Annotated in this window: 109 protein-coding genes and 1 pseudogene (1 of these 110 only partly in view); 47 read left to right on the plus strand and 63 right to left on the minus strand. The window is 63.9% G+C overall.

Translation table 11 applies throughout. From position 1 onward, the window contains the following. On the plus strand, positions 1-200 hold the end of the coding sequence (locus F3W81_RS10220) for a SulP family inorganic anion transporter (protein ID WP_193083471.1). 1432 nt of this gene lie to the left of the window's left edge; 200 of the gene's 1632 nt are visible here — the last part of the coding sequence; its start codon lies off the left edge, out of view; its stop codon occupies positions 198-200. A 66-nt stretch (positions 201-266) separates the two neighbouring features. Here the strand turns inward: F3W81_RS10220 and F3W81_RS10225 are convergent, their stop codons facing one another. Next, positions 267-875, minus strand: coding sequence for a flavin reductase family protein (locus tag F3W81_RS10225; RefSeq protein WP_193083472.1), 609 nt, complete (start codon positions 873-875; stop codon positions 267-269). A gap of 76 nt (positions 876-951) precedes the next feature. Between F3W81_RS10225 and F3W81_RS10230 the strand changes: the two genes are divergently transcribed. Continuing rightward, the gene (locus F3W81_RS10230; RefSeq protein ID WP_193083473.1) at positions 952-1437 is read left to right on the plus strand and encodes a GNAT family N-acetyltransferase; all 486 of its coding nucleotides are present in this window, start codon (positions 952-954) and stop codon (positions 1435-1437) included. Positions 1438-1581: 144 nt separating this feature from the next. Then, positions 1582-2346 (plus strand): EcsC family protein, encoded by a 765-nt coding sequence (locus F3W81_RS10235; RefSeq protein WP_193083474.1) that lies wholly within the window; start codon positions 1582-1584, stop codon positions 2344-2346. A 93-nt stretch (positions 2347-2439) separates the two neighbouring features. On the opposite strand, the gene F3W81_RS10240 is transcribed toward F3W81_RS10235, so the two are convergent. The 10 genes from F3W81_RS10240 to coxB form a co-directional block, all read right to left on the minus strand. Next, positions 2440-3264, minus strand: a complete 825-nt coding sequence (locus F3W81_RS10240) for an MBL fold metallo-hydrolase (RefSeq protein ID WP_193083475.1) — start codon at positions 3262-3264, stop codon at positions 2440-2442. A gap of 116 nt (positions 3265-3380) precedes the next feature. Next, the gene (locus F3W81_RS10245; RefSeq protein WP_193083476.1) at positions 3381-3965 is read right to left on the minus strand and encodes a GNAT family N-acetyltransferase; all 585 of its coding nucleotides are present in this window, start codon (positions 3963-3965) and stop codon (positions 3381-3383) included. A 10-nt stretch (positions 3966-3975) separates the two neighbouring features. Then, on the minus strand, positions 3976-5238 hold the full coding sequence (locus tag F3W81_RS10250; protein WP_193083477.1) for a M16 family metallopeptidase: 1263 nt from the start codon (positions 5236-5238) through the stop codon (positions 3976-3978). Next, complete coding sequence (gene thrC, locus F3W81_RS10255; RefSeq protein ID WP_193083478.1) at positions 5235-6623, minus strand: threonine synthase; 1389 nt, start codon at positions 6621-6623, stop codon at positions 5235-5237. Before thrC ends, F3W81_RS10250 begins: the two co-directional genes overlap by 4 nt. After that, positions 6620-7306, minus strand: a complete 687-nt coding sequence (locus tag F3W81_RS10260; RefSeq protein ID WP_193083479.1) for an SURF1 family protein — start codon at positions 7304-7306, stop codon at positions 6620-6622. Before F3W81_RS10260 ends, thrC begins: the two co-directional genes overlap by 4 nt. A 109-nt stretch (positions 7307-7415) precedes the next feature. Continuing rightward, a complete protein-coding gene (locus F3W81_RS10265) occupies positions 7416-8216 on the minus strand; it encodes a cytochrome c oxidase subunit 3 (protein WP_193083480.1) in 801 nt (266 codons plus the stop codon). A gap of 24 nt (positions 8217-8240) precedes the next feature. Next, on the minus strand, positions 8241-8828 hold the full coding sequence (locus tag F3W81_RS10270; RefSeq protein WP_193083481.1) for a cytochrome c oxidase assembly protein: 588 nt from the start codon (positions 8826-8828) through the stop codon (positions 8241-8243). A 3-nt stretch (positions 8829-8831) separates the two neighbouring features. Continuing rightward, complete coding sequence (locus tag F3W81_RS10275) at positions 8832-9029, minus strand: cytochrome C oxidase assembly protein (protein WP_193083486.1); 198 nt, start codon at positions 9027-9029, stop codon at positions 8832-8834. A gap of 1 nt (position 9030) precedes the next feature. Beyond that, a complete protein-coding gene (gene cyoE / locus F3W81_RS10280) occupies positions 9031-9981 on the minus strand; it encodes a heme o synthase (protein WP_193083488.1) in 951 nt (316 codons plus the stop codon). A 97-nt stretch (positions 9982-10078) separates the two neighbouring features. Beyond that, entirely contained in the window at positions 10079-10924 is an 846-nt protein-coding gene (gene coxB, locus F3W81_RS10285; protein ID WP_193083490.1) for a cytochrome c oxidase subunit II, read from the minus strand. Positions 10925-11163: 239 nt separating this feature from the next. Between coxB and tldD the strand changes: the two genes are divergently transcribed. The 5 genes from tldD (at position 11164) to F3W81_RS10310 (ending at position 18385) form a co-directional block, all read left to right on the plus strand. Next, a complete protein-coding gene (tldD, locus tag F3W81_RS10290) occupies positions 11164-12585 on the plus strand; it encodes a metalloprotease TldD (protein WP_193083492.1) in 1422 nt (473 codons plus the stop codon). A gap of 279 nt (positions 12586-12864) precedes the next feature. Next, on the plus strand, positions 12865-14028 hold the full coding sequence (dprA, locus tag F3W81_RS10295) for a DNA-processing protein DprA (RefSeq protein WP_193083499.1): 1164 nt from the start codon (positions 12865-12867) through the stop codon (positions 14026-14028). 150 nt (positions 14029-14178) lie between these two features. Further along, positions 14179-16860, plus strand: a complete 2682-nt coding sequence (gene topA, locus F3W81_RS10300) for a type I DNA topoisomerase (protein ID WP_193083501.1) — start codon at positions 14179-14181, stop codon at positions 16858-16860. A gap of 158 nt (positions 16861-17018) precedes the next feature. Next, positions 17019-17717, plus strand: coding sequence for a CoA transferase subunit A (locus F3W81_RS10305; RefSeq protein ID WP_193083503.1), 699 nt, complete (start codon positions 17019-17021; stop codon positions 17715-17717). A 41-nt stretch (positions 17718-17758) separates the two neighbouring features. After that, positions 17759-18385: a 3-oxoacid CoA-transferase subunit B gene (locus F3W81_RS10310; RefSeq protein ID WP_193083505.1), complete on the plus strand. Its 627-nt coding sequence runs from the start codon at positions 17759-17761 to the stop codon at positions 18383-18385. Positions 18386-18449: 64 nt separating this feature from the next. Here F3W81_RS10310 and F3W81_RS10315 read toward each other — a convergent pair whose 3' ends face one another. Continuing rightward, entirely contained in the window at positions 18450-19994 is a 1545-nt protein-coding gene (locus F3W81_RS10315) for an MDR family MFS transporter (RefSeq protein WP_226941946.1), read from the minus strand. Between the two features lie 175 nt (positions 19995-20169). Between F3W81_RS10315 and F3W81_RS10320 the strand changes: the two genes are divergently transcribed. The 3 genes from F3W81_RS10320 to pdeM are packed head-to-tail and all read left to right on the plus strand — an operon-like array spanning position 20170 to position 23856. Then, positions 20170-20745: a MarR family winged helix-turn-helix transcriptional regulator gene (locus F3W81_RS10320; protein ID WP_193083507.1), complete on the plus strand. Its 576-nt coding sequence runs from the start codon at positions 20170-20172 to the stop codon at positions 20743-20745. A 38-nt stretch (positions 20746-20783) separates the two neighbouring features. Next, positions 20784-23186, plus strand: a complete 2403-nt coding sequence (locus F3W81_RS10325) for a ligase-associated DNA damage response DEXH box helicase (RefSeq protein ID WP_193079089.1) — start codon at positions 20784-20786, stop codon at positions 23184-23186. Beyond that, complete coding sequence (gene pdeM, locus F3W81_RS10330; RefSeq protein ID WP_193079090.1) at positions 23179-23856, plus strand: ligase-associated DNA damage response endonuclease PdeM; 678 nt, start codon at positions 23179-23181, stop codon at positions 23854-23856. The genes F3W81_RS10325 and pdeM overlap by 8 nt, the downstream gene beginning before the upstream one ends. Here the strand turns inward: pdeM and F3W81_RS10335 are convergent. The 15 genes from F3W81_RS10335 to ruvC form a co-directional block, all read right to left on the minus strand. Further along, positions 23853-25529, minus strand: a complete 1677-nt coding sequence (locus tag F3W81_RS10335; RefSeq protein WP_193079091.1) for a formate--tetrahydrofolate ligase — start codon at positions 25527-25529, stop codon at positions 23853-23855. The genes pdeM and F3W81_RS10335 overlap by 4 nt on opposite strands. 308 nt (positions 25530-25837) lie before the next feature. Then, positions 25838-26461 (minus strand): MOSC domain-containing protein, encoded by a 624-nt coding sequence (locus tag F3W81_RS10340; protein WP_193079092.1) that lies wholly within the window; start codon positions 26459-26461, stop codon positions 25838-25840. Positions 26462-26587: 126 nt separating this feature from the next. After that, entirely contained in the window at positions 26588-28507 is a 1920-nt protein-coding gene (gene ftsH / locus F3W81_RS10345; protein WP_193079093.1) for an ATP-dependent zinc metalloprotease FtsH, read from the minus strand. A gap of 80 nt (positions 28508-28587) precedes the next feature. Beyond that, on the minus strand, positions 28588-29823 hold the full coding sequence (gene tilS / locus F3W81_RS10350; protein ID WP_226941634.1) for a tRNA lysidine(34) synthetase TilS: 1236 nt from the start codon (positions 29821-29823) through the stop codon (positions 28588-28590). A 14-nt stretch (positions 29824-29837) separates the two neighbouring features. After that, a complete protein-coding gene (gene ybgF / locus F3W81_RS10355; RefSeq protein WP_193079095.1) occupies positions 29838-30704 on the minus strand; it encodes a tol-pal system protein YbgF in 867 nt (288 codons plus the stop codon). A gap of 24 nt (positions 30705-30728) precedes the next feature. Next, positions 30729-31262, minus strand: coding sequence for a peptidoglycan-associated lipoprotein Pal (pal, locus tag F3W81_RS10360; RefSeq protein ID WP_193079096.1), 534 nt, complete (start codon positions 31260-31262; stop codon positions 30729-30731). A 157-nt stretch (positions 31263-31419) separates the two neighbouring features. Next, positions 31420-32760: a Tol-Pal system beta propeller repeat protein TolB gene (tolB, locus tag F3W81_RS10365; protein WP_193079097.1), complete on the minus strand. Its 1341-nt coding sequence runs from the start codon at positions 32758-32760 to the stop codon at positions 31420-31422. Continuing rightward, a complete protein-coding gene (locus F3W81_RS10370) occupies positions 32760-33983 on the minus strand; it encodes a cell envelope biogenesis protein TolA (protein WP_193079098.1) in 1224 nt (407 codons plus the stop codon). The genes tolB and F3W81_RS10370 overlap by 1 nt, the downstream gene beginning before the upstream one ends. A 9-nt stretch (positions 33984-33992) precedes the next feature. Then, a complete protein-coding gene (gene tolR / locus F3W81_RS10375) occupies positions 33993-34472 on the minus strand; it encodes a protein TolR (protein WP_193079099.1) in 480 nt (159 codons plus the stop codon). A gap of 1 nt (position 34473) precedes the next feature. Next, positions 34474-35169 carry a protein TolQ gene (gene tolQ / locus F3W81_RS10380; RefSeq protein WP_193079100.1) on the minus strand — a complete coding sequence of 232 codons (696 nt, stop codon included), beginning with the start codon at positions 35167-35169 and terminating at the stop codon, positions 34474-34476. Positions 35170-35283: 114 nt separating this feature from the next. Continuing rightward, entirely contained in the window at positions 35284-35673 is a 390-nt protein-coding gene (gene ybgC, locus F3W81_RS10385; protein WP_193079101.1) for a tol-pal system-associated acyl-CoA thioesterase, read from the minus strand. Positions 35674-35750: 77 nt separating this feature from the next. After that, entirely contained in the window at positions 35751-36410 is a 660-nt protein-coding gene (locus tag F3W81_RS10390) for a hypothetical protein (protein ID WP_193079102.1), read from the minus strand. A 72-nt stretch (positions 36411-36482) separates the two neighbouring features. Continuing rightward, positions 36483-37520: a Holliday junction branch migration DNA helicase RuvB gene (gene ruvB, locus F3W81_RS10395; protein WP_193079103.1), complete on the minus strand. Its 1038-nt coding sequence runs from the start codon at positions 37518-37520 to the stop codon at positions 36483-36485. Positions 37521-37575: 55 nt separating this feature from the next. Next, positions 37576-38262 carry a Holliday junction branch migration protein RuvA gene (ruvA, locus tag F3W81_RS10400; protein ID WP_193079104.1) on the minus strand — a complete coding sequence of 229 codons (687 nt, stop codon included), beginning with the start codon at positions 38260-38262 and terminating at the stop codon, positions 37576-37578. Continuing rightward, positions 38259-38756: a crossover junction endodeoxyribonuclease RuvC gene (ruvC, locus tag F3W81_RS10405; protein ID WP_193079105.1), complete on the minus strand. Its 498-nt coding sequence runs from the start codon at positions 38754-38756 to the stop codon at positions 38259-38261. The genes ruvA and ruvC overlap by 4 nt, the downstream gene beginning before the upstream one ends. 357 nt (positions 38757-39113) lie before the next feature. Here ruvC and F3W81_RS10410 point away from each other — a divergent pair, with 357 nt between their 5' ends. Next, the gene (locus F3W81_RS10410) at positions 39114-39308 is read left to right on the plus strand and encodes a DUF1127 domain-containing protein (RefSeq protein WP_193079106.1); all 195 of its coding nucleotides are present in this window, start codon (positions 39114-39116) and stop codon (positions 39306-39308) included. 146 nt (positions 39309-39454) lie between these two features. Here F3W81_RS10410 and F3W81_RS10415 read toward each other — a convergent pair whose 3' ends face one another. Both F3W81_RS10415 and F3W81_RS10420 read right to left on the minus strand, forming a co-directional pair. Then, a complete protein-coding gene (locus tag F3W81_RS10415; protein ID WP_193079107.1) occupies positions 39455-40327 on the minus strand; it encodes a 50S ribosomal protein L11 methyltransferase in 873 nt (290 codons plus the stop codon). Between the two features lie 114 nt (positions 40328-40441). After that, a complete protein-coding gene (locus F3W81_RS10420) occupies positions 40442-42640 on the minus strand; it encodes a primosomal protein N' (protein WP_193079108.1) in 2199 nt (732 codons plus the stop codon). A gap of 94 nt (positions 42641-42734) precedes the next feature. Between F3W81_RS10420 and fsa the strand changes: the two genes are divergently transcribed. The 4 genes from fsa to F3W81_RS10440 all read left to right on the plus strand — a co-directional run bounded on the left by fsa (position 42735) and on the right by F3W81_RS10440 (position 45929). Beyond that, complete coding sequence (fsa, locus tag F3W81_RS10425; RefSeq protein ID WP_193079109.1) at positions 42735-43388, plus strand: fructose-6-phosphate aldolase; 654 nt, start codon at positions 42735-42737, stop codon at positions 43386-43388. Positions 43389-43525: 137 nt separating this feature from the next. Further along, positions 43526-44245 (plus strand): DUF484 family protein, encoded by a 720-nt coding sequence (locus F3W81_RS10430; protein WP_193079110.1) that lies wholly within the window; start codon positions 43526-43528, stop codon positions 44243-44245. Positions 44246-44270: 25 nt separating this feature from the next. Further along, positions 44271-45194 (plus strand): tyrosine recombinase XerC, encoded by a 924-nt coding sequence (locus F3W81_RS10435; protein WP_193079111.1) that lies wholly within the window; start codon positions 44271-44273, stop codon positions 45192-45194. Positions 45195-45233: 39 nt separating this feature from the next. After that, on the plus strand, positions 45234-45929 hold the full coding sequence (locus tag F3W81_RS10440; protein ID WP_193079112.1) for a CDP-alcohol phosphatidyltransferase family protein: 696 nt from the start codon (positions 45234-45236) through the stop codon (positions 45927-45929). Positions 45930-45937: 8 nt separating this feature from the next. Here the strand turns inward: F3W81_RS10440 and F3W81_RS10445 are convergent, their stop codons facing one another. Next, entirely contained in the window at positions 45938-46699 is a 762-nt protein-coding gene (locus tag F3W81_RS10445) for an alpha/beta hydrolase (RefSeq protein WP_193079113.1), read from the minus strand. Positions 46700-46796: 97 nt separating this feature from the next. Beyond that, positions 46797-48068, minus strand: a complete 1272-nt coding sequence (locus F3W81_RS10450) for an MFS transporter (RefSeq protein ID WP_193079114.1) — start codon at positions 48066-48068, stop codon at positions 46797-46799. Between the two features lie 103 nt (positions 48069-48171). Here F3W81_RS10450 and thrS point away from each other — a divergent pair, with 103 nt between their 5' ends. Continuing rightward, positions 48172-50118 carry a threonine--tRNA ligase gene (gene thrS, locus F3W81_RS10455; protein WP_193079115.1) on the plus strand — a complete coding sequence of 649 codons (1947 nt, stop codon included), beginning with the start codon at positions 48172-48174 and terminating at the stop codon, positions 50116-50118. A 53-nt stretch (positions 50119-50171) separates the two neighbouring features. Here the strand turns inward: thrS and F3W81_RS10460 are convergent, their stop codons facing one another. The 3 genes from F3W81_RS10460 to F3W81_RS10470 form a co-directional block, all read right to left on the minus strand. Next, positions 50172-50606, minus strand: coding sequence for an EamA family transporter (locus F3W81_RS10460; protein ID WP_193079116.1), 435 nt, complete (start codon positions 50604-50606; stop codon positions 50172-50174). Between the two features lie 101 nt (positions 50607-50707). Then, positions 50708-51349, minus strand: a complete 642-nt coding sequence (locus tag F3W81_RS10465; protein WP_193079117.1) for an NrsF family protein — start codon at positions 51347-51349, stop codon at positions 50708-50710. Positions 51350-51369: 20 nt separating this feature from the next. Beyond that, positions 51370-51753 (minus strand): sigma factor, encoded by a 384-nt coding sequence (locus tag F3W81_RS10470; protein WP_264298865.1) that lies wholly within the window; start codon positions 51751-51753, stop codon positions 51370-51372. A 5-nt stretch (positions 51754-51758) separates the two neighbouring features. Here F3W81_RS10470 and bufB point away from each other — a divergent pair. From bufB to F3W81_RS10485, 3 genes and pseudogenes are all read left to right on the plus strand, one after another. Next, positions 51759-52466 (plus strand): annotated as a pseudogene (gene bufB, locus F3W81_RS10475) (MNIO family bufferin maturase); the annotation flags it as partial. Further along, complete coding sequence (locus F3W81_RS10480) at positions 52463-53221, plus strand: HvfC/BufC N-terminal domain-containing protein (protein WP_193079118.1); 759 nt, start codon at positions 52463-52465, stop codon at positions 53219-53221. The pseudogene bufB and the gene F3W81_RS10480, both read left to right, overlap by 4 nt. Further along, positions 53218-53799 (plus strand): DoxX family protein, encoded by a 582-nt coding sequence (locus tag F3W81_RS10485; protein ID WP_193079119.1) that lies wholly within the window; start codon positions 53218-53220, stop codon positions 53797-53799. The genes F3W81_RS10480 and F3W81_RS10485 overlap by 4 nt, the downstream gene beginning before the upstream one ends. Here the strand turns inward: F3W81_RS10485 and F3W81_RS10490 are convergent. Next, positions 53732-54100, minus strand: coding sequence for a hypothetical protein (locus F3W81_RS10490; protein WP_193079120.1), 369 nt, complete (start codon positions 54098-54100; stop codon positions 53732-53734). The two genes, F3W81_RS10485 and F3W81_RS10490, sit on opposite strands and share 68 nt — an antisense overlap. Before the next feature lie 27 nt (positions 54101-54127). Further along, positions 54128-54442 carry an ArsC/Spx/MgsR family protein gene (locus tag F3W81_RS10495; RefSeq protein ID WP_193079121.1) on the minus strand — a complete coding sequence of 105 codons (315 nt, stop codon included), beginning with the start codon at positions 54440-54442 and terminating at the stop codon, positions 54128-54130. Between the two features lie 193 nt (positions 54443-54635). On the opposite strand from F3W81_RS10495, the gene F3W81_RS10500 reads away from it, so the two are divergent. Further along, on the plus strand, positions 54636-54842 hold the full coding sequence (locus F3W81_RS10500) for a cold-shock protein (RefSeq protein WP_193079122.1): 207 nt from the start codon (positions 54636-54638) through the stop codon (positions 54840-54842). 124 nt (positions 54843-54966) lie between these two features. On the opposite strand, the gene F3W81_RS10505 is transcribed toward F3W81_RS10500, so the two are convergent. From F3W81_RS10505 to thyX, 4 genes are all read right to left on the minus strand, one after another. Beyond that, a complete protein-coding gene (locus tag F3W81_RS10505) occupies positions 54967-55242 on the minus strand; it encodes a hypothetical protein (RefSeq protein ID WP_226941635.1) in 276 nt (91 codons plus the stop codon). Positions 55243-55405: 163 nt separating this feature from the next. Then, positions 55406-55816: a DUF2177 family protein gene (locus F3W81_RS10510; RefSeq protein WP_193079124.1), complete on the minus strand. Its 411-nt coding sequence runs from the start codon at positions 55814-55816 to the stop codon at positions 55406-55408. A 271-nt stretch (positions 55817-56087) separates the two neighbouring features. Continuing rightward, positions 56088-57140: a type I restriction endonuclease gene (locus tag F3W81_RS10515; protein WP_193079125.1), complete on the minus strand. Its 1053-nt coding sequence runs from the start codon at positions 57138-57140 to the stop codon at positions 56088-56090. A 53-nt stretch (positions 57141-57193) separates the two neighbouring features. Next, positions 57194-58102 carry an FAD-dependent thymidylate synthase gene (gene thyX / locus F3W81_RS10520; RefSeq protein WP_193079126.1) on the minus strand — a complete coding sequence of 303 codons (909 nt, stop codon included), beginning with the start codon at positions 58100-58102 and terminating at the stop codon, positions 57194-57196. Positions 58103-58338: 236 nt separating this feature from the next. Here thyX and F3W81_RS10525 point away from each other — a divergent pair, with 236 nt between their 5' ends. The 3 genes from F3W81_RS10525 to F3W81_RS10535 are packed head-to-tail and all read left to right on the plus strand — an operon-like array spanning position 58339 to position 60307. Continuing rightward, complete coding sequence (locus F3W81_RS10525) at positions 58339-58767, plus strand: VOC family protein (RefSeq protein WP_193079127.1); 429 nt, start codon at positions 58339-58341, stop codon at positions 58765-58767. Positions 58768-58778: 11 nt separating this feature from the next. Further along, positions 58779-59579: a DUF1194 domain-containing protein gene (locus F3W81_RS10530; protein ID WP_226941636.1), complete on the plus strand. Its 801-nt coding sequence runs from the start codon at positions 58779-58781 to the stop codon at positions 59577-59579. Continuing rightward, a complete protein-coding gene (locus F3W81_RS10535) occupies positions 59576-60307 on the plus strand; it encodes a DUF1194 domain-containing protein (protein ID WP_226941637.1) in 732 nt (243 codons plus the stop codon). The genes F3W81_RS10530 and F3W81_RS10535 overlap by 4 nt, the downstream gene beginning before the upstream one ends. Positions 60308-60400: 93 nt before the next feature. Here the strand turns inward: F3W81_RS10535 and F3W81_RS10540 are convergent, their stop codons facing one another. The 3 genes from F3W81_RS10540 to F3W81_RS10550 form a co-directional block, all read right to left on the minus strand. Continuing rightward, the gene (locus F3W81_RS10540) at positions 60401-60901 is read right to left on the minus strand and encodes a MarR family winged helix-turn-helix transcriptional regulator (RefSeq protein ID WP_193079129.1); all 501 of its coding nucleotides are present in this window, start codon (positions 60899-60901) and stop codon (positions 60401-60403) included. A gap of 171 nt (positions 60902-61072) precedes the next feature. Further along, positions 61073-61339 (minus strand): FAD assembly factor SdhE, encoded by a 267-nt coding sequence (locus F3W81_RS10545; RefSeq protein ID WP_193079130.1) that lies wholly within the window; start codon positions 61337-61339, stop codon positions 61073-61075. Beyond that, positions 61336-61731 (minus strand): helix-turn-helix domain-containing protein, encoded by a 396-nt coding sequence (locus tag F3W81_RS10550; protein ID WP_193079131.1) that lies wholly within the window; start codon positions 61729-61731, stop codon positions 61336-61338. The genes F3W81_RS10545 and F3W81_RS10550 overlap by 4 nt, the downstream gene beginning before the upstream one ends. A gap of 93 nt (positions 61732-61824) precedes the next feature. Here F3W81_RS10550 and F3W81_RS10555 point away from each other — a divergent pair, with 93 nt between their 5' ends. Together F3W81_RS10555 and F3W81_RS10560 are read left to right on the plus strand one after the other, a co-directional pair. Next, the gene (locus F3W81_RS10555; protein ID WP_193079132.1) at positions 61825-63027 is read left to right on the plus strand and encodes a pyridoxal phosphate-dependent aminotransferase; all 1203 of its coding nucleotides are present in this window, start codon (positions 61825-61827) and stop codon (positions 63025-63027) included. A 32-nt stretch (positions 63028-63059) separates the two neighbouring features. Beyond that, positions 63060-63461 (plus strand): hypothetical protein, encoded by a 402-nt coding sequence (locus F3W81_RS10560; protein WP_193079133.1) that lies wholly within the window; start codon positions 63060-63062, stop codon positions 63459-63461. Here the strand turns inward: F3W81_RS10560 and F3W81_RS10565 are convergent. Then, positions 63458-64870: an MATE family efflux transporter gene (locus F3W81_RS10565; protein ID WP_193079134.1), complete on the minus strand. Its 1413-nt coding sequence runs from the start codon at positions 64868-64870 to the stop codon at positions 63458-63460. The genes F3W81_RS10560 and F3W81_RS10565 overlap by 4 nt on opposite strands. Positions 64871-65113: 243 nt before the next feature. Between F3W81_RS10565 and F3W81_RS10570 the strand changes: the two genes are divergently transcribed. Together F3W81_RS10570 and parE are read left to right on the plus strand one after the other, a co-directional pair. After that, complete coding sequence (locus F3W81_RS10570) at positions 65114-65776, plus strand: DUF2461 family protein (protein ID WP_193079135.1); 663 nt, start codon at positions 65114-65116, stop codon at positions 65774-65776. A 165-nt stretch (positions 65777-65941) separates the two neighbouring features. Then, positions 65942-67900: a DNA topoisomerase IV subunit B gene (parE, locus tag F3W81_RS10575; RefSeq protein WP_193079136.1), complete on the plus strand. Its 1959-nt coding sequence runs from the start codon at positions 65942-65944 to the stop codon at positions 67898-67900. Positions 67901-67939: 39 nt separating this feature from the next. Here the strand turns inward: parE and F3W81_RS10580 are convergent, their stop codons facing one another. From F3W81_RS10580 to F3W81_RS10595, 4 genes are all read right to left on the minus strand, one after another. Beyond that, positions 67940-68638 carry an ABC transporter ATP-binding protein gene (locus tag F3W81_RS10580; RefSeq protein WP_193079137.1) on the minus strand — a complete coding sequence of 233 codons (699 nt, stop codon included), beginning with the start codon at positions 68636-68638 and terminating at the stop codon, positions 67940-67942. After that, positions 68631-69878 carry a lipoprotein-releasing ABC transporter permease subunit gene (locus F3W81_RS10585; protein WP_193083796.1) on the minus strand — a complete coding sequence of 416 codons (1248 nt, stop codon included), beginning with the start codon at positions 69876-69878 and terminating at the stop codon, positions 68631-68633. The genes F3W81_RS10580 and F3W81_RS10585 overlap by 8 nt, the downstream gene beginning before the upstream one ends. A gap of 141 nt (positions 69879-70019) precedes the next feature. Continuing rightward, positions 70020-70829, minus strand: a complete 810-nt coding sequence (locus F3W81_RS10590) for an SseB family protein (RefSeq protein ID WP_193079138.1) — start codon at positions 70827-70829, stop codon at positions 70020-70022. Continuing rightward, entirely contained in the window at positions 70817-71410 is a 594-nt protein-coding gene (locus tag F3W81_RS10595; protein ID WP_193079139.1) for a uracil-DNA glycosylase family protein, read from the minus strand. The genes F3W81_RS10590 and F3W81_RS10595 overlap by 13 nt, the downstream gene beginning before the upstream one ends. Positions 71411-71566: 156 nt before the next feature. Here F3W81_RS10595 and F3W81_RS10600 point away from each other — a divergent pair, with 156 nt between their 5' ends. From F3W81_RS10600 to F3W81_RS10610, 3 genes are all read left to right on the plus strand, one after another. Further along, positions 71567-72814, plus strand: a complete 1248-nt coding sequence (locus tag F3W81_RS10600) for a Na+/H+ antiporter NhaA (RefSeq protein ID WP_193083798.1) — start codon at positions 71567-71569, stop codon at positions 72812-72814. Positions 72815-73010: 196 nt separating this feature from the next. Next, positions 73011-73670, plus strand: coding sequence for an ABC transporter ATP-binding protein (locus F3W81_RS10605; protein WP_193079140.1), 660 nt, complete (start codon positions 73011-73013; stop codon positions 73668-73670). After that, positions 73648-75252, plus strand: coding sequence for a capsule biosynthesis protein (locus tag F3W81_RS10610; protein WP_193079141.1), 1605 nt, complete (start codon positions 73648-73650; stop codon positions 75250-75252). The genes F3W81_RS10605 and F3W81_RS10610 overlap by 23 nt, the downstream gene beginning before the upstream one ends. A gap of 60 nt (positions 75253-75312) precedes the next feature. Here the strand turns inward: F3W81_RS10610 and F3W81_RS10615 are convergent, their stop codons facing one another. The 5 genes from F3W81_RS10615 to F3W81_RS10635 form a co-directional block, all read right to left on the minus strand. After that, the gene (locus F3W81_RS10615; protein ID WP_193079142.1) at positions 75313-77334 is read right to left on the minus strand and encodes a M3 family metallopeptidase; all 2022 of its coding nucleotides are present in this window, start codon (positions 77332-77334) and stop codon (positions 75313-75315) included. Continuing rightward, entirely contained in the window at positions 77331-78380 is a 1050-nt protein-coding gene (locus F3W81_RS10620) for a HesA/MoeB/ThiF family protein (RefSeq protein WP_193079143.1), read from the minus strand. Before F3W81_RS10620 ends, F3W81_RS10615 begins: the two co-directional genes overlap by 4 nt. After that, positions 78380-78841, minus strand: a complete 462-nt coding sequence (gene dut / locus F3W81_RS10625) for a dUTP diphosphatase (protein WP_193079144.1) — start codon at positions 78839-78841, stop codon at positions 78380-78382. The genes F3W81_RS10620 and dut overlap by 1 nt, the downstream gene beginning before the upstream one ends. Before the next feature lie 30 nt (positions 78842-78871). Beyond that, a complete protein-coding gene (gene coaBC, locus F3W81_RS10630) occupies positions 78872-80068 on the minus strand; it encodes a bifunctional phosphopantothenoylcysteine decarboxylase/phosphopantothenate--cysteine ligase CoaBC (protein WP_193079145.1) in 1197 nt (398 codons plus the stop codon). 78 nt (positions 80069-80146) lie between these two features. Continuing rightward, the gene (locus F3W81_RS10635) at positions 80147-81025 is read right to left on the minus strand and encodes an RNA polymerase factor sigma-32 (RefSeq protein ID WP_193079146.1); all 879 of its coding nucleotides are present in this window, start codon (positions 81023-81025) and stop codon (positions 80147-80149) included. A 122-nt stretch (positions 81026-81147) separates the two neighbouring features. Here F3W81_RS10635 and cobU point away from each other — a divergent pair, with 122 nt between their 5' ends. The 4 genes from cobU (at position 81148) to F3W81_RS10655 (ending at position 84796) form a co-directional block, all read left to right on the plus strand. Continuing rightward, positions 81148-81666 carry a bifunctional adenosylcobinamide kinase/adenosylcobinamide-phosphate guanylyltransferase gene (gene cobU / locus F3W81_RS10640; RefSeq protein ID WP_193079147.1) on the plus strand — a complete coding sequence of 173 codons (519 nt, stop codon included), beginning with the start codon at positions 81148-81150 and terminating at the stop codon, positions 81664-81666. Further along, positions 81663-82253 carry a histidine phosphatase family protein gene (locus tag F3W81_RS10645; RefSeq protein WP_193079148.1) on the plus strand — a complete coding sequence of 197 codons (591 nt, stop codon included), beginning with the start codon at positions 81663-81665 and terminating at the stop codon, positions 82251-82253. The genes cobU and F3W81_RS10645 overlap by 4 nt, the downstream gene beginning before the upstream one ends. Before the next feature lie 82 nt (positions 82254-82335). Continuing rightward, positions 82336-83208 (plus strand): glutathione S-transferase, encoded by an 873-nt coding sequence (locus tag F3W81_RS10650; protein ID WP_193079149.1) that lies wholly within the window; start codon positions 82336-82338, stop codon positions 83206-83208. 79 nt (positions 83209-83287) lie between these two features. Continuing rightward, positions 83288-84796, plus strand: coding sequence for a YifB family Mg chelatase-like AAA ATPase (locus F3W81_RS10655; protein ID WP_193079150.1), 1509 nt, complete (start codon positions 83288-83290; stop codon positions 84794-84796). On the opposite strand, the gene gshB is transcribed toward F3W81_RS10655, so the two are convergent. The 3 genes from gshB to rsmI all read right to left on the minus strand — a co-directional run bounded on the left by gshB (position 84793) and on the right by rsmI (position 87062). Continuing rightward, entirely contained in the window at positions 84793-85728 is a 936-nt protein-coding gene (gene gshB / locus F3W81_RS10660; protein ID WP_193079151.1) for a glutathione synthase, read from the minus strand. The genes F3W81_RS10655 and gshB overlap by 4 nt on opposite strands. Positions 85729-85797: 69 nt before the next feature. After that, complete coding sequence (locus F3W81_RS10665) at positions 85798-86202, minus strand: YraN family protein (protein WP_193079152.1); 405 nt, start codon at positions 86200-86202, stop codon at positions 85798-85800. Beyond that, entirely contained in the window at positions 86199-87062 is an 864-nt protein-coding gene (rsmI, locus tag F3W81_RS10670) for a 16S rRNA (cytidine(1402)-2'-O)-methyltransferase (RefSeq protein WP_193079153.1), read from the minus strand. Before rsmI ends, F3W81_RS10665 begins: the two co-directional genes overlap by 4 nt. 104 nt (positions 87063-87166) lie before the next feature. Here rsmI and F3W81_RS10675 point away from each other — a divergent pair, with 104 nt between their 5' ends. From F3W81_RS10675 to F3W81_RS10690, 4 genes are all read left to right on the plus strand, one after another. After that, positions 87167-88414: a penicillin-binding protein activator gene (locus tag F3W81_RS10675; protein ID WP_193079154.1), complete on the plus strand. Its 1248-nt coding sequence runs from the start codon at positions 87167-87169 to the stop codon at positions 88412-88414. A 31-nt stretch (positions 88415-88445) separates the two neighbouring features. Then, positions 88446-91205, plus strand: coding sequence for a [protein-PII] uridylyltransferase (locus tag F3W81_RS10680; RefSeq protein WP_193079155.1), 2760 nt, complete (start codon positions 88446-88448; stop codon positions 91203-91205). Then, complete coding sequence (gene murJ, locus F3W81_RS10685) at positions 91202-92761, plus strand: murein biosynthesis integral membrane protein MurJ (RefSeq protein WP_193079156.1); 1560 nt, start codon at positions 91202-91204, stop codon at positions 92759-92761. The genes F3W81_RS10680 and murJ overlap by 4 nt, the downstream gene beginning before the upstream one ends. Before the next feature lie 81 nt (positions 92762-92842). Next, entirely contained in the window at positions 92843-94366 is a 1524-nt protein-coding gene (locus F3W81_RS10690) for a phospholipase D family protein (RefSeq protein ID WP_193079157.1), read from the plus strand. Between the two features lie 7 nt (positions 94367-94373). On the opposite strand, the gene F3W81_RS10695 is transcribed toward F3W81_RS10690, so the two are convergent. Further along, positions 94374-95069: a rhomboid family intramembrane serine protease gene (locus tag F3W81_RS10695; RefSeq protein WP_193079158.1), complete on the minus strand. Its 696-nt coding sequence runs from the start codon at positions 95067-95069 to the stop codon at positions 94374-94376. A 164-nt stretch (positions 95070-95233) separates the two neighbouring features. On the opposite strand from F3W81_RS10695, the gene trpS reads away from it, so the two are divergent. The 3 genes from trpS to F3W81_RS10710 all read left to right on the plus strand — a co-directional run bounded on the left by trpS (position 95234) and on the right by F3W81_RS10710 (position 98047). Further along, positions 95234-96289 carry a tryptophan--tRNA ligase gene (gene trpS / locus F3W81_RS10700; RefSeq protein ID WP_193079159.1) on the plus strand — a complete coding sequence of 352 codons (1056 nt, stop codon included), beginning with the start codon at positions 95234-95236 and terminating at the stop codon, positions 96287-96289. Between the two features lie 144 nt (positions 96290-96433). Then, positions 96434-96925, plus strand: a complete 492-nt coding sequence (locus tag F3W81_RS10705; protein ID WP_193079160.1) for a VOC family protein — start codon at positions 96434-96436, stop codon at positions 96923-96925. 255 nt (positions 96926-97180) lie between these two features. Next, entirely contained in the window at positions 97181-98047 is an 867-nt protein-coding gene (locus F3W81_RS10710; RefSeq protein WP_193079161.1) for a branched-chain amino acid aminotransferase, read from the plus strand. Here the strand turns inward: F3W81_RS10710 and F3W81_RS10715 are convergent. Continuing rightward, positions 98044-98760 (minus strand): GNAT family N-acetyltransferase, encoded by a 717-nt coding sequence (locus F3W81_RS10715; RefSeq protein WP_193079162.1) that lies wholly within the window; start codon positions 98758-98760, stop codon positions 98044-98046. The genes F3W81_RS10710 and F3W81_RS10715 overlap by 4 nt on opposite strands. Positions 98761-99025: 265 nt before the next feature. Here F3W81_RS10715 and F3W81_RS10720 point away from each other — a divergent pair, with 265 nt between their 5' ends. Beyond that, complete coding sequence (locus F3W81_RS10720) at positions 99026-99502, plus strand: hemerythrin domain-containing protein (RefSeq protein ID WP_193079163.1); 477 nt, start codon at positions 99026-99028, stop codon at positions 99500-99502. Between the two features lie 320 nt (positions 99503-99822). Further along, positions 99823-101190: a methyl-accepting chemotaxis protein gene (locus F3W81_RS10725; protein ID WP_226941640.1), complete on the plus strand. Its 1368-nt coding sequence runs from the start codon at positions 99823-99825 to the stop codon at positions 101188-101190. Between the two features lie 321 nt (positions 101191-101511). On the opposite strand, the gene aspS is transcribed toward F3W81_RS10725, so the two are convergent. Then, positions 101512-103293 carry an aspartate--tRNA ligase gene (gene aspS, locus F3W81_RS10730; RefSeq protein WP_193079164.1) on the minus strand — a complete coding sequence of 594 codons (1782 nt, stop codon included), beginning with the start codon at positions 103291-103293 and terminating at the stop codon, positions 101512-101514. A gap of 433 nt (positions 103294-103726) precedes the next feature. Between aspS and F3W81_RS10735 the strand changes: the two genes are divergently transcribed. The 3 genes from F3W81_RS10735 (at position 103727) to F3W81_RS10745 (ending at position 109411) form a co-directional block, all read left to right on the plus strand. Continuing rightward, on the plus strand, positions 103727-104962 hold the full coding sequence (locus F3W81_RS10735; RefSeq protein WP_193079165.1) for an SAM-dependent methyltransferase: 1236 nt from the start codon (positions 103727-103729) through the stop codon (positions 104960-104962). 313 nt (positions 104963-105275) lie between these two features. Further along, complete coding sequence (gene carB, locus F3W81_RS10740) at positions 105276-108563, plus strand: carbamoyl-phosphate synthase large subunit (protein WP_193079166.1); 3288 nt, start codon at positions 105276-105278, stop codon at positions 108561-108563. Positions 108564-108820: 257 nt separating this feature from the next. Further along, on the plus strand, positions 108821-109411 hold the full coding sequence (locus F3W81_RS10745) for a thymidine kinase (protein WP_193079167.1): 591 nt from the start codon (positions 108821-108823) through the stop codon (positions 109409-109411). Positions 109412-109540: 129 nt separating this feature from the next. On the opposite strand, the gene F3W81_RS10750 is transcribed toward F3W81_RS10745, so the two are convergent. From F3W81_RS10750 to F3W81_RS10765, 4 genes are read right to left on the minus strand one after another with little or no spacing between them, the layout of a single operon-like run. Next, positions 109541-110497, minus strand: coding sequence for a 2-hydroxyacid dehydrogenase (locus F3W81_RS10750; protein WP_193079168.1), 957 nt, complete (start codon positions 110495-110497; stop codon positions 109541-109543). Next, positions 110494-110835, minus strand: coding sequence for a tRNA-binding protein (locus F3W81_RS10755; protein ID WP_193079169.1), 342 nt, complete (start codon positions 110833-110835; stop codon positions 110494-110496). The genes F3W81_RS10750 and F3W81_RS10755 overlap by 4 nt, the downstream gene beginning before the upstream one ends. Continuing rightward, on the minus strand, positions 110828-111643 hold the full coding sequence (gene proC, locus F3W81_RS10760; RefSeq protein ID WP_193079170.1) for a pyrroline-5-carboxylate reductase: 816 nt from the start codon (positions 111641-111643) through the stop codon (positions 110828-110830). Before proC ends, F3W81_RS10755 begins: the two co-directional genes overlap by 8 nt. 37 nt (positions 111644-111680) lie before the next feature. After that, positions 111681-112181, minus strand: coding sequence for a type III secretion system chaperone family protein (locus F3W81_RS10765; RefSeq protein ID WP_193079171.1), 501 nt, complete (start codon positions 112179-112181; stop codon positions 111681-111683). Between the last annotated feature and the right edge of the window lie 51 nt (positions 112182-112232).

Genomic DNA, 112232 nt, shown 5'->3' on the forward strand with positions numbered 1-112232 from the left:
AGTCCGCCCTGCAGGCGATCGAGGCGATTGCCGGCAAATACGAGGAGATGGGCAAACTGATCCAGCTGCGCCACCTCAGCCGCGATTGTCACCGCCTGCTGAAAAAGGCCGGGCACCTCGTCGTCGACAGCAACGATGACCCCGATTACGAGCTGGCGGTGGATTACAACGTCCGCACCGGGATCCTCGGCAGTCACTGATCCAAGACATGAAAAAAGGGCCGGTCCGCGCACAGCAGACCGGCCCTTTTTGTGCGCTACGCCGCCTCAGCTCTGGCCGGGACGGTTCAGCGAGAAGACCTCAGAGATCGCGGCATAGTCGCGATACCCGAGGCGGCTCAGCGGTTTATAGGTGGTGATGTCGAAGATGCCGTCGATCAGGCAATTGTCGCGCATGTAGACGCCGGTGACCTCGCCCAGCACCAGAATATTGCTGTCGCCCTTCAGCTCGATCATCTGCGTCATACGGCATTCCAGCGCGGCGGGGGCGGCGGCGACGCGCGGGCAGTTGATCGTCTCGCACTCGGCCTTTTCCAGACCGGCATGGGCGAACTCATCCTCGCCCGCGGGCAGGTGGGCGGAGCTGGCGTTCATCGCGTCGCGCAGGGCGAATTCCACGATATTGACGCAGAACACCCCGGTGTCGCGAATGTTGGAGACGCTGTCCTTGCCGAAATCCCGGTCCGCCTTGCTGGAAAGGGACGAAAACATCACCTGTGGCGGTGTATCGGCAATGGCGTTGAAAAACGAATAGGGCGCGAGGTTATCGAGCCCATTGCCGTCGCGGGTCGAGATCCAGCCGATGGGCCGGGGCGTGACAATCGCCTTGAACGGATTATGTGGCAGGCCGTGACCATCTTCAGGCTTGTAGAACATCTTTGCCTCCTACGGTTTGATGCTGGTCTAAACGCGTGCTAGGTGCGTTTCCACCTGAAAAACAGAATGGCGGCCTATGTTTACCCTGACCCCCGAAAGTAATGACGATTGGTGGGAGGTCGAGGGCCTCTATGACCTGTGCTTCGCGCCCGGGCGCACGGCGTTGAGTTCGTACCGGCTGCGCGATGATGTCCCGCCGGTGGAGGGGCTGAGCCATGTCGCGCGCGACCGTCAGGGCATTCTGGCAGGCGCGATCCGCTACTGGCCGGTGCGCGTCGGCGGGCAGGATGCCCTTCTGCTCGGCCCCGTGGCAGTGCACCCGACCCATCAGGGCGAAGGTCTGGGCGGGCTGTTGATGAACGCCTCGCTGCGCCGCGCGGGCGAGACCGGCTGGCAGCGCGTCATGCTGGTGGGCGATGCGCCCTATTACAGCCGCTTCGGCTTTTCCCGCCTCACCGGGGTCGAGATGCCACCGCCCACCAACCCCGACCGGATCCTGGGACTTGCGCTGGTGGAGGGCGCCTGGACCGGCGTCAAAGGGCCGGTGACCCGCGCGATCTGAGCTTGGCCCTTGCTGCCGGGGCGGCTTTTGCCGACACTGACCCGGCGCGGCTTTGTGCCTGTGCGCGTCAACTGCGTGACCAGCCCCTTTATCTGGCCGCCGCCCGCCCCATCTATGAAGGGTGTTCGCACCCCGGAGAGACCCATGCCCAAGGATGTCCCCCTGCCCCCCGACATCACCGCCGAGATCGAAGATCTGGCGCGACGTTACCGGCGCGCGGGTGGGCCCGGCTTGCAGGTGCTGACCCTGCTGGGCGGCAAGGCGGAAGGTCTGCTGGACAGGCTGCCCCTCGCGATCCGCAGCCGACTCGACAGTGCCAGCGAGGCGGCGCTGAGGACGGCAATGCGCGCCGCACAGAGCTCTCGTGGGGTGGTACGCGACCAGCCGGGCTGGCTGAACCTGGCGGTGACCACGGGCCTCGGGGCGGCGGGCGGCATGGGTGGGCTGCCAACGGCTCTCGCCGAGCTGCCAGTGACGACCACGATGCTGTTGCGCACCATTCAGGGGGTCGCGGCGCAGCACGGCTTTGATCCCGCGGAAGAGAACGTTCAGTTTGATTCCATTCAGGTCTTTGCCTCGGCCGGGCCACTGGGACATGACGACGGTGCCGACATGGGCTTTCTCGCCAGCCGGGTGACGCTGACGGGCGCGACGGTGCACGGTCTGATCGCGCGCGTTGCCCCACGGCTGGCGACGGTGATGGGCCAGAAGCTGGCCGCACAGACCGTGCCGCTGCTGGGTGCGGCAGCGGGGGCGGCGACGAACTATGCCTATACGAGCTATTATCAGCAGATGGCGCAGGTGCATTTCGGGATGCGGCGGCTGGCGATCGAGGCCGATGTGGCGCAGGACGATCTGGTCGAGGCCCTGCGCGCCGAGGTGACGAAGAAGCCGCTCAGCAAGATGTGAGGGCGGCTGGGGGCGCTGCCCCCTTGAGGCCAGAGGGCCTCAATTCCCCCGAAGTATTTTTGGCAAGATGACTGGGCGCCGTGGCGCATCGGGTCAGTCCGGGGCATCTGTCAGGGTCTGGGGTTGCAACACGATGATCGTCGGGCGCGCTGGCAGGTCGCGCAGGGAGAGCGTGAGGTCGCTGGTGGTGCGACGCTCGATCGCGAAGCTGTCGGACGTTTCCGTGAGAAACCACTCAAGGCTGGCGCCGCTGAACCAGTGCATTGGCAGCACGACGCTGCTTTTCAGCCGTTCGACCACGCGCACCATCGAAGGGGTGTCGAGGGTCATGCCGCCGTCGACCGGCACCATGAGCACATCGAGGCGGCCGATGGCGGCGTATTGGGCATCGCTCGGTTCGTGGTGCAGGTGGCCGAGGTGGCCGATGCACAGCCCCTCCACCTCGAAGATGAAGATGGAGTTGCCGTTGTCCTCGACCCCGCCTTGCGCGCTGCGGATATCGGTCGAGACGTTGCGCACCAGAAGGTCGCCGACTTCGAGGTCGTGATCGGCGGGCTGGCCGAAGGTGTCGGACCAGCCGCGCAGCACATGTGGGATGGCGGGGTCAGGAAAGCGCGCCCAGTGGCTGGAATGGGCGTGGTTCATCGTCACCACGTCCGGCAGGAAGTCCGCCGAGCCAATGAAGCCGGGGAAGTCCGTCACCGCCGAGACGCCGCCCGGGGTTTGCAGCAGGAAGGCCGAGTGGGTGAGGTAGCTGATGCGCACCGTGTAGTCGGGCAGCGGGTCGCGGAAGCTGGCCTGCTGGATGTAGGAGAGGCCGGGCGCGGCGTCTGCGATGGCAATGCAGTGGCTCGGGCGGCTTTGCGCCGTGGCAAGGCCCGGGCTGAGCAGGGCAAGGGCGAGCAGGATGCGGATCATGGGTCAGGTCCTCCTGCACCTCATGCTAGCAGGGGGAGGGCCGGAGCGGCGGTCACGCTCGCGTGAGGCGGCGGTTTCGCAGGGCGACTGCCACCAAATTGGTCAGACGGCGTCAGTCAACCCGCATCCGTGCGTCCACGGCGGTCCATGCGCAGCGCCGCATAGAGGACATGGGTGCGCCAGCGGCCGTTGATCTGCAGATAGCTTTGCGCGACGCCCTCGTACTTGAAGCCGCAGCTCTCCAGCAGGCGGCGCGAGGGGGTGTTTTCGGGCAGGCAGGCGGCTTCGATCCGGCTCAAGTCCATGCGGTGGAAGGCGTGATGCACCACGGCCGAGATCGCCTCGCGCATGAAGCCCTGGCGCGCGTGGCGTTCGGCGACCCAGTAGCCCAGCGTGCCCGAAAGGCTGGGGCCACGGCGGATATTGTCGAGGGTGATCGCGCCCAGCAGCGCCTCGTCCGCGCGCCGTTCGAGAAACAGCGGCAGCGCGGTGCCGCCGGTGATCGCGCGCTGCGCCCAATAGACCCGGTTGGTGAAGCTGCGCCGCGACAGGTGATCGACGGCCCAGGTCGGTTCCCACGGGGTCAGGAAGTCGATGCTGGACTGGCGCAACTCGACCCAAGGCCGGTAGTCCGGATGCGCCGGCGGCCGGAGCGTCATGCGCTCCGTCTCGACCCGGATCTTGCGCCGGACCCGCAACATCACGCTGCCTTCATGCGGCGCGGCGGGCCGACAGACCCGCGAAATCGGGGGCTTGCGACACCGGGCCATAGAGCGCCAGAGCCATCGGCGCCCGCGCGGCCATCTGTTCGGCGTGGCGGCGCAGATCCTCGGCGGTGACGGAATCGATCCGCTCGACCACCTCGTTCAGCGGCGGCACACGGCCCCAGATCTCGATCATGCGGGCCAGACGCTCGGCCCGGCTGGACGCCCCCTCAAGCCCCATCAGCATGCCCGCCTTCATCTGGGCGCGGGCACGGGCGATTTCCGCCCCGACAAGGCCTTCGGCGGCGCGGTGCATCTCGTCCAGGATCAGCGTCGTCAGCTCATGCACCTTGTCGCCGCTGGTGCCGGCATAGATCGTCGTCATGCCGCTGTCGGCAAAGGCACCGGCCTGGGCAAACACCGTGTAGCAGAGGCCGCGCTTCTCGCGGATCTCTTGGAACAGGCGCGAGGACATGCCGCCGCCAAGCGCTGCCGCGTAGATCTGGCCGGTATAGGCGTCGGGATGGCGGTAATCGGGGCTCTCGAAACCGAAGACGACATGCGCCTGCTCCAGCTTCTTGACGTTGCGGATCTCGCCGCCGACAAAACGCGCCGGGATGATCTCGGGCTGGCCGTGGGCCTCCATGTCGCCGAACAGCTTTTCGGCCATGGCGACGATCTGCGCGTGATCAACAGCCCCCGCCGCCGACAGGATCATCTGACCGGGACCGTAGTGTTCGCGCACAAAGCCCGCCAGATCATCGCGGCTGAAATTCTTCACCCGCTCCTCAGGGCCCAGAATGGTGCGCCCCAGAGGTTGCTCGGGATAGGCGCGTTCCTGCAGCCAGTCGAAGACCACGTCATCAGGGGTATCCAGCGCCTGCCCGATCTCGGACAGGATCACGCCGCGCTCGACTTCGATTTCCTTGGGGTCAAAGATCGACTGGCGCAGGATATCCGCGATCACCTCAAGCGCCAGCGGCACGTCGTTTTTCAGCACGCGGGCGTAGTAGGCGGTCACCTCGCGGCTGGTGTAGGCGTTGATATAGCCGCCCACATCCTCGATCACCTCAGCGATATCGAGGGCCGAGCGGGTGCGCGTGCCCTTGAAGGCCATATGCTCAAGGAAATGCGCAATGCCGTTCTGTTCGGGACGCTCATGACGGCCCCCGGCACTGACCCAGATCCCGATGGAGGCGGATTGCAGGCCCGGCATATGCTCGGAAACGATACGAAAACCGTTGCTCAGCGTGGTCAGTTCGACACTCATGCAGATCTCCTTTCGCGGATCAGCGCTTCGATCTGGTCGAGGTCATTGGCCACGCGCGTCACACGCTCCTCGCGGTCAAAGAGATCGGCCATACGCGGCGGCAGGCCGGGGCGCACGCCACTGGCCGCCTCCACCGCGTCGGGGAATTTCGCCGGATGCGCTGTCGCCAGCGACACCATCGGCACATCGGCCACGCGCAGCTCGCGCGCGACCTTCACCGCGACGGCGGTGTGCGGGCAGAGCAGCTCGCCCGTTTGTGCCAGCATGTCGCGGATCGTCTCGCGGGTCTCGTCTTCAGAGCAACGGCCCGACAGGAACAGCTCCTGCAAGTGCTGCAAGCCGCCTTGCGGCACGGTGAACCCGCCCGCCTTCATCTCGTCCATCAGCTGCGACACGGCGGCGCCGTCCCGGCCAAGCGCGTCAAACAGCGCCCGCTCGAAGTTCGAGCTGACCTGAATATCCATCGACGGGCTGATCGAGGGCGTTACGCCATCGGGGCGATATTCGCCGGTGCTGAGGCAACGGTGCAGGATGTCGTTCTGGTTGGTCGCCACGATCAGCTTGTCGATCGGCAGGCCCATCCGGCGCGCGATATAGCCCGCGAAGATGTCACCGAAGTTGCCGGTTGGCACCGTGAAGCTGACCTTGCGGTCGGGCGCACCAAGGCTGACGGCGGCGGTGAAGTAATAGACCACCTGCGCCAGAACCCGCGCCCAGTTGATCGAGTTCACCCCGGCAAGGCCCACGTCATCGCGGAAATCGAAGTGGTTGAACATGTCCTTCACGCGGGCCTGACAATCGTCGAAATCGCCGTCCATCGCCAGCGCATGCACGTTCTTGTCGGCGGGCGTCGTCATCTGACGGCGCTGCACCTCAGAGACACGGCCATGCGGGAACAGGATGAACACGTCGACATTGTCCAACCCCCGGAACGCCTCGATCGCGGCCGAGCCGGTATCACCCGAGGTCGCACCCACGATGGTCACCTTGCGGCCGTTCTTTTGCAGCGCAGTCTGGAACAGCTGACCGATCAGCTGCATCGCGAAATCCTTGAAGGCCAGCGTCGGGCCGTGAAACAGCTCCAGCAGAAAGTGGTTCGGCTCCAGCTGCACCATGGGCGCACGGGCGGCATGGCCGAACCCGGTATAGGCGCGCGCGATACAGGCGCGGAACTCATCCTCGGTGAAGGTCTCGCCCAGATAGGGCCACATGACGCGGAAAGCGGTTTCCTCATAGGACAACCCGCCGAGCGCGCGAATATCCTCGGCGCTCATCACTGGAATTTCTGCCGGAACATACAGACCGCCGTCGCGGGCCAGCCCGGTCAGCATTGCATCCTCGAACGTCAGTTCGGGGGCCTTGCCCCTTGTCGAGATATACTTCACGCCAATTCGCCCTTTCCCTGTTTGGAGATGCGATAAATCAAACCACCCGACATGACCAGCCATATGGCGGCCAGCGAGAACCATGTGATTGCATAGCCCTCATGATCATTCGGGATCGATGAGGTGCCCACCGGGGCCACCATCAGCGCCCCCTCCTGCCCCGCCGCGTCGCGGCGCACCACCAGCAGCGGTGCCGTATCCAGCACCTCGGACATGGCCGGCACGTCACGGGCATAGAACAGCCCGGTCGTCAGGTCGGGGTCGGGGGTAAAGCCGTCCTTCTCGTCGGGCCAGAGCAGGTTGCCGGTGATCTCCACCTCTCCCTCAGGTGCCTCGGGAAGCGCCGCGCCCTGCGGCACGAACCCCCGGTCGATCATCACGCGGCGCGCGGACGTATCAAAGCCCTGCACCAGATGATACCCGGCGCCATAGCCCTCTTGTGCGGACTGGATGCGCAGGACGGGGCCGGTGAACTGACCTGCAAGCCGCACGGCCAGATACTTGTCGGCCTCCGGCTCCGGGTCCTCGGGCAGCGGCACGGGGTCCGCGGCAATCCGTGCCTCGATCCGCGCCAGAAGGGCCTCTTTCCAGTGCAGACGCTGGACCTGCCAGCTGCCGAGCGCCACCAGAACCGCGAACCCGGCGACCGCGAACACGATCACCCCGATCAATCTCGCCCGCATAAATCCCCCACTTCATCGCAAAGAGGCGCGGTCGATGCCCGCGCCTCTGTCTTGCAGCTATATAGACATCGCGCCTGCCCGCCAAAAGGGGCAGGCCCGGCCCGACGGATCAGGCGCCCCAGATATAGATCGAGGCGAAGAGGAACAACCAGACCACGTCAACGAAGTGCCAGTACCAGGCCGCCGCCTCAAACCCGACGTGGTTTTCGGCGGTGAAGTGGCCGGCATGGACGCGCAGCAGGCAGACCAGCAGGAAGATCGTGCCGATGAAGACGTGCACACCGTGAAAGCCGGTCGCCATGAAGAAGGTCGCGCCGTAGATGTTGCCGCCAAAGCCGAAGGCCGCGTGGCTATATTCGTACAGCTGGAACACCGTGAACAGCGCGCCCAGCAGGATCGCCAGCAGCAGACCGTTCTTGATGTCCTTGCGGTTGTCTTCATGCACCAGGGCATGGTGCGCCCAGGTGGCCGCCGCGCCCGAGCACAGCAGGATCAGCGTGTTGATCAGCGGCAGGTGCCAGGGATCGAAAACCTCAATACCTACGGGCGGCCAGACGCCATCCACCGCAGGGCTTTGTGGCCCCATCGGATAGATCGCATGCTTGAAGAAGGTCCAGAACCATGCCGAAAAGAACATGACCTCGGACATGATGAACAGGATGAAGCCGTAGCGCAGCCCGATCTTGACGACCGGCGTGTGATCGCCCGCCTTGTTTTCCAGGATGGTTTCGCGCCACCAGCCGAACATGGTGTAGAGCACCACCAGCAGGCCCAGCAGGAACATCCACGGGCCGGACTCGTGCATCCACAGCACGGCCCCGTAGAGCATGATAAACGCCCCGACTGCCCCGATGAACGGGTAAATCGACGGTGCCAGGATATGGTAGTCGTGGTTCTTTTCGTGTGCCATCTCGTTTTCCCTCGCCTGAGGCCGTTAGTTCAGATCGGTTGCGCCTTGTTCCACCGAGAGTGCAGCCTGCTCTTCGGCTTTGTACCCTTCGGGCAGATCGGTTTCATAGAATGTATAGCCCAGCGTGATCGTGTGGACATATTTCGCATCGCGGTCGTCGACGATGGCGGGGTCCACGTAGAAGGTGACGGGCATCTGCACCGTCTCGCCGGGTTGCAGGATCTGCTCGTCAAAGCAGAAGCACTGGATCTTGGTGAAAAAACCACCCGCCTCGTAGGGCGTGACGTTGTAGGACGCCGTGCCCGCGACCACTCGGTCGGTCGGGTTGTGCGCCTCAAAGAAGGCCAGCCCGGTTTCGCCGATCTTCAGCGTCATCTCGCGCTGCACGGGCTTGAAGCTCCAGGGCATGTTGCGGTCGATCGAGGCGTCGAAACGGATCTTGATCGTCTCGTCCAGCACGGTGTCCGAGCCGCGGTCAGCCTCTTGCGTGACGCCGCCAAAGCCGGTGACCTTGCAGAAATAGTTATAGGCCGGCACCGCCGCCCAGGCCAGCGACGCCATCACGACCACAACGCCAACGGTTTGCACAACTGTCTTTGTCTTGGCGTCCATGGCTCAGTTTCCGCTGGCAGGTGCGACAGGCACCGTTTTCTGCACGCCCGGCACGGTGTCGGGGAATTGCACGTTCTGCGCCGTAACCTTTACGAAGGTCATGCCGAAGATCAGAAAGACAAAGGCCAGCAGCACGCCACCAAGCCCCAGATTGCGCGACAGACGGCGGCGGTGCAGTTCATGTTCATGTGCCAATGGCATCTTACCAGCCTCCCAGCCCGTAGGGTTTCAGCAGTGCCTCGACCAGGATCGCGGCAAAGTGCAGCGCGGTATAATAGAGCGAGAGTTTGAAGAAACTCCGCTCAACCTTGTAGTTGTCGGCCTCGGCTGTGGTCTCGTCCCGGCGCCAGATCTGGAACGCGCCTTTCAGGAACAGCCCGTTCAGCACCACGGCAACGGCCATGTAGATCGGCCCGCCGATCGAGGTGACGCCAGTCACCAGCGCGATCGGGGCCAGCAGAACCGTGTAGGCCAGGATATGCTTGCGGGTGGATTTGCGCCCGTGGGTCACGGTCAGCATCGGCACGCCCGCGTCGCGGTAGTCTTCCTTCATGAACAGCGCCAGCGCCCAGAAGTGCGGCGGCGTCCACATGAAGACCAGAAGGAACATCAGCACCGATTCGACGCTTACTCCGCCCGTCGCCACGGCCCAGCCGATCATCGGAGGGAAAGCACCTGCCGCGCCACCGATGACGATGTTCTGCGGCGTCCAGCGCTTCAGCCACATCGTGTAGACAACAGCGTAGAAGAAGATCGTGAAGGCGAGGAACAGCCCGGCAAAAACATTCGCCGCCAGCGCCAGCATGACGCAGGAAAAGCCTGAGAGCGTCAGCCCGAGGGCCAGTGCCTCTTCGCGCCCGACCCGCCCCGAAGGGATCGGCCGACCGACGGTGCGCTTCATCACCGCGTCGATATCCGAATCATACCACATGTTCAGGGCGCCCGAGGCCCCGCCGCCCACGGCAATGAACAGCACTGCGCAGAAAGCGATGAAGGGGTGCACATGCACCGGCGCTGCCACCAGCCCGACGAAGGCCGTGAACACCACCAGAGACATCACGCGCGGCTTCAGCAACGCGATGTAGTCGCCAAACTGCGATTCGTAGGCGGCATCGCCTGCAGCGGCTTGCGGGTTAAGGCTTACGTCGGTCATGTCTCAGGTCTCTTTTCAACATCACGGCCCCGGAAAATGCCGGGACCGATCTTCGCGCGCCTGTCCGGCCCTGTGCAGGGCCGGGGCGCGACATGCATCATGTTGCCGGTGCGACCTGCGCCAGCGGCACGAACTGCCCTGCCGAGGTGCTGGCGGCAAGCCAGGCATCATAGGTCTGCTGGCTGACCACCTTGACCGTGATCGGCATATAGGCGTGGTCCTTGCCGCAAAGCTCAGAACACTGACCGAAGTACAGCCCTTCGCGATCCGCGTTGAACCACAGCTGCGCCAGACGGCCCGGCACGGCATCCTGCTTCACCCCGAAGGCCGGGATGGTCCAGGAGTGGATCACATCCGCGCCCGTCACGGTCATCACGACGGTCTTGCCGACCGGCACGATGACGGCGGTGTCGGTGGCCAGCAGATACTCGTCCGGCTCATAGCCGTAGTCCGCCAGCTGCTCTTTCTCCAGCTTGAAGCCCTCGAAGGCCAGGCCCGCTGCGTCGGCGTCGGTGTATTCATAGCCCCAGTACCACTGGTAGCCGGTCACCTTGATATGGATGTCGCCGTCGGGAATCGTCTGCTGCTTGAACAGTGTCGGCAGCGAAAACGCCCCGATGAACATCAGGATCACGATGGGCACGATGGTCCAGGCGATCTCCAGCGGGGAATTGTGCGTGAAGGTCGACGGCACGGGGTTCCGCTTGCGGTTGAATCGCCATGCGGCGAACAAAAGCAGCCCCGTCACCAGAATGACGATGACGGTGATGATCACCAGGATCATGCCGTCCAGCCATTGCAGATCTGCCGCTTCGGAGGTCGATGCCGGCTGGAAGCCGATGCCGCCGAGGTGCGGTTTGCCCACGCGTTCAAGCTCCTGCGCCATGGCGGGAAGGGCTGGGAATGCGGCCAGAAGGGCCAGAGAAGGTTTCAAAAATCGCATTGGTCACCCTGATCGGTTGGTGCAGTTCTTGGTGCGTGTCGTTCGTGTCTATCGGGAATTCGCCGGATCTCAGGCTCGCTCCCGTTGTTTGTCGATGCTTAAAACCATATTCTAACGCATACGACAACAATCGCCTGCGCGGCAAAGGGACGCTTTTTTGATTTAGATCAAGAATTCCGGCGTCGTCCCTGCCATTTAGGCCGTTGTTGCCACTCTACGTCAGAAAAGGCCGTCCCCCAATGAAAGATACGCTGTTCCGCCCGTTTGAGACAATGCTGGATGAGGGTTCGGCCCTCTCGCTGCTGCGCGAAGCCGTTGCTGGCGCCGATGATGGTGAGCTTTTCATGGAACGCCGTCGTTCCGAGATGTTGCATTTTGATGACGGTCGCATCCGCACCGCCTCCTATGACGCGGCTGAGGGATTCGGCCTGCGCGCCGTTCGCGGCGAGGTTGCAGGCTACGCCCATGCGACCGAGATCTCGGAGAGCGCGCTGCGCCGCGCCGTCGCCACCGCCCGCCTTGCCGTCGCCGATGGGGGCGGCACCATGGCCCCCCCGCCCCGCGCCACCAATACCAAGCTCTACGCCGAGCTGGACCCGATCGCCGCCCACGCCTTTCCGGTCAAGGTCGACACCCTGCGCGAGATCGACGCCTTCTGCCGTGACCTCGACCCCCGCGTCGTGCAGGTCAGCGCCACCGTCGCCGCCTCCTGTCAGGAGATCGAGATCCTGCGCCCCGAAGGCCACATCGTGCGTGACATGCGCCCGATGACCCGCGTCAACGTCTCGGTCATTGTCGAGGACAAGGGTCAGCGTCAGACCGGCACCGCCGGGGGTGGCGGGCGCATTGGCCTCGACGGGCTGCTCGACCCCGCCGACTGGCAGGCCAAGGCCCGCGAAGCTCTGCGCGTCGCGCTGGTGAACATTGAGGCGATCCCTGCCCCCGCCGGCATCATGGACGTTCTGCTCGGGCCGGGCTGGCCCGGTGTCATGCTGCACGAAGCGGTCGGCCACGGGCTTGAGGGCGACTTCAACCGTAAAGGCTCCTCGGCCTTCTCCGGTCTGATCGGTCAGCAGGTCGCGGCACGCGGCGTCACCGTACTGGACGACGGCACGATCCCGGACCGTCGCGGCTCCATCACCATTGATGACGAGGGCACGCCCTCCGGCAAGAACGTGTTGATCGAGGACGGCATCCTCGTCGGCTATATGCAGGACCGCCAGAACGCCCGTCTGATGGGGGTCGAGCCCACTGGCAACGGACGCCGCGAAAGCTATGCCCATGCGCCGATGCCGCGGATGACCAACACCTACATGCTCGGAGGCGACTCCAACCCCGAGGATATCGTCGCGGACATGAAAGACGGCATCCACGCTGTCGGCTTTGGTGGCGGTCAGGTCGACATCACCAACGGCAAGTTCGTCTTCTCCTGCACCGAGGCCTACCTCGTGAAGGACGGCAAGCGCGTCGCCCCGGTCAAGGGCGCCACGCTGATCGGTGACGGCCCCGCCGCGATGAAGCGCATCCGCGCGCTCGGCAACGACATGGCGCTCGACCCCGGTATGGGCAATTGCGGCAAGGCGGGCCAGTGGGTGCCGGTCGGCGTCGGCCAGCCCACCGTGCTGATCGGCGGTCTGACCGTCGGTGGCTCTGGCACCTGAGGCGCCCTGGCCCTGCAAGCGACACTCGCCGCGCCCCCCAACCCCGGGGGCGCGGCTTTTTGCTGTCCGGCTCACTTCTGGGCGAGGTTGCCGCGCTACGATTCGGTTAACAAAGCGGCGACGAATGCAATACCGCCCGGATACCGACGCGATACCGACATCAAATTCCGGGCGATTTCGCCGCGAAAACCCCAAGTATTAACGCCAACCCCGCGGAAAACTTTACCCTTAATTAACCACCCCAGCGGTACAACGAATCTGCAAGCAGGCGGAGTCACGATGGTCGTGGATACACATCCTTCCACTCACCCCCCACTCCCACCCACCACGGAAGATGATCGGCTCTCGTGGCTTCGTCTCTTGCGATCCAGCCGGGTCGGTATCGCCACCTTCTATCGGATGATGGCACAGCACGGCAGCGCCCAGGCGGCCCTTGCCGCGCTGCCCGACATGGCCCGCGCCGCGGGGATCAACACCTACAGCCCCTGCCCGATATCCCTTGCAGAACAAGAACTTGCGAAAGGTCGCGCGCTTGGGGCCCAGTTGCTCTGCCTCGGTGATGCGGGCTATCCGGCGCAACTTCTCGACCTCGCTGACCCGCCGCCCTGCCTCTGGATCCTTGGCAACCGGGCGGCTTTGGCGCGCCCTCTGATCGCCATCGTCGGCTCTCGCATGGCCTCGTCTCTGGGTCTGCGCATGGCCCGCGCCCTCGCCGCCGATCTGGCGGCTGAGGGCTATGTCATCGTCTCCGGTCTGGCGCGCGGCGTCGATGCCGCCGCCCATCACGCCAGCCAGTCCAGCGGCACCATCGCCGTGATGGCCGGTGGCGCCGATGTCATTTATCCCATTGAGAACAGTGAGTTGTCCGAGACCCTGTTGCAAAACGGTCTGCGCCTCTCCGAACAACCCCTCGGCTTATCGCCCACGGCGCGGCACTTTCCCCTGCGCAATCGGCTGATTTCCGGCCTCGCCCGCGCCGTCATCGTGGTTGAGGCCGCAGCCAAGTCCGGCTCTCTCATCACCGCGCGCAACGCGCTGGATCAGGGCCGCGAGGTGCTGGCGGTGCCCGGTCACCCCTTCGATGCCCGCGCCTCTGGCTGCAACATGCTGCTGCGTGACGGGGCCACACTGGTCCGCAGCGCCCATGATGTGATCGAAGCTATTGGAACCGCAGGCGAAAATCCTCGCGCCGCTCTCCCACAACCGCGCCCGACGCGGCCCATCCCCTCGGCCACGCCGCCCTCGCCCCCACGCTCCAAGCAGGAGATACAGGACCTGCACCGCGCCATCCTGGACCGGCTCGGCCCCTCTCCACTGGCCGAAGATCAGCTATTGCGCGACATCGCCAGCCCCGCTCAGCGGGTCATGCCAGTCCTCACCGACCTCGAACTTCAGGGCCGGATCGAACGCCAACCGGGCGGTTTCATCGCGTTGCTCTCCTGACCCGCATTCACGTTATGCGCTGCTTTCCGCCATGGCAGGGGGATTGCACCCAGTCAGGTTTGCCTCCATTGACAAGCCACCCACCGACCCCACATGTTCCGCCGCCAAGGCGCGATCTTCGAGTCGAGCCGCCATTCGAAAGGAACTCTGATGCCCGTTGTTGTTGTGGAATCCCCGGCTAAGGCCAAGACAATCAACAAATATCTGGGCTCCGATTATGTCGTCCTCGCCTCGTATGGCCACGTCCGCGACCTGCCTCCCAAGGACGGATCGGTGGATACCGAGAACGATTTCGAGATGCTCTGGGAGGTCGGCGCCGACAGTCGCAAACATGTGAAGGCCATTGCCGACGCCCTGAAAGAAGACAACAACCTGATCCTCGCGACCGACCCTGATCGTGAGGGAGAGGCGATTTCCTGGCACCTGGAAGAGACGCTGAGGAAGCGCAAGGCGATCAAGGCTGACACCCCCGTCAGCCGCGTGGTCTTCAACGCCATCACCAAATCCGCCGTCACCGAGGCGATGAAGAACCCGCGTCAGGTCGACGCCCCGCTGGTCGAGGCGTATCTCGCCCGCCGCGCGCTCGACTACCTTGTCGGTTTCAACCTCTCGCCCGTGCTCTGGCGCAAGCTGCCCGGCGCCAAGTCCGCTGGCCGCGTGCAATCGGTCTGCCTGCGTCTGATCGTCGAGCGCGAGATGGAGATCGAGGTCTTCCGTGCCCGTGAATACTGGACCGTGAAGGCCATCCTGACGACGCCGCGCGGTCAGGAATACGAAGCCCGGCTGACCATGCTCGGCGGTGACAAGCTCGACCGCTATTCGCTCGAAAACCAAACCGCTGCCGAGATGGCGGTGCAGGCCATCACTTCGCGCGATCTGACTGTCGCCTCGGTCGAGGCCAAGCCCGCCTCGCGCAATCCCTCGCCGCCCTTCATGACCTCGACCCTGCAGCAGGAAGCCAGCCGCAAGTTCGGCATGGGTGCCCGCCAGACGATGAGCGCGGCGCAGCGCCTCTACGAGGCTGGCCACATCACCTATATGCGGACCGACGGCATCGACATGGCCCCCGAGGCCGTGACCGCCGCCCGTGACGCGATCAAGGAACGGTACGGCGCGGAATATGTGCCCTCCAGCCCCCGCGTCTACAAGAACAAGGCCAAGAACGCGCAGGAAGCGCACGAATGTATCCGCCCGACCGAGATGACCAAGGACGCCGCCGCGCTCAAGATCACCGATGCGGATCAGCGCAAGCTCTATGACCTGATCTGGAAGCGCACGCTGGCCTGTCAGATGGAGGGTGCGCGGATGGAGCGGACCACCGTCGACATCACCAGCGCCGATCACCAAGTCGAGCTGCGCGCCACCGGCCAGGTGGTCATTTTCGACGGCTTTCTAAGGGTTTACGAAGAGGGCAAGGATGACGCCGTCGTCGATGACGACGACAATCGCCTGCCCCAGATCAGTCAGGGCGAACCGGCAAAGAAGAAAACGATCACGCCCGACCAGCACTTCACCCAGCCGCCGCCGCGCTATACCGAAGCGACGCTGGTCAAGCGCATGGAAGAGCTCGGCATCGGCCGCCCCTCGACCTATGCCAGCATCGTCACGACCATTCAGGACCGTGGCTATGTCCGCATGGACAAGTCGCGGATGATCCCAGAGGACAAGGGGCGGCTCGTCATCGCCTTTCTGTCGAACTATTTTCACAAGTACGTCGAGTATGATTTCACCGCCGATCTTGAGGGCGAGCTCGATGACGTTTCGGCGGGCGAGCGGGACTACAAGGATGTTCTGAAACGCTTCTGGCGCGATTTCCACGCGGCGATTGAGGAAACCTCCGAGCTGCGCATCACCGACGTGCTGGAGAAGATCAACGAGGTTCTGGAGCCACATCTGTTCCCCGATGCAGGCGACGGCAGCGATCCGCGCCTGTGCCCGAACTGTGGTCAGGGGCGTCTGTCGATGCGCACTGCGCGCTCTGGCGGGGCCTTCATCGGCTGCTCGAACTACCCCGAATGCCGCTTTACCCGGCCCTTCGGCCCTCCCGGTGCCGAGGGCAGCTCGATCGGGCCGGATGGCAAGCTGCTCGGCCACGACAACGACGATCCGATCAGCCTACGCGATGGTCGCTTCGGCCCCTACGTGCAACGCGGCAATGCCACCGAAGAAGTGCCGAAACCGCCGCGCGCTTCGCTGCCCAAGGGCTGGGAAGTCGATTCCATCGACCTGGAAAAGGCGCTGACGCTGCTGAACCTGCCGCGCCAGATCGGCGCGCACCCGGAAGATGGCGAGATGATCGAGGCCGGGATCGGCCGCTTTGGCCCCTTCGTGAAACACAACAAGACCTATGCGAACCTTGCCAATGTTGATGAGGTCTTCGAGGTCGGCATGAACCGCGCGGTTGAGCTGCTGGCGCAGAAGCTGGCGCGTGGCGGTCGTGGCCAAGCGGCCAAGCCCTTGAAAGAGCTGGGCGAACACCCCGAGCTCGGCGGACCGGTCAACGTCATGACGGGGCGTTACGGGCCTTACGTGAAGTGGGAAAAGATCAACGCCACGCTGCCCAACGACGTCGAGCCTGAAGGCCTGACGATGGAAGCCGCCGTCGAGCTGATCAACGAAAAGGCCGCAAAATCCGGCAAGAAGCCTGCGCGCAAAGCCCCAGCCAAGAAACCTGCGGCGAAAAAAGCCACAACCAAAGCGGCGACGACTAAGGCTGCGACGACCAAGACAGCGGCCAAGAAGACGACAGCGAAAAAGCCTGCAGCCAAGAAAGCTCCGGCCAAGAAACCTGCCGCGAAAAAGCCTGAGGCCCCGCCCGAGGACGGCGAATAACGCCAGAGCTTGCTTATTCCAGCAGAGATGCAACGCGCACCAACGGCCCCTGTTTCAGGGGCCGTTTCTGCATCGCGGCACCCAATGCCACAGTGCGGCAATAAATTGACATGTCCGGCGTCCAGGGTCAGAAAGTAGAAAATAATTCGGAGGAATTCATGAAAAAGGTGTTCGATTCTGCGGCAGACGCGCTCGAGGGCGTGCTGTTCGACGGCATGTTCATAGCGGCTGGTGGCTTTGGCCTCTGCGGTATCCCCGAGCTGCTGCTTGCAGCGATCAAGGACGCAGGCACGAAGGATCTGACCTTTGCCTCCAACAACGCAGGCGTTGATGATTTTGGCATCGGCATTTTGTTGCAGACACGTCAGGTGAAGAAGATGATCTCCTCCTACGTGGGGGAAAACGCTGAATTCATGCGGCAATATCTGTCCGGCGAGCTTGAGCTGGAGTTCAATCCCCAAGGCACGCTGGCCGAGCGTATGCGCGCCGGCGGCGCTGGCATCCCCGGCTTCTACACAAAGACCGGCGTCGGCACTGTCATCGCGGAGGGCAAGGAAACCAAGGAGTTCGACGGTCAGGAGTATATCCTTGAGCGTGGGATCGTCGCTGATCTGGCCATCGTCAAAGCCTGGAAGGCCGATCCGACCGGCAACCTTGTGTTCCGCAAGACGGCCCGCAACTTCAACCCGCCCGCAGCCATGTGCGGCAAGATCTGCATCGTCGAGGTCGAAGAGATCGTGCCGACCGGCAGCCTTGATCCCGACACCATCCACCTGCCCGGCGTCTATGTGCACCGCATCATTCAGGGCGAGCATGAAAAGCGGATCGAGAAAGTCACCACGCGCCCTGCGGCCTGACACCTTGTCTGAACGACACATCGAGATTTGAGGAGAGAGCCATGCCTTGGGACAGAAACCAGATGGCCGCCCGCGCGGCGAAAGAGCTTGAAGACGGCATGTATGTGAACCTCGGCATCGGGATCCCGACGCTGGTGTCCAACTACATCCCCGAGGGCGTCGAAGTGACGCTGCAATCGGAAAACGGGATGCTGGGCATGGGCCCCTTCCCTGTTGAGGGCAGCGAGGATGCCGATCTGATCAATGCTGGCAAGCAGACGATCACCGAACTGCCCCAGACCGCCTATTTTGACAGTGCCACCAGCTTTGGCATGATCCGCGGCGGCAAGATCGCCATGGCGATCCTCGGCGCGATGGAAGTGGCCGAAAACGGTGACCTCGCGAACTGGATGATCCCGGGCAAGCTGGTCAAGGGTATGGGCGGCGCGATGGATCTGGTCGCCGGGGTGCGCAAGGTTGTCGTGGTGATGGACCACACCAACAAGCACGGCGAATCGAAGGTGCTGAAGGAATGCACCCTGCCGCTGACCGGGCGGGCTGTGGTGGATCGCATCATCACCAACCTCGGCGTCCTCGACGTGGTTGAAGGCGGCCTGAAGATCGTCGAGCTGGCCGAGGGTGTCTCTGACGAAGAGATGCGCGCCTCGACCCAGGCGACGCTGGTCTAAGATCACGGGAATGAACAGGAAAAGGCCCTGCCGTTGATCCGGCGGGGCCTTTTGTGTCTGCGGGCTATTCTGCGGGTGCAGGCTGGGCCGGGCTGGCAGAGGCCAGTGGCAATTCGATCAGGCGCAGCGAGATCAGGCAGGCCAGCCCCGCCACCACGGCGCCAATCAGGAACATCGGCGCTATGGCGTCCGAGAACCCTTCAATGACCAGTTGTCGGGACACCGGCTCCAGCTCGGCGATGATCGTCGTGGTCAGATCCTGTATCCGCTCAAGCTGGGGCATCAGGGGTTGTACGTGCAGCGTCATGCCGTGGTTGAAGACCGCCCCGAAGATCGAGGTGCCGACCGCACCGCCCGTCAGGCGGAACATGTTCGCGCTCGCCGTGCCCACGCCGAGGTGTTCGCGCGGAATAGCCGTCTGGATCGCCACCACGCCGACGCTGAGGTTCGGGCCGATGCCAAGGCCGACAAAGGCGAGGTTGGCCGCGATCTGCCACAGCGGCGTCTCCGACCCGATCCGCGACAGGGCGATCAGCGACACGCAGAGCAGCGCGGTCGCCATCGGCGGCAGGAAGCGATAGCGCCCCGTCCGGGTCATGAAACGACCAGCGGAGAACGAGCCGCCGATCAGACCAGCCATCATTGCGATCAGGTAGATCCCGCTGCGCGCAGGGTCGACGCCTTTCACCACCTGCAGGAACATCGGCACGAAGGAAATCGTGCCGAACATCGCCATCCCCACCAGAAAGTTGACGCTGTTGGCGACCTGATAATTGCGCACCCGGAACAGCAAGGGGGGCATCACAGGCTCGCTGGCGCGCCCCTCATTGAAGAGGAACCCGACCAGCGACGCAACGGTCACGGCCATCAGGGCAAGGGTGGACGGCGCGCTCCAGGCCAGCACAGTCCCGGCCAAGTTGGCCAGCAGAACCAGCGCGCTGAGAAAGCACATCAGCAGCACGGCGCCGAGGTAGTCCATCTTGTGGCGAACGGTATGCACCTGAGCCTCAAGCGTGCGGGTCAGCACGACGAAGGCGGCGATGCCGAAGGGCAGGTTGACGAAGAAAATCCAGTGCCAGCCGACGCTCTGGACCAGAAAGCCGCCGACCAGCGGGCCGAGCACGGTCGAGACGCCAAAGACTCCCGACAGCGTCCCCTGCGCGCGTGCACGTTCGCGCGGCGGCAAGACATCTGCAACGACCGCCATCGAGACCACGATCAGGCTGCCCCCGCCGAAGCCTTGTATGATGCGCCCGAGGATCAGCACCGGCATGTTCCACGCAAGCCCGGCAATCGCCCCCCCGATCAGAAAGATCACGATGGCGCACTGCAGCACGATCTTGCGGCCGTACATATCCCCCAGCTTGCCTGCGATCGGCGCGCCAATGGTCGAGGACAGCAGGTAGGCCGTCACGACCCAGGTGATATAGGACAGCCCGCCCAGATCGCTGACGATCTCGGGCAAGGCGGTCGAAACGATGGACTGCCCGGTCGAGGCCAGAAACAGTGTCAGCGCCACCGTCATCAGCACGACCCGCAGCGTCCTGCTGTCGGGCGAGGCCATATCCGCGCCAGTTGTGCTGTCTGTGCGGGCGTCAGGTGAGGTCATCTTGCGTCAGTACTTTCGAAATGCAGGGTCAAACCATCACCGCAGCGTGGAAATGCAGGTTGCAACTTGATAAATTTGGTTCAAGTGAATATGTGCACCGCGCATAAGCATGTCAATAGCATGCAACTTCAGAGCGCAACCGGAGGGTAGTCCGATCGGGACACGAGACGAGGATATGGCCGACTTTCTGGCGCATGCAGGTATTCCTGCCGCGGTGACGGATCAGGCTCTGGCGATTGACGCGATCCTCCAGCAGTGGCGTCGCCGCGTCGGCAAGCGAGAGTTGGGGCGCATGGCACTTGCCGAGCTGGGCCTGGACATCGACCTTCCCAAACTGGACGTGCTGATTGCAACCTGGGCGCCCTCCAACGAATTTGGCGCCGACAAGGGCGAAACGATGGTCTCGACCATCGCGACGCGGCTGTGCATCGACCCCTCGCGCGCCTCGCGGCTGGTGTCGGAGCTGATCAATCAGGGGCTGCTGGCGCGCGGCGTCAGCCAGCAGGATGCCCGCCGCACCATCGTCGAGCTGACCGAGAAGGGTCTGGCCACCGTGGATGCCGTTCGCACGATCAAGTTCCTCATCCTCGGCGATTACCTCAAGGGCTGGACGGAGGCCGAAATCGACACCTTCCTGCCTCTGCTGGAGCGGTTTTCATCCTGGTCGGAGGAGGCCGCCGACAAGGGGCAAACCCTTCTGGCCCCGACCATTGCCGAGTTGCGCGCCAAGCTGCAGAAACTATCGCAATAGCCTCGTCAAATCGGGGGACCGCGCCTATCTCTGTTCTCATGAGGCAGCTTCCCCAGACATTTTCCGATTGGTTCGCCGGCCGTGGCTGGCAGGTGCATCCGCACCAGCTTGAGATGTTGGCGCGCGCCGATGATCCTGCGCTGCTGCTGATCGCGCCGACGGGCGGTGGCAAGACGCTGGCGGGCTTCCTGCCGACGCTGATTGACCTCGCCGAGGGCGAGCACAAGGGCCTGCACACCCTCTACATTTCGCCCCTCAAGGCTTTGGCCGCTGATATCCGCCGCAACCTCGAAACCCCGGTCGAGGAAATGGCCCTGCCGATCCGCATCGAGGATCGCACCGGCGACACCCCCTCCAGCCGCAAGCGACGTCAGCGCGTCGACCCACCCCATATCCTGCTGACCACCCCCGAGAGCCTTGCGCTGTTGATGTCTTATGAGGACGCGCCCCGCATGTTCGCAGGGCTGAAGCGGGTCGTCGTGGACGAGATCCACGCCCTAGCCGAGAGCAAGCGTGGCGATCAGCTCATGCTGGCGCTGGCGCGGCTGGAGCGCCTCTGCCCCGGTCTGCGCCGCGTCGGACTGTCCGCCACGGTCGAGGACCCGCCCGCTCTGGCGCAGTTTCTCGCGCGCCACCCCGACCCTTGTCACATCCTGCAGGCTGACCCCGGCCCGGCGCCCGACATCCAGATGCTGCGCAGCGACACGCCGCCGCCATGGTCCGGAGGCGGCGCGGCCTATGCCATCGCGGACGTGCTGGAGGAGGTGAAGAAACACCGCATCACCCTGATTTTCCACAATACCCGCGCCCAGGCCGAGATCTTTTTCCACAACCTCTGGCTGGCGAACGAGGACGGGTTGCCCATCGGCATCCACCACGGTTCGCTCGACCGCACGCAGCGAGAGCGGGTCGAGAAGGCCATGGTGCAGGGGCGGTTGCGGGCAGTCGTCTGCACCGGCTCGCTCGACCTCGGGATCGACTGGGGCGATGTGGATCTGGTGATCCAGGTCGGCGCGCCGAAGAACGTCAAGCGGCTGGTGCAGCGGATCGGGCGCGCCAATCACCGCTATAACGCGCCTTCCAAGGCGCTACTGGTGCCCGCCAACCGCTTCGAGGTGGTCGAGTGCGAAGCCGCGCTGGAGGCCGTGCGCGAGGCCGATCTGGACGGTGATCCGCGTGGTCCCGGCCCGCGCGATGTGCTCTGCCAGCAGATCCTGATTGCCGCCTGCGCCGGTCCCTTCGCCGCCGAGGATCTGTTTGACGAGGTGCGCACCGCCGGCCCCTACGCCGACCTGACCCGCCCTGAGTTCGACGCCTGCCTCGATTACTGCGCCACCGGCGGCTACGCCCTGCGCGCCTATGACCAGTGGCAGCGGCTGAAGCAGGCCGCCGACGGGCGCTGGCATCTGCGCGACCCCCGCGCCAGCCAGCTGATCCGCATGAACATCGGCACCATTCAGGACACCGATACGCTGAAAGTCCGCCTGAAACGCGGCGGCGGCAAACCCTTGGGCGAGGTCGAGGAAAGCTTTGCCGCCTCGCTGACGCCCGGCGACACCTTCCTGATCGGCGGGCGGATCGTGCGATATGAATCCTTGCGCGAAATGACGGTCGAGGTCAGCCGAGATCCCGGTCGCAAGCCCAAGGTGGCGGTGTTCAGCGGCACCAAGTTCGCGACCTCGACCCAGCTGTCGCAGCGGGTGCTGCGCATGTTCCAGCAAGAGAGCTGGCCGGAGCTGCCACGCCATACCGCCGAATGGCTGGCCCTGCAGCGCGAGGTCTCGCGCCTGCCCGAACCCGGTCGCCTGCTGATCGAGAGCTTCCCGCATGACGGCCGCATGCACCTCTGCGTCTACGGATTTGCCGGGCGCAACGCGATGCAGACGCTGGGTCTGCTGCTGAGCAAGCGCATGGAGGAGCTGGGCCTTGCTCCCCTCGGCTTCGTCTCCACCGACTATGCGACGCTGATCTGGGGGCTGGAGGAGGTTCTGGACCCTACCCCCCTGTTCGATCTGGAAGCGCTGCGCGAGGGCTTGGATGGCTGGCTCGCGGGCAATGCGGTGATGAAGCGTACCTTTCGAGGCGCCGCCACCATCGCCGGGCTGATCCAGCGCAACACCCCCTCGGCCCGCAAGAGCGGACGTCAGGCGACGTTTTCCTCAGATATCCTCTATGACACCCTGCTGAAGTACGATCCCGGCCACCTGCTGATGGACATCACACGGCAAGAGGCGATGCGCGGCCTTGTCGACTTTGGCCGGATAGAGGAGATGGCAGCCCGTGTTGCGGGCCGCATCGACCATCTGCGGCTGGACCGGGTCTCGCCCCTCGCTGCACCGCTGTTCATGGAAATCGGCAAGGTCCCGATTGAGGGCGAAGGCAGCGCACGGCTTGAAGCGCAGGAAGCCGAGCGTCTGATGCAGGAGGCGGGCCTTGTCTGAGGTCGCAGAGGCGCAGGGCCATGCCTTCACGCTGTCCGGGGCCACACTGGTCGCCCGGGGCACTGGCGCGCTCTACTGGCCTGCTCAGAGCCTCCTGTGCGTGTCGGACCTGCACCTTGGCAAATCCGAGCGCCTCGCCCGGCGCGGCGGCAGCGCCCTGCCACCCTATGAGACGCAGGACACCCTGCAGCGCCTTGAGGAGGAGATCAGCGCGCTCTCTCCCAAAGTGGTGATCTGCCTTGGGGACAGTTTTGATGATGCCGCGGCGGCCGATGCGCTGGACGAACCTGCGCTGCTCTGGCTGCAGCGGTTACAGGCGGGCCGCAAGTGGGTCTGGATCGAGGGCAACCATGATCCCGGTCCCGTCGGTCTGGGTGGCACACATCTGGCAGAGTTGACCGAGAGCCCCCTGACCTTTCGCCATATCGCGGAGGCTGGCGGCAGTGGCGAAATCTCGGGCCACTATCACCCCAAGGCTGCAATCGCGCGCACGGGGGGCCGCGCCCGCCCGTGCTTTCTGATCGACGCTGCGCGGGTCATCATGCCCGCCTTCGGGACCTACACAGGCGGTCTGCGCAGCCAACACGCCGCACTGAGCCCCTTGATGGAGCCGAGGGCGATTGCCGTGCTGACGGGGCCGGTGGCCCGCGCCATTCCGATGCCGCGCTAGAACAACCCCTCGACCTGATTGTCGGCGTTCAGGCCTATGCCCTCGGCGGCTGGCGTGCGCGGCAGGCCGGGCATGGTCATGATCTCGCCACAGATCACGACGATAAAGCCCGCCCCCGCGCTCAGACGCACCTCTCGCACGGGGATACGATGGCCGGTGACTGCGCCGCGCTGGCTGGGATCCGCCGAGAAACTATACTGCGTCTTGGCCACGCAGACGGGTAGATCGCCAAACCCTTGGGCCTCCCACTCCGCGAGCTGAGCTCGGATCCTGGGGTCGGCGTCGACGCCGTCGGCGCGGTAGATCTTGCGCGCCACGGTCTCGATCTTCTCAAACAGCGGCATGGTGTCGGGGTAGAGCAGCTGGAAGGCGGCCTCTCCGCTATCGGCCAGCTCGGCCACGCGATGCGCCAGAGCCTCGATGCCGGCCGAGCCTTCGGCCCAGTGGTTGCACAGGAAAACCTCGGCATCCTCTGCCTCGACCGTCTTGCGCAGCATCTCAAGCTCCGCCTCTGTATCCCCGGCAAAGCGGTTGATCGCGACAACCACCGGCACACCAAAGCCGCGCAGGTTCTCAAGATGACGGGTCAGGTTGGCACAGCCCGCCTGCACTGCCTGCGGGTTTTCCGCCCCCAGATTCTCTTTCGCCACGCCGCCATTCATCTTCAACGACCGGACCGTCGCGACAAGCACCACCGCGTCCGGGGACAGGCCCGCCTTGCGGCACTTGATGTCCATGAACTTTTCCGCGCCAAGGTCTGCGCCAAATCCCGCCTCGGTCACCACATAATCCGCAAGTTTCAACGCCAGCCGGGTCGAGATCACCGAGTTGCAGCCATGTGCGATATTGGCGAAGGGACCGCCGTGCACGAAGGCCGGGTTGTTCTCCAGCGTCTGCACCAGGTTGGGCTGCATGGCGTCGCGCAGCAGCACTGTCATGGCTCCATCGGCCTTGAGGTCACGGGCGCGGATCGGCTCTTTCTCGCGGGTGTAGGCGACGATGATCTCTCCCAGACGGCGCTGCAGATCGGCCAGATCCTCGGCAAGACACAGGATCGCCATGACTTCGGAGGCGACAGTGATATCGAACCCGGTCTGGCGCGGAAATCCGTTCGCAGGCCCCCCGAGCGAGGTCACGATGTCGCGCAGCGCCCGGTCGTTCATGTCCATCACACGCCGCCAGACGACGCGCCGCTGGTCGATCTGCAATTCATTTCCCCAGTGGATGTGATTGTCGATCATCGCGGACAGCAGATTGTGGGCCGAGGTAATGGCGTGGAAATCCCCGGTGAAATGCAGGTTCATATCCTCCATCGGGATCACCTGAGCATAGCCACCACCAGCCGCACCACCCTTCAGCCCGAAACAGGGGCCAAGAGACGCCTCGCGGATGCAGATCGCGGCCCGCTTGCCGATGCGGTTCAACCCGTCCCCCAGCCCTACAGTCGTCGTCGTCTTGCCCTCTCCAGCCGGCGTCGGTGTAATGGCGGTGACAAGGATCAGCTTGCCGTCAGGGCGATCTCGCAGCCCTTCGATAAAGCTTTGCGCGACCTTTGCCTTGTCGTGGCCATAGGGCAGCAATGCCTCTTCCGGGATATCCAGCCGCGCGCCAATGGCCTGTATCTTCTGCTTGCGCGCAGCCCGGGCGATTTCGATATCCGTGAGATGTGTCATGGCTGAGGCCTCTCTGTCGTGAAGGAAAGTATGGGGAAGGATCGTTGTCGCCAGATGCCTCAATTCAGCGCACCCCGGTGGAACACCGCCCTTAAAAAGTCAGCGATAGCGAAAGGCGGATCCCGCGTTTTTAAAATCGCTGCAATAGATCGATGGAACCAATTCCGTTTACCAGTTGTTAGTCTTTTAAGAGAAACGATAATCCCACTGCCAAGGAGATTGTAATGAGTGCTGCCGCAGTTGTGTTCCATACGAGTTTCGCTGCCACTCTTTTGCTGGCGAGCATTGTTCTGGCCTTTGTTTAAGGCTCACGTTGTTTCGGCAAGGCCTGTATTCCCTCGTCGGGCCTTGTCGAGATGCGACCATACCGGTTGATCCGGTATATGAAGGCGCATTTCGTCGCCTACTGAAATAACCCCCTCACGCTCCACCCAAGCTGTCACCCCGCGTCGCCCCTGCGCCGCGCGTTTGAAGCGTTTGCCATAGCCGGGCATGGCCGCCTCGATCACCCGGGCGGGCAGAGTGCAGGCGCGGTTTTCCATGTCGATGGTCAGCGTGACCCCGTCCGGCCCCTGCAGCCGCGAGGACGGTGGCATCTTGGTGAAATCCGGGATGCCCGATAACACGATCGTCGCCCCCAGCATGGCGGGGTCAAGGTGATCCAGCTGCATCCTTTGGGCGATTTCGGCCAGTTCCTCGGCAGAGACGATGGAAAATTGCCGCACATTGCGGATCTCCGTGCCGCGCCGATGCTGTTTGGTCACGCGGCTGCACGAGAGCCGGGTCAGACCGCCGTGACTTTCGCCCTCAGGGCCTGCGAACAGCGCCCGCAGACTGGGCACGGAGGCAGAGGAGAGTGCCGCCTCACGGCTTTGAACGACACCCAGCCAAAGGATGCGTGCGGAAAAGGCGGTCGGGATCAGGGCAGGCATCGGGTGCTCCTTGCAGCGAAGTAGCGACAGGATGGACCGGGACGGCAGGCAGCTGCAAGCCAGTGCACAAAAGAAAACCGGAGCCACTGAGCGGCTCCGGTTTCACTTTGGTCATATCAGGTCAGATCAGGAGGAAGGCTCCGGCTCCATCCCGCCGTTTTCCGGCTTGTTGCGCGGCTTGGTCTTCGGGATCGCGGCAACCGAAGGTGCATTGCCGGAGCTGGAGTTGTCATCCTCGCCCGAGGTGGAGCTTGGCGGCTCACCCTTCATCACACGTTCGATTTCGGCGCCGGTCAGGGTTTCGTACTCAAGCAGACCCTGCGCGAGGCGTTCCCATTCATCGTGACGCTCGGACAGCAGGCCATAGGCGCGCTGATAGCCCTCGTCGATGATGCGTTTCACCTCTTGCTCGATCAGCTCCTTGGTATTGGCGGAGATGGAGAACCCACCGGCGCCGCCCCCACGGAAGGCCTCTGCGGCCTCCTGGTAGTCGATGTTGCCGACCAGATCTGACATGCCCCAACGCATCACCATCGCACGCGCCAGATTGGACGCCTGCATGATGTCGCCCGAGGGACCATTCGAGACAGTGCCTTCGCCGTACTTGATGATCTCGGCAGCCTTGCCGGCCATTGTCATGGCGATCTTCTGTTCCAGCTCGTCCTTGAAGTAGTTGAGCTGATCCATCTCAGGCAGCGACATCACCATGCCCAGGGCCTGCCCGCGTGGAATGATCGTTGCCTTGTAGACCGGATCGCACTTGGGCAGCGCCATGCCGACGACGGCGTGGCCAGCTTCGTGATAGGCGGTCATTTCCTTCTGTGCGGGCGTCATCACCATGGAGCGGCGCTCTGCCCCCATCATGATCTTGTCCTTGGCGCTCTCAAAATCGATCATCGTCACAAAGCGACGACCAACGCGGGCGGCCATAAGCGCTGCTTCGTTGACAAGGTTCGCAAGGTCCGCACCGGAAAAGCCAGGAGTGCCGCGCGCAATGATACGCAGATCGACGTCGGGGCCGAGCGGGGTCTTGCGGGCGTGCACGCCGAGGATCTTCTCGCGGCCCTTGATATCGGGGTTCGGCACGGTGACCTGACGGTCAAAGCGGCCGGGGCGCAGCAGAGCGGGGTCGAGCACGTCACGACGGTTGGTCGCGGCGACGATGATCACGCCCTCATTGGCCTCAAAGCCGTCCATCTCGACCAGCAGCTGGTTTAGGGTCTGCTCACGCTCGTCATTGCCACCGCCGTAGCCTGCGCCACGATGGCGACCGACGGCGTCGATCTCGTCGATGAAGACGATGCAGGGGGCGTTCTTCTTGGCCTGCTCGAACATGTCACGCACGCGGGAGGCACCGACACCAACGAACATCTCAACGAAGTCCGAGCCGGAGATGGTAAAGAAGGGCACGCCCGCCTCACCCGCAATCGCGCGCGCCAGCAGCGTCTTACCAGTGCCCGGAGGGCCGACCAGCAGAGCGCCTTTGGGGATCTTGCCGCCGAGACGGCTGAATTTCTGCGGGTTGCGCAGGAATTCGACGATTTCTTCCAGCTCTTCCTTGGCCTCGTCGATACCAGCGACATCATCAAAGGTGACGCGGCCCTGCTTTTCGGTCAGCAGCTTGGCGCGGCTCTTGCCAAAGCCCATGGCTCCGCCTTTGCCCCCGCCCTGCATGCGGTTCATGAAATAGATCCAGACGCCGATCAGCAGCAGGATAGGCAGAAGCGAGATGATGAACGCCTGAAAGCCGCTCTCTTCCTGGCTTTTCGCGCTGACGGGAATGCTCTTGTCGAGCAGCAGGTTGGTGACCTCTGCGTCAGACGGCTTGATCGTGACATAGTCCTTGCCGTCAGATCCACGGTACAGAACTTTTTCGCCATCCAGCGTCACGGATTTGACGAAACCATCGCCAACTTCGGTCACGAACTGCGAATAGGGCCGAGTCTGGCTTTGCAGCGTGTTCCCCGACCCGCTGAACAGGTTGAACAGTGCCACGATCAGCAGAAGCAGCACGGCCCAGAAAGCGAGGTTTTTTGCGGTGCCCACGTGAGCTCTCCAATCAAAACAGGTAATCTTGCGCCTAACATAAGGCCGTTCGGGGTTAAATATGTTTCATTACGCAGCATTCAATGGACAAGGAGCGCATCAAAGAAGACATCGCTGTCTCGCAGCAGTGTTGCGGCCCATCCTTGCCCAAAGTCCGCATGTGGCGCTGAGAGCAGTGTATCACCGCGCCACACCGAAGGGTAGCCCACGAGGGAGCCGTGCGGTCTGCCGACCTCGCGCCAGCCCGGACACTGCGACAGACCGTCTGTGCCGAGAGCGCGCACCTTGTCGCCGGGCTGCCCCGGACCGGTCAGTGACCAGCGCCCATCCCAGAGATTTTCCGGTGATGTGACAACCGCTTGCACGGCAGAGTATTCGCGAAAGACCCGGATACTCTGCCCCGTCACGGCGACCTTGCAGCCGTTCAGCGTCATGCCGGTGCCAGCGCGGATTGCCTGCAACGCCAGCGCGATGGCCCTTCGGCGGGGCGGATATTCGGTGCCAGCGACCCAGACGAGCGCCTGCTGCAACAGCCTGCGCGCGATTTCGGGCTGGAGCGTGGCAAACCCGGCACGGGAAAAGACCACATCGCCTGCGTCGATACGCCCATGCTGGCGGGCCTCGGCGCAGGCATACCAACCCAGCGTACTGCGCGCCGCGGCAAGGTTTTTCGTGGTCTCGCAAATCACTTGCGGGGTCAGGCCAAGCGGGCGCAACTGGTCCAGCGCCTTGCGGATGCGCACCCGCTCGTAGCGCGGATCCTCGTTTGTGGGGTCATCGATCCAGACGACACCCTTGGCCGTCAGATAGCTGCGCAGGAACGCGCGCGTCTGATCCAGCAGAGGGCGCACGAAGGTCACGTGACCATGGCTGCGGCGCACCGGCATCCCCGAAAGCCCGTCGGCCCCGGAGGCGCGCGCCAGGCGCATCAGAAACGTTTCAGCCTGATCATCGGCTGTATGGCCAAGCGCCACCTGATCAATGCTATGCCGGAGCGCCCAGCCACTCAGCAGGTCATAGCGTGCACGGCGGGCCTGAGCGGAAAGGTTCCCGGTGCCGTCCCAGGTTTTCCAGGTGAGGGTATCATGGGCAATCCCCAGCTCTGCCGCGAGGCGCGAGACCGTCTGCGCTTCATCGGCAGAATCGGGACGCAGCCCGTGATCGACAGTCACGGCCCGCAGCGTCAGAGGCATCTCTGCGGCGACCTCCGCCAGAATATGCAGAAGTGCGAGCGAATCGCCGCCGCCTGAGACTGCAACGCCGATCTTGTGTTCAGGCCCCGGCGAAAAGTGTGCCGCCACGGCCTGCCGAAACAAGGTTTGCGATCGCCTCACGAACACCCTTGCGCGCGCATTTCAGAGTTCGCCTGCTCAGCTGTCGAGGAGCCGGGAAAGCGCTTGGACACCTCACCCAGGGTCACACAGGCCTCGTTTTTCTGACCCAACGCGCCGAGCAGGCTGCCCAGCCGGAACAGGGCCACAGGCGCCGTCTGGCCCTGCGGATCGAGCGAGAAGCTGTCGAGATAGGCGCGGGCGGCGGCCTTGGTATCCCCCTGTCCTTCAAGCGCGCGCCCCATGCCAAGCTGTACGGCAGGTTGCAGCGGGCTACCGGGATAGGTGGTCTTGAAGGCCTCGAAACCACTCATGGCCCCAGCAAAGTCGCCACTGGCCAGCTTGTCCTGCGCGGCCTGAAAATCAACCTCCTCGCCGATTGCCAGCTCTGGTGAGCTGACGGCGGCGGAGGATTCGGACGGCGCTGCGGGCGCAGGCGCTGCCGACTGGCTGCTGGACCCGGAGGCGCTGCCCGAGGAGGACGCGCCGCTGCCGAGCGTCGTGGCGGTGCCCAGTTTGGAGACATCGCCGCCTTCAAGTTCCACCAGACGGAATTCGAGGTCACCGATCTTGTTGGTGCCGTCGGTCACGACGCTTTCGATCTTGTGCTCCATCTCCTCGGTCTTGCCGGTGAGGCGGCGCAGTTCGCTCTCGATCGCGTTGAGGCGTTCCAGCGGTTCGGTGCTGGCAGTCAGGTTGCCGGAGCTGCCGGTGGTCGACAGCTCCCGCTTGAGGTTCTGGATCTGCACATGCAGGGTCGTCAGCTGCTGCCGGATATCGGCCAGCGTCTCATCGCGGCTCTGGGCGATGGCGGTGCCGACGGGCAGTGTCAGCAGGCAAAGGACGGCGAACAATATCCGGCGCATCTATACGAACTCCCTCAGATCAGATCACATGCCCGAGCCGGCGGCCAGCACGGTGACGGCACGACGGTTCTTGGCATAGCAGGACTCTTCGGAGCAGATCGCGATCGGGCGCTCTTTACCGTAGCTGATGGTGCGCAGACGAGCCGGGCTAACCCCTTTGGCCACAAGGTATTCCATCACCGCATTGGCGCGACGTGCACCAAGGGCAAGGTTGTATTCGCGGGTGCCCTGCTCATCGGCGTGGCCTTCCACGACGGCGCTGTAGTCGGGGTTGCTGTTCAGCCAGCGGACCTGACCGTCGAGGGTAAAGCGGGCTTCGTCCGTCAGGGTCGACTGGTCGACGAGGAAGAGAATGCGGTCGCCGACGCTCTGCTGGAAGTACAGCGGCGAGGCCGGATCAGAGGCGCTGCCGGGGACCATGCCGCCGTTGGCACCATAGCCGCCGTTGGCACCGTTGGCACCATCGGCACCGTTGCCACCGCCAAAGCGGCCGCCGTTGGTACAGGCCGCAACGCTCAGCGCGGCACAGAGAAGAATGGCTTTTGCCAGATAGGTCATACAATACGCCTCGTGTTCAGTGTTTCGGTCATACTAGCATTTGTTCGGCGTTGGCGGAATGCCCCCGCAAAATCAGTGTCGGTATCGCGTCGGTATCCCGTCGGTAACTGAACAGTGCAAATTTCGCACCCCCGGCTCCGACGGGACACCGGCCCGCTCAGCGTTGCAGCGGCGACCACGCCGGGTCAGATGCCCCGCCTTCGGTCGGTACGCGCTTGAGGTTGCGCCCCGTCACGTCGACGGAATAGAGCGCCGAGGCACCGGACGCGCCCTGGGTTTCGCGCGCGAACATGATCACGCGGCCGTTCGGCGACCAGGTCGGGCCCTCATCCAGGAAGGAGGCCGTCAGCAGGCGTTCGCCACTGCCATCGGTGCGCATGACGCCGATGTGGAAGCGGCCCTTGCTCTGCTTGGTGAAGGCGACCATGTCACCGCGCGGCGACCAGACGGGGGTGCCGTAGCGGCCTTCGCCGAAGGAAATCCGCTCAGGCTCGCCGCCGTTTGCCGACATGATGTAGAGTTGCTGACCACCGGAGCGGTCGCTCTCGAACACGATGCGCGATCCGTCGGGCGAGAAGCTGGGCGCGGTCTCGATCGAGGGGGCGCTGGTCAGGCGGGTGCTCTGACCGCTGCTGATGTTCATGCGGTAGATGTCGGTATTGCCGCCTTGCGTCACCGAGTAGACCACCGTCTGCCCATCGGGCGAGAAGCGCGGCGAAAAGCTCATGTCGCCGACGCCGGTATTCAGGACACGACGGCCAACGCTGGCGACGTCGAGCAGATAGATGCGCGGCACGCCGCTCTCGTAGCTGGTATAGAGCACGCGGTCGCCCGAGGGCGAGAAGCGCGGTGCCAGCACGATCGACGAGCTGTCGGTCAGGTACTGCACGTTCGCGCCATCGTAATCCATGATGGCGAGGCGCTTGCGGCGTTCATCCTTGGGACCGTTTTCCGCGACGAAGACGACGCGGCTGTCGAAGTAGGCATCTTCGCTGGTGATCCGGGTGTAGACGGCATCCGCGACCTTGTGGGCCATGCGGCGCCAGCCGTTCTGGGTGCCGTTGAACTGCAGCCCGGAGCCGAGCTCCTGCCCCGAGAAGACGTCATAGAGACGGAATTTCACCGTCACCTGATCGCCATTCACGGCAACGGCGCCGGTGATCAGCGCCTCGGCGTTGATCGCTTTCCAGTCGGCATATTGCACCGGGCTGGAGAACGAGGTGATGGAGCCGATATGCGCACTGGTCGGAATTTCCCGGAACAGTCCGGTGCCGGTCAGGTCATCCGCCACGACGCGGCTGAGTTGGCTGGCGAGTTGCCCGGCCGCCGGGTTTTCCGGCACGAAGGCGGGAATGGCATAGGGCAAGGGTTCGATAACGCCTTCGGTGATCTCGATGCGCAGCGGCCCGGATTGTGCGGTCAGCACACCGGGCAGGCAGGCGGTCGTCAGCGCGATCAGCGCGGCGAAGATGGTGCTGGGCCTGGTCAAGCGTGTCATCATAGGTTCCGCATTTTCTCCGGGTTGAATGTCATTTCGATGTCGCTCCACTGGTCGAATTTGTCGACCGGAAGGGTGTAGCCTTCCTTCTGGCAGCGCAACACGGCGCGTCGGGCGGCGTCAAATGCCGATTGCGCGGCCCCTGCGTCACCACCGTCCGAACCGACGAGTTTCAGTGTATTACCTAGCACCTTGCCGCTGCGATCCAGCGAAAAGGCGATTGTGATCGTGACGTGCGCGGCGGGAGAGCCGGGATCGACCACCCAGCAGCTTTGCACGGCAAGGCGCAAGGATTCCTTTTCGCCTGCAGTCAGCGGCGGCCCGGCGGGGGCCTGTTTTGGCGCATCGCTGCCGGTGCCCGACGCGCCTGAAAGCGCCTCTTGCAGGGCCTTGTCGATGGCGGCCTTGTCCTCGGCCGGCTTTTCAGCCGGTTTGGGCGCGGGTTTGTCCGCCGGTTTCTCGGCAGGCTTGGCGGCGGGCTTCGGCTCGGCCTTCGGCTCCGGTTTGGGCTCAGGCTCGGGCTCGGGTTGTGCGACGGCCAGCTGCTGCGGGCGCAGTTGCGGGCGCTTGGAGGTCGTCGGCGCACGATTCGGCTTGTCGGCCTCGGTCACGATCTCGGTCGTGCTCTCCTGCTGAGCGCTCGGCTTCTGCTGGTCCAGAGGCACCTCGGCCGGGGCCTCGGAAGGCGCGACTTCGGGGCGGTTTTCAACATCGATGGGCAGGTCACGCTCGGGTGGGGCGACGGGTTCGGGCGCGATGCGAGGCGCCTGACGCGGGGTCGGCGGGGCCTCGGGGCGCAGCGGCGCATCCTCGGGCACGAGGGTCGCGACGTCTTCCTGCGGGGTCGGCACGGCTTCGGGCTGCTCGGGGGGCGTGTCGGTGACATCGGCCACGGGCGGCGTGGGGACCGGCACCTGAGGGGCCTCCTCGGCCGCGGGGGCCTCCGGCGCGGGTTCGGCGGCGGGGGGCGGCGTGACCTCGGTCTCCGCGGGGGGATTGGGTGCGGGGTCCGAGACGTCGTCGGGGGTTTCGGGCACGGCCACGTCGGTGGCGGCGCCCGGTGCCTGGACCGATGCCTGAAGCTGAGCGAACTCTGCCTCGGAAATGATGGACACAGGTTGCACGTCCACCTCCGTCGGAGGTGGGCTGAGCAGGTTGCCGAACAGCAACCATCCGATCAGGCCAATGTGACCTGCGCCGGATATGACAGTACCCGCCTGCATGTCGTTGCCCTAGTTATCCCCGGACCCGAAAGTCGGGCCGCCGGTATCTGTGACCAGACCGATGTTCGTGAAGCCGCCGTTGTTCAGCGCCCCCATGACCTGAACGACCTGTTCGTATGGAACTGCACCATCAGCGCGCAGATAGACCCGGTCCGAAGACCGTTCCGATGCGATGGCTCGCAATTTATTCAGCAGCTCGTCCGGCGCGGTTTCCGCCGTCTGGATCAGGATCCTGCCATCTGCCGTGACGGTCACGGTCAGGGGCTCTTCCTGCTCGGACGGGAGCGCGGCGGCGGCGGTTTTCGGCAGCTCGACCGGCACACCGACGACCATCAGCGGCGCGGCGACCATGAAGATGATCAGCAGCACCAGCATGACGTCGACGAAGGGCGTGATGTTGATCTCGGCCATGGGGCGCGCGCGCCCGCCATGGCGGCGACCGCGACGCCCGCCGCCTCCGCCGGATTTGGCCATGACTCCGCCCGCCATATCAGGAATCCAGCTGGCGGCTGAGGATGGTCGAGAATTCGTCGGCGAAGGCTTCGTAGCTGCCGACGATGCGATCGGAATCGGTGCTGAACTTGTTGTAAAAGATCACCGCCGGGATAGCGGCCAGCAGACCCAGAGCCGTCGCCAGAAGCGCTTCGGCGATACCGGGCGCCACAACGGCCAGCGACGTGTTCTGCGACTGGGCGATGCCGATGAAGGCGTGCATGATGCCCCAGACCGTACCAAACAGCCCGACGAAGGGCGCGGTGGAGCCTACAGTGGCCAGCACCGGCAGACCCGCTTGCAGGGTTTCGGCCTCTTTCGCGATCGCCACATCCATGGAGCGGTCAATCCGGGCCTGCGCCCCGGCGATCATCTGCCCGTCAGAGCGGTGCGAGCGACGCCACTCCGTCATGCCGGCAACAAAGATTCGCTCAGACCGGCCTGTGGGGTCGGCACCGATTTCGTCATAGAGTTCATCCAGCGGCTCGCCGGACCAGAAGGCGCGGTCGAACTCGGCGACTTCGACACGGGCACGGCGATATGCGATGAGTTTCTGAATGATGATCGACCAGCTCCAGAAGGACGCGATGGTCAGCATCAGCATGACGAGCTTCACGGTCAGCGTTGCGCGTGCAAACAGCCCGAGCATGGAGAAATCAATCTCCTGCGCCATTGCGAGGGTTTGTGGTTCCATTAAGCCTGCTCTTTTCCGCCTCGGTCGTCTGTTGCGACCTGATTGGGCGTCAAATTATAGGAGTTCGCGCTGAATGGCCAATGGAATAAGGCGGAAACCCGCCCCAGACACCAACTAGTGAAGCATCAGGCGGATATTCGCCGGAAGCCGCACCGGGTGCCCGGTCTCTGACAGCGCCACAAGCGTCACCTGCGCGGAAAACAGCACAGTCCCACCCCGCCGGACCTCCTGCAGCAGGGTGATGCGGGCCCCGGTGACGGCAGCGGGCGTCGTCTCGACCACCAGTTCATCGTCGAATTTCGCCGGGGCCAGGTAGTCGGCCTCAACCCGGCGGACAGCGAAGACGATGCCCTCCTCCGCCTTCAGCGCCCCCTGATCAATGCCGAGACTGCGGACCCACTCGGTGCGCCCCCGCTCGATAAAGCGCAGGTAGTTGGCGTAATAGACGATGCCCGCCAGATCGGTGTCCTCATAATAGACACGCAGATTGAAGAGGTGGGTCATCGGGGCCATCCTTGGTTGTCGCTCGGTTGGGCGCACTGAAACCGATGCGGGTGGCAACGGCAAGCCTATGCAGGCCGTCAGCCCATCAGTTGCCCGGCGCGCGCCGCCAGACGCAGCGCCAGCACGGCATCCTCGCTGGCGGGCGGCAGGATCGGATCGTAGGCCGCCAGCAGCAGGGCGGCGATATCTGCGCGCAGCACGGTCGCGCCGGTCTTTTCGATGCGGGCAAGGGGCGACCGGTCGGCGAAGGCCTGAGGCGACCAGAGCAGCATCGACTTGACCGCCTGCTCCATCCCGAGATCTGCTGCGGGCATGTCGGCCAGCGCGCCGTTCATGCGCAGAAAGACGAAGCCTGCCTTGATCGCGCCGGTCTGATCGAAGCGAAAGAAGCGGTACTGATCGGCACCGGAGGCCGCGAGGCGCGGCAGCAGCCCGGCCAGATCGGGCACCAGCTGGTCCATGTTCTGCACATCCGCCAGTTCGGCCCAGTCGCGCAGGAAAAAGATCATCAGGTTGGCACCAAGGTCGGGATCGGCCTCGGCCATTTTGTGACCGGAGGCGAGGACGACCGCCTCTATCGCGCCTTTCAGCGCCGGCAGGCTGGCCTCGTCCGCGCCGAAGACGACCGGCACGATGGGGCGCGCCCAGCGGGAAAAGCGGAACTGGCCAGCGGCGTCGGTAAAGAACGCCTCGGTCTGCTGCGGGTCGATCTGCTGCGGGTTGGGGGCATGTGCCATGGTGGGGTCCTTTTGCCGGGTCGCCTCGGGGCGCTGCTTTTTCAAGTCGGCGCCCCGGTTGCAAGCAGAAAGCTAGGCTCCGAACAGGTCCGGAGCGGTGTCGTTGCGCGGCGGCGTCAGGCCAAGGTGCTGCCAGCCACGTTGCCCCAGCATCCGCCCGCGCGGCGTGCGCTGGATCAGGCTTTGCTGCAGCAGGTAGGGCTCGATCACCTCCTCCAGACCATCGCGGCTTTCTGACAGCGCGGCGCAGAGCGTCTCGATGCCCACGGGACCGCCGCCGTAGCCTTCGCCGATCATGCGCAGATAGCGGCGGTCCGCGCCGTCGAGGCCGAGTTCATCGACGCCGAGGCGGGTGAGCGAGGAATCGGCAAGCTCCCGGGTGATACGGCCATCGCCCTCGACCACGGCGAAATCGACGACGCGGCGCAGCAGGCGACCGGCGATGCGCGGCGTGCCACGCCCGCGGCGGGCAATCTCGCGCGCGCCCTCGGGATCTGCCGGGCAGCCCATCAGGCGGGCGTTGCGACTGACGATCTCATAAAGCTCGTCGACGGTGTAAAATTCCAGCCGGGTCGGGATGCCGAAACGGTCGCGCAGTGGCGTCGTCAGCAGGCCGAGGCGGGTTGTGGCGCCGACGAGGGTGAAGGGCTGCAGCTCGATCCTCACCGTGCGGGCGGCGGGGCCTTCGCCGATCACGAGGTCGAGCTCGAAATCCTCAAGCGCGGGATAGAGGATCTCCTCCACCACCGGGTTCAGGCGGTGGATCTCGTCGATGAACAGGACATCGCGGGCCTCAAGGTTGGTCAGGATCGCGGCGAGGTCGCCCGCCTTGGCCAGAACGGGGCCGGAGGTCATGCGGAAGTTCACCCCCAGCTCGCGCGCCATGATCTGCGCCAGCGTCGTCTTGCCGAGGCCGGGCGGGCCATGGAACAGCGCGTGATCCATCGCCTCGCCCCGCTGGCGGGCGGACTGGATGAAGATCTTGAGGTTGGCGCGCGCCTCGGCCTGCCCGATGAAATCATCGAGGGTTTGCGGGCGCAGCGCACGGGTGTCGGCGGCAACATCCTCGGGCAGCTGTTCGGGGCGCATGGTCGGATCAGGGGTTTTCATGCGGGCCTTATGGTGTTGGGCGGCGCGGCCTTGCAAGGGGTGCTACGGGCCGGGGTCATTCTTTCGGGGCCAGCAGGCGCAGCGCGGCGCGGATCAGGGCAGAGGTATCGAGGCCCGGCGTATCGCTGGCGGCCTGCGCCACGGCCCCCATCGCATCGCCCGGCATGTAGCCGAGGTTGGTCAGCGCCGAGAGCGCATCGGCCTGAGCATTGGCATTGGGGTCCGCCTTGGGGGCGGCTTTGGGTTTGGCCTTTGGCGCGGGCATGGCGGAGACGGTGCTGACCTCCTCCAGCACATCATCGCCGGGGGCGGCGGCGGGCATCGAGGTCATTGCCATCAGGGTCGGCGCCTTGTCCTTCAGCTCGATCACGACGCGCTGCGCGGTTTTCGGGCCGATCCCCTTGGCCACCTTGATCGCATTCCAATCGCCAAGGGCAATGGCGCGGCCCGTGCCCTCAGACCCGAGTGCGCCCAGGATCGCCAGCGAGGCTTTCGCGCCAACGCCCTGCACCGTCATCAACAGGCGATGCCATTCCTTTTCGATCAGCGTCGGAAAACCGAACAGCTGCATCAGATCCTCGCGCACCAGCATGTCGGTATAAAGCGCCACCGCCTGCCCCGGCCCCGGCAGGGCCGCGAGGGTACGGTCCGAGCAATAGACGATATAGCCGACACCGCGCACGTCGATCAGCACGTGATCGAGGGTCTTGTAGTCGATAACACCTGAGAGCTTGCCGATCATGCCGACCTCCGGATTGCCTGAGCCAGGCCTGAGCCCATGTGATGCGCATGGCAGATCGCCACAGCAAGGGCATCTGCCGCGTCGGGGCCGGCAAGCTCGACCCCGGGAAGTTGCAATCGCACCATATGCTGCACCTGCTTCTTGTCCGCATGGCCGACGCCGACCACGGTTTTCTTGATCTTGTTCGGGGCGTATTCCCCCACGGCCAGCCCGGCCTGCGCCGGGACCAGCAGAGCGATGCCGCGCGCCTGCCCCAGTTTCAGCGTACCCGCGCCGTCGCGGTTCACAAAGACCAGTTCGACCGCCGCCGCATCGGGCTGAAAACGTGTGATCACATCTGTCAGGCCGACGTGCAAGGCCAGCAGTCTTTGCGCCAGATCATCACCGGTGCCGTGGACGACTCCGTTCGCGATGTGTGTAATTCGACTGCCCTCGACACGAATCATGCCCCATCCAAGGTTCTGCAACCCGGGGTCGATGCCCAATACCCGCATATTTCGCACTGCCTCTTTCCGATTTTATCGTCCTTTTCGCAGGACTTTAGAAAGATTTAGCACGAAACAGGAACACCCGCAAAGACCTTCGCACAGCTCAGGGCAGGCGATTTTTCTTATCTTTGGTCAAATTTCGCCTGAAAACGCCGCCGCGCCCCCTGAATGCGACGGTTCGGCGAAAGAAAATTCCCTCAGGTCAAGAAAAATCTTCCGGTCCGCCCCAGCCATGCAGAAAATGCATGCGAACCTTGCGTATTCTGCTGCTTGTTTGGGCACAAAAAGAACTCTACCTGCCGCTCTGTAAGTATGAGGCGACGGAACAGCTGTCGCACCCTGACTCCCCGAAAGGAACACGACATGACCGCAACGAATTTCAACGCACCGACCGCCCCCCGCTCGAAAGGCGCATCGCCCTTCAGCCTGCTGGTTTCGGCCGTTACCACCTGGAACGACACCCGCGTGACCCGCAACGCCCTGTCCCGCTTGACCGACCGTGAGCTGAACGACATCGGCCTGGTCCGCGGCGACATCGAAGACGTCGCACGCAGCTAAGGCGCTTCCGCGGCGCGAACACGCCGACGGATCACCTTGGGGAAGATGAGAAAGCCGTAACCCGGGATCACCTGGTTACGGCTTTTTTACGTCTTGCGGGTCGGTTTGATCGCGGCCCGGTCCAGAGGCTCAGGCCGCAGGCGCCCTCAGGCGGGTTTGCGCAGGGTCAATGTGGTCCATTCGCGGATCTGCTCGGAGAAGTGCAGCTCCATCCCTTGCGCCTTGTAGGCGGCAAAAACGTCGTCAGCCTGTTCGTTCAGCAGCCCCGAGAGCACGGCAAAGCCGCCCGGTTGCAGATGTGACGTGATGTCGGGGGCCAACAGGATCAGTGGCCCCATCAGGATGTTGGCGAAGATCAGGCCGTAGGGCGCGCCAGCGGCCAGCGTCGGGTGATCAAAGCCGGTCGCCTCAAGGCAGGTGACGCGGCCATCCATGCAGTTGGCGGCAAGGTTGGCGACGGCGACATCCACTGCGACCGGGTCGATATCGCTGGCAATCGGGGTGCCGGGCCAGATCCGCGCGGCCGCCATCGCCAGAACGGCAGTGCCGCAGCCGATATCGGCGACGCGGTCGGAGGTGAAGCCCTCGTTGTCGATCCGGTCGAGCGCGCGCAGGCAACCGAGCGTGGTGCCATGGTGGCCGGTGCCAAACGCCATCGCGGCCTCGATCAGGAGCGGCTCAACCCCTTCGGGCATCTTGTCGGCGTCATGCGAGCCATAGACCCAGAAGCGGCCCGCGACCACGGGCGACAGTTCGCGGCGCACCTTGGCAACCCAGTCGGTCTCGGGCAGCTCGGAGATGGCGAAGGGGCGGGCGCTGTGAATCGTCGCCAGCAGGGCAAGGCCCGCCTGATCGGGGGCCTCGGTGAAGTAGCCGCCGACCTCCCACAGGCCGGAGCCGTCCTCCATTTCAAAGACGCCGACGCCGTAGGGCTCGGGCATCAGGCTCTCCATGGCCTCGCCGAGCGCCTCGGCACCGGGCTTGCCGGTCAGCGTGGTAAAGGCGGTAAAGGTGGGCATGGCGATCCTCACGAAGGGTGTCTGGGGTCAGTGTTTACAGGTTGCGGCGGGGGTAGACGCAAGCGCGCGCCCCGTCAAGCGAGGCTGTCAGGCTGAACAACGGGTCAGGCGCGGCTAGTAAAAGCTCTGTGGGTCGATATCGATGGCGAGGCGCAGGTTTTTCGGCAGTCGTACGCCGTTGACCCAGTCCGACACGGCGCGTTGCAGGGGTGCGCCTTTCGGGGCCTTCACCAGCATGCGCACCCGGTGCCAGCCGCGAATGCGCGCAATCGGCGCGGCGGCGGGGCCATAGACCATCGCCCCGGCGCGGCGCAGCGGAGCGTCGTTGCGGGCAAGCTCAGCCCCGGCGGCAAAGGCGATCTCGGGTTTTTCGGCTGACAGGATGATCCCGGCCATGCGGCCAAAGGGCGGCATCCCGGCCTGCGCGCGACTTTCGGCCTCGGCATTCCAGAACTCTTCTTCCTCACCCGAGAGGATTGCGCGGATGACGGGGTGTTCGGGCTGAAAGGTCTGCAACAGGGCCTCACCGGGGCGATCGGCGCGCCCGGCGCGGCCTGCGACCTGACGCATCAGCTGAAAAGTGCGTTCGGCCGCGCGCATGTCGCTGCCGTGCAGACCGAGGTCGGCGTCGATCACGCCGACCAACGTCAACAGCGGAAAGTTGTGTCCCTTTGCGACCAGCTGAGTGCCGACGACAATATCCGCGCCGCCATTGGCAATCGTCTCGACCGCCTGTTTCAGCGCGCGCGACGAGGCGAAGAGATCCGAGGACAGCGTGGCGATGCGGGCGTCGGGGAACAGCGTCGTGGCCTCTTCGGTCAGGCGCTCGACTCCGGGGCCGACGGCCGAGAGCTTGCCGACCACTTCGCACTTCGGGCAGGCCTCGGGCATGGGGATGCTTTCGCCGCACTGGTGGCACATCAGCCGCTTGAGAAAGCGGTGTTCGACCATGCGGGCATCGCACTGGGGGCATTCAATCTGATCGCCGCAGGCCCGGCAGATCGTCACTGGCGCATAGCCACGGCGGTTGAGGAACAGCAGCGATTGCTCGCCAGCGGCAATGCGGGCGTCGACCGCGGCCTTCAGGCTGGGCGAGATCCACTGACCCGAGGCCATCTCCTCCTGCCGCATGTCGAGGGCCTTCATGTTCGGCAGCACGGCGGCGCCGAAACGGTCGGTCATGTCGATCCGCTGGTACTTGCCCGCCTGCGCGTTGACCCAGCTTTCAAGGCTGGGCGTGGCGGAGGCCAGCACGACCTGAGCGCCGGCGAGCGAGGCGCGCAGCACCGCCATGTCGCGGGCGTTGTAGTGCACGCCGTCCTCTTGCTTGTAGGAGCTGTCGTGCTCCTCATCCACGACGATCAGGCCGAGGTCGCGGAACGGCAGGAACAGGGCCGAGCGGGCACCGACGACCAGCTGCGCCTCGCCCTCGCCCACCATTTTCCAGGCACGGCGGCGTTCGGTCATCGTGACGCCGGAGTGCCACTCCGCCGCCCGCGCGCCGAAGCGCTTTTCGACGCGCGTCAGGAATTCCGCTGAGAGGGCGATTTCGGGCAGCAACACCAGCGCCTGACGGCCCTTGGCGAGGCAGCTGGCCACCGCCTCCAGATACACCTCGGTCTTACCGGAGCCGGTGACGCCGCGCAGCAGGGTCGTGCCATAGGCGCCGGACTGGATGCCCTTGCGCAGGATCTCCGCCGCACTGGACTGGGACTCGGTCAGGGGTTTGCCGGGCAGGTCGGGGTCAAGGCGCGGATAGGGCAGATCGCGGGGGGTGTTCTCCTCCCACACGACATTCTGGGCGACGAGGCCCTTGATGACCGAGGCGCTGACACCGGCGTTTTCGGCCAGCTCCTTGAGGGTGAAGGACAGGCCGGCGAATTCCTCAAGCACGGCAATGACGCGGGTGCGGGCGTCGGTCATGCGGTCCGGCTCGGCCTCGCCCAGTCGATAGACCTTCTGCATCGAGGGTTGGTCGCTGAGGCCGGGCGCGCGGGTGGCAAGGCGCAGCATCGCCGACATCGGCGTCAGGGTGTAGTCGCCGGCACGCAGCAGAAACTCGCGCATTTCCTCGCGCATCGGGGCGACAGGCAGCACCTTGGAGATGGCGCGCGCCTTGGAGAGGTCGAAACCGCCCTGCCCTACGCCCCAGACCACGCCGATCACCTGACGCGGGCCCAGCGGCACCATGACGAAGGCGCCGTCCGCAATGCCGCCCTCGGGCGCGCGGTAATCCAGCGTCCGGTCCAACGGTTGCGTCGTCAGCACCGACACCAATGTGCCTGCGGGATAAAATGTCGGGCGATCAGCCAATCCGGTCTCCGGTTGCGGTGAATGGGGTTTCGGTGACCCCCTCTATCGGGTAAAGCCGTTGCAAGAGATAACCAATCCACCGATGAGGTTCCAGATGAAGTTCTTTGTAGACACCGCAGAGATCCCTGCGATTGCCGAACTCAATGCGCTTGGCATGGTTGACGGCGTCACCACAAACCCCTCGCTGATCAAGAAATCCGGCCGCGACATCCTGGAAGTGACCAAGGAAATCTGCGATCTGGTCGACGGCCCGGTTTCCGCCGAGGTCACCGCGACAGATGCCGACACGATGATCGCCGAAGGCCGCAAGCTGCTGGAGATCGCCGAGAACATCGCCGTCAAGGTGCCGCTGACCTGGGATGGCCTGAAGGCCTGCAAGGTCCTCAGCGACGACGGTGCGATGGTCAACGTGACGCTCTGCTTCTCGGCCAACCAGGCGCTGCTGGCGGCAAAAGCCGGCGCGACCTTCATCAGCCCGTTCATCGGCCGTCTCGACGATATCCACATGGATGGCATGGAGCTGATCGAGGACATCCGCATCATCTATGACAACTATGGCTTCGAGACTCAGATCCTCGCCGCGTCGATCCGCACCGCCAACCATGTGCTGGATTGCGCACGCATCGGCGCCGACGTGATCACCGCGCCGCCGTCAGTGATCAAGGCGCTGGTGTCGCACCCGCTGACCGACAAGGGTCTTGAGACCTTTCTGGCGGACATCAAGTCGGCTGGCATCAAGATCCTCTAAGGATCGCTGAGAGAGACACAGGCAAGACGACCAGATCCCGGCAAGCAAAAAAGCAACAAACCCGCGGCTTTGCCAAAAAGACCGCGTCTTTGCCGGGATCTTCTGATACTTTTCAGAAAAACAAGATGAGGCTGGTCATGAGCAGCAAGCCTGATATCGACCCCGAACTTGGGGCGGTTTTGCGTGACAGCATCCTCGCGCATCCTGACGTCATTCTGGACGACAAGGACGTGATGCAGGCGCTGATCACGGCCAACGACAAGGCCCTTGGCACCAATATCGTCGACCTGCGTGGCATCGCCATGGCCCGCCTTGAGGGCAGGCTGGACCGGCTGGAAGATACCCACCGCACGGTCATCGCCGCCGCCTACGAGAACCTTGCAGGCACCAACCAGATCCACCGCGCCATCCTGCGGCTGATGGATCCCGTTGATTTTGAAACCTTCCTGACCGATCTGGGCGGCGAAGTCGCCGACACCATGGGCGTGGACGCGATGCACCTCGTGCTCGAGACCGCGCAGCAGGAAGACGATCCCACCGTGCAACGTCTCGGCGATGTGCTGCGCGTGGTCGAACCGGGCTTTGTCGCCGCCTATTTCGAGGGACAACGCAATTCACCGGCGCGTCAGGTGATCCTGCGTCAGGTCGATGAGGCCCCGGAGTTCCTCTATGGCGAGAAGGCCGACTGGATCCAGTCCGAGGCCTGCCTGCGCCTGGATTTTGGCCCCGGTCGTCTGCCGGGGATGCTGCTGCTCGGCTCGGAAGATCCGCAACAGTTCATCCCGCAGCATGGCACCGACCTGCTGGCCTTCTTCGCGGGCGTGTTCGAGCGGACCATGCGGCGCTGGCTGTCTTGAGCCGCCGGGCCGGGAGCGCCGGGCGATGAGCCTGTGCATCTCTCCCGCTGCGCGCGATGCGCTGCAAAACTGGCTGGAGGGTCAGAGGGCCCTTCTCGGCCATGCAGAGGCCACGATCGAGGCCTATCGTGGCGATCTGACAGAATTTCTCAGCTTCATCTCGATGCACAAGGGCGAGGCACAGGGCCTCGGGCCGTTGGCCGAAATCGGCGTGACGGATATGCGCAGCTGGATGGCCCGGATGCGCTCCAGCGGCGTCGGCGCAAGGTCACTGGCGCGCAAACTGTCCGCCGTGAAGAGCTTTTACCGCTGGCTGGCCGAGCGTGAGGGGTTCGACCCCACCGCCGTGCTGTCCGCGCGCACACCCAAGTACCAGCGCAAATTGCCCCGCCCCCTGCCCGAGGCCGCTGCCGCCCAGATGATGGTGCAGGTTGGCGAACAGGACGCGCGTCAGTGGGTCTCGGCGCGCGACACGGCTGTGGTGATGCTGCTCTATGGCTGCGGATTGCGTATTTCGGAGGCATTGTCGCTGACCGGCAAGGACGCGCCAATCGGGCCCAGTCTGCGCATACGCGGCAAGGGCGACAAGGAGCGGATCGTGCCGGTGATCGCCCCGGCCCGCGATGCGGTGACGCAATACCTCGACCTCTGCCCTTATCCGGTTGAGCCCGCCGCGCCGCTGTTTCGCGCCATCAAGGGCGGCGCGCTGTCGCCGCGCAGCATCCAGATCGCAATGGCGCAGGCCCGCGCGCAGATGGGGCTGCCCGCCTCGGCCACGCCGCATGCCCTGCGCCATTCCTTCGCGACACACCTGCTGAATGCGGGCGGAGATCTACGCGCGATCCAGGAATTGCTCGGCCATGCCAGCCTGTCGACGACGCAAGCCTATACAGCCGTGGATTCCGCCCGGCTGATGGAAGTCTATCGAAAGGCACATCCTCGTGGTTGAGAACTTGCACGCCCCCAGCAGCTATGTGTAGATCGTGACATGAATTCAAACAAAGCCCGCGCCTTTTCCGTTCACATCCTGACTGCAACAGGTGCCATCTTCTCCATGCTGGCGATGATCGCCGCCGCGAATTCCGCGTGGGAGAACATGTACCTCTGGCTGGTCGTTGCCTTTGCCGTCGACGGCATCGACGGCCCACTGGCCCGCAAGTACGAGGTCAAGAAATACGCCGCCCAGATCGACGGCGTGCTGCTGGACCTGATCATCGACTACCTCACCTACGTCTTCATTCCGGCCTTCGCGCTGTACCAGTCGGGCCTGCTGCCGGGCTGGACGGGCTGGTTCGGTGTGCTGCTGATCGCCTTCGCCTCGTCGCTGTATTTCGCTGACACGCGGATGAAGACCGCCGATAACTCCTTTTCCGGGTTTCCCGGATGTTGGAACATGGTCGTGCTGGTGTTCTTCGCGGTCGAGCCGCAGCCCGGCACCATGGTCGCCATCATCGCGCTGCTGACCATCGCCATGTTCGTGCCGCTGAAATTCATCCACCCGGTGCGCACGATGCGCTGGCGCAAGGTGTCGCTGCCGATGGCGGCGCTTTGGGTGGCGATCGCGCTTTACGCCACCCTGCGTAATTTCGTCATGCCGGACTGGATCGAGGTCGCGCTGATCCTTGTCAGCCTCTACCTGCTGTTCGTCGGCATCGCCCAGCAGCTCGTCCCGAAAAAGGCCTGACGGCGCGCTCAGAGCGCCGCCAGAACCTCGTCCACGGCTGCGCCGATCAGGGCGAGGTTTTCGGGTGTGGAGAAGCGGTGATCGGCGTCTTTCACCAGTCTCAGTTGGATATCCGCCCCTTCGGCCCGCTCCATCAGGCGCAGGGCGACCGACAGATCGACATCCGCATCCGCTGTGCCGTGCAGAAACCGCACCGGGAAGGGCAGCGGCACCGGATCGCGCAGGATCAGATGGTCGCGGCCATCCTCGATCAGACGCTTGGTGATCACATAGGGTTCGCCATACTCTGACGGCAACGCGACCTGCTGCACCATGTCAAGCGCCAGACGCTGCGCCTTGTCGAACCCGGCCCACATGCTGTCTTCGGTGAAATCCGGCGCGGCCGCGATGGTGACGAGGCCGGCGATGCGATCCGCCAGACGGCGCGTCATCAGCAGGGAAATCCAGCCGCCCATGGAGGAGCCGACAAGGATCTGCGGGCCCTCTGTCAGATGGGAAATCGCGAACTCCGCGTCCTCGGCCCAGTCGCCGATGCAGCCATCGGTGAAGGCTTCGGAGCTCTCGCCATGTCCGGAGTAGTCAAAGCGCAGGAAGCCGAGGCCCTGCCGGGCGCACCATGCCTCAAGAAACACGGCCTTGGTGCCGCCCATGTCGGATTTGAAGCCGCCAAGGAAGACGACCCCGGGCCGCCCATCTGACGCTTTTGCAGGCGTCGCGTGATAGGCCAGCCTGCGCCCTTGAGGTGTGTCGATCCGTTGCGCATCCGTCATCTGATTGGGCCCTTCCCGCATGGTGTGCGCCCTTGATGACATGGGCGGAATCGCCGTGCAACTCCACCCGCTCAGGCAGCAGCGGGAAACGCCCCCCTCAGCGTTTTTCGACCTCGCGCAGGGTCAGAGCCAGGCCTGCGCCGAGCAGCGACATCGCCGCGAACCCGACCAGAGCGGCGTCTGGACCGGCATAGGACAAGACGCCCCCGAACAGCCCGGCGACCAGCAGGATTGTGCCAATCATCGTATTCACCACCGCCGAATAGGCGCCACGAAAATCCCGCGGTGCCATATCGACGAGGTAGGTTGAGCGCGCCTGACGCACGCCATGATAGGCGATCATCAACACGAACAGCACCAGAGGGGACAGCCAGATCGCCTGCCCCACCAATCCGGCGCGTGCCAGCACGACCATCGCGGCCATCGCCAGCCCACCGATGAGGCCAGACAGGCACAGCACACGGCGCGATGACCAGTCCGAGAGGCGCCCCCAGAAATACGATGACAGCAGCGATGCCAGCGCCGACGCCAGCACCAGCGCCCCCAGATGTTCCAGCACCGCGCCGCCCTCAGGCGCCGAAAGCAGCACCAGATAGGGCGGGGCCAGCGCCGTCGACACCAGCAGACCGCGCACCAGAATGAAACGGCGCAGGTACCAGTCTTCGTGCAGCAGGCGGCGAAACTCGGATCGGTTGCTGTAATAGCGGCGGCTGTCCTGCTCTGTCAGACCGGCGAAGACCAGAGCCGCGAGAAGCCAGAGCAGACCGGCCCCGGCAACGGCACCGACAACCACGATCTCGCTGGTCTGGACGCCGAAGATCAACCACATTGCAAAGACGACAACAGCGGCCGATGCGACCGATCCGGCAAAACCGGTGACGGCGCCGCGGTGTGTCTTGGAGACGCTCTTGCCCAGCACCTCCTTGAAGGACACCGAACAGGCCGAGCGGGCGACAGCCAGCACCGCCAATGCCGCGCAGATCGCCAGCCCCGCCATCCAGCCCGACAGGACCAGCCCTGAAAACGCGATTGCCAGTGCCGCCGCGCCCTGCAGGGCCGAGCCCGCGACCCACATCCATTTGCGGTGTCGCATCCGGCCCAGACCGCTGGCCAGCAGCAGTTGCGGCAGCAGCGCCCCGGCCTCGCGGATCGGCACAAGGGCTCCGATGAAATAGGCAGGGGCACCGAGGGCGGTCAGCAACCAGCTGAGCACCAGTTTCGGGTCGATCAGTCCATCACCGATCTTGCTCATCGTCACGGCGAGAATAATGCGAAGGCCATTGCCGCTTTCCGTGCGGGGGAGATCCTCGGCCCCGACGATACGAGCAAAGATGGATTTTGAATGGCCTGAATTTGGCGCGGGCGACATGGGACACTGCCTTGACTTGTTAAACACTGTGTTCCAATTAGCACAGACACCATAACCCGCAACCGGGCGTTCCGTGGGCGCCAAACTGACGAGGAGGACAAACATGTCCCAGATCACCCTCACCCTTCCCGATGGCAATGCGCGCAGCTACGACAGTGGCGTGACCGCGGGTGCCGTCGCCGCCGACATTTCGACCTCGCTCGCCAAGAAGGCGATCAGCGCGACAGTCAATGGTCAGCACTGGGATCTGCAGTGGCCGATCACTTCGGATTCTTCCATTGCGATCAATACGATGAAGGAAGAAGACGCGGCCAATGAACTGGTGCGTCACGACCTTGCCCACATCATGGCGCGCGCCGTGCAGGAGCTGTGGCCGGACGTCAAGGTCACCATCGGCCCGGTCATCAAGGACGGCTGGTACTACGATTTCGACCGCGCCGAGCCCTTCACGCCCGAGGATCTGGGCGAGATCGAAAAGAAGATGAAAGAGATCATCAATCTGCGTGATCCCGTCCGCACCGAGGTCTGGGACCGCGACGTGGCGATCCAGTACTACAAGGACCGCGGCGAGCCCTACAAGGTTGAGCTGATCGATTCGATCCCCGGGCATGAGCCGCTGCGGATGTACTGGCATGGCGACTGGCAGGATCTGTGCCGTGGCCCGCACCTGCAGCACACCGGTCAGGTGCCCGCCGATGCCTTCAAGCTGATGTCGGTCGCTGGCGCCTACTGGCGTGGCGACAGCAACCGCCCGATGCTGCAACGGATTTACGGCGTCGCCTTCACCGGCAAGGAAAAGCTGAAAGCCCACCTGACCATGCTGGAGGAGGCCGCCAAGCGCGACCACCGTCGTCTGGGCCGCGAGATGGACCTGTTCCACATGCAGGAAGAGGCCCCCGGTCAGGTGTTCTGGCACCCCAACGGCTGGACGATCTACACCACCCTGCAGGACTACATGCGCCGCCAGCAGCGCCGCGACGGCTATGTCGAGGTCAACACCCCGCAGGTCGTGAACCGCAAGCTGTGGGAGGCCTCGGGCCACTGGGGCAACTATCAGGAAAACATGTTCATCGTCGAAGTGGACGAGGATCACGCACGCGAAAAGACCATCAACGCGCTGAAGCCGATGAACTGCCCTTGCCACGTGCAGATCTTCAACCACGGCATGAAGTCCTATCGCGACCTGCCGCTGCGCATGGCCGAGTTCGGCTCCTGCGCGCGCTACGAACCCTCGGGCGCGCTGCATGGCATCATGCGGGTGCGCGGTTTTACGCAGGATGACGCGCATATCTTCTGCACGTTTGATCAGATCGAGGCGGAGTCGAAGAAGTTCATCGAATTCCTCGCCAAGGTCTATGCCGATCTCGGCTTTGCCAGCTGGAGCGTGAAGCTGTCGACGCGCCCCGAAAAGCGTGTCGGCACCGAGGAAAGCTGGGACCAGGTCGAAGCCGCGCTCGGCAATGCCTGCAAGGCGGCCGGGTACGACTATACCCTGAACCCCGGTGAGGGCGCGTTCTACGGGCCCAAGCTGGAGTTCGTGCTGACCGACGCCATCGGGCGTGACTGGCAGTGCGGTACCCTGCAGGTCGATCCCAACCTGCCCGAGCGGCTGGATGCGGATTATGTCGGGGCGGATGGTGAAAAGCACCACCCGATCATGCTGCACCGCGCCGTCGTCGGCTCGTTCGAGCGGTTTATCGGCATTCTGATCGAGGAACACGCTGGCAAGCTGCCGGTCTGGCTGGCGCCGCGTCAGGTGGTTGTCGCCTCGATCGTGTCGGATGCGGATGAGTATTGCCGCGAGGTCGTCGCCGCTCTGCAGGCCGCAGGCGTGCGCGCCGAGGCGGATCTGCGAAACGAAAAGATCAACTACAAGGTCCGCGAACACTCGGTCGGCAAGGTGCCCTATATCCTCGCCATCGGTCAGCGCGAAGTCGAGGAGCGCACCGTCAACACCCGTCGTCTGGGCGAAAAACAGACCAAGTCGCAGACGCTGGACGAGATCGTCGCCCAGCTGACGATCGAGGCGACAGCGCCCGACCTGCTCTAATCCGGGACTTTACAGATGTGAAAGGGCGCCCCTCGTGGCGCCCTTTTTTCATGTCAGCTCAGCGCCATGACGACAGCGCCGGTGCCGACCAGCGCCACGCCGATCCACCCCATCACCGACAGATGCTCGCCCAGGATCAACACGCCGAAGACGGCGACGAGGACGACGCTCAACTTGTCCACAGGCGCGACTTGCGATGCATTCCCGAGCTTGAGAGCGCGGAAATAGCACAGCCACGACGCGCCCGTCGCCAGCCCAGACAGCACCAGAAACACCGCGCTGCGCGGGGAAATGCTGCTGAGCGACTGGAACTTGCGTGTCACACTCAGGATCAGGCCCAGCACAACCAGCACCACCAGCGTGCGCAGGAAGGTAGCGAAATCGCTGTTCACATTGTCGACGCCGATCTTGGCGAATATCGCAGTGAGGGCGGCAAAGATCGCCGCGAGAAACGCCCAGAACTGCCAAGATGTGCTGAGGACTGCCATTGCCGATGCTCCTTGGTGGTGGCTATGGCCAAGCCTAGCGCGCGGCTCAGCCCTCAGCGTAGGGAAATCGGCCCGAAGGCGGGGCTCAGCTGCGCAGTTGCCTACCAGCGCAGCCAGCGCCTGCCCGCCAGTGCACCCAGACCAGAGGCAAGGCAGATGCCCAATGCGTACCAGACACTGTAGAACAGCGGCGAATCTTCGTTGCAAAACAACGAATAGAGCGTTGTGGCCAGACCGGCGGCAGCGAGTCCGGCCAATGCACCACAGAGCGCAGGACGCACCGGCGCGCCACGCCGCAGTGCGGTGAGCAGAGCGGCCAGAATCGGCAAGGACAGCACCACAATGGAGGGCACGCAGACCGGGATCGAATGACCGAGGAACAGCGGCATCCTCTGCGCCGGGGGCGTGGTGAAAAACGCACCGATGAGCAGCAGAACGGCCGCAAAAGGCACCAGCCAGATCAGCAAGCGCGCTGCCCCGGGCGGGGCCGCAGGACGGGCCGCGCGCACCGAGAGCACAAGGGCGAACCCGGCCAACACCAGCGGCAACACCGTTTTCGCCATGACCACGGGCTGCGCCAGTGCGGCCCAAAGATCCGGTCGCGGCCCGAGGGCGATCCAGAACATCAGGGTCGTGACCAGCGCCCCTGCCAACAGATGCGGCGCGAGACGTGCCTCTGGCCCTGCGTTCGCGGCGATGGCCGGTTGCGCCGCCAGCTGTGAGATCAGGTCTTCGGTCTTCATTTACGCCTCTCGTCCGATAGTCAGGCCTCGTGTCCCACGGCCAGTTTGCGCAACCGTGCCAGGGCCCGATGATAGGCGACGCGCACCGCGCCCTCGCTCATCCCATGTTTCGCGCCGACGTCGCCCGCACTGTCGCCCGTCACCCCCAGCGAGCGCACGATATCGGCAGAGCGGTTGTCGATCCCGCCCAGCAACTGCCCCAGATCGCGGGCGGCCATGATCTCGCCCGCAGTCTCATCCGCCAGCACGTCGGCAAGATCATCGATATCCTGTTGCGGGACACCACGTCTGCGCCGCGCATCAATCGCCTTGTAGCGCACGATGGCATAGATCCAGGGCGTGACCGGCGCATCCTCACGCCAGGTGTGGCGTTTGGCGTGCAACGCCAGCAGCGCCTCCTGCACGATATCCTCTGGCCCAGCTGCGCCACCTGTCCGAGCGGTTCGCGATTTCGGTGCATGGCGTCGGGCTGTCCATCGGCAGCGAAGGGCCGCTGGACGCGGAGCACCTGGGCCGCCTGCGCCACCTCTGCGACTGGCTGGCCCCGGCGCGCTTTTCCGAGCACCTCGCCTGGTCGAGCCATGACGGCGCCTTTCTGAACGACCTGCTGCCCCTGCCCTATACGCAATCCAGCCTGAACCGCATCTGCAATCACATCGATCAGGTGCAGGAGGTGCTGAACCGGCAGATGCTGCTGGAGAACCCCTCCTCCTACCTCGCCTTCGCGCAAAGCGAGATGAGCGAGACCGCCTTTCTGCGCGAGGTCAGCCAGCGCACCGGCTGCGGGCTGCTACTGGATATCAACAACGTCTTCATCTCGGCTGTGAACCTAGGGGTAGACCCGCGCGCCTATATCGATGATTTCCCACTGGAAAAGGTCGGCGAGATGCACCTGGGCGGCCATGACGAGGATGCCGATGACGCAGGCCGTCCGCTGCTGATCGACAGCCACGGACATGCTGTTTGTGATCCGGTCTGGGTGCTGCTGGACGCTGTCCTCGCCAAAGGAGGTCCCCGCCCCGTGCTGGTGGAATGGGACACCGAAGTGCCTGACTGGCCTGTTCTGGCTGCGGAGGCCGCGCGCGCGGCCGCAGCCTTGCAGGGTGTCATGGCATGAAGGGGCCGGATCAAGGCACCTTTCGTACAGCGCTTCTGGAGGTCGGGAGCGCCGTGCCCGAGGGGCTGATCGATGGTCATGGCGGCGCGGCCGGGCAGCGCTTTGCCGTCTATCGCAACACCGTCGCCGTCGGGCTGAGCGAAGCGTTGGTCGAGGGTTTTCCGACCGTCGCCCGCCTGATCGGAGCGGAAAACCTGCGCCGGATTGCGGGCCTGTTCCTGCGCCAGAGCCCACCCGACAGCCCGCTGATGTTTCGCTACGGTGCCGCGATGCCCGCTTTTCTGACGGAGTTTCAACCGCTTGCCCACCTCGGGTACCTGCCGGACGCCGCACGTCTGGATCTGGCGATGCGCGCGTCCTATCACGCCGCAGATGGCATTCCCGTTGCCGCTGATGCTCTGGCTCTATGGGCTGGTGAGCGTTTTGAGACCGCCCGGATCACCCTCGCCCCTGCCCTGCGCGTGCTGCGATCGGACTGGCCACTGCACGACATCTGGCGGTCCGCGCAGGCCGGGGACGCCCCCCCGCCGCGTGCGCAGGCGCAAGATGTGGTGGTGGTGCGGCCCGCCTATGACCCGCAGCCACTGGCCTTGCCTGCGGGCGGCGCGGCCTTCCTTGAGGCCATCATCGCGGGTGCCAACGTCGTCGTGGCCTATGAGGCCGCCACGACAGAGACGCGAGATTTTGACCCGACAGGCCTGCTGACGTTGTTGCTGTCGGCGCAGGCAATCACTTGCATGGAGACCCCGCTATGACAGACCCGACGGCCCCGCTGGACCGCCTGTCGCCCCTGCTGCCCGTACTGGCGCGCTTCGTCTTCGCGGCGGTGTTGCTTGTGTACTTCTGGTCCTCTGGCCTGACCAAGCTGGGTGAGGGAGCCTTGGGTTTTCTCAGCCCTTCAATCGGCGCCTATGCGCAGATATTTCCCAATTCTTTTGAAGCGGTTGGCTATGATGCCTCCCGGCTGAGCCTACTTCAGTGGGCGGTGACTGTCGCCGGAACCTGGGCCGAATTCCTTCTGCCCATGCTCGTTGTTCTGGGCCTGCTGACGCGCATGTCGGCACTGGGTATGATTGGCTTCATCGTCGTGCAGAGCCTGACCGATCTGTTCGGCCATGGCGGCATCGACCAGCCGGAAACGCTCGGGGCGTGGTTTGACCGGATGCCGGACGGCGTGATCCTGGATCAGCGTGCGCTCTGGGTGTTTCTGCTGGTGGTGCTTGTGACGAGGGGTGGTGGCGCGCTGTCGCTGGACCGGCTGATCTTCAGAAATGCCGCTGCGGTTCGTCCGGCCGACCAGCGGCCAAGGCGAGAAGCGCAGCAACGCCGGTAAAGCTGATCGGGAAAAGCGTGAAGGCATTGATACCAAAGCCGAAATACATCCCCGCGACAGAGGCCAGCATCAGCAGACCGCCCCAGAGCGCGCGCGACAGCGCCATCCCCGCCCCTGCGAGGCCGAGGATGGGGGCGAGGACTGCCGCCGTGCGCAGGGCCTGCACATCGGCCACCTGCGTGAACAACCCGTCAACCTCGCCGAAGGCATTGATTGCACTGGTATATCCGTAGCCGATGACGCCCATGAACAGACCCATGAGGCCGCCAATCAAACCCAGTATCAAAGCCGCATTGCGCAAATCAGGACCTCCGCCGAGAGTGTAGGATCAGCCCAGCAGCGCCGCGCGCACCTCGGGTGTCCACCCCAGATAGAGAGTCTCGCCCTGCTCGATAAGGGGGCGCTTCATCAACAGCGGGTGTTCGCGCAGCAACTCGCGCATCGGGCGGGCACGCGTCGCCTCGTCCAGCGCGCGCCAGGTGGTCGAGCGGCGGTTCAGAAGATCGTCGCCAAAGGTTTCCGCAGCGCGCTGCAACAGCTCCTCAGGCAGACCATCGGTGCGGATATCTGTCAGCTCCGGATTGCCGAGCTCTTTCAACGCTTTGCGACAGGTATCGCAGGCCTTGATTCCATAGACATTCATTTTCGTCTCCCTGCCTGTCATTCGCACAATTGCAAAGCTGCGCCACGGCGCGGCCCTTGTTTTGCTTGCTTTTTACAAAACGAATGCAATCCTGACCATGTCGCATGGCGCGAAAGTGGTGAATTTTCGCACTCAAGCGCCGTGATACATATGACCCGCCCGGGCGGGACGGAAAGGCAAAAGGAGAGACGGAATGCCTGTAGGCACCGTGAAATGGTTCAATACGACAAAGGGTTACGGATTTATCGAACCCGAAGAAGGCGGCAAGGATGTGTTTGTGCATATCTCAGCCGTCGAACGGTCCGGACTGACCGGATTAGCCGACAACCAGAAGGTCGGCTATGAGCTGTCCGAAGGTCGCGACGGCCGCGAAATGGCCGGAGATCTCAAGCTCTTGTAAACGATAGCCGGTACGCGGAGGCGCTGCGTCAGCCAACATCGGGTCGGAGTACCGCGCAAGAGCCGTGGAGGACAACCGTGGCACTTGCAGATCAGGCACCCGATTTACAAGCAAAATCAAGACGTCAGGCCGGGTCCTTCTGTGGGGACCCGTCCGACAAGCCACCCTGCCAGTCTTCGCCCATGGCGACGATGCAGGAGGTGCCGGTGGCATAGGTGACAACCATCGTCCAGTCGCCGCTGGGGGCCGTCCAGAGCTCCATCACCTGTTCGGGGCCGTGTAGCCCCATGGCCTCGCGTCTGCTGCCAAGGCGGGATGTCAGTCGCTTCTGCATCGCCGGGCTGGTGTCGCAGATCACCTCGGAAATCGGTGATGCGGCCTGAACAGGACTCAGCGACATGGCGATTAAAGCACATGGTATCAGTGGGTTGACTGGTGGGGTTCTGCGTGTGGCGATGCGGGTGATCATGGTCGGTCCCTGTCTGCTCTGCCCAAAGTGTAACAGAAACATGACAGAAATTCGACAGGAGTTTATTGCGGCTCTGCGGTCAGGGCTGCTGTTTTCAGGACGGTGTCGGGAAAAGGCGCGACAGGATCAGCACGCCGAGGAACGCCGAGAAACCGGTCAGCACCGTGCCCCATATCAGATCTGTCGCGACCATCTGAGGCGCCCAGCCGCGCAGGGTGGCGAAGTTGGTGAACTCATAGGTGCCATAGGCCATGGCGCCGAGAATAGCCCCGTTTACAAGGGCTTGGGAGGCAGACCCTGACGCCATCGCGGGCAGGGACACGAACCACAGGACGCCGCCGACGTAGAAGAGATAGAAGATCGCGGCGGGGCCGAGGCGAGGGTCTTCGCGTACCAGATCGCCCAAGTGGCTCTCGAACAGGGGGCGCATGACGAATTTCAGCATGACGGCGTCAAGGCCTAGGAAGATCACGGCGGTGACGAGGTAGAGAACGAGGGTTTGCATGGGGCCTCCCGGGCGGTGTTTCAGGAAGGGTACGCCGGGGACCGTGGGTTGGATCACAGCAATCTTGGCGCAGGGCGGAGTTTTCGGATCGGGAGGCTGAAAAGGGCGTAATTTGGGATGTCGGTATCCGGTCGGTATTTGAACGGTAATTGAACGGTGCGAAATCCTCGGGTGCGGCGCGGATGGAGCGGTCGAGGGGGCGCTGCCCCCGCCTGCGGCCCCCTGGGATATTGGGCACAGGGAAACATGTGGGTGGTGCAACAGAACCCGCTCAGGCGGCGTATTTCGTGAGGGTGGCGAGAAGGCGGTCGCGCAGCTCCATCATGTCGTCGAGATCGGTGATCGGGATGCGCTCCTCTGACTCGCCGTCGAAAAGGCCGATGTATTTTCTGGCGCGATTGAAGTGCAGGCGCGCGAGGGGTTTGCGGTTGTTGTCATCCAGTAGCACCGCGCAGTAGCTTTTGGCGTCGCGCAGGGTGATGCGGGTCGGGGCGACATGGCCGCGCAGCAGGGTCTTGACGATCAGCCAGCCCTCGATCTCCTCCTCTGTCGTGTCGGTGGCGTCGGACGGTGGGGTGTCGGGCAGGCCGGGGGCGGGCTCTTCGGGAGCATCGCTGAGGGCGCTGGACAGCCGGGCCCTGAGTTTATCGCGCTCAAGCTCCTTGAAGGCGGCGGTGGTGGCGGTGGTCAGCATGTCCCGCAGGGCGAGGCTGGAGCGACCGTCGTAGACCTGCGCGGCGATCAGTTTGACCAGCGGTTCGGGCGGGGCCTCCATCCAGCCGGCCAGAAGTCGCTTGATCAGAGAGACGTATTTCAGGCGCTCGGCCTGCTGCAGGATATTGTCGATATCAAAGGTGCTGCGGGAGAATTTCGACAGCTCGTTAAGGCCGGAGCTGGAAAAATCCAGCAGATCGAAAATCAGGAAAGGACGTCGGTCCAGCTTGTTCGGTTCGTCCAGATCGGAGAAAAAGCGATATTCGCGGCCGTTGGTCAGGATGGCAAATCGTGCATTCGTAACGGTAAAATAGCGAAACAGCTGCGAGAGGTGTTTTTCGTTGAGCTGGGTGTTCAATCCTTTGCATTCGATCAGGATCGAGATGTCGTTGCCGGTCTTGATGGCGTAGTCGACTTTTTCGCCCTTTTTGCCAACCGCATCGGCGGTGAATTCGGGCACCACCTCAGCCGGATTGAAAACGTCATAGCCGAGCGCCTGCAGAAAGGGCAAAATCACGGACGTCTTGACGGCTTCTTCGGTCTGAATGGTTTCTGAGAAATCGGTCAAGCGTTTGGCCAAGGCCAGTATTGCGCTTTCCAAGCCTGTCATAATGAAGTCCCCCTGAGCCCGTCATTGGCTGTCAGGGGGACCTATCTGTCAAGTTATTCCAGAAAACCCTGAAATTCGCGCCATTCGCGTTTGCTCATGCCACAGTTTTCCTCGGTCACGGCCTCGCCCGCCAGCATGCGGCGCAGGCAGTCCATCATCTGGGAGGACATGGTGACGGCGCCCAGGCGGTAATCCTCGAAGGCCTTGTAGGCGAAGGGCACCCAGTCGGCGACGATCTTGCACATGGCATCGGCATAGACGCGGATTTCGTATTGCGCGTGGGCGTCGGCGCGCAGCCGCAGGAAATGCAGCAGGTTGTGCAGATCGACCTTCCAATACCATTGCGTGTAGATATTGGCGGGCAGGTTCATGCGGGCCAATTCGCGCGCGAGGCCCTGCTGGCCGTTGTCCTGGCTGATCATGTCCTGGTAATGGTCATAGGCGCGGCTGCTGTCCGCCTTGAGGAATTCGAGAACACGGGCGGCCTCTTCGCCCTCCAGCAGCTCTCCGCGGCCCTGATTGTTGATCTGGGATTGCGCATTCAGCGCGTCGGGCGCGGGAATGTAGAATTCGCGATCCAGGATCGAGTAACGCGCGGAGTATTCGTTGACGTTGGCGGTGCGGTGGCGGATCCACTGGCGGGCAACGAAGACCGGCAGTTTGACGTGCAGCTTGATCTCGCACATCTCAAAGGGGGTCGAGTGCCAGTGGCGCATCAGATAGCGGATCAGGCCTTCGTCGTTCTGCACCGATTTGGTGCCCTTGCCGTAGGAGACGCGGGCGGCCTGGCAGATCGCGGCATCGTCGCCCATATAGTCGATCACCCGCACGAAGCCGTGATCAAGGACGGGATGCGCGGTGTAGAGATGCGCCTCCATGCCCGCAACGGTGGCGCGCAGTGTGCTGGCGGTGGCGCTGCGCTGCGCATCAATCTCGGCCTGCTGGTCGGGGGAGAGCGGCATGGGCGAATCCTTTCCTCAAAATCGGGCTTAGATCACTTTACCTTTTCGAAAGGGAGAGAAAAATCCTCGATCCCCAAGCAGAGAGGCATGTGACCTCGCCCGATCGCAAGAAGCAGGTTTTGGCGTCGACATGGGCGGCGGGACTGCTAGGTTCAGCGCCATGGTGGTGCCGCCCGGTGCGGCACCGGAAAGATGACAGACGGCCCGCCAGAGGTGGGGCGACAAGGAGTTTTGCGATGAAGGTACGTTACCTGCATACGATGGTTCGCGTGAAGGACCTTGAGAAGACCATGGCATTTTTCGAGCTGCTGGGGCTGAAGGAAACCCGGCGGATCGACAACGAGGGTGGGCGCTTCAGCCTGATCTTCATGGCTGCTGAGGGGCAGGAAGAGTGCCCGGTCGAGCTGACCTACAACTGGGATGGCGATGATGATCTGCCCAGCGACAGCCGCCATTTCGGCCACCTCGCCTATAGCGTCGGCAATATCTACGAGATGTGCCAGACGCTGATGGATGCCGGTGTGGTGATCAACCGGCCGCCGCGCGACGGGCATATGGCCTTCGTCCGCTCGCCCGACAATATCTCGGTCGAACTGCTGCAGGAGGGCGGCTCGCTCGAGCCCGCAGAACCCTGGCTGAGCATGTCGAACACGGGTCATTGGTAGGTCCACAGACTGTGAAACGGCCCCTGCCCTTTGGGTGGGGGCCGTGGCTGCGCCGCGCTCTCGGGGCGGTTTTGACGACGGCGCTTGGCGCCGGGATGAGCGCGGCGGAGGAAAGCTCTGCAAAGTCTGGCACTGTTTTTGCTGAACTTTCACCGGCGCAGTTGGCGGCGGCGCCCTGTCGGTTGGCGCTTGTGCTGGCGCTGGATGTGTCCGCCTCGGTCGACGAGGGCGAATATGCCCTGCAGCGGGATGGCCTGGCGGCGGCGCTGCGGGCCCCGGATATCCAGCGCGCCATCCTGAATGGGCAAGGCGGCGTGGCGCTGTCGGTGTTTGAATGGAGCGGGCGGCAGCAGCAGGCGGTGATCCTGCCTTGGGTGCTGCTGCGCGATGTGGCGACGCTGGAGGCGGCCATCGCCGCGATCGCGCAGGCGCAGCGCAGTTACAGCGGTTTTCCGACGGCTTCGGGCTATGCTCTGGGGTTCGGCGCGGGGATGCTGCGCGCGGCCCCCACCTGCGATCGGCAGGTGATGGATGTCTCGGGCGATGGGATCAACAATGAGGGCTTTGCCCCGGCGCTGGCCTACAAGCACTTTCCCTTCGACGGGGTCACGGTGAATGGGTTGGCCGTGCTGGGCCCGGACGAGGGCGTCCTGCAGTTCTACCGGGACCAGATCCTGCGCGGGCCCGGGGCTTTCGTCATCACCGCCGAGGGGTTCGAGGATTTTCATCGCGCCATGACACTGAAACTGTTTCGTGAGATCAATGACATGCAGGTGGGTGAGCGGGCGAAGGTGGAGACATGTTGCGGATGAGGCGTGTTGTCATGGCGGCCCTTCTGGCGCTGCTGCCCCTTGGCGCGCAGGCAGAGGCCTGTCGGCAGGCGCTGGCGCTGGGGCTGGATGTGTCGGGATCGGTGGATGATACCGAATACCGCTTGCAGCTGGACGGGCTGGCCGCAGCGCTGGACAATCCACAGGTGCGCGAGGCGCTGATGCAGATGCCCGATGCGCCGGTGCGGCTGATGGTGTTCGAGTGGTCCGGGCCAGACAATCAACGGGTGCTGGCACCCTGGACGGTGATCAGCGGCGACGAGGCGCTGAGCGCCCTGCAGCAGAAACTGCGCCGGGTTGCGCGGGTGCAGATGGATCCCTCGACCGCGATTGGGGCGGCGATGCGCTTTGGCGCGGCTTCTCTGGCGGCGCAGGGGACATGCTGGCGGCAGGTTCTGGATGTCTCGGGCGACGGGATACACAACACCGGGCCTCACCCCAGAGAGGTCGACATGGGCCCGCTGACAGTGAACGGGCTGGTCATAGGCGAGGCCGACAGGGGCGCGGGCGGCATTGCTCAGCTGATGGCCTATTACCGCGCTTACGTGCTGCGTGGCCCGGATGCTTTCGCCGAAGCCGCAATTGGGTTTCGTGACTTTGAGGCGGCAATGGTGCGCAAACTGCTGAAAGAGCTGGAGTTCCCATCGGTGTCACAGGGGCGTCCTTTGGGCGATGCGGTGCGCGAGGCGCAGATCAGAGCAGCCGAGTGATGCCTCTTGGCGATTCCCGAAACAGGGACGCGCAGCGCCGAGATTGATGCCTGCGGGCTTCTGCCCGTCTGGCCCACTGACGGGGGACACCCGTCAGTAGATATAGCGGATCTGGTCGGTCCAGAAGCGTTCGATGCGCCGGAACGAGGTGTTGATTCCCTCAAGCCCGTTGAGGTCGATGACAGCGCGATGTTCCAGACCTTCGGCATGGCGCACGAACAGCTCCTCCACCACGTCGCGGATGTCGCGGCCCTTTTTCGTCAGGCGGACACGGACCGAGCGGCGGTCGATCTCGCATCGCTCGTGGTGCATGTAGCCCATTTCGACCAGTTTCTTGAGGTTGTAGCTGACGTTGCTGCCCTGATAGTAGCCACGGCTTTTCAGCTCGCCCGCGGTCACCTCGTTTTCGCCGATGTTGAACAGCAGCAATGCCTGCACCGCGTTGATCTCGAGCACGCCTACGCGTTCGAATTCATCCTTGATCACGTCCAGCAAAAGGCGATGCAGACGCTCTACCAGCGCGAGGGTATCCAGGTAGCCCGTCATGAACCCCTGTGGCGCGGTGCGCGGCCCGATCGCGTTCTGAATGCTCATCCAAGTTCTCCGTCCATTCTTGTCGGACGGAAATTGGATGAAATTCCCGAAAATTATGTTAATTCCAAATGGATAGACCGTTCCGTGGTTAACGAAACCTCGCCAAACCATGGCGGAGCGTGGCGCAGCCGGTCTTCTGCGTCTGCAGCCACGCCTCCGGGATCGGTCCGTTCAGGGATATTGCGCGATGCGGGTGATCATCGGCGCCAGCGCGGCGGGGGGCGCTTCCTGCCCCGAGACCCACTGGTAGAGATCCTGATCGTTCTGCGCCAGCACCTGATCATAGGCGTCGAGGTCGCTGTCGCTCAGATCCGCCAGGCTTTCGGAAAAGCGCGACAGGATGATGTCCATTTCCTTGATGCCGCGGCGCATGGAGCGCATGTGCAGGCGCTTCAGCCGGGTTTCACGGGCCTCGCCTGTGGGCACGGGTTCGGTCATGCGGTGGGTTCCTTGAGCGATTTCCTGATGCGTTTTTCCAATAGACCGATCCGTTCGGCCATGCCAGTCATCTGGGTGCGCAGGGTGCGCATTTCCTGCAGCGCCTCGAGCACGCCGGGATCGGGGGCCGGGGCCTCAACCTCGTCCGGGGGGGCGACGCCATCGCCCTCGCCCGTCAGCAGCCAGGTGAACGAGACGTTGAGCAGCCCCGCCAGCATCTGCAGCTTGTTGGCGCGCGGCTCGGACAGATCCTCCTCCCAGCTGCGCAGGGTGCCGAGCTTGATGCCGAGGCGTTTGGCGAGCTGTCCCTGCGTCATGCCCGCGGCAGACCTTGCCGCCTCTATCCGGTCGCCGAAGGTGGCGTTTTCAGCGCTGTACCAATCATCCGTCATCAGTCTTCCCCTGTTGCAGGCCGATCTGCCTTGAACGGCTGTGGGGACCAGCCTAAGACGGGTCGACCCCAATTACAAACCGGAGTGCGGCCCATGGCCTTTCTGTCCGACACCTTGTCCCGCGTCAAACCCTCGCCCACCATCGCCATGACCAACAAGGCCGCCGATCTGAAGGCCGCCGGTCAGGACGTCATCGGGCTGAGCGCCGGAGAGCCGGACTTTGACACGCCGGAAAATATCCGCGCCGCTGGCATCGCCGCGATCAACGCGGGCAAGACGCGCTACACCGGCGTCGATGGCATTGCCGAGCTGAAGGCGGCGATCTGCGCCAAGTTCAAGCGCGACAACAAGCTCGACTATACCCCGGCGCAGGTCAGTGTCGGCACCGGCGGCAAGCAGGTGCTCTACAACGCGCTGATGGCAACGCTGAATCCCGGCGATGAGGTGGTGATTCCGGCCCCCTACTGGGTCAGCTACCCGGATATGGTGCTGCTGGCGGGCGGTGTGCCGGTGACGGTCGAGGCGACGCTGGAGGATGATTTCAAGATCACTCCGCAAGCGCTGGAAGCCGTCATCACCCCCAAGACGAAATGGCTGATCTTCAACTCTCCGTCGAACCCGACGGGCGCGGGCTATGCCTGGGACGAGCTGAAAGCGCTGACCGATGTGCTGCTGCGCCATCCCCACGTCTGGGTGATGAGCGACGACATGTACGAGCACCTCGCCTATGGCGACTTCAAGTTCTGCACCCCGGCAGAGGTCGAGCCGAAGCTCTATGAGCGCACGCTGACGGTCAATGGTGTTTCCAAGGCCTATGCGATGACCGGCTGGCGGATCGGCTATGCAGCGGGCCCGGTCGAGCTGATTGCCGCGATGCGCAAGGTGCAGAGCCAGAGCACCTCCAACCCCTGCTCGATCAGCCAGTGGGCGGCAGTCGAGGCCCTGAACGGGCCGCAGGATTTCATCGCCCCCAACAACGAGATGTTCGTGCGGCGCCGCGATCTGGTCTGCGGCATGCTGAACGCGATCGAGGGCGTCACCTGCCCGGTGCCGGAGGGGGCGTTCTACGTCTATCCGTCGATCAAGGGCCTGATCGGCAAGACCAGCAAAGCCGGCACGGTGATCGAGGATGACGAGGCCTTTGCCACGGCGCTGCTGGAGGAGACGGGGATCGCGGTGGTGTTTGGCGCGGCCTTCGGCCTCAGCCCGAACTTCCGCATCTCCTACGCCACCTCGGACGAAGCGCTGAAAGAGGCCTGCGGGCGGATTCAGGATTTCTGCGCAACTTTGTCGTAAACCTCGGCTGGGTCCAGCCAAGGGGAGCGTCGATGTCTGATCTGCCGCAGTACTTCTTTCGTGTGCGCGAGAACGGCGCCTTTGTCTTTCGTCTCGATCCGCAGGGCAGGTCCCGGCGGGTCGAGATGGACCAGATCGCCAGCGCCAATATCCGCAATGGCGAGATCAAGGCGCATGGCACCCGCGCGCTGGAGCCTGAGGATATCCGCGCCATTGAGGTGTGGATGACGGATCGGCAGGCGACCCTCGCCGCGCGCGAGATCGACGATATCTATCGCGCGGTGGACCATCTGAACCTGACGGCGCAATGGGCGCAGGCCAGGGCCTCGGATGCGCAGCTGGAGGCGGTGACGGATCAGCTCTTGCTGGCGATGCATGATCTGCGCGGCGTGCTGGTGCGCAAGCAGGCAGAGCGGATCGCCCCTGAGGGCTAGACGCGCGGTGCGGGCCGGGCGGTGCCGGCCTTGATGCCGAGCCGGGCCGATACCTCGGCCTGAACGGCGGGGATCATGGTGCGCCAGAGCCGCGCCATCATCAGCACAGCGGCCAGCGCCAGCCCGGTCGCGAGCCCCAGCCAGACACCGACGCCGCCCAGCCCCCACGTAAAGCCAAGGACATAGGAGGTCGGCACGCCGACCACCCAATAGCTGACGGCGGCATAGACCATCGGGCGCTGCGTGTCCTGCAACCCCCGCAGCAGGCCAAGCGCCATGACCTGAAACGCATCCGCCAGCTGGAACACCGCCGAAGCGAGCAGCAGCATGCTGCCGACGCGGATGATCTCGGCGCGGGCCGGGGCCTCGGGGTCGATGAATAGGCCCATCAGTGCACCGGGGATAGTGACAAAGGCGATGATCGTCGCGACCACGGCAATGCCCGAGAGCACCAGCGCCATACGCGCACCGCGCTTGAGGTCCGAGATCGTGCCACGGCCATGGGCGCGGCCTGCCCGCACGGTCGCCGCCTGACTGAGGCCGAGGTGGATCATGAAGGTGACGGAGGTGATCTGCAGCGCAATGCCATGGGCCACCAGCGCGGTCTCGGACACCCAGCCCATCATGATGGAGGAGGCGCCGAACAGCCCGACCTCGGCCACCAGCGTCAGCCCGATCGGCCAGCCGAGGCGGAAGACATCGCCCATGACTTCCCAGTCGGGTCGCCAGAGGCGCACGAAAAGCGCGTGCTCAGGGATCGAGCGCTGCACGTAGATCACCAGAAAGACCACGGTGGCGAAGTGCATCACCAGCGAGGCAATGGCGGCCCCGCGAATCCCCAGCTCAGGTGCGCCCCATTCGCCGAAGATCAGCGCGTAGTTGCCCGCCGCGTTGACCGCGACGGCAACCAGCATGGCGATCAGCACGACGCGGGTCCGCTCCATCGCGGCGAGGTGGCTTTTCAGCACCATCGCGGCATGGGCGGGGAAAATCCCGTAGGCCAGAATATCGAGGTAGAGGCCCGCCTGCTCGGCCACATCGGGCTTTTGCCCAAGGGCAAGGAACAGCGCCTCGGCGTTCAGCAGGATCGGCAGGCAGACGAGGCCCGCGCCCATCGACAGCCACAGCGCCATGCGCGTCACGCGCCGCGCCCGGGTCATGTCGCCGCGCCCCTCGGCCGCCGCCACCAAGGGCGCCACGGCAGAGGCAAAGCCGGTGCCCGCAAGGAACAGGATCAGGAACAGCGAGCCGCCCAGCACCTCGCCCGCCAGCGCGGTGGTGTCGTACCAGCCCAGCATCATCGCATCGACCAGCGACAGCGAGACCTGCGCCAGCTGACTGCCCGCGAGGGGAAGGCCGAGCACAAGGATGGCCCGGATGTGTTGGGGATATGTCATGGCAGGGATCATGGACAGGCCTTACGATGGGGCGGCCCACTGGGCAAGAGGGTGCAACGCGCACAGGCGGAGGCTGTAATTGTGCAAAACCGCTCGCTCCGCTTTGGAACGAGCGCCGGCTTTACGTCGTTTTGGCGCGCACGACAGCGGGCTTTGGCCTCTCTGGCCATAAACGGCAGTGGGCTTTGCGCGATTTTGCCGTAAAGGGGGGGCGACGTGGCGATGTGCCCGCCGCAGCTATGAGAGGACCGCATGATGAGTGAGGCATTCGACACACTGGTGCCCGAGGCGCAGGATTTCTGCACCCGACTGAATGACGACAATTCGACCGAGTGGTTCGAGGCCAATGCGGCCGAGTTCGAGACAAAGCTGCGCGCGCCCGCGCAGGCCTTGCTGGACAGCCTGCGCCCCAGACTCGCCGAGATGACCGGCGGTGCCTGCACCACCACCCTGTTCGGCCTTGAGCGGGACGAGAAATTTGCCAAGGGCGAGCCGCCCTTCAAGCCGCATCTGCACATGATGTGGAACGCCCCCGCCGAAGACGACCAGCCGCTGGGCTGGTTCCTGCGGATCGAACTGGACCGGATCCGGGTCGGTGCGGGCTACATGAAATTCGAGGGCGAGGCGCTTGAGCGCTGGCGCGTGGCGCTGGCGGGCAAGCATGGCGACCGCATCGACGATGCCATCGGCGCACTGATGGCGCAGGGCGCCAACCTGCGCGCGCCGAGCCTGAAGCGGGTGCCGCCGCCCTATTCCGAAACCCACCCGCGCGGGCCTCTGCTGCGCCACAAGGGGCTGACCGTCTGGGCCGACCTGCCCCGCCCGGAAAAAGGCTTCGACGATGCGGTCATGGCAACGTTTGAGCTGTTCTGGCCGGCGATGAAGCTGGTACGCGGCGCGGTGCGCAACTACGAATAGCGGTGCGCGCCTCGGGAACAGACCGGAAACGGGCAAGACTTGCCCGCTCCGGCCCTTTGTTCACGCGGCGTCATCCCTGAATGCGACCCCTCTGCGCCACAGGCCTTTCCCCCGGCCGGGCGCACTGCCATAATGGCCGCCAACAATAAGCACCGAGAGCAGCACATGTCAGACGATCTTTTGAACGGCGCGGGCCCGGAAACCTATGACGCCTCCTCGATCGAGGTTCTGGAAGGACTGGAGCCTGTTCGCAAACGCCCCGGCATGTATATCGGCGGCACCGACGAGCGCGCCCTGCACCATCTGGTCGCCGAGGTTCTGGACAACTCGATGGACGAAGCGGTGGCGGGCCATGCCAACCGCATCGAGGTCGATCTGCATGCCGACGGCTCGATCACCATCCGCGACAACGGGCGGGGCATGCCGTTCGATCCGCACCCGAAGTTCCCCGGCAAATCCGCGCTGGAGGTGATCCTGTGCACCCTGCACGCGGGCGGCAAGTTCGGTGGCAAGGCCTATGAGACGTCGGGCGGTCTGCACGGGGTCGGTGCATCCGTGGTCAACGCGCTGTCCGATCATATGGTCGTGCAGGTGGCGCGGGATCGCAAACTGGTGCAGCAGCGATTCTCGCGCGGGATCCCGCAGGGACCGCTGGAGGACATGGGCGCGGCGCCGAACCGGCGCGGCACCACGACCACCTTCCACCCCGATGCCGAGATCTTTGGCAGCCACAAGTTCAAACCGGCGCGGCTGTTCAAGTCGATCCGCTCCAAGGCCTATCTGTTCTCAGGCGTGGAAATCCGCTGGAAAACCGCGATTGATGATGGTGAGACGCCGCTTGAGGCCGTTTTCCACTTTCCCGGCGGTCTGGCCGACTACCTCAGCGAGACGATGAAGGGCATCACCACCTATGCCGATCGTCCCTTTGCGGGGCGCGTCGACTTCAAGGAACGCTTTGGCGTGCCGGGGCGTGTCGAATGGGCGATCAACTGGACGCCTGCCCGCGATGGCTTCATCCAGTCCTACTGTAACACCGTCCCGACCCCAGAGGGCGGCACCCATGAGCAGGGCTTTTGGGCCGCCGTGCTGAAGGGCGTGCGCGCCTATGGCGAGCTGGTGAACAACAAGAAGGCGGCACAGATCACCCGTGAGGATCTGATCGTCGGCGGCTCGGCCCTCGTGTCGTGCTTCATCCGCGAGCCGGAGTTCGTCGGCCAGACCAAGGACCGGCTGGCGACGGTCGAGGCCGGGCGGCTGGTCGAGGGCGCGGTGCGTGACCACTTCGACAACTGGCTGGCGGCGGATACCAAATCGGCGGGGGCGATCCTCGACTTCCTGATCCTGCGGGCGGATGAACGTCTGCGGCGCAAGATGGAAAAGGAAACCTCGCGCAAGACGGCGACCAAGCGGCTGCGTCTGCCGGGCAAGCTGGCGGATTGTTCCAACACCGCGCGTGAGGGGACAGAGCTGTTTCTGGTCGAGGGCGATTCGGCAGGTGGTTCGGCCAAGATGGCACGCAACCGCAAGACACAGGCGCTGCTGCCCCTGCGCGGCAAGATCCTGAACGTGCTGGGCGCTGCCAGTGGCAAGATCGGTGCCAACCAGGAAATCGCGGACATGTGTCAGGCGCTTGGCGTCAATCTGGGCAGCAAGTTCCGGGTCGACGATCTGCGCTATGACAAGATCATCATCATGACCGACGCGGACGTCGATGGCGCGCATATCGCGGCGCTGCTGATGACGTTCTTCTTCACCCAGATGCGCCCGATGATCGACAACGGGCATCTGTATCTGGCCTGCCCGCCGCTGTTCCGCCTGACGCAGGGCGCGCACCGCGTCTATGTGCAAGACGAGGCCGAGCGGGACATCTGGCTGGAGAAGGGTCTGGGGGGCCGTGGCAAGATCGACGTGTCGCGCTTCAAGGGTCTGGGCGAGATGGACGCGAAGGATCTGAAGGAAACCACGATGGACCCGAATTCGCGCAAGCTGATCCGCGTCACCATCGACGAAGACGAACCGGGCGAAACCGGCGATCTGGTCGAGCGGTTGATGGGCAAGAAGCCCGAGCTGCGGTTCCAGTACATTCAGGAAAACGCCAAGTTCGCGGTCGAGCTGGACGTCTGAAAGGAGATGAGGGGGCCCAAGCGGCCCCCTCTTTGTATCTTACCCCTCGCTGAGGGTGCCTGTGTCCAGACGCAGGGTCCGGTCCATCCGGGCGGCAAGGGCAAGGTTGTGCGTGGCGATCAGGGCCGAGAGGCCGGTGTCGCGCACCAGCGCCATCAACGCATCGAACACCGTATCCGAGGTCGTCGGGTCGAGGTTGCCGGTCGGTTCATCCGCCAGCAGCAGCGCCGGACCATTGGCCAGCGCGCGGCAAAAAGCGACGCGCTGCTGTTCGCCGCCCGACATGGCGGCGGGGCGGTGGGTGGTGCGGGCCGAGAGGCCGACGCGGGCCAGCAGATCCTCGGCGCGCTCCTGCGCCTCTTTGCGGGGGGTTCCGGCGGCGAGTTGCGGCAGGACGATATTCTCGGCAGCGGTGAATTCGGGCAGCAGGTGGTGGAACTGGTAGATAAAGCCGACCTTGTCACGGCGCACGGCGGTGCGGCGACGATCCGAGAGGCCGGACATCTCCTCGCCGCCGATGCGCACCGTGCCGGTGTCGGGCTGATCCAGCAGGCCCGCGATATGCAGCAGCGTCGATTTACCGGCACCCGAGGGCGCGACGAGGGCGACGACCTCGCCGCGCTGCACGCTCAGCGAGACATTGCGCAGCACCGTGATCTCGTTCGGCTTGCCGGGGTTGTAGCCCTTGCAGAGGTCGCGCAGCTCCAGCACGGGGGCGGAGTTTTCAACATCATTCATAGCGCAGGGCCTCGACCGGGTTCATCCGGGCCGCGCGGCGGGCCGGAAAGATGGTGACCCCGAAGGACAGGATCAGCGAAAGCGACACGGCCGAGAGGACATCATGCCATTGCAGCTTGGCCGGCAGCGCGTAGAGGCCGCGCACCGACGGGTCCCAGACGCCGCCGCCCGAGACATAGTTCACCACGGCGAAAATCGGGTCGATGTAGACCGTGAAGACCACGCCAAGCACCAGCCCCACCAGAGTGCCGATGATGCCGGTGAAGGCGCCGCAGATGAAGAAGACGCGCAGGATCGAGCCTTCGGTCAGGCCCATGGTGCGCAGGATGCCGATGTCGCGGCCCTTGTTCTTGACCAGCATGATCAGCCCCGAGACGATGTTCATCGCCGCGATCAGCACGAGGATCGACATGATGATGAACATGACGTTGTCCTCGACCGTCAGGGCCCGCAGGAAACTGCCCGAGGCATCGCGCCAGGTCCAGGCCATGGCGTTGTCCCCGGCAGCGCTGAGGATGGCGGGAACGACGTCATCCACCGCTTCGGGATCATCGAGCATCACCTCGATCTCGTCCGCGGCGCCTTCGCGGTTGAAGTAGGACTGCGCCTCGGTGAAGGGCATGTAGACTCGGGTGCGGTCGATGTCATAGCGCCCGGCGGTGAAGATATAGCTCACGTCATAGGTGCCGACGCGGGGCGAGGTGCCGAAGGCGGTTTTCACACCGTCGGGCGAAATCAGCTTGATCCGGTCACCGGGGACAAGGCCGAGTTCGCGCGCCACGCCAGAGCCGATGGCGACGCCGGAGCTGAAGTTGGCGATATCGCCCATGGAGTCGAGCGGCTGGGCAATGCGCGGGATGCTGTCGAGGTCGGCCGGGGCGATGCCAAAGATCTCGACGCCAGCGTTGCGCCCGTTCATCGTCGCCATGACCTGCCCCTTGATCAGGGGGGCTGCGCGACTGACACCGGGGACGGCCGCGATCCGCTGGGCCATCTCGGTATAGTCGGGGATCGAACGGTCGAGCTGGCCGTTGCCGTTCACATCGCCTGCCGAATAGACCGTGACATGGGCATTGGCGCCAAGGATCGTGTCGACGAACTCAGCCCGGAAACCAGCGCGCACCGACAGGGTGGCGATCAGTGCAAAGACCGCGAGGGCGATGCCGATCAGCGAAATCCAGGTCATGACGGAGACGCCACCCTCGGCGCGGCGGGCGCGCAGGTAGCGCCAGGCAATCATCCACTCGAACGGGGCGAAGGGGGGGGCGGATCTGCTCAAGCTGTTGTCCTGCTTTTTCTTCTGGGCTGGGGCGGAAGGTGGAGCCGGGGCGGCACCGCGTCAAGGGCAGTCGACCCTGCCCCGGCGCAGGGTCGCCGAGCCTCAGCGCAGGATCGGCGGTTTATTCGGGTCCGAGCCGGGGGCGACATGGGTGATCTCCTGTGCCTCTTCGGCTGCGGGCAGGTCAAAGCGCAACCCAACCCGCGCGAGGGAGGCCGCGTGGCGGTCGGTCGCGGCGAAGAAGCCGACGTCCATCTGCCCGGCCTCGACGCCGGAGAATGTCAGCGCCTCGGAGGCGGCCTTGGCCAGCGACGGCTCGGCCCCCGGCACGGCGTCGATGAAGGCGAGCATATGGCTGCGGCGGCCCTGATCATCCTCAGTGCCGGCCAGAAAGGCGCAATCGGCAAGGCCGGTGGCGGTGGCGAGCTTGGCGTCGATGGCGGTGATCAGATATTCCGGCAGGCCGTGCGGCGGGTGGAAGGCGGCAATCTGCGCCTCAACCTCGTCCGGGGCGTGGGCGACGGTGTCGCGCAGCCAGTCGACGGCCTCGGGCGGGATCAGGATGGCGGAGGGGGTCTCGAGGTTGACCGCAAGGCCGACGCCCTGCCCGGCCAGCTGATCGACGATGGTGCGCCCCGACAGCGCCGCGTAGGGCGAGGGGCGACCGGTGAAGGCCGAGAGGCGTTCCTCGCGGTCGAACAGCAGCACGAACTGCACGTCCTCGACCGGGAACATCTCGGGGCTGGCATTGCCGCCATCGGCCTCGGCGCTCAGCAGCAGAAACAGCTCGCTATCGGCGAGGCGTTCGTAGAAGCGCAGGCGGACGTTGTCATCGTCGGGCGCGGCCTCCATCGCGGCATGGGCGGCGTCGAGCGCGGTGATATCGGGGTGGTCATGGGTCAGGTCGGACATGTCATTGCCTTTCGGACTTCGGCGCGCAGCACCGGGAGGAGGTCTGTCTCGAACCACGGATTGCGGCGCAGCCATGCCGTATTGCGCCAGGACGGATGAGGCAAGGGGATCGTGCCGGGCAAATGATCGCGCCAGCCTGCAACGGTCTGCGTCATGGGTGTGCGGGTGCCAAGGTGGATGGCCTGCGCGTAGCCCCCGATCAGCAGGCGCAGGCGCAGGTTCGGCAGCTGCTGCATGACGCCTGCGTGCCATGTCTCGGCGCAGATCTTGGGCGGCGGCAGGTCCGACCCCTTGGCGTCGTAACCGGGAAAGCAGAAGGCCGAGGGCAGGAACGCCATGCGCTGCAGGTCGTAGAAGTCATCCCGGCTGACCCCCATCCAGTCGCGCAGACGATCCCCGGAGCGGTCGTCGAAGGGGCGCTGTTTTTCATGCGCCTGAAGGCCGGGCGCCTGCCCTGCGATCAGGATGCGCGCGGCTGGGTCCAGCCAGACCACGGGGGCGGGCTGGTGGCGCGTTCGGGTCGCGGCAAAGCGCGTGGCACAGAGGCGGCAGGCGCGGATATCGGCAAAGGGATCGCTCATGGGGGATATGTGGGGGCGCGGCGACGTGGCGTCAATTTGCGGCATATGCGGGACGGAGCACGGCAGGCCGGGACAGCGCGGCTCGGGCAGACTTCCCTTGCCGCAAGAATTCCCTTAACCCGCCAGTAACCACAAATGAAAACGGGGGAAGACGGCATGTATCGCGTCTGGAATTTCGTTACGAATTATTCGCTCTTGCTGATCATCGGGGCGGTGATCGCGATTGTCTGGGCAAATTTCGACCCCGAAGGCTATCACCATTTCGTCCATTGGGTGATCTGGGACAACGCCCCGGTGGGTGAGCTGCACGAGGGGCAGCGCGTGCTGACCTTTCACTATCTGATCAACGACATGCTGATGGCCTTCTTCTTTGCGATCGCCGCGAAAGAGGTCTGGGAGGCCGTGATCCTGAAAGAGGGCTCGCTGCGTGGGCGCAAGGCGGCGACCCCGCTGATCGCGACGCTCGGCGGGATGCTGGGGCCGGTGACGGTGTACCTCGGGCTGGCGATGGTGTTCGGCTCGACCACCTTCGACGCCGTGGCCAATGGCTGGGCCATTCCGACGGCGACGGATATCGCGTTTTCCTACCTCGTGGGGCGCATGGTGTTTGGCGCAGGTCACCCGGCGGTGCGGTTCCTGCTGCTGCTGGCGATTGCCGATGACGCAGCCGGGCTGATCATTCTTGCGATCTTCTACCCCTCTGGCGATCTGGCTCCGGAGTGGTTGTTTCTGTCGCTTGCGGCCGCAGCCGCGGTGTTCGTGCTGTTCAACGCCCTGCCCCGCCGCCTGGACCGCCAGAAACCGGACCGCCCGAATTCCTCCTGGGTGCGGGAAAAGCTGGGGCTCTGGCCCTACGCGGTGGCTGCCTGCCTCAGTTGGTACGGCTTCATGCGGGCCGGCATTCACCCAGCCCTTGGCCTGCTGCCCATCGTGCCGACGATCCCGCATGCCGACCGCGCCTTCGGGTTCTTCAGCGAAGCCGAGCAATATCTGACCGACCTGCTGAACCATATCGAGCATGTGCTGAAACACCCGGTCGAGATCGTGCTGTTCTTCTTCGGGCTGATGAACGCAGGGGTCGAGTTCAACGCGATTTCAGAGCCGACGTGGCTGGTGATGTTCGGCCTGCTGCTGGGCAAACCGATCGGGGTGTTCCTGTTCGGGGCCATCGGGGCGCATGTTTTGCGGCTGGGCTTGCCGCAGGGGATGCGCACGGCGGATCTGTTCGTGGTCGGCTGCGTCGCGGCGATCGGCTTTACCGTCTCGCTGTTCATCGCCTCGGTGGCGTTTGATGCGGGGCCCGTGCAGGACGCGGCGAAGATGGGGGCGCTTTTCAGCTTTGCCGCCGCCGCTGTGGCCCTGATCGCGGGACAGATGTTGCGGGTGCAAAAGGTCGACGCCTGATCTGAGGCCCGCGCGCCGTCGCACCTGAAAAATGACAAAACCGGCAGAGTTTCTGCCGGTTTTTTAACGACCCGTCATCTTTTATACGGGCAAGATTGCCAGGAACAGATGAAATCCGGCATACTGAGGTCTGTGACCTGACGGTTTCCCAGTATTCCTCCGTCAAGGAGAGTGGTTAGACGAGTGCAAGGCCCCCATGCTCGAATTCGAGAATGTCAGCAAATCGTTCTGGACGGGCAGCCATCGCAAGGTGATCCTGGACCGCGTGTCCTTTCGGGTGGAGCTGGGACGCTCGCTCGGGATCCTGGCGCCCAATGGCACCGGCAAGACGACGCTGATCAACATGATGGCCGGTCTGGAAAAACCCGACGAGGGCGAAATTCGCAAGGATTGCCGGATTTCCTTTCCACTGGGCTTTATGGGCGGGGTCATCAGCAAACATACGGCTATGGAGAATTCGCGTTACATCGCAAGGCTTTATGGGCTGGACCCGGATTACGTCGAGGCGTTCTGCCGCTGGCTCTGCGGGTTGGGGGAATATTTTGATCAGCCTCTGGGCACCTATTCCTCGGGGATGCGGGCGCGCTTCAGTTTCGCGCTGATGCTGGCGCTGGATTTCGACATGTACCTGATCGACGAGGGCATGCCGAACTCGACCGACGTCGAATTCAACCGCAAGGCGGGAGAGATTTTGCGCGAACGCCTTGAAACGACGACAATCGTGATCGTGTCGCATCAGGCCAAAACCCTGGCCAAATTCGCCAGAGAGGCCGCGGTCTTGCGCGATGGCAGTCTGTATATGTTCGACACCCTGGAAGAAGCGAAGCAGATGTATGACTACGGATCCCAAGGCTAGGACGTCCGACAGGCGGGACACTGGCGACGCAAATCCGGCGCCGGGCGAGAGCGTGGCCGGTCCTGACCACGCTGAGGCCAGCCGCTATCTGCTGGAAGACGACCCAACCCCGGGTGCGGCCCTTGGCCATCCTGACGACACCCCGCATGAAGAGGACGCCGCCGCGGTGGCGGCCGCTCTGAAATCCGTGCGCCGCGAAGGCCTGACACGGCAGCAGTTGCGCATCGCGCGCCGTCTGGCCGAACAGCAAGGGCTGACGACCCGGTCGGATTACGATGCCGTGCGCCAGTTGCGCGCGCTTGGGCAGGATCCCTTCGCAACCGGCACGATGCTGGAGGTGATCGAGGCCGCGGACAAGACCGCGCTGATCCAGCAGGACAAGGGCACGAACGTGCCAGAGACAGTGCCGCCCGCCACGGGAGAGAGTGCGCTGGCGCGGCGTGAGCGCGAGATCACGCGCATCCAGCGCGACATCGCCCGACGGCGGCGGCGCAAGATGGTGCAGCTGCTGACGCGCCTGTCATTCTTCGTGTTCCTGCCGACCTTGCTGGCGGGCTATTACTATTTCCGCGTCGCGACGCCGATGTACTCGGTCAAGTCGGAATTCCTGATCCTGCAGGCCGATGCCTCAGCGGGCGGCAGTCTGGGAGGGCTGTTTTCGGGCACGCAATTTGCCACCAATCAGGATTCCATCGCCGTACAATCCTATCTGCAATCGAAGGATGCGATGCTGCGTCTTGATCAGGATGTTGGGTTCAAAAGCCATTTCAGCGACCCTCACCTCGACCCCATTCAGCGCATGGCACCCGATCCGTCGAACGAGGCCGCCTACAGCGTTTATCGGAAATACGTCAAGATCGGCTATGACCCCACCGAGGGCGTCATCAAGATGGAGGCGATTGCCGCAGACCCTCAGTTGGCGACGGAGTTCTCGACACACCTGATCACCTATGCCGAGGACCGCGTGGATGAGCTGTCGCGGCGCAAACGCGAAGATGCCGTCCGATCAGCCCGCGAGGGGCTGGAGCGGGCCAAAGCGGATCGCCGGGACGCTCAGGAAAAGCTGGTAGAGCTGCAAGAAGGCACGATCGTCGACCCCGAGGCCGTCATCGGCACCCTGCGCAGCCAGATTGCCGGTTACGAGGTGCAGTTGCAGGAAAAGCAGCTGCAGATCGCGGCGTTGAACGATAACAGCCGACCGAACGAAGCCCGGGTGAAAGGGACGCAGGCAGATATCGACCGGTTGCAAACTCTGCTGGCGGACCTGAACAACAGGATGACGCAGACGCAGACCAACGACACCTCACTGGCGGCCAAGACGGCGCAGGTCCAGCTGGCACAGGCGGATCTGAGCACGGCAGATCTGTTCCTGCAATCCGCCCTGCAGAACGAAAAACAGACCGAGATGGAGGCAAACCGGCAGGTGCGCTATCTGACGACCTCGGTGCGCCCCGTCGCCCCGCAAGACCCGAGCTATCCGCGTGCTTTTGAGAATACGCTGCTGGTTTTGCTGGTACTTTCAGGGGTCTACCTGATGATCTCGCTGACCGGGGCCATTCTTCGCGAGCAGGTTGCGAACTGAGACCAGTGCAGGAAAAAGGGGGCCCCGGGGCCCCCTTTTGCATATCGGTCAGGTGCTGTCTCAGCGGGCCGCCAAGCCGCGTCCCTTGAGAAGGGCCTCGACACCGGGCATCCGGCCGCGGAACCGCTTGTAGAGGACATCCGCCTCGACTGAGCCGCCTTTGGAGAGGACGTTCTCCTCCAGCGCGCGGGCCGTTTCGGGATCGAAGGCATCGCCTTTTTCCTCGAAAGCGGCGAAGGCGTCGGCGTCCATCACTTCGGACCACATGTAGCTGTAGTAGCCGGAGCTGTAGCCGTCGCCCGAGAAGACATGGGCGAAATGCGGTGTGGCATGGCGCATGTTGATCGCGTCGGGCATGCCGAGGCCATTGAGGATTTCGGCCTGACGGGCCATCGGATCGGTAGGGGCAGCGCCGTCGTGGAACTCCAGATCGACGAGGGCGGAGGCAATGTATTCCACCGTCTGAAAGCCCATGTCGAAGGTCGCGGCACCGAGGACCTTCTGAAGCATCTCCTCGGGCATCGCCTCGCCGGTTTCGGCGTGGGTGGCGAAGCTCTGCAGCACTTCGGGGACTTCCAGCCAATGCTCGTAAAGCTGGCTGGGCAGTTCGACGAAATCGCGGCTGACGGAGGTGCCCGAGACCCGCTCAAACGTTACGTCCGACAGCATCTGGTGCAGGGCGTGGCCGAATTCGTGAAACAGCGTGCGCGCATCGTCGTAGGACAGCAGCGCCGGTTCACCCTTGGCCGGTTTGGAGAAGTTGCAGACGTTGATGACGATGGGCGCCTGCACTTTCGGGAGCCGCGACTGGCTGCGCATGGCCGAGCACCACGCGCCGGAGCGTTTGGAGCCGCGCGCGAAGTAGTCGCCGATGAACAGCGCGATGTGTTTGCCGTTGCGCGTCACCTCCCACGTGCGGCAATCGGGGTGGTAGTTCGCGACCTCGACCGGTTTGAACTCCAACCCGAAGAGACGATGCGCACAGTCGAAGGCGGCTTCGATCATGCGGTCGAGTTGCAGGTAGGGTTTCAGCGCCGTCTCGTCGATGTCATGCAGCGCCTTGCGGCGTTTTTCCGCGTAGTAGCGCCAGTCCCAGGGCTTGAAGGCCCCGTTGTAGCCGTCATCCGCCAGCATTACCTGCATGGCGGCCTGATCCTCCAGCGCCGCCGCGCGGGCCGGGGTCCAGACCTGCATCAGCAGCTCGCGCACCTTGTCGGGGGTGCCCGCCATCTCGGTTTCCAGCTTGTAGGCGGCGAAGGTTTCATAGCCGAGAAGCTTGGCGCGTTCGTCGCGCAACGACAGGATCTCGGTCACGGCGGCGCGGTTGTCGGTCTCGCCCCCCATTTCGCCGCGGGCGGTCCATGCGGCATAGGCCTTTTCGCGCAGGGCGCGGTCGGTCGAGAATTGCAGGAACGGCACGATCAGCGAGCGGGACAGGGTGATTACCGGGCCCTTGTCGCGTTGCTGCCCGGCGGCGCGGGCGGCGTTGATCAGGAAGGTCGGCAGGCCGCCCAGCTGATCCTCGCTCAGCTCCATGAACCATGTGCGTTCGTCCGCAAGCAGGTTCTGGGTGAACTGGGTGCCAAGCTGCGCGAGACGGCCCATGATCGCCTTCATCCGCGTGGCCTGATCGCCCTCAAGCGCGGCACCGGAGCGCACGAAACCCCGATGCGCCAGAAACAGGATGCGCGCCTGATCGGCGTCGAGGCCGAGGCTGTCGCGGCGCTCCCAAAGGTCGGCAATGCGGCCGAACAACGCCTTGTTGGCGTGGATGTCGGAGAAATGCGCCGAGAGTTTCGGAGAGAAATCGCGTTGCAGCGCCTCACGCGCGGGGGTGCTGTCGGCGCCGGCCAGGGCGTAGAACGGCGACAGGACCTTGCTGAGGTTCTCGCCAGAGGCCTCGTAGGCGAGGATGGTATTGGCGAAGGTTGGCGCCTCGGCATTGTCGGCGATGGCGGCGATTTCGGCGGCGTGATCGGCGAGCGCAATCTCAAGCGCGGGGGCGAAATCCTCGTCGCTGATCTGGTCGAAGGGCGGCATCTCGAAGGGGGTGGTCCAGTCGCTGAGCAGCGGATTGGTCATTGTGTCACCTCGTGGAGGGCGCCGCAGACAGGGCAGTCCGGGCGCGGTTTCATCGCAATCTTGCGGGTTTCCCCCCAGAGCGCGTCATATATCAGCATCTCGCCCAGCAGCGGCGCACCGGCACCGGTGATCAACTTGACCGCCTCGACCGCCATCATGCTGCCGAGCACGCCCGGAAGCGGCGACAGCACGCCCGCTTCGGAGCAGGAGGGCGCGAGGCCGGGCGCGGGGGCCGTGGGGAAGATACACTCATAACATGGGGCGCCGCGGCGCGGAGAAAAGACCGACAGCTGCCCCTCCCACTGCGACAGGGCGCCGGAGATCAGCGGTTTGCCCGCCGCAACGGCGCCGCGATTGGCCAGGTAGCGGGTGTCGAAATTGTCAGTGCCGTCGAGGATCACGTCGTATTCGGCAAAGAGATCGGCGGCGATTTCGGCGCTCAGACGGCGTTGGTAGGGCAGCACGGTGACGAAGGGGTTCTGTGCCCGCATGGCGCGCGCGGCGGAGTGGACCTTGGGCGTGTCGATATCGGCGTCGCGGTGAATCACCTGCCGCTGCAGGTTGGAGTTGTCGACACTGTCGTCATCGATCACCCCGATGGTGCCGACGCCCGCCGCCGCGAGGTAGAGCAGCGCGGGCGAGCCGAGGCCCCCTGCCCCGATCACCAGCACTTTCGCCTGCTTCAGCGCCTTCTGCCCCGGCCCGCCGAGTTCGCGCAGCACGATATGGCGGGCATAGCGGTTCAGCTCACTGTCGGAAAAAAGCGGCGCAGGTGTGTCGGGTTGCGCAGGTTCAGCGCGGGTGCGCAGGGCGGAGAGGCCCTTGCGATAGAGCAGCACCAGAGCGATCACGGCGCCCAGCATCAGCCACGGCGCCGGGCCGCCGCCGAGCGCGATACGCACCGGGTTGCCCTGTGGCAGCGCGAATTGCCCCGCCACGATCGCGGCGTAGAGCACGCCCAGAACCGTGGCGCGCGCCCGCACCGAGGCACCCAACCGCGCGCCGCCGAACCACAGTCCGAGGGCAAGGAGCAGAAGCCAGCCCATCACACCTGTCCGGTCGAGCCGAAGCCGCCAGATCCGCGCGCCGTGTCGTCGAGCGACGAGACCACGTCGAAACGCGCCTGCAGCACCGGCGCGACCAGCATCTGGGCGATGCGGTCTCCGTGGGTGATGGTGAACGCCTCGGTCCCCGCGTTCAGCAGGATGACCCCGAGGGGGCCACGGTAGTCGCTGTCGATGGTACCCGGCGCATTGGGCAGCGTGATGCCGAACTTCAGCGCGAGGCCGGAGCGCGGGCGCAATTGCACCTCATAGCCCTCAGGGATCGCCATGCGCAGGCCGGTTGGGATCAGCGCCCGCGCCCCGGAAGCAAGGGTGATCTGGCCCCGGTCCGGCAGGTTGGCGCGCAGATCGGCACCGGCGGCACCGGCACTTTCATAGGCGGGCAGGCCAAGGCTTTGATCGGCGCCATCGTCCCACAGGATGCGGATCGGAATGCTTTGCATTTTATCTATGCCCTCTCGGCGTGCGGGGTCTCATGCTGTCAGCGCGGTTGCGATCCGGTCCGCAAGGCGCGTGGCAACCTCGGATTTGCTCATCCTCGGCCACTCATCCGCTCCGGCGTCGGAAATCAGCACCACGGCGTTCTCGGTTCCGCCCATGATGCCGGTCGCCGGGCTGACGTCGTTGGCGAGGATCCAATCACAGCCCTTGCGCTGCCGCTTGGCGGTGGCATGGGCGATGACGTCGTCCGTCTCAGCCGCGAAGCCAACGACAAGGCTAGGGCGGCCACTCGCCATCTGTGAGACTTGGGCGAGGATATCGGGGTTCTCGGCAAACTCCAGCACTGGCAGGGCGCCGTTCTGCTTCTTGATCTTGGAGCCGCTGGCCGAGGCCACGCGCCAATCGGCGACGGCTGCGGCAAAGACGGCGGCATCAACGGGCAAGGCGGCTTCAACCGCTTGAAGCATCTGTTGCGCGGTCTCGACCCGCACCACCTGCACGCCGTCGGGTGGGGGCACATCGGCGGGGCCGGTGACGAAAACCACCTCAGCCCCGAGGGCCGCAAGGGCGCGGGCAATCGCCGTGCCCTGCGCACCAGAGGAGCGGTTGGCGATATATCGCACCGGATCAATGGGTTCATGCGTCGGGCCGGAGGTGACGAGGATGCGCTTACTGCTGAGCGGACCCTTGGTGAAGAAACGCTCAATCGCCGCAAGGATTTCTTCGGGTTCCGCCATGCGGCCGGGGCCGTGTTCACCACAGGCCATGTCGCCATCATCCGGGCCGGTGAAAAGGATACCATCGGCGCGCAACTGCGCCGTGTTGCGCTGCATCGCCGGATGCAGCCACATGCGCACGTTCATCGCCGGGGCGACCATAACCGGGGTGTCGGTGGCCAGCAGCAGGGTCGAGGCGAGGTCATCGCAAAGCCCCTGCGCCATCTTGCCCATCAGGTTGGCAGTGGCAGGGGCGACGACAACAAGGTCAGCCACGCGAGAGAGCTGGATATGCCCCATCTCGGCCTCGCCTGTCAGATCGAAGAGGTCCGTGTAGACCTTTTCCCCTGCGAGGGCGGAGATGGTGAGGGGCGTCACGAACTGTCGTGCGGCCTCGGTCAGGACAGGGGTGACCGAGGCGCCGCGGGCCTTCAGAAGGCGTATCAGATGCGGCGCCTTGAACGCCGCAATGCCTCCGCTGATGATCAGCAAGATCCGTTTCCCTGCCAGCATTGCCGCCGCCCCTCTTGTCACGTCCGAATTCACGGCGAGACTAGAGGGGCCGGGGCGCAGGCACAAGCAGGGGCCGTGTCAGTGCAGCAGGGCTTCGGCCTCGGCACCGCTTGCCTGCAAGGTCTTGCGCATCTTGGTAAAGGCGGCGGCCTCAAGCTGGCGCACACGTTCTTTTGACAGGCCGAGCTCAGAGCCGAGGCTCTCCAGCGTCCGGGGATCGTCGCGCAGTTTCCGTTCGCGCACGATCAGGCGCTCGCGGTCGTTGAGGGCAGACATCGCCCCGACCAGCCAGTGACGCAGAGCCAGACGGTCGTGATCGTCCGCGACAGTTTCGGCGGCCCCGGCGCTGTCATCTTCCAGCGTCTCGATCCACTCACGGCCCTCATCATCGCTCGATTGCGTGGCGTTCAGGGAATAGTCGGAACCAGAAAGACGTCCCTCCATCATCTCGACATCGCGCAGGGGAACGCCGACTTCGGTGGCAATCATCTGGCGCAGCTGGTGGCCGTCGAGTTCCTCGCCGCGCCCCAGAGCCTCACGCTCAAGCCGGGCCTGCACGCGGCGCATGTTGAAGAACAGCGATTTTTGCGAAGAGGTGGATCCGGTGCGCACCATCGACCAGTTGCGCATCACATAGTCCTGGATCGACGCCTTGATCCACCAGACAGCATAAGTGGAAAAACGGACACCCCGGTCTGGGTCGAACTTGTCGGCGGCTTTCATCAGGCCGAGACCCGCTTCCTGAATCAGATCGTTCATCGGCGCCCCGTAGCGGCGGTACTTGCCGGCCATCGAGATCGCGAGGCGCATGTAGGCCGTTACCAGCCGATGCAGCGCATCGGTGTTGCGATCATCGCGCCAGGCATAGGCCAGAGCCAATTCCGTATCCGCATCAAGTAGTTCCGCCTTCATGGCGGTGCGGGTAAATGTGCTGTTGGAAGGTTCCGCGAAAGCCATCATAATCCCCTGTCTTAAAATTCTTTGGTACAGCTTAAGGCCCCGGACGGCGCCATTTGATTTGCAACACTCATGAGCTATACGCGCGACACACAGGTTCGGTTTCATCCGGGAGCAAAAAAATGTCAGGCATCAAGGTGCTGATCCTAGGGGGCGCTGCCTCGGGAAAATCAGAATTTGCTGAGGAAATGGTGTATTCCCTTGGGCCAAAATGGCGCTACATCGCAAGTGCAGAAAGTTTCGATGACGAGATGCGCGACAAGATCAAGCGCCATGCCGAACGGCGTGGCGAGGGCTGGCAGGTGATCGAGGCTCCACTGGATCTGGCACCCGAACTCGCCGCCGAGGACTCGCGGCCCGTGCTGTTCGACTGTGCGACAATGTGGCTGAGCAACCACCTCTTCGCGGGTTCGGATATGGCCACTGCGCAGGCAGATCTGCTCAGCGCCATTGCCGCCTGCCCCGCTGCAGTCGTCACCGTCACCAACGAGGTTGGTCAGGGGATCGTGCCGGACAACGCCCTCGCCCGGCAGTTCCGTGAGGCGCAGGGGCGTCTGAATATCGCACTGGCCCGGCAGGCGGACTGCGTGGTGCAGGTGATCGCGGGCCTGCCGAATGTCCTGAAAGGCACCCTGCCATGAGCTCCCCTTCCCAGACCCGGATTTTTCTGGTCCGCCATGGGCCGACCCATTCCAAGGCGATGGTCGGATGGTCGGATCTGCCCGCCGATCTGTCTGACCTGGCCCGGATCGAAGCCCTGTCAGACTTTCTGCCGGAACGCGCGCGGCTTGTCTCGTCGGACCTGACCCGAACCCGGGCGACGGCGGACGTACTGCAGACTCCGTATCGAAACCGCCTGCCCGACGTCCCCGGTCTGCGCGAAATCCACTTCGGCGATTGGGAACTGAAGCCCTTTGCCGAGATCGACAAGAGCCACCCGGACCTGTCGCGCGCCTTCTGGACCGAGCCGGGCGACTGCGCGGCGCCCGGCGGCGAAAGCTGGCACGAGATGGAAGCGCGCGCCAGTGCGGCCCTGTCAGATCTGGCCGCGGAGGGCGGCGACCTGATCGTTGTCGCGCATTTTGCCGTCATCCTGTCGCAGGTCGCGCGCGTCTCGGGCAAACGGCCGGCTGAGGTTCTGGCGCACAAGATCGACAACCTGTCCGTCACTCAGATCGACGTGACGCCGGAGGGCGAAATGCTACGTTTTATCAATCACGTTCCGTGACGAACCAGCGCAATAAATATCATTTCTCTTGATGATGGGGCAGCCCTAACCTGAGCTCGGAAACACCAAGAGGGGATGCCAGATGACCTATGAGCTGTTTATCGGCGATCGCAGTTTCTCCAGTTGGTCGCTGCGTGGCTGGCTGATGTTCGAACACTTCGGCCTGCCCGTCAAAACGCATCTTCTGGACCTTTATGGCGGCGCCTTTGCGCGTGATCTGGCCCCTCTGGCCCCCGCGCGACTGGTCCCGGTGATGCGTACGCCCGACGGCGACGTGGTCGGTGAAACCCTCGCCATGGCCGAGACCTTGGCCGAGCGTCACCCCAACGCCGGGATGTGGCCCGAGGATCGCAGCGCACGCGCCACGGCCAGATGGCTCACCTCGGAAATGCATGCGGGGTTCGGGGCCTTGCGCAGTGCCTGTCCGATGCAATTGCTGCATCAATATCAGGGGTTTGAGGTCTCCTCAGCCGTGCAGGCGGATCTCGACCGTATTGCTGAGCTTTTCCAGCACGCCAAGGCGAAGCGCACAGTTGAAGGGCCCTGGCTGTTCGGAACCTATTCGATTGCCGATGCCTTCTATGCCCCTGTCGCCGCCCGCATTGCAGGGTATCGCCTGAGTGTCCCGGCCCCTGTCAGTGCCTATGTCGAGACCACGCTGAGCGATCCGGCCTTTCGTCGCTGGCGTGCGCTCGGGCTGACGAAATCCTACGACCCGGTGCCCTATGCGATGGACCTGCCGACGGCGGATTGGCCCGGCCCGGCGCCTCTGCCAGCCCGTGCGATCCCCCGTGGCACACCGATCAACACTGCCTGTCCCTATTCCGGCGATCCGGTCACCGACCTTGCCGAGATCGACGGGGAGATCATCGGTTTCTGCAACCCGACCTGCCGCGACAAGACGGTGAACGATGCCGAGGCCTGGCCCGCAGCAATGGCTCTGCTGCGCCCCTAAAGCGTTAACCAACGCGTAAGACCTCTGCCGTTAACCATGTTCAACCGGGCGCGGATCCGGCTGAAGACGGGGGTGGAAGATGCTGCGGACCTATACGATTGCCTTTCACGGCGCCGAGGCCGCCCCGGTCGAGGTGCAATGCGCCATGGCGCCGGGGATTCCCGGGTTCTCGATCGTCGGGCTGCCGGACAAGACCGTTTCGGAATCGCGCGAACGGGTTCGGGCGGCATTGTCGGCAATGCGGATTGCCCTGCCCTCGCAGCGCATCACCATCAACCTGTCTCCGGCGGACATGCCGAAGGCGGGCAGCCACTATGACCTGCCGATCGCTCTGGCGATCCTCGCGGCGTTGAAGGTGATCCCCGCTGACGTGGCGGAGGAGAATATCTCGATGGGCGAGCTGTCGCTGGACGGCAAGCTCGTGCCGGTCGCGGGCGCCTTGCCCGCTGCCTTTTGTGCCGCAGAGGAGGGGCGCGGGTTGCTCTGCGCGGAAGACAGTGCGCCCGAGGCCGCCTGGGTCGAGGCCACGAGAGTCATCGGCGCGCGCAGCCTTGCGGAACTGGTGCGGCATCTGACCGGGGCGTCGCCGATCCCGCCCGCCGCTGCCGGCACCCTGCCACCCCGCGTCGACGGCCGGGATCTGCGGGAAGTCAAAGGACAGGAGCGGGCGAAACGGGTGCTTGAGATCGCGGCGGCCGGTCGTCACCACCTGCTGATGATCGGTGCGCCCGGCGCGGGCAAGTCGATGCTGGCGTCACGGATGCCGGGGTTGCTGCCGGACCTGACACCAATGGAAGCCCTTGAAACCTCTATGGTTCATTCGGTCTCGGGCTTGCTGAAAGGCGGCGGCATCTGTCGCAACAGACCGTTTCAGCAACCCCACCACACGGCCTCCAAGGCGGCGATCGTCGGCGGTGGCCGCGCCGCGCAGCCGGGTGAAATCAGCCTTGCGCATAATGGCGTGCTGTTCATGGATGAGCTGCCCGAATTCGCGCCCGGCGTGCTGGAGACGCTGCGCCAGCCGATGGAAAGCGGCGAGGTCATGGTCTCGCGCGCCAATGCCCATGTGCGCTATCCCTGCCGGTTTCTGATGGTGGCTGCCGCCAATCCCTGCCGCTGCGGCCATTTGAGTGATGCCAACCGGGCGTGTTCGCAGGCCCCAAAGTGCAGCGAAAAATACCTCGCCCGGATCTCGGGGCCGATGCTGGATCGCTTCGATCTGCGGATCGAGATCCCGGCCGTGGCACACCGTGATCTGGATATGCCCGCCTCTGGCGACACGTCGCAAACGGTGCGCGACCGTGTCACGGCGGCGCGGGCGCGGCAGGCGGAACGCTATGACGGGGTGGAGGGGGTGGCGCTGAATGCCGATATCGAGGGCACGCTGCTGGAGGAGGTGGCCGCGCCCGATGCTGAGGGGCGCGACCTGTTGCTGCTGGCGGCGGACCGCTTCAAGCTGTCCGCGCGCGGCTATCACCGCATCCTGCGCGTCGCCCGCACCATCGCCGATCTGGAAGACAGCGCGGATCTGCGCCGTGATCACATCGCCGAGGCGCTGAGCTATCGTATCGCCGGGATGGGTGGCTAGGCGCGTTTCGCCTCGATCGCGATCCAGATCTTTTCGGCGATGTTAACACCGTCAAACCGCTCAAGCTCCTGAATGCCGGTGGGCGAGGTCACGTTGATCTCGGTCAGGTAGTCACCGATCACGTCGATGCCGACGAAGACCTGGCCCTTTTCCTTCAGCACCGGCCCGATGCGGGCGCAGATTTCAAGATCCCGCTCGGTCAGGGCGACCTTTTCCGGGCGGCCACCAACGTGCATGTTCGAACGCGTCTCGCCCTCAGCCGGCACGCGGTTGATCGCACCGACGGGTTCGCCGTCGACCAGAATGACCCGCTTGTCGCCCTTGGACACCGCGGGCAGGTATTTCTGCACGATCAAGGGTTCGCGCGAAAAGCCGGTGAACAGCTCATGCAGGGATGACAGGTTGCGATCATCCTCGACCAGCCGGAACACGCCCGCACCGCCATTGCCATAAAGCGGCTTGAGGATGACATCGCCATGCTTGTCCTTGAACGCCCGGATGGCCGCCAAATCGCGCGCGATGGTGGTCGGCGGGGTCAGGTCGGGGAAGTTCAGCACCAGCAGCTTTTCGGGAAAGTTGCGGACCCAGAAGGGATCATTAACCACCAAAGTCTTGGGGTGAATGCGATCCAGCAGGTGGGTGGTGGTGATGTAGAACATGTCGAACGGCGGATCCTGACGCAGCCAGACGACATCGAAATCACTCAGATCGACGTCCTCCATCGGCCCGAGGATGGCGTGGTCACCCTGAACACGCTGCACCTGCAGGGACTGACCGCGCGCCATGACGCGGCCTTCGCGGTAGCTCAGCTTGTCGGGGGTGTAGTAAAACAGCTCATGCCCGCGCGCCTGCGCTTCTTCGGCGATGCGGAAAGTGCTGTCGGCATTGATGTTGATGGGGCCGATCGGATCCATCTGAAAGGCGATCTTCATGATCGGGGCCTCCTGAAAAGTCGTGTGGCCTCAGTTGATGGCCGATCCGGCGGCGGTGTGCAATGGCGCTCAACCGGCCATGCTGACATTCTCGATGATCTGGACCATGCCCTGCCCGTCCACCAGCGCCGCGTCGATGCGCATTTCAGGCAGCGGATCTGTTGCCGCGAGCGCCTGCTGCGCCGCAAACACTTCAGCCGCCTTCATGATGCGGTGGATCTGGGGCCAGCCGATGCGCTGAGCTGCGTCGTCAAAGGTTGCACCGGCCTTCACCTCGACAAACAGCAGCCTGTCGCCGTCGCGAAAGATCAGGTCAATCTCGGCCCCGCCGCCGCGCCAGCGCCGGGTTTCAACGCTGCATCCCAATGCGATGTAGTGACGTTCGACGATGTCTTCGGCTGCAAGGCCAGAGAGATAGGCGCGCTTGCCGCGATGCGACTGCGCCGTGCCCCCCTGCTTTGCCACCGCAGTCATGCGTCGTCTTTCCCCATTTTGAGAGCCATCTGATAGACCTTACGCCTCGGCAGACCGAACTGAGCTGCGACCTCGTCAGCCGCATCGCGCACGGTTGCACGCCCCAAAGCCGCTTTCAGCTGTGATTCTAGATCCTGATCACTAACGTTTGACGAATTTGGCCGCCCGATCAGCAGAACAATCTCGCCACGCGGCGGGGTGTCACAACAGCTTTGAGCCACTTCGGACAGCGTACCGCGCCGGATTTCCTCAAACTTTTTGGTCAGTTCACGGCACAGCGCCGCCGGCCGATCCGGCCCGAGGATTTCCGCCGCCGCATCAAGGGCCGCCGCCACCCGATTGGGGGATTCGTAGAGCACCAGTGTCGCCTGAATGTCCTTCAGCTCCAGCAGGAAGGATTTGCGGGCCCCTGCAGTGTTCGGCAGAAAACCGGCGAAATGGAAGCGGTCGGTGGGCAAGCCGCCAAGCGTCAGCGCCGTGATCACGGCCGAGGGCCCGGGGGCCGCAACAACGCCATGCCCGGCGTTGCGCACATCCAGCGCCAGATCATAGCCCGGGTCGGCAATTAGTGGCGTCCCGGCCTCCGAAGCATAGGCCACGGACTTGCCATCGGCGATGTCCTGCATCAGCCGTGGCCGCATCCGGCCCCCGTTGTGATCGTGATAGGCCAGCAGCGGGCGATCGCCGACAGCGATGCCGTGAATGTCCATCAACCGCCTGAGCGAGCGGGTATCCTCAGCGGCAAGCACATCCGCGCTCGCCAGAATATCCAGCGCGCGCAATGTTATGTCTCGGGCAGTACCAATTGGCACCGCGACAAGATATAGACCGGCGGAGAGTTTCGTTCTTTCGGCATTCATCTCTGGACCCTTTGAACGATGCGTTTATATTTTCTGGATATCGAAGTCCCGCCGAACGGTGCCAAGACTGGCAGACGTCGGCAACCCGAAGCGAGGAGAACCCTATGTTCGCTCTTTTGAGCGCCGCCCGCAAGGCGATCACCGGCCACACCCTGGCGCAGGCTCTGTCGAAAACCGACGGCCTGACCAAAGCCCTTACCCGTCGCCGCCTTGTGCTGGCTCTTCCTGCGCTTGGCCTGCTGGCCGCCTGTGAACCCATGGCGATGAGCGGCGGCGGCACAGGGCCTTCGCTGGATACCTCGCAACCTGTTCCCGTGGCGCTGCTGGTGCCGCGCGGGTCGGCCAATTCTGGCGATGCGATCCTTGCAGCGAGCCTGGAAAATGCCGCGCGCCTTGCCGCATCTGAGCTGAATGGCGTGAAAATCGACCTTCGGGTCTATGACACGGCCGGCGATCCCGGCGTCACGGCGACGGTCACCACCAAGGCTATCGACGACGGTGCCAAGATCATCCTCGGGCCGGTTTATGCCGCAAACGCCAATGCTGCGGGCCGTATCGCCGCCGCGCGTGGCGTCAACGTGCTGGCCTTCTCCAACAACCCCAACATCGCCGGGGGCAACGTCTTTATCCTCGGGCCAACCTTCCAGAACACGGCGGACCGGCTGACTGCATTCGCCGTTTCGCAAGGCAAATCGCGCATCGTCATCGTCAGTGGCCAGACGGCTGAGGGCGAGGCAAGTGCCTCCGCCATTCAGACCGCCGCCAGCCGCAATGGGGCGACGATCGCCGCCAACGTGCCTTATGAGTTCTCGCAGCAAGGCGTTGTCGCGGCCATTCCCGCCGTAAAAGCGGCGGCCGGCGGTGGCAAGGCGGATGCGATTTTCCTCACGGCGAATACCGCAGGCGCGCTGCCTTTGTTCACCCAGATGCTGCCCGAACAGGGGATTTCGGCCCAGACGACGCAATTCATCGGCCTGACCCGCTGGGACATCCCGCGCCAGACGCTTGAGCTGCCGGGCGTTCAGGGGGGCTGGTTTGCGCTGCCTGATCCCAACCTCTCGGCTCAGTTCATCGGACGCTATCGTGCGGCCTATGGCACGGACCCGCACCCCATCGGCAGCCTTGCCTTTGACGGGATCGCGGCGATCGGTGCCCTTGTCAGTCGCGGCAAGAGCAATGCTCTGACCGCCTCGGCCCTGACGCAGAAGTCGGGCTTCCAAGGGGTCGGTGGCGTGTTCCGCCTGCTGTCGGACGGCACGAACGAACGCGGCCTTGCGATTGCAACCATTCGCAACAAGCAAGTCATCGTGATCGACCCTGCTCCGCGCAGCTTCTCCGGGTTCGGCTTCTGAAACGACGCCAGCCCCCTCAATCGGACGCGATATGACACAAACCCTGGACCTGCCGGACGATCTGATTCGTCCGGCAGTGGAAATCATTGATCCCGCCCAACTCGCGCAAGACATCGCCGCCGCCCGAGAGGCTGGCGGCGATGACGATATGCGACCCAGGATCGTGGCCGTTCTGAACACCGCCCGCACCAAGGGCGCGGCCGTGATTGCCGCTGCATTCCAGGCGCATCCTTTCGAGGCCCGGCGCACCACGCGCGCCTACACCTATCTGACGGATTGCATCATCCATGCTGTGCTGGATCATGCGATGCAGACCCTGCCCGAGAAGGAGCGCAAGTCTCTGGGCAATTTCGCGGTCTGTGCCGTGGGCGGCTATGGGCGCGGTGAAATGGCGCCCTATTCCGACGTCGACCTGCTGTTTCTGGCCAAGACCAAGATCTCGGCCAGTCTGGAAACGCTGATCGAGAACATGCTCTATATCCTTTGGGATCTGCACCTGAAGGTCGGCCATTCCAGCCGGACCATCAAGGAATGCCTCAGGCTGGGGGCCGAAGATTACACCATCCGCACGGCGATGATGGAAAACCGCTATCTTGCGGGGGACCAGGCTCTGCTCAAAGAGCTGAACAAGCGCCTCTGGTCCGAGCTGTTCAAGGGCACCGAGAAAGAGTTCATCGAAGCCAAGCTGAAGGAACGCCTGCAACGTCACCTCAAGCAGGGCGGTCAGCGCTATGTCGTTGAACCAAACGTGAAAGAGGGCAAAGGCGGGCTGCGTGACCTGCAATCGCTCTACTGGATCGGCAAATATGTCCACGGGGTGCAATCGACAGCGGAACTGGTGCGCCTCGGCGTGTTCCGCCAGGAAGAATACGAGATGTTCCTCAAGGCCGAGGACTTCCTTTGGGCCGTGCGCTGCCACATGCACCTGCTCGCGGATCGCCCGCTGGAGCAGCTGACCTTCGACATGCAGGTCCAGGTCGCCGAGGCCATGGGCTACAAGGACAAGGGCGGGCTGCGCGGGGTCGAACACTTCATGCAGGCCTATTTCCGCTATGCCACATCTGTCGGAGAGCTGACGCGCATCTTCCTGACCCAGATGGAAGCGGCCCACATCAAGAACGGCCCGATGATCGACCGCGTGTTCCGTCGCCGCCCCAAGATCGGTGCCACCTACCGTGTCGTCAACAACCGCCTCGACGTGGTCGATGAGGCCGCCTTTTTTGCTGACAAAATCAACATGTTGCGCATCTTTGACGAGGCGCTGCGCACCGGCATGCTGGTGCACCCCAACGTGTTGCGCTCCATGCACACCAACCTCAAGCTGATCGACGACGGGATGCGCGAAGATCCCGAGGCAGCGAAGATCTTCCTCGGGACGCTGCTGAAACACGGCAACCCCGAACGCGCCCTGCGCCGGATGAACGAGCTGGGCCTGCTGGCCGCCTTCATCCCCGAATTCGAACCCATCGTCGCGATGATGCAGTTCAACATGTACCACCACTACACGGTGGACGAACATACGATCCAGTGCATCCGACACCTCGCCCTGATCGAACATGGCGATCTGGAGGAGGAGCTGCCTGTCGCCTCGACCATCCTCAAGGAGGGGGTAAACCGGCGGGTGCTTTACGTGGCGCTGCTGCTGCATGACATCGGCAAGGGGCGCGAGGAGGACCACTCGGTTCTCGGTGCTAAGATCGCCCGCAAGGTGGCGCCGCGCCTCGGGCTGACGCCGGATGAATGCGACACGGTGGAATGGCTGGTGCGCTATCACCTGCTGATGTCGGACATGGCGCAGAAACGCGACATCGCCGATCCGCGCACCGTGCGTGATTTCGCCAAGGCCGTGCGCACGCGCGAACGGCTGGACCTGCTGACCGTGCTGACCGTCTGCGATATTCGCGGCGTCGGTCCCGGCACGTGGAACAACTGGAAGGCCGCGCTGCTGCGCGCGCTCTACCGCCAGACCCGCCGCGCCATGGAAACCGGGCTGGAGGAGCTGAACCGCACCCACCGCGGCCGCGAGGCGAAAAGCAACCTGCGCAAAGAGCTGACCGGCTGGTCCAAGGCCGATATCGACCGCGAGATGCGCCGCCACTACCCGCCCTACTGGCAGGGGCTGCATGTCACGACGCATGTCACCTTTGCCGAGATGCTGCGCGATCTGCCTGTCGACGAAATCCGTATCGATCTGCATATGGACGAGGATCGCGATGCCACGCGCGCCCTCTTCGCCATGGCCGATCACCCCGGTATCTTCGCCCGCCTCTCGGGCGCACTCGCCCTTGTCGGGGCCAACGTGGTCGATGCGCGCACCTATACGGCCAAGGACGGCTATGCCACCGCCGCCTTCTGGGTGCAGGATTCCGAGGGCCACCCGTATGAGCGCAGCCGCCTGCCCCGCCTGACCCAGATGATCAACAAGACGCTGAAGGGCGAGGTCGTGGCGCGCGACGCCATGCAGGACCGCGACAAGATCAAGAAACGTGAACGCGCCTTCCGTGTCACGACCTCCATCGCCTTCGATAATGAGGGCTCCGAGATCTACACGATCATCGAGGTCGACACCCGGGACCGCCCCGGTCTGCTGCACGACCTTACGCGGACTCTTGCCGCCGCACATGTCCAGCTTGCCAGCGCCGTGATTGCCACATACGGAGAGCAGGTCGTGGATACATTTTATGTGAAAGACATGTTCGGGCTGAAGCTCTATTCCGAAAGCAAGCAAAAATCCCTGGAAGCCAAGCTGCGCGCCGCGATCGACGCGGGCCAGGAAAGGGCACGATCTTGACACCCATCCGACTGGCTTCGGGTATCTTCACCGTTGGACTCTGGACCCTGCTGAGCCGGGTTCTGGGGCTCGCCCGGGATATCATCCTTCTCGGAACAATCGGCACAGGCCCGGTGTACGAGGCCTTCATCGTCGCCTTCCGACTGCCAAACATGTTCAGGCGTTTCTTCGCTGAAGGCGCGTTCAACATGGCTTTCGTGCCGATTTTTTCCAAAAAGCTGGAAGCAGGGGAAGACGCGACCGATTTCATGAACCAGGCCTTTGCCGGTCTGGCAACAATTCTGATCGTGCTGACCCTGATCGCCCAGGCCGCGATGCCATGGCTTATCCTGGCGCTGGCGTCGGGCTTCAAAGGGCAGGAGCAATTCTCTCTCGCCGTTGAATTCGGGCGGATCACCTTCCCCTATATCCTGTTCATCTCGCTGGCGGCTCTGCTGTCGGGCGTGCTGAATGCCGCCGGGCGCTTTACAGAATCCGCAGCAGCGCCTGTGGTGCTGAACATCCTGCTGGTCGGGGCCCTGCTGCTGGCGGGATACCTCGGTTATGATGTCGGTCGGATGCTTGTGTGGTCGGTCCCGGTCGCCGGGGTCGCGCAGTTCATGCTGCTCTTTCTGGCAGCTCGCAAGGCGGGGATGCCGGTGCGCTACGTGCGACCACGGATGTCAAAGGACATGCGCCGGCTGATCCGCGTTGCCATCCCTGCGGCCATGGCCGGTGGCGTGGTGCAGCTGAACCTGCTGGTCGGCCAGCAGGTTGCGAGCTATTTTGATCGCGCTGTTGGCTGGCTTTTCACCGCCGATCGTCTCTATCAGCTGCCGCTTGGCGTGGTCGGGATTGCGATCAGCGTTGTGCTGCTTCCGGATCTGTCCCGCCGCCTCAGGGCCAATGACATTGACGGCTCGCGCAATGCCCTGTCCCGCGCCGGAGAGATCGCTCTGGCCCTGACTGTGCCCTGTGCGGTCGCGCTGGTTGTCATCCCACTGCCGATCGTCTCGGTGCTGTTTGAGCGCGGCGCAGCACGTCCCGAAGACAGCCGAGCCATTGCCTTGGCGGTTGCGGTTTATGGCGCGGGCCTGCCCGCGTTCGTGCTGCAAAAAGTGCTGCAACCGATCTATTTCGCCCGCGAAAACACCCGCAGCCCGTTCAACTATGCCATTGTCGCAATGATCGCCAATGCCGTGCTGGCCATCGGGCTCGCCCCGGTCATCGGCTGGATCGCCGCAGCGCTGGCGACCACAGTCGCGGCGTGGGTGATGGTCGTCCTGCTGGTGCGCGGCACCCGGCAGATGGGCGATATCGCGCGTTTCGATGACAGGTTTCACAAGCGGAACTGGCGGATCATACTGGCCTCGGCTGTCATGGGCGCCGTCTTGTGGCCCGTCTCGCAGCTCATGACAGGCTGGCTGCACAGCGATTTCATCCGCTACCCGGCCCTTTTCCTGCTGATCGCCATCGGGTCTCTGACCTATTTTGTCGCCGGCACGGTCATTGGCGCATTTTCACTGTCAGATTTTCGCAACGCAGTGTCGCGGGGAAACAAAGCCAAGACGGGCTGAAACCATTCCGGAGGGCGGGGCGTTGGTCAAGCGAAGCAGAACAATGCAATCAGCGCCAATGCCTGGAATAAAAATCATATCATGCCCAAGGACAGATCCACGACACCTCGTTTCGAGCCGCTTGTCACTGCGTCCGAAATGTTCCCCGCGCTGGAGCGGCTCTGCCTGAACACCCAGGAAGAGCTGCTGATGTCCTTCCGGATCCTCGACCCCCTGACCCGGGTTCGCAGCAAAGAAGCCTTGGATCTTGGGTTGGAGAGCTGGGCCGATCTGATCCATCATGTGGCGGAGCGGGGCGTCAAGATCCGTATGCTGATGGCGGATTTCGACCCGCTGTTCACGCCGGATCTGCATCAGAACGCCTGGTCCAATGCACAGCGTTTCGCCAGCCGCCTGCCGAAGGAGGCTGAAATCCTCTGTGCCCTGCACGAGTGCAAATCGGCCCCCATGTGGAAGCGCGTCTTCTGGCCGAAGATCAAAAGCCGTATCGCAGATCTGTCGAATTATGCGCCCGCTCAGCTGACAGCCCTGCAGCATCAGGCGATGCGTGGCGAGGTGGCGCTGCATCCCGTGACCCTTCACCAGAAATTTGCCGTCTCGGACGGCGCAACGGCGATCATCGGCGGGATCGACGTCAATGAACGTCGCTGGGATGATGAACAGCACGACCGCCGCGCAGAAGAAACCTGGCATGATGTCAGCATCCTGATCGCTGGTCGCGTTGTCGGTGATCTGCGTCGCCATTTTGCAGACAGCTGGGAGCGGGCCCGCAGGGCCGGTGCCACCAGCTTTGGGGTCGACGCCACCTCTGTCGCCGAGACACATCCCCTGCCCGCCAAGCTGCACTCAGCAAGTGGGCCACGTTTGCTGCGCACGATCTCCTGTGACCAGGACAGCCCAATCCGCATCGGCCCGAAATCCAAGATCACCGAACACGAAGAGGCCCATATCGCCGCCTTCGACAGCGCCAAGCGGCTGGTCTATATCGAAACGCAGTTTTTCCGGCACATGCCTCTGGCCAAGGCTCTGGCCCGCGCGGCAGAGCGTTCGCCGTCGCTTCAGGTCATCCTGGTGATGCCGAGCGAGCCGGACAGGGTGATTTTCGAGGGCAAGCGCGGCTTTGATGTGCGCCATGCGCAAGCACTGCAATTGCGCTGCCTGCGCGTGCTGCGCCGCGCCTTTGGCGACCGGCTGGCGATCATGGCGCCAGCGCAGCCGCGCAAGGCGCCGGACAACACGCCGATGCCGCTGCATGGCGCAGGGATCATCTATCTGCATTCGAAGGTGACACTGGTCGATGATCAGCTCGGCATCGTCGGATCGGCAAACCTGAACGGTCGTTCGATGCGCTGGGATACCGAGGCATCGCTGCAATTTCACGGCAAGCGCGACATCAAGATGATCCGCGAACGTCTGATGAAGACCTGGCTGCGCGACCGGATGTCGACGATTGACGTCAAGAAGGCGAGCGACTGGGCAAAGGTCGCTCAGGAAACTGCGGACCTGCCCCCTGACGCACGCGAAGCCTATATCCTGCCCTGGCCAGAGGAGCGCAATCGCCGCTTTGCGCGCCCCTTCCCGATCCTGCCCGCCGAGATGTTCTGAACCGCGTTCAGCGGCGCTGCAGCTTGTGACGCAGCCGGGCGAGGCCACCGGGCAGCAGCAGCGGTGCCAGACCGAACCCGGTCACGAAGGCTGCCAGTTCGGCGACCCAGGTGGTGCCCGTATCAAAGAACAGCCCGAACAGCAGCTGAATGGCCATCAGCAGGCCGATCAGGCGGAAGGCTGCGATCTGACGCTCGCCCACCCCGCGCAGATAGATCCAGAGCATGTAACTATAGGCCCCGATAAAGCCGTAGGTCGGCGGGAAAGCCCCGTAGAGTGGCTCTTGCGCGGGGGCGACCAGCCCGAAGATCAGCGCCCCCATGGCCGAGCTCAGCACGAACAGGATCAGCAGCGGAATGGGGCGCATCGCCTCGCCGACGAACTTGCCCAGAGCCAGCATCATCACGCCCGCGATCACGGCCTGCTGGAACGAGCCATGCACGAAGGGATAGCTCACGAAGCGCATCAGCACCTCGAGCGGGGCGCTGCGGCTCTGGGCCATGTAATCGAGGAAGGCCGGGAAAAAACCGTAGTCCTGCAGGGCCCCAAGACGCCAGCCAATCGCGGCGGGCCCGCCGACCAGACCAGCTTTGCCAAGGGAAAAGACGCCCTCGATACCGATCACGGCGACGAACAGCAGCACCACGACCGGCGGAACCGGGTTCACTAGGCTTTCGGGCGGCGTATAATCCGGGTCACTCATCGGTGCGTCCTTTTCTCGGGCCCTGCTGGGAGCCTGCTGCTGGTCTTTGGCCCGCCGCCTGCCCCAGCCCTGTGCTGAGGGGGCCCGGCGGTTGACGGGCCTTCGGGGCATGGGTAAGCCAGCACAGACCGAATTGCCAGACGCCCATCCAGGAGACGGGATACATGTCCGACGCGACCCAGAGCGAAACCGCAACACAAACCAGCGCAACGGCGTTTCAGCCGCGCGTCTTTTCCGGCATTCAGCCGTCGGGTGGCCTGACGCTTGGCAATTACCTCGGCGCGATGCGTCGTTTTGTCGATATGCAGGAAACCGGGATCCAGACCCTGTACTGCATGGTCGACATGCACGCGATCACCGTATGGCAAGACCCCGAAGCCCTACGCCGCCAGACGCGCGAGCTGGCTGCGGGCTTTATCGCCTCTGGCCTCGACCCCAGAAAATCCATTCTCTTCAATCAAAGCCAGGTGCCCGAGCACGCGCAACTGGCCTGGATCTTCAACAGCGTCGCGCGCATGGGCTGGATGCAGCGCATGACCCAGTGGAAGGACAAGGCGGGCAAGAATGCTCAGAACGCCTCGCTGGGGCTGTTTGCCTATCCGGCGCTGATGGCGGCGGACATCCTGCTGTATCATGCGACCCATGTTCCCGTGGGCGAGGATCAGAAGCAGCACGTCGAGCTGACGCGCGATATCGCGGCCAAGTTCAACCACGACTACGGCGTTGAGTTCTTCCCGATGACCGAGCCCGTGATCGAAGGGGCAGCGACCCGCGTGATGTCCCTGCGCGATGGCAGCAAGAAGATGTCGAAATCCGACCCCTCGGACATGAGCCGGATCAACATGACCGACGACGACGAAGCAATCGCCAACAAGATCCGCAAGGCCCGCACCGATGCTGATGCCCTGCCCTCCGAAGCGGCAGGTCTGGCTGAACGCCCCGAGGCGCGCAATCTGGTCAACATCTACGCGGCGCTGAACGACAGCGATGTTGACAGCGTGCTGCGCGAGGTTGGCGGCAAGCAGTTCTCGGAGTTCAAACCGATGCTCGCCGATCTGGCCGTCGCCAAGCTGTCGCCGATCTCGACCGAGATGGCGCGGCTGATGCAGGCTCCGGACGAAATTGACGCCATCATCGGTGCCGGCGCCCTCGAAGCCCGCAAGATTGCCACGCCGATCCTGGAGAAGACCTACGATATCGTCGGGATGATCCGCAGCTGACAACACGGTCTGGTGCCTTGGCGGCGCCAGACCACCGCATCTATGCAGTCCTTGCATCCTTGCACAACGCCGGTGCGCCAGACGGCCTTTCGCCCCTTCCAGAGCCTGCCTAACTAGAGGCTAGGCCATTGAAGGAGCGGCGACATGACAAACCCAGTGCACCCAGACGTCAGAGTGGGACATATCCACCTCAAGGTCGCGGATATCGACCGCGCCATCGACTTCTACAGCGGCATTCTGGGGTTTGAAGTGCAGACCCGCTTCGGCAAGCAGGCCGCCTTCCTATCTGCCGGTGGCTATCACCACCACATCGGCCTCAACACCTGGGAATCGCGCAACGGCACGCCGGCCCCCAAGGGACATACCGGCCTCTATCACACCGCTTTCCTCTATCCCGACCGCGCCTCTCTGGCCGATGCGCTGCGCCGTCTGGTCGAAGCCGGGGTCGAAATCGACGGCGCTGCCGATCATGGCGTGAGCGAGGCGATCTACCTCAGGGATCCCGATGGCAATGGCGTTGAGCTCTATCGCGACCGCCCTGCCGAAGACTGGCCGCGCCTGCCGGATGGATCGCTGGCCATGTATAACGCGCCTCTTGATCTTCAGCTTCTCCTCTCCGAAGCGCCCGCCGTCTGAGGGCGACGTCTGCTGAACCGCTTACCTAGGGTCACAGAACTGTTTCAGAATCAGCTTAAGAAAGAGTTGTGACGACGCAGCCCTGTGACGAACCCCAGCACGGGCAAATACGGCAGATTGCGACCTGAAAAATCATTTTGTAGCACCAAGTTGCCCCCGGCCATTGCGCCGGGGGTTTTTGGTTTGGCGCCGCACCCTTCCCCTTTTGAGCGCGATGTCCTATGCCGATCAGGCGCATACGAAGGAGACAGCAGCATGGCGAGTGGCGAAATTCATACCTACTTTCAGGGTGTCTGGCACCAGGGTGACGTCGCGGTGATGAAAGCCGGTGATCACGGCTCCTGGCTCGGCTCGACCGTGTTTGACGGTGCCCGGATGGTGCAGGGCCTGCTGCCCGATCTGCGTGCCCACTGCGAGCGGGTGAACCGCTCTGCCGAGGCGCTGATGATCGAACCCTCCTGCCCTGTGGATCAGATGATTGCCATTGTGCGGGAAGGACTTGCGCGGTTTTCACCCGATGCCTCCGTCTATATCCGCCCGATGTATTGGGCCACCGAGGGCAATGAGACGGTCGTGCAGCCGAAGTACGGTGCCACGGGCTTTTGCATCGCGCTTGAGGAGATCCCTCTGGCCGCCCCTGATGCCGCGACGACGCTGACCCTCACCCGGTTTCGCCGCCCGGTGATGGAGACCGCGGTGGTCAACGCCAAGGCCGGAGCGCTCTATCCCAACAACGGCCGCATGCTGGCCGAGGCGCGCGCAAAAGGCTTTGGCAATGCGCTGGTTGCCGATGCCATGGGCAACGTCGCCGAGAGCGCGACGGCCAATGTCTTCATGGTCCGGGATAGCGAGGTCTTGACCCCGATCGCCAATGGCACCTTCCTGTCCGGCATCACGCGCGCGCGTCATATTGCCAACCTGCGCGCCGATGGCGTGACGGTGCACGAGGCGGTTCTGACCTTCGAAGACTTTGAAAGCGCTGACGAAATCTTCCTGTCGGGCAACCTCAACAAAGTGACGCCTGTCACGGCATTCGATGCGGTGACCTATCCCATCGGGCCGATGACCGCACGGGTCCGCCAGCTCTATTGGGACTGGGCCGCGACCGACATGACCCTCTAGAGCGAGGGATCGGAGGCCACGCGCACCAGCCCGGTCAGATCGCTGAGGCGTTCTGACTGCTGCCCGCTCGCGTCGAAATTCGCCGGGCTGAGCCAGACCGAATAGGCCTCCTTCAGGGCCGCCCATTCGCCGTCGCAGATGGCAAACCAGGCGGTGTCGCGGTTGCGATCCTTGACCACCATGTGCTGCCGGAAGATGCCTTCATAGCTGAAGCCAAAGCGCTGCGCGGCCCGGCGTGAGGGACGGTTCAGGGCGTTGCACTTCCATTCATAGCGGCGATATCCAGCCTCGAACGCCCATTGCATCATCAGGAACATCGCCTCGGTCGCGGCAATTGTGCCTTGTAATTCAGGGGCAAAGGCAATGTTGCCGACCTCGACTGAGCCATTGTTCGGCATGATGTTGAGGTAGCTCGCCACGCCGCAGACCGAATGGGTCCGGGTGTCGGTGATGGCGAAGAAGACCGGCTCGGCCCCGCCCTCGACCGACCGCACCCAGCGGTGGTATTGCGAGGAGCTGGCGAAGGGGCCGTTGGGCATGTAATCCCAGAGCCAGTCCTGCCCGTCGAACGCCTCGTAGAGCACACCGGCGTGCGCCTCGGCGGTGAGCGGATCGAGCCGCACATGCCGCCCTTCCAGCACCAGATCGACCGGCGGGCGCGGCGGGGCCGTCCAGCCCTCGACGCTCGGCCCAATGGGGCGGGACAGGGTCATGAGGTCGTCTCCTTCAAGCGTGCACTGTGGCTCTGACGGGCACGATATTGCAAAGTTCCGAGCAAGGGAAGGTACCAAACTGTGCAGCCAGGCAAGCGCTATGCCGCTGAAATTTAAGTGGCTTTTATGCAAGCCCGGGACAAATCGCCACGTCTCGAAGCGCGACGTCACAGGGAACCTTGCAGGCCGATCGGGTGTTGAACCCGGATAGCGCGGCGACCCTGCCACCACCGCGCCCATGCCACATTTCCAGGAGAGACAGCTCATGACTTCGATCTATGACGCCATCAAAAAAGACCATGCCCGCCACCGCGAGCTGCTGGACAAAATCGCCGACACAACCGGTGCCAGCCCGGAGCGTGAGAGCGCCTGGGACGAATTCTATCACGACGTGAAATCCCACGCCGCTGCCGAGGAAGAGACCTTCTATTCCACGCTGATGAGCGAAACCTGGGGTCAGGATTCCGCCCGCCATTCCGTGCACGAGCACGAGCAAATGGATGAAATCATGGAGGAATTGCGCGAAACCGATATGTCCTCGCCAGCTTGGCTGACCCGTTTCAAGGTTCTCAAGCACGACTATGAACATCACATGGACGAAGAGGAAGACGAGGTCTTTACCCGCGCCAAGAAGGTCATCGGCAAAGAGGACAACGACGCCTTTGGAGCCAAGTTCCTTGCGCGCAAATCTGAGGAAGCCAAGCTGGTCGAGAAGAAGCGCAAGGACGCGCTGGAGGACTGAGCGCGCCAAGCGGCCGCGCTTTTGACAGCTATGACGAACGGCGGTGCGCAGTGGCACCGCCGTTTTGCGTTCATCAAAGCCGAAACCTTTGTGAACAAGGCAAATCCGGCGATTTGCGATGTCGGTATTGCGTCGGTATCTGAACGGTATCCGGGCGGTGCGAATTCCGCCGCACCGGACGTCTTAACGCACCGTTCTGGCGCACAGGTCGACCGCGCCATTGTGACATTTTGAACTATTTACCGCCCCGGCTTTACCAGCAGGTAAGACACTGGGGTGCATAAGCGTCTCGACGAATATCCTCAGGGAAGGAATGTGACGTGGCATTTTGGGCCTCCTCCAAGCCGAAAGACGACGAAAAGGTCCTAGGCGATCTAGCGCTCCTTCAGATGGTTGAGCGTACCCAGGCGGTGATTCACTTCAAGCCGGACGGCACGGTCATCATGGCGAACGGCAACTTCCTGAAAGCCTTGGGGTACGAGGCCGAGGAAGTGGTGGGCAAGAACCACTCGATGTTCGTCTATCCGAGCTACGTCAAAACGAATGACTATCGCGAGTTTTGGGAAAAGCTGCGCGCCGGGGAATCCTTTACCAGCCAGTTCCCGCGCCTGCGCAAGGATGGTCGCAAAATCTGGATTCAGGCCACCTATGCGCCGATCACCGATGAGCAGGGCAATATCGTACGAGTCACCAAGATCGCCATGGACGTGACGGTCCGGCGTACAGCCCTGGAAAGCATCACCAAAGGCATGGAGGCGCTGACCGACGGCGATCTCAGCTATCGCGTCGGACCCTGCAGCATTCCCGATCTTGCAAACCTCGGCAATGCCTACAACACCTCGGTTGATCATCTCTCGCAGATGATATCGAACCTGCAAGCGGTGGCCGAGACGATCGACGCGGTCAGCAGCCAGATCGGCTCCACCTCTGACGAGCTGTCGCGTCGGACCGAAACACAGGCCGCGACACTGGAACAGACCGCCGCCGCCATCGAAGAGCTGAACTCGAATTCCCGCTCGGCCGTGTCACATGCGCAGGAGGTCGGCGAAGAGGCCAACGCCACGCGCACCTCGGCCGAGGGCAGCCAACACCTGGTGCAGGATGTGACCGATGCGATGAAACGTATCGAGGGATCATCCGATGCGATTGCGCGCATTATCTCGGTCATTGACGACATCGCGTTTCAGACAAACTTACTGGCGCTGAACGCCGGGGTCGAGGCCGCCCGCGCGGGCGAAGCCGGTCTGGGCTTTGCCGTGGTCGCCTCTGAGGTCCGCTCGCTTGCCGGGCGCACAGCGGATTCGGCGCGCGAGATCAAGGGGCTCATCGAACAGAGCGCGGGTCATGTGAAGACCGGTGTTGATCTGGTGGACCGCACCGGCACTCAGCTGACCGCAATCTTCGAAGGTGTCGGGCGAATTTCCGAGCGAGTGAAGGAAGTGGCCTATGGTCTGGGCGAGCAGAGTACCACCCTTGGCGAAATCAACTCAGCCATTTCGCAGCTGGATCAGGTGACGCAGCGAAATGCGGCCATGGTGGTGGATACGGCAGACGCCACGAAAGGTCTGTCCGAAAAGAGTGCGGCACTGCGCCAGAGTATCGGGGTATTCCGGACCTCCAATTCCGGCGGATCGTCCAGCTGGTCGGACACGGGCAGCGATCGCGGCGGCTACTCTCGGTCAGCGTGATCGGTTGCGGACTGAGCCGCAGACTGCGTGCGGCTGGGCCTTGGACCGGTGGGGTTGTGAGAGGGTCACCTTCGAAGCCTGTGCCGGATCCGTGGTACCAGTATTGATGCGCTCGACAGTCAGGCCTATTCGCGGCTGTCGGATACGGAGCGCCAAGGCGGTTACGGTCAAGATGTCGACAGCGGCGTTAGAGGCTTCGCCAGCGTGTCGCCCTGCACCATTACGACCCGACATAAAGTGTCTTCCAAAAAAACGCCCGGCACTTGGCACCGGGCGTTTTGGTATTTCGGGCTGCTCAGGATGCGACCTCGTGAGCGGGCCTCACTCCTGTGGGATGACGCGCAGGTGCAGCTCCATCAGTTGATCCGAGGTCGGCTCGGACGGCGCGGCCATCATCAGGTCTTCGGCGCGCTGGTTCATCGGGAACAGGATGACCTCACGGATGTTGCTCTCTTCGGCCAGCAGCATGACGATGCGGTCGATCCCGGCAGCGCAGCCACCGTGCGGCGGGGCGCCGTACTGGAAGGCGTTGACCATACCGCCGAAGCGTTTCTCGACTTCTTCCTTGCCGTAGCCGGCGATCTCGAAGGCCTTGAACATGATCTCGGGCTTGTGGTTGCGGATCGCGCCGCTGACCAGCTCATAGCCGTTGCAGGCCAGGTCGTATTGGTAGCCGCGCACGTCGAGCGGATCGCCCATCAGCGCCTCCATCCCGCCCTGCGGCATGGAGAAGGGGTTGTGCTCAAAGTCCAGCTTGCCTGTCTCCTCGTCACGCTCATAGATCGGGAAGTCGACGATCCATGCGAAGGCGAAACGGTCCTTGTCGGTCAGGCCCAGCTCTTCGCCGATCACGTTGCGGGCGCGGCCAGCAACGGATTCGAAGGACTTCGGCTTGCCACCGAGGAAGAAGGCCGCATCGCCAACGTTCAGGCCGAGCTGCTGACGGATCGCCTCAGTGCGCTCTGGCCCGATGTTTTTCGCAAGGGGGCCAGCGGCTTCCATGCCCTCGCCCTGATCACGCCAGAAGATATAGCCCATGCCGGGCAGACCCTCTTTCTGGGCAAACGCGTTCATACGGTCGCAGAACTTGCGCGAGCCGCCGGTCGGCGCGGGGATGGCGCGGATTTCGGTGCCGTCCTGCTCCAGCAGCTTGGCGAAGATGGCGAAGCCGGAGCCGGCGAAATGCTCGGACACGACCTGCATCTCGATCGGGTTGCGCAGGTCTGGCTTGTCGGAGCCGTATTTCAGCGCTGCATCCTTGTAGGAGATCTGCGGCCATTCGAGAGGGGTGTCGACTTTCTTGCCGCCACCGAACTCCTCGAAGATGCCGCCGATGACGGGGCTGATCGTGTCGAAGATGTCCTGCTGCGTGACGAAGGACATCTCCATGTCGAGCTGGTAGAAATCGGTCGGCGAGCGGTCGGCGCGCGGGTCTTCGTCGCGGAAACAGGGCGCGATCTGAAAATACTTGTCAAAGCCCGAGACCATGAGCAGCTGCTTGAACTGCTGGGGGGCCTGCGGCAGGGCGTAGAACTTGCCCGGGTGCAGACGCGAGGGCACGAGGAAGTCGCGCGCGCCTTCGGGCGACGACGCGGTGATGATCGGCGTCTGGAATTCACGGAAGGCCTTATCCCACATGCGCTTGCGCATCGAGGAGACAACATCCGAGCGCAGGATCATGTTCTTCTGCATCTCGTCACGGCGCAGGTCGAGGTAGCGATAGCGCAGGCGGGTTTCCTCAGGGTATTCCTGATCGCCGAAGACCATCAGAGGCAGCTCTTTCGAGGCGCCGAGGACTTCGATGTCGCGCACGAAGACTTCGATTTCGCCGGTGGGCAGCTTGGCGTTGACCAACTCAGGGCTGCGCGCCTTCACTTCGCCGTCGATGCGGATACACCATTCCGAGCGGACCTTTTCGACAGCGGCAAAGGCCGGGCTGTCGGGGTCGCAGAGCACTTGCGTGATGCCGTAGTGGTCGCGCAGGTCGATGAACAGGATGCCGCCGTGATCTCGGACCCGATGCACCCAGCCGGAGAGGCGGACAGTGTCGCCGACGTGGTCTTTTGTCAGACCGGCGCAGGTATGGCTGCGGTATGCATGCATGTTCTCAATCGTCCTTCGGGTTTTTCGGGCTGTGCAGCCACGGCCTGCGGTTCAGGCCGGGCGCGGATAAGGGCCTGCGCCGGATCACATGGAAGGGCTGTAAAAGTCAAGGGAGGCAGCGGTTCCGGGCCTGTTTTACGTGGCTTCACCGCCTGCGCCCCTGCCGGGCCCGCCGCAGTGAAGAACGGCGCAAAAACCGGCAGGTGACCGGTGCGGGGGCGCGGGAGTAGACGTTTCCAAGGCCTTTTCGCGTAAAAATGATGCCAAGGGATACCTTTGGATGCTTTTCAACACATCCATGCAATTTACATCTAATGCTAAGCTCTGCACTCTGATGGCAGAGCGAAGGTTTCGGGGTGAGCGGTCCCCGGCTGAGATGTCGCTACCGCTTCCCCCGACCCTGGCAGATCTGCCCAGCGTTGGGAGGCACGACATGTGGCAAAATTTATTGAACACCTTTCTGGAAAAGGCGATCCGGAAAGGTCGCCTGACGGTGACCTATGCGGACGGCAGCCAGCGCAGCTTTGGTGGCGCGCCCGGCGGGCCGGTGGTGGCGATCCATATCTCGGACCCCGCCCTGCCCCGCAAGATCGTGATGGATCTGGAGCTGGCGGTTTGCGAGGCCTATATGGACGCGCGGCTGACGATCGAGGGCGATGACCTCTATGGGCTGATGACGCTGGGGCTGATCAACCTGCCGAAAGCTGGCCCCGCCTGGTGGCAAAAGCCGGTGGATGCGCTGCACTACGCGATGCGCCGCGTCGCGCAGTTCAACCCGGTGGGCAAGGCGCAGGCCAATGTGGCGCATCATTATGACCTGTCGTCAAAGCTCTACGATCTGTTTCTGGATGCGGACAGGCAGTACTCCTGCGCCTATTTCAGCGACCCAAAGATGTCGCTGGAAGAGGCGCAGGCCGCCAAGAAGGCGCATATCGCGGGCAAACTGCTGATCGAGCCAGGGATGAGCGTGCTGGACATCGGCTGTGGCTGGGGCGGCATGGCGCTGACGCTGGCGCGCGATTACGGGGCGAAGGTGGTCGGGGTGACGCTGTCGCGTGAGCAGCATGCCATTGCGGTGCAGCGCGCCCGCGACGCGGGGCTGGAGGGGCAGGTCGAGTTTCGGCTGCAGGATTACCGCCATGTCACCGAGACCTTCGACCGGGTGGTTTCGGTCGGCATGTTCGAGCATGTCGGCACGCCGCACTACCGGGAATACTTCCGCCATGTGCGCCAGTTCCTGAAGGAGGACGGGGTCGCGCTGATCCATACCATCGGGCGCACAACTCCGCCGGGGGCGACGAACCAGTTCATCACCAAGTACATTTTTCCCGGTGGCTATGTGCCTGCGATGTCCGAGACGATGGCGGCGGTGGAAAAGGAAGCTCTGGTGGCGACGGATGTCGAGGTCTGGCGGCTGCATTACGCCGAGACGCTGAAGCACTGGTACGACCGGTTCATGGAGAACGCCGATGTTGCGGAGCAGATCTATGACGCGCGCTTCGTGCGGATGTGGCGGCTGTATCTGATCGCGAGCGAGCTGACCTTCCGGCTGAACAATCAGGTCGTGTTCCAGTTTCAGCTGACCCGTGATCAGGAGGCGGTGCCGCTGACGCGCGACTATCTCTATCCCGGCGAGATGGTGCAGGCCCATGCCACTGCGGCGCAGTAGCGTCTGAAGAGAAGGGGCGCTGCCCCTTCTGCCCCGCCTGCGGCGTGTCATTCATCCCCGGAATATTGCAGCAAGAAGAAGGCGGATGGCGGGGCGTGCGCCTTTTTGGCGATGTGCGCGCCTGCCCTGCGGTTCCCCTGTGGCATATGGCAGGGGGAGGGTGCATATATGGCGCGGCCAGACGGGCGGTGCGGCGGCGTTGGTGTGTCGTCGCCTTGGGGGTTGAACCCCGGCTTGTCATGGCTATAACGCACGACAATTTGCTTGGGGTGACATCACCCCATGCGCGTCGCTTCGCCGAGGGGTCCCTGCCATGCCGAAAAGAACCGATATCAAATCCATCATGATCATCGGAGCTGGCCCCATCATCATCGGCCAGGCCTGCGAGTTCGATTATTCCGGCGCTCAGGCCTGCAAGGCTTTGCGCGAAGAGGGCTACCGGGTCATTCTGGTGAACTCGAACCCGGCGACGATCATGACCGACCCCGGGCTGGCGGATGCCACCTATATCGAGCCGATCACCCCCGAAGTCGTCGCCAAGATCATCGAGAAGGAGCGCCCCGATGCGCTGCTGCCGACGATGGGCGGGCAGACCGGGCTGAACACCTCGCTGGCGCTGGACGACATGGGCGTGCTGGAGAAATTCGGCGTCGAGCTGATCGGCGCCAACCGCCAGGCCATTGAAATGGCAGAAGATCGCAAGCTGTTCCGCGAGGCGATGGACCGCATCGGGTTGGAAAACCCCAAGGCGACGATCGTGACCGCGCCGAAACTGCCGAACGGCAAGCGCGACATTGCGGCCGGTCTGCGCGATGCCATCGACGCGCTGGAAGATATAGGCCTGCCCGCGATCATCCGCCCCGCCTTCACCCTTGGCGGCACCGGCGGCGGCGTCGCCTATAACCGTGACGATTACGAATTCTACTGCCGCTCGGGCATGGAAGCCTCGCCCATGGGTCAGATCCTGGTGGACGAGAGCCTGCTGGGCTGGAAAGAATTCGAGATGGAGGTCGTGCGCGACAAGGCCGACAATGCGATCATCGTCTGCGCCATCGAGAACGTCGATCCGATGGGCGTGCATACCGGCGATTCGATCACCGTTGCCCCGGCCCTGACGCTGACCGACAAGGAATATCAGGCGATGCGCGCCGCCAGCATTGCCGTGCTGCGCGAGATCGGAGTCGAAACCGGCGGGTCGAACGTGCAATGGGCGGTGAACCCTGCCGATGGCCGCATGGTGGTGATCGAGATGAACCCGCGGGTCAGCCGGTCGTCGGCGCTGGCGTCCAAGGCGACGGGCTTCCCGATTGCCAAGATCGCGGCCAAGCTCGCGGTCGGCTATACGCTGGACGAGCTGGACAACGACATCACCAAGGTGACCCCGGCGAGCTTTGAGCCGACCATCGACTATGTCGTCACCAAGATCCCGCGCTTTGCCTTCGAGAAATTCCCCGGCTCCAAGCCCTATCTGACAACGGCGATGAAATCGGTGGGCGAGGTCATGGCGATTGGCCGGACCTTCCACGAATCGCTGCAAAAGGCGCTGACCAGCATGGAGACCGGCCTGACCGGTCTGGACGAGATCGAGATCGAGGGCGCGCCCGATGCCGCCGCCGTAACCAAGGCGCTGACCGAGCAGACCCCTGACCGGATCCGCGTCATTGCCCAGGCGATGCGCCACGGCATGTCCGACATCGATATCCACGCCGCCACCGCCTTTGATCCCTGGTTCCTGGCCCGCATCCGCGAGATCGTTCAGGTCGAGGCCGAGATCCGCGTCAACGGCCTGCCGGTGACCGAGGACGGCTTGCGCCGCGTCAAGATGATGGGCTTTTCCGACGCCCGTCTTGCGACGCTTTCGGCGCGCGACGAAGGTCAGGTGCGCCGGGCGCGTCTGAACCTGGGCGTCACGGCCGTGTTCAAGCGGATCGACACCTGTGCCGCCGAATTCGAGGCGCAGACCCCCTATATGTATTCCACCTACGAGGCCCCGATGATGGGCGAAGTGGAATGCGAGGCGCGTCCTTCCGACAAGAAAAAGGTCGTCATCCTCGGCGGTGGTCCGAACCGGATCGGCCAGGGGATCGAGTTCGATTACTGCTGCTGTCACGCCTGCTATGCGCTGACCGAGGCGGGCTACGAGACGATCATGATCAACTGCAACCCTGAGACGGTGTCGACCGACTATGACACCTCGGACCGGTTGTACTTTGAGCCGCTGACCTTCGAGCACGTCATGGAGATCCTGCGGATCGAGCAGGAACGCGGCACGCTGCACGGCGTCATCGTCCAGTTCGGCGGCCAGACACCGCTGAAACTGGCAAACGACCTGCAGGAGGCCGGGATCCCGATCCTCGGCACCACGCCGGACGCCATCGACCTGGCCGAGGACCGTGAGCGGTTCCAGGATCTGGTCAACCGTCTGGGGCTGAAGCAGCCGAACAACGGGCTTGCCCGCTCTGACGAGGAAGCCTTTGCAATCGCGGCCAAGATCGGCTTTCCGCTGGTCATCCGCCCGTCCTATGTTCTGGGCGGCCGGGCGATGGAAATCGTGCGCGAGATGGAAGGCCTCAAGCGCTATATCCGTGACGCGGTTGTCGTCTCGGGCGACAGCCCGGTGCTGCTGGACAGCTACCTGTCCGGCGCGGTCGAGGTCGATGTCGATGCGCTGTGTGACGGCACGGATGTGCATGTCGCGGGCATCATGGAGCATATCGAGGAGGCCGGCGTGCACTCGGGCGACAGCGCCTGCTCGCTGCCACCGCACTCGCTGAGCCAGTCGATCATCGACCAGCTGAAAGAGCAGAGCCGCGCGCTGGCGCTGGAGCTGGGCGTTGTCGGCCTGATGAACGTGCAGTTCGCGGTCAAGGCGAATGAAGAGGGCGTGCAGGAGATCTTCCTGATCGAGGTCAACCCGCGCGCCAGCCGCACGGTGCCCTTCGTCGCCAAAGCGGTGAAATCGCCGATCGCCAGCATCGCCGCCCGCGTCATGGCCGGTGAAAAGCTGAACACGTTTGATCTGATCGACCCGCAGATCAAGGGCTTCGCGGTGAAAGAGGCCGTGCTGCCCTTCGCCCGCTTCCCCGGTGTCGACACGCTGCTGGGGCCGGAAATGCGCTCCACCGGCGAAGTCATGGGCTATGACCAGACCTCCTTCGCACGCGCGTTCCTGAAGGCGCAGCTGGGGGCGGGCACCGATCTGCCGACCTCAGGCAAGGTTTTCCTGTCGATCCGCGACGCCGACAAGACCCCGGCCATGCTGGACGCCGCGCGCATCCTGCTGGACCTCGGCTTTGCCATCGTCGCGACCCGTGGCACCACCACCTGGCTGAACGACGCCGGGCTGGAGTGCACGCTGGTCAACAAGGTCTATGAGGGTCGGCCGAATATCGTCGATCAGCTGAAGGATGGTGAGATCGCGCTTGTGCTGAACACCACCGAGGGCGCACAATCGGTGAATGACAGCCGGGAAATCCGCTCGGTCGCTCTGTATGACAAGATCCCCTACTTCACCACGGCTGCGGGGGCCTGGGCCGCTGCACAGGCGATGAAGTCCCGCACCGAGGGTGAAATCACCGTCACGTCGCTTCAGGACAGCTGAGGCGCCCTCTCAAAGGAGACCGGGATGTCGAGACTGAATGCACTGCGTCTTGCGGCACTGACCGCACTGATGATTCTGGCAGGCTGCAACGTGCCACTGGTGCCGCTGATATAAGACACGACAGATCGGGCCGGAGCCTTGTGCACCGGCCCGCAACTTTACTGAGGCCAGGCTCCAGAGCCGTCCCTGCCGATAAAGCACAGAGATCCGACGCTCTGCCGCTTGCCCGGCGCTGATCGAGGCAGTATCCCGACCGGATGGCGAAACTCTACTTTCATTACTCGACGATGAACGCTGGCAAATCGACGGTTTTGCTGCAGGCATCCCACAATTACCGCGAGCGCGGGATGCAGACCTATCTGCTGACAGCCCAGTTCGACAACCGCGCCGGAGAAGGCCGTATCGCGAGCCGCATCGGCATTGGCGAGGCGGCTGACACCTTCTCAGATAGCGATGACCTGTTCGAGAAACTCGCCGCCCGACGCGACGCGGGCGACTACGCCTGTGCCTTTATCGACGAGGCACAGTTCCTGACAAAAGCACAGGTCTGGCAGCTGGCGCGCGCGGTCGATGATCTGAACGTGCCCGTGATGTGCTACGGCCTGCGCGTCGATTTCCAGGGCGAGCTTTTTGCCGGCTCCGCAGCACTTCTGGCGCTTGCAGACGAAATGCGCGAGGTCCGCACGATCTGCCACTGCGGGCGCAAAGCCACGATGGTCGTCCGCCGCGGCGCCGACGGATTGGCTACCCACGAAGGTGCCCAAGTGATGATTGGCGGCAACGAAACCTATGTCTCGCTGTGCCGTCGTCACTGGCGCGCAGAAATGGGTGATCCGTCGGCCCATTGAAAGGCGTTTGCCTCCGGCGGAAGTATTTGGGGCAAGATGACAGGGCAAGCGCGCTCTTCATCATCTTGCCTGAAATACTTCGGGGGGCGCCGCAAGGCGCGGGGGCAGCGCCCCCTGCCCCACTGGCCATCAGTTGACCGCGTTCGGCACTTTTTCTCCGGCGAAGAAGGCGCGCAGGTTCTCGACGGCCATCGCACCCATGGCTTCGCGGACATTCATAGCAGCCGTCCCCAGGTGTGGCAGCAGGACCACGTTTTCGAGCTTCAGCAGTGCGGCGGGCACCTTTGGTTCATGCTCGTAGACATCCAGGCCGGCCGCCCCGATCTGACGGGATTGCAGAGCCGTGACCAGAGCGGCTTCGTCCACGATATCGCCACGGGCGATATTGATGAAAACGCCGTGCGGCTGCATGGCGGCAAAGACCTGTTCATCCACAAGGTGGTGAGTTTCAGGGCTGGCAGGGGTGGCAACGACGAGGATGTCGGCCCAGGCGGCCAGCTCTTTCAGGCTGTCCTTGCGTGCGGCGGGGAACTCCAGATCCTTTGCGGAGCGCGAGAAATAGCCGACCTCCATCCCGAAGCCGAAGTGACAGCGCCGGGCCACGGCCTGGCCGATGCGTCCCATGCCGATCACGCCCAGTTTGCGACCCGTCACATGCAGGCCGAGCAGCTGGGTGGGGTGCCAGCCTTCCCATTGGCCTGAGCGCACCAGACGCTCGGCTTCACCGGCGCGCCGGCAGGCCATCAGCATCAGGGTCATGGCGATATCGGCGGTGGCATCGGTCACGGCGCCGGGGGTGTTGGAGACGCTCACCCCATGTGAGCGGCAGGCTTCGACGTCGATGTGGTTATAGCCGACACCGAAATTGGCCAGCATCTTGCAGCGCGGCCGGCCGAAATCCTGCAGGATCTCGGCGCTGACCATATCGCCCAGCGTCACCATCATTGCATCGAAGACCGCAAAGCCCGAGCGCAGCTCGGCCGGGGTCATGGGGCGGGTGCTGTGGCGGACCTCGACCTCGAACAGCGCCTCGGCGGCGGCGATGGTGTCGGGGGGCATGGGGCGGGAGATGAGGATGCGCTTCACTGCATCCGCTCCCCCGGCGTGACCGGATGATCTGGGGTGAGCAGCACGATGCCGCCCTCGGCATCAGCGACGCCGAGGGTCAGCACTTCGGACATGAAGGGGCCGATCTGGCGGGGCGGGAAGTTGACCACGGCCATCACCATGCGGCCAACCAGCGCCTCGGGCGTGTAATGCGCCGTGATCTGGGCGGAGGTCTTTTTCTCGCCGATCTCGGTGCCGAAATCGATCCAGAGCTTGATGGCGGGCTTGCGCGCCTCGGGGAAGGGTTCGGCGCGGGTGACGCGACCGGCGCGGATGTCGACCTTGAGAAAGTCGTCAAAGGTGATCTGGTCAGCCATTGGCAAGCTCCTTGGATCGTTTCGTAGCGGCCTCGACCGCGCGGGGCAGCAGGGCGGGAAAGCCGCTGTCCGCGTCCATCAGCACGTTGAGCGCGGCCTGCGTGGTGCCGTTGGGGCTGGTGACGTTGATGCGCAGCTGGGTGGGTGTCTCGTCCGTGCCCTCGGCCAGCGCGCCTGCCCCGGCGACGGTGGCCTTGGCCAGTTGCATCGCGAGGTCTTCGGGCAGCCCCTGAGCCACACCGGCAGCGGCGAGGGTTTCGATCAGGTGAAAGACATAGGCGGGACCGGAGCCGGAGACACCGGTGACGGCATCCATCTGGTCCTCGGTCTCGATCCGCGCCACCTGGCCGACGGCGGAGAGCAGCGCCTCGGCCAGGTCCATGCCCGCCTCGCCGACGTGTGGATTGCCGACGATGGCGGTGATGCCGCGACCGACAGCGGCGGGCGTGTTGGGCATGCCGCGGATGATCGGGCTTTGTGCGCCAAAGGCCGCCTCGAAGGCCGAGATCGGTGTCCCGGCGGCGATGGAGAGGAAGACCGTCGTGCTGTTGCCAAGGGCGCGCAGGCCCGGCAGCGCTTCGCCCATCATCTGCGGCTTGACCGCGACGATGGCGACGGCGGGGCTGTCGGGCAGGCCGTCGTTCAGATGCACGCCCGTGCCCTTCAGCCAGTCCGAGGGGTGCGGGTCGAGCACCCAGACAGAGCTGGGCGGCAGCCCGCCTTTGAGCCATCCGGCGAGCATCGCGCCGCCCATTTTGCCGCATCCCAGCAGGACGAGGCCTTTTTCCGCCACAGTTTCCAAAGACATGCTGTGCCCCCTAAGCTATTTGCGTTGGGGGCAAGTGTTACGCGCGGCCATAAGCCTCTGCAATGGCGACTTCCAGCGCGGCCTTGGGCGGCGTGCCCCCCCAGACGTTCAGCTGGAACGCCGGATAGTAGCGTTCGGCCGAGAGCACTGCGGCGGTGACCATGGTGCTGATCTGCTCGGACGTCGCGATCTGTTCGCCCGACAGCACGAGGCCGTAGCGGTAGACCATCAGCTTCTGATCAGCCCAGTAGGTGAAGGCACCGGCCCAGCACTGGTCGTTGACGAGGTTCAGCAGCTCGTAGAGACCGGGCAGGCTGTCCTCGGGCGGGTCCATGTCGAAGGTGCAGACCATGCGCAGGGTTTCGTCGTAAGCGGACCAGGCGAGCGTGATGGAATAGGTCCGCCACAAGCCTACGACCGCCATGGCGATCTGGTCTTCGGCGATCCGGTCAAAGTCCCATTCGTGGTGCTCTGCCAGGGTTTCGACGATGTCGATCGGGTGCAGTTCTTCGGAGATGAAGGAGTCAGTCAAGGCCATGGCGTCACCTCTTGTATTGCATAGCGCAGGGGGCCTAGCAGCACCCACACG

The organism is Pseudooceanicola spongiae, assembly GCF_014899185.1.
GTDB lineage: Bacteria > Pseudomonadota > Alphaproteobacteria > Rhodobacterales > Rhodobacteraceae > Pseudooceanicola > Pseudooceanicola spongiae.

Bases quoted from the DNA above. Each gene is read 5' to 3' on its own strand.
- F3W81_RS10245 (WP_193083476.1), bottom strand. From the start codon at position 3,965: ATGTTGCGGGTCCGGCGCAAGATCCGGGTCGAGACGGAGCGCATGACG.
- F3W81_RS10275 (WP_193083486.1), bottom strand. From the start codon at position 9,029: ATGCCATTGGCACATGAACATGAACTGCACCGCCGCCGTCTGTCGCGC.
- F3W81_RS10480 (WP_193079118.1), top strand. From the start codon at position 52,463: ATGAAGGGGCCGGATCAAGGCACCTTTCGTACAGCGCTTCTGGAGGTC.
- F3W81_RS10310 (WP_193083505.1), top strand. From the start codon at position 17,759: ATGCCTTGGGACAGAAACCAGATGGCCGCCCGCGCGGCGAAAGAGCTT.
- F3W81_RS10465 (WP_193079117.1), bottom strand. From the start codon at position 51,349: ATGAAGACCGAAGACCTGATCTCACAGCTGGCGGCGCAACCGGCCATC.
- ruvC (WP_193079105.1), bottom strand. From the start codon at position 38,756: ATGCGGGTATTGGGCATCGACCCCGGGTTGCAGAACCTTGGATGGGGC.
- F3W81_RS10235 (WP_193083474.1), top strand. From the start codon at position 1,582: ATGCCCAAGGATGTCCCCCTGCCCCCCGACATCACCGCCGAGATCGAA.
- gshB (WP_193079151.1), bottom strand. From the start codon at position 85,728: ATGAAGATCGCCTTTCAGATGGATCCGATCGGCCCCATCAACATCAAT.
- F3W81_RS10410 (WP_193079106.1), top strand. From the start codon at position 39,114: ATGACCGCAACGAATTTCAACGCACCGACCGCCCCCCGCTCGAAAGGC.
- ybgF (WP_193079095.1), bottom strand. From the start codon at position 30,704: ATGCGCCGGATATTGTTCGCCGTCCTTTGCCTGCTGACACTGCCCGTC.
- F3W81_RS10510 (WP_193079124.1), bottom strand. From the start codon at position 55,816: ATGCAAACCCTCGTTCTCTACCTCGTCACCGCCGTGATCTTCCTAGGC.
- F3W81_RS10705 (WP_193079160.1), top strand. From the start codon at position 96,434: ATGACAAACCCAGTGCACCCAGACGTCAGAGTGGGACATATCCACCTC.
- ruvB (WP_193079103.1), bottom strand. From the start codon at position 37,520: ATGAAAACCCCTGATCCGACCATGCGCCCCGAACAGCTGCCCGAGGAT.
- trpS (WP_193079159.1), top strand. From the start codon at position 95,234: ATGTCCGACGCGACCCAGAGCGAAACCGCAACACAAACCAGCGCAACG.
- F3W81_RS10565 (WP_193079134.1), bottom strand. From the start codon at position 64,870: ATGATCCCTGCCATGACATATCCCCAACACATCCGGGCCATCCTTGTG.
- F3W81_RS10435 (WP_193079111.1), top strand. From the start codon at position 44,271: ATGAGCCTGTGCATCTCTCCCGCTGCGCGCGATGCGCTGCAAAACTGG.
- F3W81_RS10270 (WP_193083481.1), bottom strand. From the start codon at position 8,828: ATGGACGCCAAGACAAAGACAGTTGTGCAAACCGTTGGCGTTGTGGTC.
- carB (WP_193079166.1), top strand. From the start codon at position 105,276: ATGCCGAAAAGAACCGATATCAAATCCATCATGATCATCGGAGCTGGC.
- F3W81_RS10505 (WP_226941635.1), bottom strand. From the start codon at position 55,242: ATGTCGCTGAGTCCTGTTCAGGCCGCATCACCGATTTCCGAGGTGATC.
- F3W81_RS10230 (WP_193083473.1), top strand. From the start codon at position 952: ATGTTTACCCTGACCCCCGAAAGTAATGACGATTGGTGGGAGGTCGAG.
- F3W81_RS10325 (WP_193079089.1), top strand. From the start codon at position 20,784: ATGAGGCAGCTTCCCCAGACATTTTCCGATTGGTTCGCCGGCCGTGGC.
- F3W81_RS10635 (WP_193079146.1), bottom strand. From the start codon at position 81,025: ATGGCTTTCGCGGAACCTTCCAACAGCACATTTACCCGCACCGCCATG.
- F3W81_RS10545 (WP_193079130.1), bottom strand. From the start codon at position 61,339: ATGACCGAACCCGTGCCCACAGGCGAGGCCCGTGAAACCCGGCTGAAG.
- ruvA (WP_193079104.1), bottom strand. From the start codon at position 38,262: ATGATCGGCAAGCTCTCAGGTGTTATCGACTACAAGACCCTCGATCAC.
- F3W81_RS10585 (WP_193083796.1), bottom strand. From the start codon at position 69,878: ATGATTGCCTGGCGCTACCTGCGCGCCCGCCGCGCCGAGGGTGGCGTC.
- cyoE (WP_193083488.1), bottom strand. From the start codon at position 9,981: ATGACCGACGTAAGCCTTAACCCGCAAGCCGCTGCAGGCGATGCCGCC.
- F3W81_RS10415 (WP_193079107.1), bottom strand. From the start codon at position 40,327: ATGCCCACCTTTACCGCCTTTACCACGCTGACCGGCAAGCCCGGTGCC.
- F3W81_RS10720 (WP_193079163.1), top strand. From the start codon at position 99,026: ATGACTTCGATCTATGACGCCATCAAAAAAGACCATGCCCGCCACCGC.
- F3W81_RS10370 (WP_193079098.1), bottom strand. From the start codon at position 33,983: ATGCAGGCGGGTACTGTCATATCCGGCGCAGGTCACATTGGCCTGATC.
- F3W81_RS10460 (WP_193079116.1), bottom strand. From the start codon at position 50,606: ATGGCAGTCCTCAGCACATCTTGGCAGTTCTGGGCGTTTCTCGCGGCG.
- ybgC (WP_193079101.1), bottom strand. From the start codon at position 35,673: ATGACCCACCTCTTCAATCTGCGTGTCTATTATGAGGACACCGATCTG.
- F3W81_RS10655 (WP_193079150.1), top strand. From the start codon at position 83,288: ATGCTGCGGACCTATACGATTGCCTTTCACGGCGCCGAGGCCGCCCCG.
- F3W81_RS10260 (WP_193083479.1), bottom strand. From the start codon at position 7,306: ATGCGGGCGAGATTGATCGGGGTGATCGTGTTCGCGGTCGCCGGGTTC.
- F3W81_RS10650 (WP_193079149.1), top strand. From the start codon at position 82,336: ATGACCTATGAGCTGTTTATCGGCGATCGCAGTTTCTCCAGTTGGTCG.
- coxB (WP_193083490.1), bottom strand. From the start codon at position 10,924: ATGCGATTTTTGAAACCTTCTCTGGCCCTTCTGGCCGCATTCCCAGCC.
- parE (WP_193079136.1), top strand. From the start codon at position 65,942: ATGTCAGACGATCTTTTGAACGGCGCGGGCCCGGAAACCTATGACGCC.
- F3W81_RS10525 (WP_193079127.1), top strand. From the start codon at position 58,339: ATGAAGGTACGTTACCTGCATACGATGGTTCGCGTGAAGGACCTTGAG.
- rsmI (WP_193079153.1), bottom strand. From the start codon at position 87,062: ATGAATGCCGAAAGAACGAAACTCTCCGCCGGTCTATATCTTGTCGCG.
- dprA (WP_193083499.1), top strand. From the start codon at position 12,865: ATGGTCGTGGATACACATCCTTCCACTCACCCCCCACTCCCACCCACC.
- F3W81_RS10450 (WP_193079114.1), bottom strand. From the start codon at position 48,068: ATGTCGCCCGCGCCAAATTCAGGCCATTCAAAATCCATCTTTGCTCGT.
- F3W81_RS10550 (WP_193079131.1), bottom strand. From the start codon at position 61,731: ATGACGGATGATTGGTACAGCGCTGAAAACGCCACCTTCGGCGACCGG.
- F3W81_RS10320 (WP_193083507.1), top strand. From the start codon at position 20,170: ATGGCCGACTTTCTGGCGCATGCAGGTATTCCTGCCGCGGTGACGGAT.
- F3W81_RS10390 (WP_193079102.1), bottom strand. From the start codon at position 36,410: ATGGCACATGCCCCCAACCCGCAGCAGATCGACCCGCAGCAGACCGAG.
- F3W81_RS10690 (WP_193079157.1), top strand. From the start codon at position 92,843: ATGCCCAAGGACAGATCCACGACACCTCGTTTCGAGCCGCTTGTCACT.
- F3W81_RS10305 (WP_193083503.1), top strand. From the start codon at position 17,019: ATGAAAAAGGTGTTCGATTCTGCGGCAGACGCGCTCGAGGGCGTGCTG.
- F3W81_RS10555 (WP_193079132.1), top strand. From the start codon at position 61,825: ATGGCCTTTCTGTCCGACACCTTGTCCCGCGTCAAACCCTCGCCCACC.
- F3W81_RS10605 (WP_193079140.1), top strand. From the start codon at position 73,011: ATGCTCGAATTCGAGAATGTCAGCAAATCGTTCTGGACGGGCAGCCAT.
- F3W81_RS10710 (WP_193079161.1), top strand. From the start codon at position 97,181: ATGGCGAGTGGCGAAATTCATACCTACTTTCAGGGTGTCTGGCACCAG.
- F3W81_RS10535 (WP_226941637.1), top strand. From the start codon at position 59,576: ATGAGGCGTGTTGTCATGGCGGCCCTTCTGGCGCTGCTGCCCCTTGGC.
- F3W81_RS10240 (WP_193083475.1), bottom strand. From the start codon at position 3,264: ATGATCCGCATCCTGCTCGCCCTTGCCCTGCTCAGCCCGGGCCTTGCC.
- F3W81_RS10225 (WP_193083472.1), bottom strand. From the start codon at position 875: ATGTTCTACAAGCCTGAAGATGGTCACGGCCTGCCACATAATCCGTTC.
- tolQ (WP_193079100.1), bottom strand. From the start codon at position 35,169: ATGGAACCACAAACCCTCGCAATGGCGCAGGAGATTGATTTCTCCATG.
- F3W81_RS10250 (WP_193083477.1), bottom strand. From the start codon at position 5,238: ATGAGTGTCGAACTGACCACGCTGAGCAACGGTTTTCGTATCGTTTCC.
- tolR (WP_193079099.1), bottom strand. From the start codon at position 34,472: ATGGCGGGCGGAGTCATGGCCAAATCCGGCGGAGGCGGCGGGCGTCGC.
- F3W81_RS10335 (WP_193079091.1), bottom strand. From the start codon at position 25,529: ATGACACATCTCACGGATATCGAAATCGCCCGGGCTGCGCGCAAGCAG.
- aspS (WP_193079164.1), bottom strand. From the start codon at position 103,293: ATGCATGCATACCGCAGCCATACCTGCGCCGGTCTGACAAAAGACCAC.
- F3W81_RS10680 (WP_193079155.1), top strand. From the start codon at position 88,446: ATGACACAAACCCTGGACCTGCCGGACGATCTGATTCGTCCGGCAGTG.
- topA (WP_193083501.1), top strand. From the start codon at position 14,179: ATGCCCGTTGTTGTTGTGGAATCCCCGGCTAAGGCCAAGACAATCAAC.
- F3W81_RS10590 (WP_193079138.1), bottom strand. From the start codon at position 70,829: ATGTCCGACCTGACCCATGACCACCCCGATATCACCGCGCTCGACGCC.
- F3W81_RS10485 (WP_193079119.1), top strand. From the start codon at position 53,218: ATGACAGACCCGACGGCCCCGCTGGACCGCCTGTCGCCCCTGCTGCCC.
- dut (WP_193079144.1), bottom strand. From the start codon at position 78,841: ATGCAAAGCATTCCGATCCGCATCCTGTGGGACGATGGCGCCGATCAA.
- F3W81_RS10340 (WP_193079092.1), bottom strand. From the start codon at position 26,461: ATGCCTGCCCTGATCCCGACCGCCTTTTCCGCACGCATCCTTTGGCTG.
- F3W81_RS10570 (WP_193079135.1), top strand. From the start codon at position 65,114: ATGAGTGAGGCATTCGACACACTGGTGCCCGAGGCGCAGGATTTCTGC.
- F3W81_RS10735 (WP_193079165.1), top strand. From the start codon at position 103,727: ATGTGGCAAAATTTATTGAACACCTTTCTGGAAAAGGCGATCCGGAAA.
- F3W81_RS10515 (WP_193079125.1), bottom strand. From the start codon at position 57,140: ATGACAGGCTTGGAAAGCGCAATACTGGCCTTGGCCAAACGCTTGACC.
- F3W81_RS10580 (WP_193079137.1), bottom strand. From the start codon at position 68,638: ATGAATGATGTTGAAAACTCCGCCCCCGTGCTGGAGCTGCGCGACCTC.
- proC (WP_193079170.1), bottom strand. From the start codon at position 111,643: ATGTCTTTGGAAACTGTGGCGGAAAAAGGCCTCGTCCTGCTGGGATGC.
- F3W81_RS10695 (WP_193079158.1), bottom strand. From the start codon at position 95,069: ATGAGTGACCCGGATTATACGCCGCCCGAAAGCCTAGTGAACCCGGTT.
- pal (WP_193079096.1), bottom strand. From the start codon at position 31,262: ATGACCTATCTGGCAAAAGCCATTCTTCTCTGTGCCGCGCTGAGCGTT.
- F3W81_RS10495 (WP_193079121.1), bottom strand. From the start codon at position 54,442: ATGAATGTCTATGGAATCAAGGCCTGCGATACCTGTCGCAAAGCGTTG.
- F3W81_RS10755 (WP_193079169.1), bottom strand. From the start codon at position 110,835: ATGGCTGACCAGATCACCTTTGACGACTTTCTCAAGGTCGACATCCGC.
- F3W81_RS10745 (WP_193079167.1), top strand. From the start codon at position 108,821: ATGGCGAAACTCTACTTTCATTACTCGACGATGAACGCTGGCAAATCG.
- F3W81_RS10500 (WP_193079122.1), top strand. From the start codon at position 54,636: ATGCCTGTAGGCACCGTGAAATGGTTCAATACGACAAAGGGTTACGGA.
- F3W81_RS10600 (WP_193083798.1), top strand. From the start codon at position 71,567: ATGTATCGCGTCTGGAATTTCGTTACGAATTATTCGCTCTTGCTGATC.
- F3W81_RS10645 (WP_193079148.1), top strand. From the start codon at position 81,663: ATGAGCTCCCCTTCCCAGACCCGGATTTTTCTGGTCCGCCATGGGCCG.
- F3W81_RS10610 (WP_193079141.1), top strand. From the start codon at position 73,648: ATGACTACGGATCCCAAGGCTAGGACGTCCGACAGGCGGGACACTGGC.
- F3W81_RS10595 (WP_193079139.1), bottom strand. From the start codon at position 71,410: ATGAGCGATCCCTTTGCCGATATCCGCGCCTGCCGCCTCTGTGCCACG.
- thyX (WP_193079126.1), bottom strand. From the start codon at position 58,102: ATGCCGCTCTCCCCCGACCAGCAGGCCGAGATTGATGCGCAGCGCAGC.
- fsa (WP_193079109.1), top strand. From the start codon at position 42,735: ATGAAGTTCTTTGTAGACACCGCAGAGATCCCTGCGATTGCCGAACTC.
- F3W81_RS10620 (WP_193079143.1), bottom strand. From the start codon at position 78,380: ATGGGCTGGCTTCTGCTCCTTGCCCTCGGACTGTGGTTCGGCGGCGCG.
- F3W81_RS10765 (WP_193079171.1), bottom strand. From the start codon at position 112,181: ATGGCCTTGACTGACTCCTTCATCTCCGAAGAACTGCACCCGATCGAC.
- cobU (WP_193079147.1), top strand. From the start codon at position 81,148: ATGTCAGGCATCAAGGTGCTGATCCTAGGGGGCGCTGCCTCGGGAAAA.
- F3W81_RS10665 (WP_193079152.1), bottom strand. From the start codon at position 86,202: ATGACTGCGGTGGCAAAGCAGGGGGGCACGGCGCAGTCGCATCGCGGC.
- tolB (WP_193079097.1), bottom strand. From the start codon at position 32,760: ATGACACGCTTGACCAGGCCCAGCACCATCTTCGCCGCGCTGATCGCG.
- F3W81_RS10440 (WP_193079112.1), top strand. From the start codon at position 45,234: ATGAATTCAAACAAAGCCCGCGCCTTTTCCGTTCACATCCTGACTGCA.
- F3W81_RS10715 (WP_193079162.1), bottom strand. From the start codon at position 98,760: ATGACCCTGTCCCGCCCCATTGGGCCGAGCGTCGAGGGCTGGACGGCC.
- F3W81_RS10675 (WP_193079154.1), top strand. From the start codon at position 87,167: ATGTTCGCTCTTTTGAGCGCCGCCCGCAAGGCGATCACCGGCCACACC.
- F3W81_RS10265 (WP_193083480.1), bottom strand. From the start codon at position 8,216: ATGGCACACGAAAAGAACCACGACTACCATATCCTGGCACCGTCGATT.
- tldD (WP_193083492.1), top strand. From the start codon at position 11,164: ATGAAAGATACGCTGTTCCGCCCGTTTGAGACAATGCTGGATGAGGGT.
- F3W81_RS10560 (WP_193079133.1), top strand. From the start codon at position 63,060: ATGTCTGATCTGCCGCAGTACTTCTTTCGTGTGCGCGAGAACGGCGCC.
- F3W81_RS10615 (WP_193079142.1), bottom strand. From the start codon at position 77,334: ATGACCAATCCGCTGCTCAGCGACTGGACCACCCCCTTCGAGATGCCG.
- F3W81_RS10445 (WP_193079113.1), bottom strand. From the start codon at position 46,699: ATGACGGATGCGCAACGGATCGACACACCTCAAGGGCGCAGGCTGGCC.
- F3W81_RS10430 (WP_193079110.1), top strand. From the start codon at position 43,526: ATGAGCAGCAAGCCTGATATCGACCCCGAACTTGGGGCGGTTTTGCGT.
- F3W81_RS10315 (WP_226941946.1), bottom strand. From the start codon at position 19,994: ATGACCTCACCTGACGCCCGCACAGACAGCACAACTGGCGCGGATATG.
- thrS (WP_193079115.1), top strand. From the start codon at position 48,172: ATGTCCCAGATCACCCTCACCCTTCCCGATGGCAATGCGCGCAGCTAC.
- F3W81_RS10540 (WP_193079129.1), bottom strand. From the start codon at position 60,901: ATGAGCATTCAGAACGCGATCGGGCCGCGCACCGCGCCACAGGGGTTC.
- coaBC (WP_193079145.1), bottom strand. From the start codon at position 80,068: ATGCTGGCAGGGAAACGGATCTTGCTGATCATCAGCGGAGGCATTGCG.